The organism is Planotetraspora kaengkrachanensis (assembly GCF_016862895.1).
GTDB classification, from domain to species: domain Bacteria; phylum Actinomycetota; class Actinomycetes; order Streptosporangiales; family Streptosporangiaceae; genus Planotetraspora; species Planotetraspora kaengkrachanensis.
The window spans coordinates 115344-205276 of sequence record NZ_BONV01000024.1 but is presented as its reverse complement, the minus strand read 5'-3'; the positions used below and the strand labels follow the sequence as shown (position 1 = coordinate 205276).

Genomic DNA, 89933 nt, shown 5'->3' with positions numbered 1-89933 from the left:
GCGACACACACGTCGACGCGGGACCGTCCAGTGGGCCGTGCATCCGCAGACCGGACATAAGGCGCACGCGGAGCAGGCGTTCGCTTGTCCGTGCGGGGGCCCGGTTCGAGAACGGGGGTCCTGATCGAGCGTCACGAGCATGCAGCGTGACGGGGCCTCTCACGCAGGGTCAGGCGGGTCCATCTGCGCAAGCTTGGACGGGTCGACCACGGCCGTGATGGCGGTGATCCGGCCGTCGGTGACGGTGAACGCGAGGACCGAGAGCGGGGTACCGTCCTCGCGCCAGGAGACGACTCCGGGGAGGCCGCCCACCAGCGCTGCCCGGCCCAGGGTGGCCGCGCCGGCGGCCAGCTGCGCGCCGGCGGCGACCTTGGTGGCGCCGAGTGTGACGACCAGGCCGCCGGGGGTGTCGACGGTGAGTCTCACCTCGGGGTCGAGCACGCGCAGCAAACCTTCGAAGTCTCCACCGCGAGCCGCCGCCAGGAAGGCGGAGACCACCTCGCGCTGTTCCCGGTCTGCGCCGTTCGGCCGCTCGGTCGCCTGGACCTTCCTGCCGGCGCGGCGCGAGCACCGCGTCGTCGTCCGAGGCGGGAGTGTCGTCGAGCTGCACCCGAAGGTATGACGCCCCTCCGGCCGGCGGCGCATCTCGCCGCCCAGTGCCGACGACCGGAAAGGGACCTGCCAGAGCTCCGAGAGCTCCGGCAGGTGCCGTACCTCGATGGCTTCCAAGCCCGGCCGACACGCGCCCCAGACAAGCCGCTCAGTCGACCAGCCGGGGCACATCCGGGCACGAGACGGCCGCCAAAGGCCGCTTGGCGAGCACGTCACGGGCCTGCGTCCTGGCCAGGTTCCACCCGTTCCAGGCGTCCGGCTCGGACAGGTCGTTGGCGGACACCACGTCACGGAGGACGCAACTACGGACAGGCTCCGGCAGACGATCCAGAGTCGGTACGGCTTCCGCCCCCAGGTCGCCCAGATAGTCGTGGTCCAGCCGGTAGACGCCCCGGACGGTCAGCTGGGTCTCGGCGACCCGCACATCGGGGTTCCACACCGCGAAGGCGAGCAGGCTGATCCCGGTGACCATGACGAGGGTGCGGGGCAACCACCTCAATCCCCGGTTCAAGAGCCACACGGCCCCCGCGACCAGGACCAGGACGAACACCGCCGCGAGCCACCAGATCGTCGCCCCGACCGATGCGCGCAAGCGGGACCAGCCGTACGCGCCGGTGTACAGACCGAGGCGGTGCAGGGCGGAGGCGAGGATGATCAGCGTGAACGCGCACAGCAGGCCCAGCAGCACGGCAAGCAGCCGCTGGTCCTTGCGGGCCTTCGGCCCGAACAGGCCCACCGCGGCCACGACGATCCCGAGCACGAAGACGCTGACGGTCACGAGCTCGAAGAAGCCCGATCTGGCGTACTCGGCATAGGTCAGTCCCGCCGTGGACAACACTCTGCGGTTGCCACCGAACAGCACCGTGATCTGTACGGCCACAAAGGACGCGAACAGCACATTGAGGCCCACCAGCGGAATGACCCAGACCGCCCGGCTGACCGATATCCGCAGGTCGGGACCTTTGGACTCGGCGACCGGACGGAGAGCCACGAGCACGGCCGCCGCCGTGCCCACCGCGAACACGAAGAACAGGAAGATCCGCGCCGGCAGACCCGTCGCCCAGTCGGGAGCCTGGAGCACCTCGTTCGCGAACGCGGAGAAAACCGCGTCGGCGGAGATGAACAGCAGGCCGAAGACCAGGAGCAGCACGATCGTGATTCCGACGCTCACCAGGAGCGGAACCACTCTCCTGTGCTTGACCAGCCGCTTCATCGGCTTCTCAAGGAACCAGGGCAGCGGGAACACCGCGAGGACGACCGACAACCCTCCTCGCAACGCGCTGAGCCAGCCGGCCCCCGCACCCGATATGCCGAGTGCCGCGATGCAGAATGCCGCCGTCAACAACGGCCACACGAGCCAGTCCGCGTCACGGAACAGTGCGACCGACACCAACGCGTACGCCATGATCCCGAAAGCCACGGTCCACGGCGTGATGCGCTCGCGATTCTTGACGAGGAGCGCGGGGAACACGCCCGCTCCGAACGCGACCGCAGTGATCACCAGGCCCGACCCCGTCGCCGCGTACGGCAGGGCCAGTGCGGCGATGAGCCCGACGGCACCGGCTGCCAGCAGCAACCACCGCGGCGCGTCAGGCAACGCCGGCCGTGGAAACAGCGGTGGTGGCACGTAGTCGGGCGGAGCGTTACGGAAGCCAGGTGACGGCGGCCCGTAGCCGGGTGGCGGCGCGTTGCGGACACCACCCGGTGACGGCGGCCCGTCGCCAGGCCGCACGTCACGTACGCCGGCAGGCGGACCGTATCCAGGCGGCGGTGGCCCGTGGTGGACCCCCCCGTAATGGGGCGGCCCATAGTGAGGCGGCGGATAGGGCGCGCCCCCATATGGATGCGGCCCGTACGCGTTCGGCACCGGATGCGGACCCTGCGCCGCCGCGGCCAGATCGGCCGACCCGTCGCCCGCCGGAGCGGGTCCCCTCTCGCCGACTGGCGTGGGTTCTCTCCGCTCGAGGCCCTTCGCATCGGCATCCCCGTGCTCGCCATCTCGCGCAGTGGCATCTCGCGCAGTGGCAACTCCGCGCTTGCGGCCTCCTGCCTCGGTGTCACCACGATCGGCACCCGCCGCCTTGGGATCCGCCGACGCAACGCTGCGCTGTGCGGACGCCTGCTCGGTTCCTTCCGATCCGGCGTTCGTCGGCTCAGCACGGGTCGGCTCAGCACGGGTCGGCTCAGCACAGGTCGCAGCCACCCGCTCGGCGCCGTCCGGGCCGGCGTCCCTGGGCTCAGCGTCACCGGCTCGGCGCGTGGCGGCGGTCCCCGTTCCGTCCCCGGTGCCGCCGTCCGGCCCTGATAGACCCTCAGGCCCGGATCCGCGCTCCGACCCGGCTTCGCGCTCCGGCCCGGGTCCGCGCTCCGGTGCGGATCCGCCCGCGGCGCCGATCGAGGCCGCATCGGAGCCGGCCGCGTTCGTCCCCTGTTCCGGAGTGCTCTCCGCAGCCGACACCGCGCCCTTCTCTGCGTCCTGCTCTGTGTCCTTCTCTGCGTCCTTCACCCCGCTCGTCGATGCCCCCGGCGTCCCATCCCTCATGTCTCCCCTTGCCCTTCCCGCGCGCCCGGCGGTGCCGGCCGCGTCCCGTCCCGCCGTCCCCGTCACGGCGGCCGGCTGAAACTCCTCTGTGAGCGCCCGTACCGTCAGCCCCGTCTGCGCGGCGGCCGCGACCGTGCGGCCGCCGCCGCGTGCTTGTGCCGGCCCCACTGTCGGCGCAAGTGTCGGCGCGATTCCCTGACGAGGTCCCTGACCGGGTCCCGTCGATCCCTTCGCCCTGTCCACCGCGCCCGCCTCCGGCACGCCCGAGTGCACGATCGAGGGCACGCCGACGAACCTCCCGGGAAGCGCGACGACCATGCGGCAGCCGCGGCCTCCGCCCTGCGCCTCAGGAACCCGCTCCGCCGACGAAACACGCGCGGACTCCACGTCGGGCTCGGTGGCGCGGATCGAGCCCCCATGAAGCTCGACGATCTCCCTGGTTATCGCGAGGCCCAGGCCCGCGCCTCCCGCGTCCGCCGCACGCCCGGCGTCGAGCCGGGAGAACCGCTCGAAGATCCGCGTGCGCTCCGTGTCCGGGATGCCCGGTCCCTGATCGATGACGCTGATCTCCAGATCGGTCCCGGACGACCGCGCTTCGAGCCGTACCGTCTCGCCAGGAGGACTGTGCCGTACGGCGTTGTCGAGCAGGTTCGCCAGAACCTGGGCGAGCAGCGCGGGGTCGGCGAGGACGGCCGTCCCGTGCGGCACGTCGCTGTCGACCCTCACTCCCTCCCGCGCCAAGGCGGCCTCGTTCGCGGCCTGCCGGCAGAGCGACGCGAGGTCGAGCACCTCGGCCTCAATCGGACGGGCTCCGGAGTCGAGCCGGGACAGATCGAGCAACTGGGCGACCAGGCGCCCGAGACGCTGGGTCTGGGCGAGCGCCGTGCCGAGGGTGTCGATGTCGGGTTCTGACACGCCGTCGACGACGTTCTCCAGCACGGCCTGCAGTCCGGTGATCGGTGTCCGCAACTCGTGGCTGACGTTGGCCACCAGCTCGCGTCGCTGCCGGTCCACCTCGCCGAGGTCGGCGGCCATCGCGTTGAACGCCCTGGCGAGCTCACCCACCTCGTCCCTGGACGTCGCCGACACCCGCATGCCGTACCGGCCCTTGGCGACCGTCTGCGCGGCGGCGGCCATCTCGCGCAGGGGCTTGGTCATCCCCATCGCCAGCAGTTGCACCATGATCAGCGCGAGCACGGCGGCGATCGCGATGCGCACCTCGCGCGACAGCCCGGCGTTGATCCCGACCTCGTTGACCACGAAGGCCGTCACCACGGCGAGCACGATCACGATGCCGAGCTTCACCTTGATCCGGCCGAGGAAATCGAGTGGCCGCATGCCCCAACCTCCAGTTCAGCGGGCGATCACGGGCGCACGAGGGCGTAGCCCACGCCATGGACGGTACGGACGACGTCGGGGCCGAGCTTCCTGCGCAGCGCCCGGACGTGGCTGTCCACGGTCCGCGTCGCGGCCCCCTCGGCGAACCCCCAGATGTCGGACAGCAGGCGTTCCCGCTCGAAGACCTGTCCCGGACGCTCGGCGAGCCGCCTGAGCAGGTCGAACTCGGTCCTGGTCAGCTGCGCCTCCACGCCCCTGACGAAGACCCGCCGTTCGGCCGTGTCGATCTCCACCTCGCCCACCCGGATCACGGCGTCCTCATGGGCGAGCTGGCTGGCCCGCTCGACCCTGCGCAGCAGGGCGTCGATCCTGGCCACCAGTTCCCGCATGCTGAACGGCTTGGTCATGTAGTCGTCCGCGCCGACGCCCAGCCCGACGAGCACGTCGGTCTCCTCGCCGAGAGCGGTGAGCATGAGGACCGGCACCGGGCGCGCCGCCTGCATCCGGCGGCACACCTCCAGCCCGTTCAGACCGGGCAGCAGCCGGTCGAGGACGACGACGTCGGGCTCCGCCTGGGCGTAGGCCGCGAGCGCCTCCTCGCCGTCACCCGCGACGCGCACGTCGAAGCCCTCCGCGACCAGCCGGATCTGTACGGCTCTCGCGATCGTCTCGTCGTCCTCGACCACGAGGACGCGCCGCTGTTGGGGGGTGGCCATGGCGACAGCGTAGGCCGACGCTGTGCACGGACTCCCTAGTGAATTGTGAAGATCCTGTGCAATCACCCCCACCCACCCCCGACAAAACGGATGGTTTCAGGCGCTAGTTACGGGTAGTCCGAATATGACCTGAAGGGGGCAGGATGGACCGCCAGACCACACCTGAGCTGATGCACGAAAACGATGTCATCGACCTGCTGATCCACCAGCACGGGCTCATCAGGAATCTGTTCGACGAGGTCGCCAGGACCCAGGGGAAGGAACGCCAGGAGGCGTTCAGCCGTCTCGTCCGGCTGCTGGCCGTACACGAGACCGCGGAGGAGGAGATCGTTCATCCGTATGCGCGCCGGAAGCTGATCGGCGGAGACACGATCGTGGACAACCGCCTCCAGGAGGAGGAAGAGGCGAAGGAGATGCTCAGCCGCCTCGACGACATGGACGTGACGAAGCCGGAGTTCTCCCAGGAGCTGGAACGGCTTCGCGCCGCCGTCTTCGCACACGCCGCCGCCGAGGAACGCTACGAGTTCTCCGAGCTGAAGGCAGCGACCACGGAGGCCGAGCGCCGGGCGATGGCGGTGGGCGTCAAGGCGGCCGAGGCCGTCGCACCCACACACCCGCATCCCGGCACCGAGTCGGCGATGAAGAACCTGATGCTCGGCGGGCCTGTAGCGATCATGGATCGTGCGCGCGACGTGATCCGCAAGGCGATGGGAAAGCCCGAGTCCGGCCAGAGCTGACCAGTACGGCCGGAGAGCCGGCGGACCCCGCGGCCGTCCCGAGCGGAGGCGGCGGGAACCGGACGTCACGCCTGTGGAGGGGGCGGTCGCACACCGCGCAGGCGAGGACGGGTGTGAGCGCGGCGCCGCAGGGCCTGTGGGTGATCACGAGCCCGGAGCCCGGTGGCGCCGTGAACTCTTCCTGTGCCCAGTGGACCAGAACCGCGCAGACCTCGAAGAAGGCCAGTCCCTTCTCGGTGAGCCGGTAGTCACCGGCGGCCTGGCGCAGGACGCCCCGTTCCACGAAGCGGCGGAGCCGGTCGGTCAGCACCGACGGCGCCACCCCGAGTTCGGCCTGGAACGCCACGAAGCGCCGTGTGCCGAGGAGCGCCGCCGCAAGGACCATCGTGCTCCAGCGGTCGCCGAGGATCTCCATCGAGTCGGGGCGGTAGCCGAGCGCGTCGAGGTCGTCATCCGGACGTGCCGTCCTGCGTCGCCGGCGCGGCAGCCCGATGCCGGCGAAGGTCGCGTGCGGCCCGCGCACCGTCTCGGTGTCCCTGGCGCTCATCGGCGTGCCACACGTCCCGCACGCGAGGTACGGCCCGGCCTCCCCGCCGCACGACTCGTGGATCAGCGTGGGGCAGTCCCGCCCGGCCCATTCGCGTTCCCAGGAGTGGATCGCGACGATCAGCGGCCACACGCCCGACCCCCGAGCGGTGAGTCGGTACTCGTGCCGGGTTCTGCCGTCCCGGTGCGGGACCGGTGTCAGCATGCCCGCGCCGACCAGGTCCTTCAGCCGGGAGGCGAGGACCGATTCGGAGATCGGCAGCGTGTCGCGCCAGCCCGCGAAGGTCCTCACCTCGCGTACCAGGGCCCGCTGGAGAATCAGGAGCACCCACCGGTCGCCCAGGATCGCGAGAGCCTGCCCGATCGCGCTCAGCCGGCGATTCGGGTCCACTTCCATGATCCTGGATCCTCTTTCCAGCCGGCGGTTTCCGGCCGACTCCGCGTTCGTTCCCGTTCGTCCCCGCGTTCGTCTTCGCGTTCGTCTTCGCGTTCATCGGCCTTGAGCACAGCCTGCCCCAGAGCGGGCGTCGGCGCGCAGGACGGCCGCCGGACCACCAGGCCCTGACGAGGACGGGGCGGGGCCGGGGGCTGGAACTAGGACGCGATGCCGGACGTTCTTGTTGCGACGCATTCCGGCAGCGAGGCTGCTGGACGCTCCGACAATGAAAGGCCCACGATGTCGCCACTCGGCAAGTACTACGTTGGCGCGGCGATCGTGTCCGTGCTCGCCCTGTTTGTGCTTCCGCTGCCGTCGATCCTGGCCTGGCTGATCACGCTCGTCGCGCTGGGCGCGCCGGTCGCGGCCTACTTCATGCTCGACGAATCGCAGCGCGCCCGGCTGCGGAGGGCCCGCCGCCGCGGCATCGGCAGCTGACGGGACGAGTGACGGCGCTACACCGCCGTCACCCGGGCATCACAAAAACGCGCCCGCGGTCTTGCGACCGCGGGCGGACAGTCGTGCGTCAGGCAGTGGCCGCGATCGACCGGCGGACGCGCTCGGTGACGCTGCGCTCCAGGATGAACGACAGGAACGGGATCGTCCCCGCGAGCAGCACGAGCAGCAGGTAGCCGATGGGCCACCGGACCTTGAGCCCGAGGTTGAGTGCGCCCACCAGGTAGACCATGTACAGGAAGCCGTGGATCGGGCCGACCACGGCCACCATCGCGTCGTCGTCGAAGCCGTATTTGACGACCATGCCGACACAGAGCACGAGCAGCATCACGCCGACGACGTACGCCATGACGCGGTAGAACTTGAGCGCGGATTCCACGTCGATCATTACCTCTGCTGGGAAACGGTCCTCACACGATATCCGTGCCCCGGGCCGCTCCGTCCGGCGGCGTCACCCGGAGGGCGGCTACGAGCCTTCGGCGACCGGGGCGGCGGACCTCCGGCCCTCCGCCCGCCCATCTCGTACGGCGTCCCGTACGAAGTGGAACCACATGAAGACGGCGAACACCGCGAAGATCCACCACTGGGCCGCGTAGGCCAGGTTCCGCCACGAGAAGCCGATCCCCTCGGTCGGGGGCGGGACCGCCACCGCGCTGACGCCGGCGGGCGGTGCCGGGGCGGTCGCGACGACGAACCCGTCCCGGAGATGGGCGTCCGACCAGACGTTGACGAGTTCGGCGGTCGAGACCGTCGCCACCTGCCCGTCAGGGAGCGGACCGCCGCGCTCCACCGCGTCCGTCTGCTCGGAGGGACGCAGCCGGCCCGTCACCGTCACGGCGCCCGACGGCACCGCCGCCGCGGGATCGCCCGCCGACGGCACCCAGCCGCGGATGATCGGGATGGTGGTGCCGTCCGTCAGCCGCAGCGGGGTCAGCAGCCAGAATCCGGCGCCGCTCGCGGCCCGGCCGCCGACGGCGTCCACGTCGGGATGACGATCGGCGACGAGGAGCTGGCCGTTGGTGTCGAACGTCCCCGTGGCCGTCACCCGGCGGTTCGCGACCTCCCCGGTGACGTGCCTGCCCACGGAGGCGAGCTCCGCGACCGCCACCGGCGCGGGGTCGGGGGCGAGCTTGGGCTCGCCCGACGCCTCGAAGACCCCGAGTTGCCATCGCCCCAGCAGGGTGAAGGAGATCAGCACCCCGATCACCAGCAGGTGCAGGGCCACCAGCCGGGGGGCGAACAGGGTACGGAGCATGACTCACACGCTATCCGCCGACACGGCCGGCCTCGCACATGGAGGCCCTCCCGCTGCTGCGGGCCGGGCTCGCCGCCTGCCTGTTGAGGTCCTTTCGCGTCCCCCGCCGGGCTCGCCGCCTGCCTGTTGAGGTCCTTTCGCATCTCCCCCGGGCTCGTCGCACACGGGCATGAAGTTCCACTGGACTCGCCGACCATCCGCTTCGGCCGCATGCGACCGCAAATCCGACAATTCCGCACCCCGGGCGTCCCAAGTGTCGCTAGAGTTTCCGCCATGTCAGAACCTCAGATGGACCCGGCCGGGAACACGCAGGCTTTCCGGGCCTTCGCGAACAAGCAGGACTCCGAGGCAGTGCAGAACGAGCCCTCGCGCCTGCCGATGTGGATCGCCGTAGGCGTGGCGGTCGTCGTCGTACTCGCCGTGGTGATCTACTTCGTCAGCTGACATCCCCTTACTCGCCGCCGACGACCGCGCCCGTCGGCGGCTTGTTCACGTTTGGCCAGATCTGGACCCGCCGAGCCTCGGTGATTACCTTGGACGGTGAGTTCGATCAACTGGACTCGACCGCCGCCCGTCGCCGGGGAGAGACCACATGCCGAATCCGGCCATCACGATCATCGGCTCGGGATTCGCGGGCCTGTGCATGGCGATCAAACTCAAAGAGGCCGGCTGGCACGACTTCGTGATCCTGGAGAAGGCGGACGACCTCGGCGGGACCTGGCGCGAGAACACCTACCCAGGGTGCGCCTGCGACGTCCCCTCGCCGCTCTACTCCTTCTCCTTCGAGCTCAATCCCGGCTGGTCCCGGCTGTTCTCCCCTCGTGAGGAGATCTGGGACTACCTCAGGGCGTGCGTCGACAGGTACGGCCTGGCCCCCCACCTGCGTTTCGGCAAGGCCGTCAGCACGCTGGAGTTCGACGACGACCGGCGGACGTGGCGGGTTTCCACGGCCGACGGCGAGTCCTTCGAGACCAACGCCGTCGTGTCGGGCATCGGCGCCCTGCACATTCCGAAGCTCCCCGAGATCGCAGGCCGTGAGCGGTTCGCCGGTCCGGCCTTCCACTCGAGCGAATGGGACCACTCCGTCGATCTGACCGGCAAGCGGGTCGCGGTCATCGGCACGGGGGCCTCGGCGATCCAGTTCGTCCCGGTCGTCGCGGAGCAGGCCGCCCGCCTCCACGTGTTCCAGCGCACTCCCCCATGGGTCCAGCCCAAGCCCGACCTCGTCGTCTCCGACCGCATGCGGCGGGCGCTGCGCGTCCCGGGAGCGGCGAGAGCCGTACGGAACTCGATCTACTGGCTACTCGAGACCCGTGCCCTGGGGTTCACTGTCGATCCCGCGCTGATGAGGGTCCAGCAGCGGGTGGCCGAGCGGCATCTGGAGCGCCAGGTGGCCGATCCGGTGCTGCGCGCCAAGCTGACCCCCGACTACACGATCGGCTGCAAGCGCATCCTGCTGTCCAGTGACTACTATCCCGCCCTGACCAGGGATGACGTGGAGCTCGTCACGGACGGCATCAAGGAGATCAGGGAGCGGTCGATCGTCGACGCCGCGGGCGTCGAGCGCGAGGTGGACGTGATCGTCTACGGCACCGGGTTCAAGGTGGTGGACGCCCTCAACGACCAGCGGATCGTCGGCAGGAACGGCCTGAAGATCCAGGACGCCTGGCGGAACGGCGTGGAGGCCTACCTCGGCGTCAGCACGGCCGGCTTCCCCAACCTGTTCTTCCTCCTGGGGCCCAACACCGGGCTCGGCCACACGTCGGTCGTGTTCATGATCGAGGCGCAGGTCCGGTACGTCATGGACTGCCTGCGCCTGCTCTCCCGGACCGGGGCGCGGGCCCTGGACGTCCGGGAGGAGGCGCAGCGCGCCTACAACGAACGGCTCCAGCAGCGGCTCGACCGCCTCGTCTGGCACAAGGGCGGCTGCACGAGCTGGTACCTGGACGAGCACGGCAGGAACCGGGCGACCTGGCCGGGCTTCACCTTCGAGTACTGGGCGAGGACCAGGAAGGTGAAGCCCGAGGCCTACGAGCTCATCGCCCCTTCCCCGGCGAAGAGCTGACCACCAGCGCGCTGCCTCCGCCGCGCCTCGCCGGCTCGGCGACCGCCTGGATCTTGCCCCGGCCGAGGAACTCCAGTCCGGTCGCCGCACCGATCTCCCCCACCGGCGGACCGGGGACCAGGGAGAACGTGTGGCCGAGCGGCGTGAGCTGCGGGCCGTACCGGTCGATGAAGGCCTGCTCGGCCTGCGTGGTCGGCGTGTTGCGCTGGGAGGCCCTCGGCGCGGCGATCGCCTGCGGCAGGGTCATCCCGAAGTCGAATCGGTTGACGAGGATCTGCAGAACCGTCGTGATGATCGTCGCGCCGCCGGGTGAGCCGACGGCCAGCAGCGGCCTGCCGTCCTTCAGTACGATCGTGGGGGCCATCGACGAACGGGGCCGCTTGCCGGGCGCGGGGAGGTTCGGGTCACCGGGCGCGGGGCCGAAGGTGAAGTCGGTCATCTCGTTGTTCAGCAGGATGCCGCGGCCCGGCACCACGATCCCGGCGCCGCCGGTCTGCTCGATCGTGATGTTGTAGGCGGCCACGTTCCCCCAGCGGTCGGTCGTGACGAGGTGCGTCGTCTCCGGCCCCTCGGCCTTGTCCGGAGCGGCGGCCGGACCGGTGGGCGTCGAGCCGGAGCACCGGGAGTAGGAGCCGTCGGGCGAGCCGGGCAGGGCGGGGTTCGGCAGGGCCGTCGCGCCGATGAGGCACGCCCGCTCCTTGGCGAAGCCGTTGGACAGCAGGCCGTCGAGCGGCACGTCCACGTACGCCGGGTCGCCCACGTAGGCGTTGCGGTCGGCGAAGGACAGGCGGGAGGCCTCCAGGTACTCGTGCAGCCCCACGCGGTGCCCGATGCTCGGGACCGCCTCGAGGATGTTGAGCGCCTCCGCGACCGTCGAACCGCCGGAGGAGGGGGGCGCCATGCCGTACACGTCGAGACCCCGGTAGGAGATCTTCGTCGGCGGCCGTTCGAGCGCGCGGTACGCCTTGAGGTCGGACAGCTCCATCAGGCCCTGCCGGACGACGCGCGTCGAACCCGGAGTGACGGGCGGCTTCTTGACCGTCGCGACGATCTCCGCGCCGAGGTCCCCGCCGTACACCCAGGAGGGGCCGCGCGTGGCCAGCTCGGTGTAGGTCCTGGCGAGGTCGGGGTTGCGGAAGACGGACCCGACCGGCGGCGGCTGTCCACCGGGCAGGTAGAGGGCGGCCGTGGACGTGAAGTCGGCGAACCGCGCCGCGTTCTGCGCCGTCTGGTCGTAGAACGTCTGGTCCACGACGAAGCCGTTCTTGGCGGTGTCGATCGCCGGGCGCAGCGCCTCGCCGAGGGACAGCGTGCCGAACCGGCGCAGCGCGAGATCCCACTGCGCGACGCTTCCTGGCACGCCGACGGAAAGGCCGCTGGTCACGGCGTCGGCGAAGGGGATGCCTTCGAAGACCGTCGAGGTCATCGCCTTGGGCGCGGTCTCCCTGCCGTCGATGGTGGTGACGCGCCTGCTCCGCGCGTCGTAGTAGACGATGAAGCCGCCGCCCGCGAGCCCGGCCGAGTACGGCTCGGTCACTCCGAGCGTCGCGGCCCCCGCGACGGCCGCGTCCATGGCGTTGCCGCCCCGCCTGAGCACGCCGAGCGCCGCCTTGCTGGCGTCCAGGTCAACGGTCGACACGGCTCCGCCGTATCCCTCCGCGACCGGCTTCTTGACGTCCTGCCATGAGGTGGTCGTCTTCGGGGGACGGTGCCCCCCTTCGGCCTGGGCGGGCGGCGCCACCAGGCCGACCAGCACGGCCAGCCCCAGCGACGCGACGACTGCGCTCCTCATGTGCGACCTCCACGACGTGGGCGATCACTCCAGCATGACTGACGACGTCAGATACCGGAGGAAAATGTCCGCATCCGGACGTGGGCCCGTGACTACTCCTCCCGTCGTACGAGGGGGTGCCGCATCGGGAGGATGTGCTGGTCAACCGGATGGCCTAGCGTGCGTGATGTGCGTTCAGAGTCCCCGTGGCCCCGAAGGGCCGACCTCGTCCTGGCCGCCGTCGTCGGCGTGATCCAGGTCGCGGGGACGATGGGCGCCCAGCACTGGCAGGTCTCGATGACCGACCTGGGCCGCGTGCCGCTGGACTGGCGGGGATACCTGCTGCTGCTCGCCGGGCCCCTGGTGATCGCCGTCCGCCGCCGCGTCCCCGTCGCCGCCCTGGTGACCGCGCTCGCCGCGACCTGCGTCTACCTCCTTTTCGACTTCTCCTACGGTCCGGTCTTCCTCAGCCCGGTCATCGCCCTGTTCACCGCGGTGACGTCCGGCCGGCGGCGGGCCGCCTGGCTGGGGGCGGCCGCCTTCTTCCTCTTCATTGTGGTGTACGCCGGCTGGCTCATCCCGAACCCCCGCGGCTGGTTCCACAACACCGCCTTCGCCGCGTTCCTGCTGCTCACGATGACCAGCTCGGAGTTCGTCCGGATCCGGCGCGAGCGCCTCGCCGAGCGTGAACGCGTGGCGCGGGAGGAGTCGAGGCGCCAGGCCAGCGAGGAGCGGCTGACCATGGCCCAGGAGCTCCACGACGTGCTCGCGCACAACATCTCGCTGATCCACGTGCAGGCGGCGACCGCCCTGCACCTGCTCGACGACCATCCCGAGCAGGCCCGCACCGCGCTCACCACGATCAAGCAGGCGTCCAAGGACGTCCTCACCGAGATGCGGGGCGTGCTGAGCCTGCTACGGGAGGGTGCGCCCCGATCGCCCACCGCCGGGATGGACCGGGTGAACGAACTGGTGGAGCGCAGCGGCCTGCCGGTCGGCGTCGAGGTCACCGGGGCGGTCAGGCGGCTTCCCGCGGGAACGGACCGGGCCGGCTACCGGATCGTCCAGGAGTCGTTGACCAACGTCGCCCGCCACGCCCCCGGAGCCGGCGTGACCATCCGCCTGTCGTACGGCCCCCGCGCCTTCGGCATCGTCGTCGAGGACGACGGGGCTGGGGCCGCTCCGGCCATCTCCGGCCTCGGCAGCGGGAACGGCATTCCCGGCATGCGCGAACGGGCCGCGGCGCTCGGCGGATCGCTGACCGCAGGACCGCTGCCCGGAGCAGGTTTCCGTGTGGAGGCCGTTCTTCCCCTGCCCGACGACTCGCCCATGGAGTCCACGTGATCAAAGTGCTGCTGGCGGACGACCAGGCCCTCGTGCGGGCCGGCTTCCGTGCCCTGCTGAACGCGCAGGACGGCATGACCGTCGTCGGCGAGGCCCCCGACGGCGAGCAGGCCGTCCGGCTGGCCCGTGAGTTGCGGCCCGACGTCGTGCTGATGGACATCCGCATGCCGGGCATGGACGGCCTCGCCGCGACGCGCCACATCGGCGAGGACGCCGACCTCGACGGCACGAGGATCATCATGCTGACCACGTTCGAGCTGGACGAGTACGTCTTCGAAGCCCTTCGAGGAGGGGCGAGCGGATTCCTGGTCAAGGACACCGAGCCCGCCGAGTTGATCCAGGCCGTCCGGGTGGTGGCGTCGGGCGACGCGCTGCTGTCCCCGGGCGTCACCCGCAGGCTCATCGCGGAGTACGCCACCAGGGCGAAGGATCCCGGCGTCGGCGGCAACCTCGGCGTGCTCACGGACCGGGAGCGGGAGGTCCTGTCGCTGGTCGGCACCGGCATGACCAACGACGAGGTCGCCGCCGCGCTGTACATGTCCCCCGCCACGGCCAAGACCCACGTCTCCCGGGCGATGACGAAGCTCCACGCCAGGGACAGGGCCCAACTGGTCGTCATCGCCTACGAATCCGGCCTGGTCAAGCCCGGCTGGCTCTGACGCACGGGCCCCGGGTGAGCGAAGTGTTACTGGTCGCCCCCGGACCGCCACGTTACGTTGCGGAAAAAGCCCTGGTTCGAGGAGGACCGCGTGAAGTCCATCGCCCGATTCTGTGGCAACTGCAGTTGTGGCTGCCCTGAGCTTTTCGTAGATCTCTCGGCGCCGGCCGAGCGGCAGGTCGTGATCACCGACGACTTCGGGCAGCGGGTCGAGATGAGCCTCGACCAGTTCGGCTCGATCGTGGAGGCCGCGAAATCAGGGACTCTCGACGATCTGGCCCTCGTTCACTGAGCGACGTCCACGCCCCGCGCCTGCCGGAGACGCGTCCACCGGACGCGCGGGGCCGTTGACAAAGGACTTCGCAATTACGCTCCGTAGTTGCAACATCACGTGCCACCCTGACTCCCATGACATTACTGGGAGCCATGAAGGCGACGGTCCCGTGGCCTGACGTCCCGGTCCCGCGCAGCCCGGAGCCCGCGGATCCCTTCGAGGCGAAGCTGCTCTCGACCGCCCGAGCGGGTGACCCGGACGCGGCGCACCGCCTCGGCCGCCTGTACGCCGAGCGCGGCGACCGGTCCGCCGCCCGGTACTGGTGGGAGCGGTCCGCCCGGACGGGCAACGTCGACAGCACGTTCAACCTGGGCCTGTGGCACCAGCGGCACGGCACGACCGAGGAGGCTCTGGCCTGGTTCGAGCTGGCCGCGGCCACCGGTGACGCCGAGGCCGCGATCTACCTGGCCACCCTGCTCCTGGAGCGCCGCGGCGACGTCGCGGGCGCCCGGACCTGGTTCGAGCGGGCCGCGGCTGACGGCTCGTGTGTGGCGGCCCGCCGGCTGGCGCTGCTCTGCGAGGACATGGGAGACACCCTCGGCTCGCGCGACTGGCACCGCAGGGCGGCGATGGAGGGCGAGCTGGAGTCGGCCTACGACCTGGGCTTCCTCGGTTACTCGGGGGGCGACGAGGGCGAGGCGCGCCACTGGTGGGAGTACGCGGGACGGGCGGGTCACGCCGACGCGGCCTATCACCTCGGCCTGCTCCTCCACGCGGCGCGTGATCCCGAGGCCGCCGAGTCGCTCTATCGGCTCGCCGCCTGGCAGGACCACCCCCGGGCGGCCTTCGCCCTCGGCGGGCTCGCGCTGGCCAAGCACGATCTCCGTACGGCACGGGCCTGGTTCGAACGGGCGGCGCACGCCGGTCGCGTCGACGGCCAGCGCATGGCGGGGTTCGTGTGCGTCGAACTCGACGACCGTCCTGCCGCCGCTCACTGGTTCGCACAGGCCGCCGCCGCGGGCGACGCGGAGGCCGCTTACGACTACGCGCTCCTGCTCATCGCCGAGCACGACGACCTGGACGGCGGACGGCACTGGCTGGCGCAGGCCGCGGCGGCCGGCCATCACAGGGCCGCGGCGGAGCTGCGGACCCTTCAGGCCATGACCGGCGGGCCGGAACAGCCGGAGGACGTGCCGCACGACGCGCCTTCGTGCTGGGCCCACCCGACGGAGCCAGAACTGGCCGCGCGGGCCGAGCTCGCCGTGGCCGCCGGCCGCCGCAGGGGCGACGCGGTGGCCGACGCCGCGGATCTGGTCGAGATCCTCGGCACGTGGGATCTGATCACGCGCGGCCTGGGCGACGGGCACGATCCGGTCCGGTGGTTGACCGAGACGAGCGGCCTGCACGCCCCCGCCGTCGAGCATCTCTGCTCAGTGCGGGCGACCCTGCTGAATCCGGGCACGGCTCCGTGGCCGGCCCCGGCCGAGGTCGAGCACGTCCTGGTGACGGCGCGCGACCTGCGCAGGCGCCTCGGCCTGCACTAGGGCCTGCACTAGGCCTGCCTTACCCGGCCGTGTGGCCTGAGCGGCTCCGGCCGCTCAGGCCCTTCATCGCTAGGGCTCAGGCGGCGAGGACGTCGGCCACCGGAGTGAACGCGGCACCGTGCGCGACGGCCACCGGCTCGTTCGTGAGCACACCCGCGTGGGTGTTCAGCCCGAGCTGGAGTGAGACGTCGGCGCGCAGCGCCTCCCGCCAGCCCTTGTCCGCCAGCTTGACGGCGTAGGGCAGCGTCGCGTTGGTCAGCGCGAAGGTGGAGGTGTTGGCCACCGAGCCCGGCATGTTGGCCACGCAGTAGAAGATCGAGTTGTGCACCGTGAAGGTGGGCTCGGCGTGTGTGGTCGGCCGTGAGTCCTCGAAGCAGCCGCCCTGGTCGATCGCGATGTCGACGAGCACGGAACCCGGCTTCATGCGCGAGACCAGCTCGTTGGAGACCAGCGTCGGGGCCTTGGCGCCCGGGATGAGGACCGCGCCGATGACGAGGTCGGCCGCGAGCACGGCCTGCTCGAGGGCGTACGCGGTCGACACGAGCGTCTTCAGCCGGCCCTGGTAGATCGCGTCGATGAAGCGCAGCCGGTCGATGTTGACGTCGAGGATCGTCACGTCGGCGCCCATGCCGACGGCGATCTGCGCCGCGTTGAGCCCGGAGACGCCGCCGCCGATGACGACGACCTTGGCCGGGGAGACGCCGGGGACCCCGCCCGGCAGGACGCCGCGGCCGCCGTTGAAACGCATCAGGTTGTACGCGCCGACCTGGGGCGCCAACCGACCGGCGACCTCCGACATCGGGGCGAGGAGGGGCAGGGTGTTGCCCACCTGCACGGTCTCGTAGGCGATCGCGGTGGTCCCGGCCGACAGCAGCGCGTCGGTGCAGGGCCGCGAGGCGGCCAGGTGGAGGTAGGTGAACAGCACGAGGTCCGAACGGAGCCTGCCGTACTCCTCGGCGATGGGCTCCTTGACCTTGAGCACCATCTCGGACTCGCCCCAGACCGCGTCGGCCGTGTCGAGGATCTTGGCACCGACCGCGAGGTACTCCTCGTCCGTGATGTGCGATCCCAGACCCGCACCACGCTGGACGTGGACGTCGTGTCCGTGACGGACGAGTTCGTGCACGCCCGCCGGAGTGGCGGCGACGCGGTACTCGTGGTTCTTGACCTCGGCAGGAACGCCGATCTTCATGGGATGAATCCTTTCAGGCGTACTCGGTACGGCCAGGCGGCGCCGGGCCGTACCGAGTTTTTCGGTCAGATACGGGCCCAGGCCTCGGTGAGGACGGACCGGAGGATCGACTCGATCTCGTCGAACTCCTTGGGGCCGCAGATGAGCGGCGGAGCGAGCTGCACCACGGGGTCGCCGCGGTCGTCGGCCCGGCAGTACAGGCCCGCCTCGAACAGGGCCTTGGACAGGAATCCGCGCAGCAGCCGCTCGCACTCCTCGTCGTCGAAGGTCTGCTTGGTCGACTTGTCCTTGACGAGCTCGATTCCGTAGAAGTAGCCCGAGCCCCGGACGTCGCCGACGATCGGCAGGTCGAGGAGCTTCTCGAGGGTGGCGCGGAAGACCGGCTCGTTGGTCGTGACGTGGCCGAGCAGGTCCTCACGCTCGAAGATGTCGAGGTTGGCGAGTGCCACGGCCGCGGACACCGGGTGGCCGCCGAACGTGTAGCCGTGGGCGAACATCTCGTCGCCGTGCTTGAACGGCTCGAACAGCCGCTCGGAGGCGATCATGGCGCCGATGGGGGCGTATCCGCTGGTCAGGCCCTTGGCGCAGGTGATGATGTCGGGCACGTAGTCGAACTTCTGGCCGCCGAACATCGTGCCGAGGCGGCCGAAGGCGCAGATGACCTCGTCCGAGACGAGCAGCACGTCGTTCTCGTCGCAGATCTCGCGCAGCCGCTGGAAGTATCCGGGGGGCGGGGGGAAACAGCCGCCGGCGTTCTGCACCGGCTCGACGAAGACGGCGGCGACGGTGTCCGCGCCCTCCATCTCGATGGCCTTGCCGACCTGGTCGGCGGCCCAGCGGCCGAACGCCTCGGGGTCCTTGTCGAAGCCGGGGAAGCCGGAGATCTCGTCGGCTCGGTAGAGGTTGGTGTTGGGGACCTTCAGGGCGCCGGGGACCAGCGGTTCGAAGACCTGCTTGAGGCTGGGGATGCCGGTGAGGGAGAGAGCGCCGTGGGGGGTTCCGTGGTAGGCGATCGAACGGCTGATCACCTTGGTCTTGAGGGGCTTGCCCTGGGTCTTGAAGTACTGCTTGGCGAGCTTCCAGGCCGACTCGACGGCCTCGCCTCCGCCGGTCGTGAAGAAGACCCGGTTCAGGTCGCCTGGGGTGAGCTCCGCGATTCTGGCCGCCAACTCGGCGGCCTTGGGATGGACGTACGACCAGAGTGGGAAGAAGGCCAGCTCCTTCGCCTGTTTGGCGGCCGCCTCCGCGATCTCGTCGCGGCCGTGGCCGACCTGGACGACGAACAGGCCGGCGAGCCCGTCCAGGTAGCGCTTGCCGTGGATGTCGTAGACGTAGGCGCCCTCGCCCTTCACGATCATCGGCGGTTCCGCGCCGTCATGCCGGGTGAAATGCATCCACAGGTTGTCTTGTGCGGCTTTGAGAACGTCCGGGCGCGTCATCGCAACCTTCCCTCAGGCGATAGGTGCTGTGCACAGTGTGCATGTCGTAATCCGATTTTGCCAAGTGATTACGTGGTTGCAGTATCCAAGAAGTTCGGAATCCGCGATATCGACATGTAACCACAACGAAATCCGTGAGCCTTGATTCTCCGATCCAGCCGCCTGCGCGGCGGCCCCCGACCTGCGGATGTGGTGCAATGGGCAGACCCAACGGCCCAGCAGGCCCTAAATCACTACATTCTGGAGAAATCGCCGTGACACCTGCGGAGATCGAAGGAGCCGTCGAGGCGGGAATGCCGCAGGCGATCGAGGACCTCACGAAGCTCGTGTCGATCCCGTCCGTCGCGTTCCCCGGTCATCCGGAGGCGCCGGTCCACGAGGCCGCGGCGGCCGTCGCGGACCTGCTGCGTTCGGTGGGCCTCCCGCACGTCGAACTGATCCCCGTCGAGGGCAGCTTCCCCGCCGTCTACGCCACGGCCCCCGCACCGCCCGGCGCCCCGACCGTGCTGCTGTACGCCCACTACGACGTGCAGCCCTCCGGCGACGTCGCCCTGTGGCGTACCCCGCCGTTCGAGCCGACCGTGATCGGCGACGCGATGTACGGCAGGGGCGCCGCCGACGACAAGGGCGGCCTGATCGCCCACATCGCGGCGTTGCGCGTCTTCCAGGGCGACTTCCCCGTCGGCCTGAAGGTCATCGTCGAGGGTCAGGAGGAGTACGCCGGCGAACGACTCGAGTCGCTCGTGGAGGCCCGTCCAGAACTGGTGCACGCCGACGCCATGGTCATCGGCGATGTCGGCAACCCGAAGGTGGGCGACCCGGCGCTGACGACCATGCTGCGCGGCATGGCCGCGTTCACGGTCGAGGTGCGGTCACTCGGCGACGCCGTACACAGTGGGTCGTTCGGCGGCGCGGCCCCGGACGCCCTGTCCGCGCTGATGCGCATGCTGACCGCCATGCACGACGACAACGGCGACGTCCGGGTGCCCGGCCTGGAGCGGGGCGTCTTCCCCGGCGAGAGCTCCTCGGAGAAGGAGTTCCGGGCGACGGCGGGCGTTCTCGACGGCGTCTCGCTTGTCGGCTCCGGATCGATCGCCGACCGGGTCTGGGCGTCGTACGCCATCACTGTGACGGGGCTCGACGTGCCCAGCGTGTCCGGCGCGATCAACGCGGTCCAGGCTGTGGCGCGGGCCCGCGTCACGATCCGCATCCCTCCGTCGGGCGACGCCGCGACGGCGCTGAAGACCGTGTCCGCCTTCCTCGCGGAGAACGCGCCCTGGGGCGTCCAGGTGTCGTTCGACGACACGGTCACCGGCTCCGGCTTCCGCGCGTCCGAGGGCGGTCCGGCGCGGGCGGCGATCGAGAAGGCGATGGAGCACGCCTTCGGCCGCGCGCCGCGCGAGGTCGGCCAGGGCGGGTCGATCCCGCTGGTCGCGAAGCTGGCCACCCTGCACCCGCAGGCGGAGATCCTGCTCTACGGGGTCGAGGACGAGGACGCCTCCATCCACGCCCCGAACGAGCGAGTGATCCTCGGCGAACTCCGCCGCATCATCACCGCCGAAGCCCTCTTCCTGTCCACCTACACCCACCCCTGACCTCAACCTTTGGGGTGAACAGAACCCCAGGGCGAACAGAACCCCGGGGGTGAACAGAACCCCGGGGGTGAGCAGAACCTTGGGGTGAGCAGAACCTTGGGGTGATCATGCACCCCCTCGGCCGGAGGGCGTCCCACCTGCGACGCCCCCGGCCGTGATCATGCACAGGTACGGGAACAACGGCACCGCACCTGCGGCAACACCGCCCGTGATCATGCACGGATTCGAGAACCCATGCCCTCACCAGCGCGAACAACTTTCGTGATCATGCGCAGCTTCTCCGAGACTGGCCCCGACCAGGCGATTCGCTCTCCGCGATCATGCATCCTTCGCGCTTGCCACGCGATCGACTCGTGCATGATCACGATGGACGTACGGGCAGGTCAGGGGCTAACTCTCCGAGGTTGTGCATGATCACGGTTGGCGAAGCCGCAGCTCAATAGCCCCCGTACCGAATCCGTGCATGATCACGGCAAGGGTCGTTTGTGCGCTAGCTGGACGAGATGCTCGGAAACTAACGTGGGTCGCGATACGTCGTGATAAGTGCCTGCACTCCCGTCTCCCCATGGAGGACGCGTGTACCCCCCAGCACAGAAGCGCCGCCGCGGCCCCGCTTCCTTCATCATCGCGATCATCGTGGCCGGCGCTCTCATCGTCGGCCTGCGGGTCCTCTTCAGCGGCACGGACGCCGGAGGCTCGGCGAGTTCGGGAGGCTCATCGGGTTCGGAGGGCTCGAGCACCGGACGGACGGCCTGCGGCGGAGACGGCGTCACGCTGAACGTCGTGGCCTCGAGCGAGAAGGCGGCGGTCCTGAGCACGATCGCCGACGCGTACAACGCCCGCGAGGCCGGCGGGCGCTGCGCCGAGGTGGTCGTGACCTCCAAGGCGTCCGGCGACGCGATGCAGGCGCTCGCACGCGGCTGGGACACCCGCAGGGACGGCCTGAAGCCGGACGTGTGGACCCCCGCGAGCGCGGGCTGGGTCAGCCTGCTCCAGCAGCGGGTCGCGGGCACCGACCGCCCCAGCCCGGTACCGGCGGACAACCCCACCATCGCGACGTCGCCCCTGGTCATCGCCATGCCCGAGCCGATGGCCGACGCGCTGGGATGGCCGTCGAAGAAGATCGGCTGGACACAGATCCTCGATCTGGCCAACGACCCGAAGGGCTGGGCGAAGTACGGGCATCCGGAATGGGGTCCCTTCCGCCTCGGCAAGACGAACCCGAACTACTCGACGTCCGGGCTGAACGCCACGATCGGCGCCTACTTCGCCGCCACGGGGCTGTCGGGAGACCTGACGAAGCAGGATGTCGCGAACGCGAAGACACGGAAGTTCATCAGCGGCATGGAACGGTCGATCGTCCACTACGGCGACATCTCCCTCACCTTCCTGTCGAATCTTCAGCGCGCGGACGACTCCGGCACGGCGATGTCGTACATCTCGGCCGTGACCATCGAGGAGAAGTCGGTCTGGGACTACAACCAGGGCAACCCGTCGGGTGACCCGAAGACCCTGGGGCAGCACGCCAAGCCGAAGATCCCGCTCGTGGCCATCTATCCCTCCGAGGGCACGCTCTTGTCCGACCATCCGTACGCCGAACTGGCCGGGCTCGACCCGGCCAAAAAGGCGACGGCGGACGACTTCCTCACGTACCTGCGGTCCGAGGGCGGGCGTGAGTTCGCGAAATACGCCTTCCGGTCGTTCGACGGGAAGGCGGGCGACCTGATCACCGCGGAGAACGGGCTCGACCCCGCGCAGCCCGCCACCACGCTGAGCGTCCCGGCTCCCGCGGTGCTCGACGAGATCCTCAAGAGCTGGGGCGAACTGCGCAAGCCGGCCAACGTCCTGATGGTCGTCGACACGTCCGGCTCCATGGGCGCGGACGTCCCCGACACCGGTAAGAGCAAGCTCGACCTGGCCAAGCAGGCCGCGATCAACGCGCTTTCGCAGTTCGGGCCCAACGACAAGGTCGGCCTGTGGACGTTCTCCCTCAACCAGGACGGCGCCAAGGACTACCGCGAACTGGTCCCGTTGAAGAAGATCGCCGAAAACGAGCTGACGGACCGCATCGGCGACCTGATCCCCAACGGCGGCACGGGCCTGCACGACACCGCCCTTGCGTCCTACCAGAACGTGATGAGCCGGCGGAGCGACGACACGATCAACGCGGTCGTCCTGCTCACCGACGGCAAGAACGAGGACAACAACTCGATCTCCCTCGACGACCTCCTCCCCGACCTGGACACGGAGGCAGGACAGGACACCGTCCGCCTGTTCACGATCGCGTACGGCGCGGACGCCGACCTGGACGTCCTCAAGCGGATTTCGCAGACCACCGACGCCGCCGCCTACGACTCACGTGAACCGGGAAGCATCGATCGGGTGTTCACGGCCGTGATCTCCAACTTCTGAGCCCGGGAGCCCCCCTTGTCCCGCTTCAGCGAGGAACTGCGCGATCCCTGGGGACTGCTCCTGGGCGCCACCGCGGGCGGCGCGGCGTGGGCCGTCGACGTGCACCCGGCCGGGGCCGCCGTCGTGGGCGTCACCGTGTGGCTGGTCAAGTCGTTCGCGTCGGCCTGGCAGTCGACCGGGGGCGAGAGCCGTACCGGGCCGGAGGAGCCGCCGGTCGCGGCGGGCAGCCCGGAGGAGGCGTGGTTGCGCCGTGCGGAGCGTGCGGCGAGCGGCTTCGGCGACCTGGCGGCCTCGATGCGGGGCCGGATCCTGCTCGACCGGATCGCGTCCATGCGCCCTCAGGTGGACGACACGGTCGCGACGTTGCGGCGGCTGGCCGGGCAGGCGTCCGTCACCGGCGCGGCGCTCGGCCGCTTCGACCCCGCCTTCCTGCGGGAGGAGCTGGCACGGCTCGAGCGGGCCCGCGCGTCGGCACCGGCCGACATAGGGGACGACGTGGCGGGCGACATTGAGGGAGACATGGCGGGCGACGTAACGGGTGACCTGGACAGGTCGATCGCGTCGCTGAAGTCGCAACAACAGATCCACGACCGTTTGTCGGCGACCCGGGCACGGGTGTTGTCCAGGCTCGAGTCCGGCGCGATCGACCTCGAGGGGCTGGTCGCGCGGGCGGTCGAGGTGTCGGCGATGACCGCCGCCTCCTCGGCCGACGACGGGCGGCGCGACCTGGACGACCTCGTCTCCGAACTGGAGCTGACTCGGCAGAGCCTGCACGAGGTCGAGGAGGCCGCCCGCCGGGATCTCGGCCGGGCCTCCTGACCTCCCCCGCTCAGGCGGCGGCCAGCAGTCGCTCGAGTTCGGCCGGTCCTGCGTTCGCCCCCGTGCAGACCACGGCCACCTCCCGACCGGCGAACTCCTCACGTACGGCGAGCAGCCCGGCAAGCGCCGCGGCTCCGGCACCCTCGGCCAGCGTGTGCGCCTGCGTGAGGAGCATCCGCTGGGCCCGCCGGATGTCGTCGTCGCCGACCAGCAGGAAATCGGACAACCCGTCCCGCATGACCGCCTGGGGCGTCTCGAAGGCGGAACCGGTCGCCAGGCCGTCCACGACGGTCTCGCACGGGCGGGTGACGAGCTCCTTCGACGCCCAGGAGTCGTGCGCGGCCGGCGCGGAGGCCGACTGCACGGCGATCACCCGGCAGCGGGGTGCGAGCGCATCGGCGACGAGACACGCGGCGGCCGCGCCCGTGCCGCTGCCGACGGGGACGAAGACGGCGTCCAGACCGGGCCGCGCCGCCAGCATCTCGAGGTAGAGCGTGGCCACCCCGGCGATGATGTCCGGCTCGTCGGCCGGGCTGATCAGGCGTCTGCCCTGGTCGTCGGACATCGCCCGAGCGTGGTCGGCCGCCTCGACCATGGTCGCGCCCGCGACGGTCACCGTCGCCCCGAGCGCCTCGACGGCCGCGACCTTGGCCGGATTGGGGTTCTCCGGCATCACGATCGAGCAGGCGACGCCGTACAGCCGGGCGGCGTAGGCCACCGACTGCGCGTGGTTGCCCGTGGAGTACGCGACGACGCCCCGTCCCCGATCGGGCATCCGGGCCAGCAGGTTGATGCCGCCGCGTACCTTGAAGGCGCCCGTCGGCTGCACGTTTTCGTGTTTGACGTGGACGCGTGCCCCCACGATCGCGTCGAGAACCGGATAGGACCACATGGGCGTCTCGGGCAGGTGCCCGGCGATCAGCCGCCTGGCCTCGAGCACATCACGGATGTCTGTCACGGACTCCAGCGTGGCCCTCCTCCGTGGCATAGGTCCAACTGAAGTCTTCTCATCAACCGATAGAAGACGTTGATAAATTGCGCGCATGCTCGACGTCGTACGGCTGCGGGTGCTGCTCGCCATATCGAAAACCGGGTCGGTCACCGCGGCGGCAAGGGAGCTCAATTACACGCAGCCCTCGGTCAGCCACCACCTCTCCCGGCTGGAGGCGGAGACCGGCGCGAAGCTCGTCCAGCGGGCGGGCCGCGGCATCCGGCTCACCGAGGCGGGCCGGCTGCTGGCGGAACGGGCCGCCGAGATCCTCGGGCGGATCGAGTCCGCCTCGGCCGAGCTGGCGGCCCACGTCGGGCTGCGCGCAGGCCGGGTGCGGCTGGCCGCCTTCCCGTCCGCACTCGGGACCCTCGTCCCCGAGGCCGCGGTACGGCTCGCGCACGACCACCCGGGGCTGGACCTGCGCCTGGCCGAGGCCGAACCACCCGAGGCGCTGCGCATGTTGCGGGCCGGCGACGTGGACGTGGCGGTGGTCTTCCAGTACGGCCAGGCGGGCGTTCCTCACGGAGGTCCGGACGTCGACGGCCTTCGGATCACACCGCTTCTCGACGAACCGAGCCTCCTCGTCACACCCGGCGGATCGCCGTCCGGGTCGCTGCGGGATCACGCCGAGTCCCGCTGGATCGCGGGCTGCGACCGGTGCCGCGCCCATCTGCTCGACCTGTGCTCCGGCTCCGGGTTCGAGCCGCGCATCTCGTTCACCACGGACGACTACGTGGCGGTGCAGGCCATGGTGGCCGCGGGTCTGGGCGTGGCCGTCCTGCCGCGACTCGCGTTGTCGGCGCATCGGCATCCCGGCGTCCAGGTGAGCGAGATCCCCGCGTCGACGCGGCGGGTGTTCGCGGCGACGTACGGCGAACCGCCGGATCCGCCGGCGACGGCGGCGCTGCTCGCCGCCCTCGCGGACGGCTGAAGCGGAGCGCTCACCGGCGCGGGTTTCTGCGCGGCCGGGTGCCCGCGCGGCGGCTTGGCTGCACGTGGGCGGCCGGGACGGGGTGGCCGCGTGGGCGGCTTGGCTGCGTACGGCTTGGCTGCGGGAGCGGCTGGAAATAGGGATGCCCCGGCGGGGGGTCACTTCGTACCATCACGAACATGCCACCCATGACGACGCTCGCCCTGTTCGCAGCCGCGACCCTCGCCCTTCTCCTGGTGCCGGGTCCCGCGGTGGTCTACATCGTGACCCGCAGCGTCGCCCAAGGCCGCGCGGCGGGGCTGGTATCCGTGCTCGGAGTGCACGCCGGCTCGGTGGTGCACGTGACCGCGGCCGCCCTCGGGATCAGCGCCCTGCTCGCGGCGTCCGCGACGGCGTTCGCCATCGTGAAGTACCTGGGTGCGGCTTATCTGGTCTATCTCGGGGTCCGCAAACTGATCAAACGCTCCGTTGACGAGGATCCGTTCGAGATGCGACGGGCGTCCCGGTCGCGGCTGTTCGGTGAGGGGTTCGTCGTCAACGTGCTCAACCCGAAGACGGCGATCTTCTTCCTGGCCTTCCTGCCGCAGTTCGCCGACCCGTCGCGGGGACCCGTGGCGTCGCAGATCGTGGTGCTGGGGCTCATCTGGATCGTGCTCGGCATGGTCAGCGACGGCGGTTACGCCCTGCTGTCGTCGGCCCTGGCCGGGAGGCTGCGCCGGTCGGCCCGTGCCCGGCGGCGCCTGGACGTGGGCAGCGGCGTAGTCTACCTGGGCCTCGGCGCCGTGGCCGCCCTCACCTCCGAAGCCGCCTGATGGGCGTGATCGTGCGCACACCTTCGATGGGGGTGATCATGCACGGCCCCCAACCCCGCGTGATCATGCACAGGCTCGGGGAAAGCCCTCGCGACCTGCGCCACCCCCTGTGCGTGATCATGCACGGGTTCGGCCAGTGCAGCCATGACCTGCGCCGCCCCCGGGCGTGATCATGCACAGACTCGCCGATCGGCCGTACGACCTGGGTTTTTCCTTGTCGTGATCATGCGCGTCGACCACTGCATGATCACGAACGGCGAAACCCCAGGCCGGGCCACATATTCACGAAACCGCGCATGATCACGAAACGCGATTCCGCTGGTTAGTGACCATGTGACCGAACCCGTGCATGATCACGCCACGAGGTTTCACTGGTCAGTGACCATGCGGCCGAACCTGTGCATGATCACGCGCGGGGTTGGGGGCTGTGCGTGATCACACCCAGAGGGTGGGGCGTCACGTTGAGGCGGCTGATTGGGCCACCTGCTTGGCCCATCGGTAGTCGGCTTTACCCGCCGGCGACCGGAGCACCTCCTCCACGAACGCATAGGTACGCGGGACCTTGTACCCCGACAACAAACCGCGGCAGTGGGCGTCCAGCTCCTCCCACGTAGGAGCGGTCCCCTCGTACGGCTGGACCACGGCCGCCACCCGCGATCCCCAGCGGTCGTCCGGAATGCCGGTGACGACGGCGTCGAACACCGAAGGATGACCCTTCAGCACCGCCTCGACCTCCTCGGGGAAGACCTTCTCCCCGCCGGTGTTGATGCACTGCGAGCCCCGGCCGAAGATCTGGATCGTCCCGTCCTCCTCCACCATGGCCATGTCGCCCGACAGCAGCCATTTGACGCCGTCGCCGTCGGTCACGAAGGTGCGCGCGGTCTTGTCCGGGTCGTTGTAGTAGCCGAAGGCGATGCGCCCCGACCTCGCGACCATTCCCATGACTCCCGAGCCCGGGTCGACGGGCCTGAGCTTCTCGTCCAGTACGGCGATGCCCGCATCGGCCTTGGGCTGGTACTTCAGACCGGCCTCCGGAGACGAGCCGGCGACCCCGGACGCGGTGTAGCCGGACTCCGTCGAACCGAAACTGTCCATGATCATCGTGTTGGGAAGCAGTTCCTGGAGCCGCGCCCGGACCGTGCCGCTGAGGATCGCCCCGGTCGAGCTGACGACGGCGAGCGACGACAGGTCGTACGCCCCGGTGGCGATCTCCTCGGCCAGCGGTCGCGCCATCGCGTCGCCGGTGATGTTGATGCTCAGCACCTTCTCGCGTTCGATCGCCCGCAGCACCGCGACCGGATCGAACTTGCGGACGTAGACCATGGTCGAGCCCATGCACCAGCACAGGAACGTCCCCATCTGCGCCGCGCCGTGCATGAGCGGCGGCGCTGCCATCATGACGATCGGGCCGGCGTTGCGCGCCTGCTCGACGACCGCCTCCGGCGTCTCCAGCGGCGGGCCGTACGGGTTGCCGCCGCCGAACGCCATGAACAGGTCCTCGACCCGCCACATCACGCCCTTGGGCATGCCGGTGGTCCCGCCGGTGTAGATGATGTAGATGTCCTCGCCGGTCCGCGGTTCGAAGCCCCTCGTCGCCGGTTGCGCTTCCAGCGCCTCGCCGTACGGCACGGCGCCGGGGACGGCGGAGTCGCCGCCGACGGCGACGAGGTGGCGCAACGCCGGCGCCTCTTGTGCGGCGGCGGCGACCCGGCCGTCGAACTCGACGTCGAACAGCAGCGCCACGATGTCGGAGTCGCGGTAGAGGTAGACGAGTTCCGCCTCGACGTAGCGGTAGTTCACGTTGACGGGCACGGCCCGGATCTTCAGCGCGGCGAGCAGAGCGGTGATGTACTCCAGCCCGTTGTAGAGCTGGATCCCGACGTGCTGCCCGCTCCGTACGCCCTGGGCTGCCAGGTGGTGGGCGAGCCGGTTGGCCTGCGCGTCGAGTTCGGCATACGTCATACGGGCGTCGCCGCAGACGACGGCCACCCGGTCCCCGATCGTGTCCGCGAACCCTTCGAAAAGGTCGGCGTGGTTGAACTCCATACGAGTTGACCTCTCTCCCGGGGGTCTGACCGATCAGGGTTTGTGCGCTCCGACGATCCACATGGCGAAGAATTGCGCCCCTCCGCCGTAGGCGTGGCCGAGCGCCGTGCGGGCGCCGTCGACCTGATGTTCACCGGCCATGCCTCTCACCTGCTGCGCCGCCTCCGCGAACCGGATCAGGCCGGAGGCGCCGATGGGGTTGGAGGAGAGCACTCCGCCTGAGGCGTTCCACGGGATGTCGCCGTCGAGCGCCGTGCTGCCGGCCTCGGTGACCTTCCATCCCTCGCCCTCGGCGGCGAAGCCGAGGTTCTCCAGCCACATCGGCTCGTACCAGGAGAAGGGCACGTACACCTCAGCGACGTCGATCTCCCTGCGCGGATCGGTGATGCCGGCCTGGCGGTAGACGTCGGCCGCGCAGTCCTTGCCCGCCTGCGGGCTCACCGTGTCGCGATCGGCCCGCGCCATCGGCTCGGACCGCATGGCGGTGCCGTGCACCCAGGCGGGCGTCCCGGTCACCTTGTCCTCGGAGGCGAGCACCATCGCGCACGCGCCGTCCGACGACGGGCAGGTCTCCAGGTAACGGATCGGCTCCCACAACATCGGCGTCGACTCGACCATTTGCCGGTTGATGCCGGGGATCTTCAGGTGGGCGTAGGGGTTCTTCAGGGCGTTCTGCCGGTCCTTGACCGCGACCAGCGTGCCGATGTGGTCGGGCGCGCCCGACCTGCGCATGTACTCGCGGATGTGCGGCGCGAAGTATCCGCCCGCGCCGACGACGAGTGAGGCGCTGAACGGCAGGTGCGTGGACAGCGCCCAGGTGGCGTTCGACTCCGACTGCTTCTCGAAGGCGACCACCAGCACGCGGTCGTGCACGCCGCCCTGGATCAGCGACGCGCCGACCAGCGCCGTCGACCCGCCGACCGACCCAGCCGTGTGGACGCGCGTCATCGGTTTGCCCGCGGCGCCCAGCGCGTCCGCGAGGTACGCCTCGGGCATCATCACGCCCTCGAACAGGTCGGGGGCCTTGCCGATGACGACGGCGTCGATGTCCTTGAAGGTCAGCCCCGCGTCCTCGAGCGCGCGGAGGGCGGCCTCCCTGACCAGGCCGGCGATGGAGACGTCCCGCCGCTTGGTCTGATAGCGAGTCTGGCCGACGCCGATCACGGCACAACGGTTACCCACGACAGCACCTCGATTGCATGATCACGATCGACGACTTCCCAGCTCGGGGCGTGAATCCACGAACTTGTGCATGATCACGCCGGGGGTTTTCGCAGGTGGGCGGCCCTGATCACGAACCTGTGCATGATCACGGCAGGGGGTGGGGGGTGGCGGGGGCATGGGGGGCATGGGGGCTCACGCCTCCAGGACGGTGACGAGGTTGTGCTGGAGACAGGGCCCCGACGTGGCGTGGGCGACGGTGCGGCCCGCGCCGCCGTCGAGGATCCGCGACGCGGCCTCGCCGATGCGGATCAGCCCGGTCGCCATGACGGGGTTGGCCGCCAGCGCTCCGCCCGAGGGGTTGACCACCGTGCCCGCCGGCAACTCGAGCGCCTCGCGGAGGATGAGCTCCTCATGGCTGAACTGGGCGTGCAGCTCCGCGACGTCGACCGGGCCCTTGCCGACCCCCGCCGCCCGGCCGGCGGCCTCCGTGGACGGCGAGCGCCTGAGGTCGCGCATGCCGAGGTAGTGGGGCTCGATCCGGTGGGCGATGCCCATGATCCAGGCGGGACGTTCCGCCAGCTCCCTGGCGAGGTCGCCCGCGGCCAGCACGATCGCGGCGGCGCCGTCGGTGATCGGCGCCACGTCGTACGGCCTGAGCGGCGCTACCTCGAACTCATCCCCGGCGGGGTCGTCGAGGTCGAGGGCGTGGGGATTGCTCCGGCCGTCCGCGCGGCTGCGCCGTACGATCTCGTCGAGTTCGGCCCGGCCGGCGCCGTACGCGTTCGCCTGCAGGGCGGCGAAGGAGACCTGGTCGAGACCGAGCGGCGCCAGATAGTACGGGTCGAGCTGCAGGGTCATGATCTCCCTGAGGTCGCCCATGGACGTCTTGCCGAAGCCGTAGACCAGCGCCGAGTCCACGTCTCCGTGCTGGAGCCGCACCCACGCTTCGTACAGGGCCCACGCGGCGTCCATCTCGACGTGGCTCTCCGAGATCGGCGGCCAGGCTCCGAGGGAGTCCAGCGCGGAGACGAAGGAGAACGGCGCACCGGCCAGGTAGTCGCAGCTTCCCGAGCAGGTGAACCCGAACCTCGACAGGCCGGTCCGTTCCTTGACCTCCTGGATCACCGGATGGATCAGCTCGAAGTCGATCAGTCCCTCGTCGTGGTCGGTGTGCCGGGTCTGGGCGAACGCGATGACCGCCACCTCACGCATGCGGCTCCTCCCCTCACAGCTCGACGTCCGGCTCGCCCGTGGGGGCGAACCATCGGATGTTGGCCATCGACAGCGTGCGTTCCTCCGGCGGCGCCCAGACGGCCCTGACGCGCATGCCCTGCCGCACCTCGCGCACGGGCACGTCGCCCATCAGCGCGATCATCGGGACGTCCGCCCCGTCGAGCAGGATGTAGGCCGACACGAACGGCACCTCGGGTGCCCGCGGGTCGGGGAGGTTGTTGATCGCGAAGGTCGTCACCGTGCCGGTGTCGGGCAGCTCTACCTCTTCGGAGATCGTCGAGCCGCACTCGGGGCACGAGGTCCGGAAGGGCACGTAGACCTTGTCGCAGCGGGTGCAGCGACCGCCGAGGAAGACGCCGTCCCTGACGCCCTCGAGGAACCGGCCGAGCGACCGGCCCGGCCGTACGCGGTACTCGGTGCGGATGGGCGAGACGATCGCCGTGACTTCCGGAACGAAGCACGAAATATCGGTTATGTGGCCGATGCGGTCGGCCACCGGCTTCCACCGGGGACGGACGCGCAGTCCCGGGTGCATCGCCTTGGCCCCGTCGGCGCCGACCGCGTGGACGAGCGCCGTGTCGGCGCCGTCCAGCTTGATCAGCGCCCAGGCGAACGGCCGGTCCAGCGGATGGTCCTTCCTGGGCGCGTCGACCCAGGCCCAGCTCATCACGGTTCCGGCCGGGCCGACCTCGACGAACTCGCCGGTCACCGGCTCCCCCGTCTCCGGTTCGTACTCCAGCGGCGGCACGAGCACCCGGCCCTCGGTGGTGCGCACCCCGACGACGCGGCCGTCGCGGAGCTCCGTGAGGAAGCGCCCGATCACCGGCCCCGTCGTCCGCGTGTATCCACCGGGGAACTCGAGCGCGTGCTCGGCGACCAGCGGTTCAGATGGCACGGTCACGGCCCTCCCAGTACGGGTCACGGAGTTTGCGCTTGAGGAGCTTGCCGTTCGGTTCGCGCGGCATGTCCTCGATGAAGTCGACGGTCTTCGGCCACTTCATCCGCGACAGCCGGCCTTCGAGCGAGCCGAGGATCTCCGCTGCGAGCTCGGGTCCGGGGTCGTTGCCGGGCATGGGCTCGACGACCGCCTTGATCTGCTCGCCCCACTCGTCGTCGGGGATGCCGAAGACGGCGACGTCGGCGACCTTGGGATGGACCATCAGCTCGTTCTCGATCTCGGCCGGATAGATGTTGGTCCCACCCGAGATGATCATGTCGGCCTTGCGGTCGCACAGGAACAGGTAGCCCTCTTCGTTGAGATAACCGATGTCCCCGACGGTGAAGTAGTCCCTGAGCCTGTTCGCGGCGGTCTTCTCGGGATCGCCCTTGTACTCGAAGGCCATCCCCATCTTCATGTAGATCGTGCCGGGGGTCCCCACGGGAACGGGCTCGTGGTCGTCGTCCACGATGAGCAGTTCGCTGATCGGCCAGGCCGTGCCGACCGTGCCCGGGTGCTTCTTCCAGCCGTCCGGGGTCGCGAGGGTGCCGCCGCCCTCCGTGGCCGCGTAGTACTCGTATACGCAGTCGCCCCACCACTCGAACATCGCCCACTTGACCGGGACGGGACAGGGGGCGGCCGCGTGGATCATCCACCGCAGCGAGGACAGGTCGTACCGCGACTTCACCTCGTCGGGCAGCGCGAGCAGGCGCTTGAAGTGCGTCGGGACCATGTGCGAGTTGGTCACGCCGTACTTCTCGCACAGCCGCAGCGTCTCCTCGGCGTCCCACTTGTCCATGTAGACGAGCGTGTGGCCCATGTGCAGGGCCGTGCCGCCGAACTGCGTCACGGCGGTGTGGTAGTTCGGCGAGGTGACCAGGTGGGCGTTGGGACGGCCGGGTGTCACACCGAACAAGGTCAGCAGACCCGTCATGAGCTCCGCGGAGTCGTCAGGATCCAGCCCGGTCAGCCCCCGTCTGACGCCCTTGGGGCGGCCCGTCGTGCCCGACGTGTAGTGCATCGCCGCGCCGGCCGTACGGTCCTCGGGCATGGAGTCCGGCTGCCCCTCGGTCAGGTCCGCCACCGGCCGGAAGCCGTCGATCGTCCCGAACGAGAACCGGCGCCCGGGCTCGATCTCCTCGGCGGCCCTGACGGCCTCGGCGGCGTACCGCTCGTGGGCGAAGAACGCCTTGGCCTCACTGTCGGCCAGGATGTAGGCGATCTCGGGACCCGTCAGGTGCCAGTTGACCGGCGTGTAGTACCAGCCCGCCTGCAACGCCGCCAGGTACAGCGTGAGCCCGTCCACCCCGTTGGGCATGAGGCCGCAGACGCCGTCCCCGGCCTTCAGTCCGAGGGCGCGCAGTCCGTGAACCAGCCGGTTGGCCCGGGACAGCAACTCCCCGGCCGTGTACTCGGCGCCGTCGGGATCGATCGCGGCGATCCACCCCGGATCCGCCTGCGCAAGCCTCCAGAAACCCAGCGAGCCCATGGGAACTCCCTTGTCCGGTGCGTACTGACTTCCCCCGGATCGCCGCAGTGAAGCACGTTCTCGTTCTATCAACAAGCCCTGGCATTACTGGGGGGTTACGAACAAGAATCTGTTCTAGTTCGTAGACGCACACTAACCCGGCCAACCCTCGCCGAGCAATCGCTTGATCAATTTGGGAGAGTCTCCATGGAGCTCCTGTCAATCAGCACGCCGCACTGCCGCGTCGAGCGCGACGGCCACGTCGTCGTCGTCACGATGGACCGCCCCGAGGCCAGGAACGCCCTCTCCATGGACATGCTGGTCGGCCTCGCCGACGCGTGGGCCTACATCTCCGCCGAGCCGGAGGTGCGCGTGGGCATCCTGACGGGCGCGAACGGGACGTTCTGCGCGGGCGCCGACCTCAAGGCCATGGGCACACCCTCCGGCGACCCGCGCGTCCTCCAGCGCGCCCAGGAGATCCCCGACGTCCACTGGAAGGGCCTGCTGCGCGGCAGCGGGGCCCTGCCCACCAAGCCGATCATCTGCGCGGTGGAGGGGTACGCGGTGGCCGGCGGCACGGAGCTGCTCGTCGGCACCGACCTGCGGATCGTCGCCGAGTCGGCGACGCTCGGCCTGTTCGAGGCCCGGCGGGCGCTGTTCCCGATGGGCGGCAGCGCCGTACGGCTGCCGCGCCAGATCCCGTACGCGTTCGCGATGGACGTGCTGCTGACCGGGCGGGCGATCACCGCGCAGGAGGCGCTGTCGATGGGCCTGGTCAACCGGGTCGTGCCGGACGGCCAGGCACTCGCGGCCGCCCGTGAGACGGCCGAGCAGGTCGCGGCGTGCGGTCCGCTGGCCGTGCAGGCGATCCTGCGGACCTACCGCGAGACCCTCGGCATGGCGGAGGAGGAGGCCCTCAAGGTGTCGGACGCGATCGGGTGGCCGGTCATCGGATCGCAGGACGCCAAGGAGGGGTCGCTCGCGTTCCGTGAGAAGCGCCCGGCCGTCTACCGGGGCGAGTAGGCCGCAGTCAGGCCCGGCCCTGGATCAGCGCCCGGGTGCCCGTCGTGCGCCACCGCTCCCCCGTGGCGTCCAGCGCGTCGGTCACGTCCGGTGAGACGCCCACGAGGACGTCGGACTTGAGCGTGCGCAACGCGACCACGGGCCCGGGGAAGTACGCGGTGACCTCGGCGAACGGGATGTCCGTCGGCCACATCCTGTCGCCGACGAGCCTGCGGTAGTTGAGGTCGCCCTTGGTGATGGTCAGCGACGCGGAGGCGAAGTCGTCCCGCAGGCTGTCCGGCATGTCGCTGTAGGGCAGCGGCGCGCACGCGAACGGGTGGGTGCGCAACACGAGACGCCCCGACCTCAGGGCCTGCCGGAGACGCACCCCGACCTTGCCCGCCTCGCCCGGCGCTCCGGCCAGGCGCCGCAGCCCGGCGAGGACGTCCGCGGGCGTGGCGTCGGACACGAAGTAGGGCTGCGGCTTGACGTGCAGGACGACCTCGGCGGCCAGTCGCCGGGCGAGGAGATGGTCGATCAGGGCCAGGTCGGGCAGCAGTTCCCGGCCGGCGTTGTCGGCGACGAAGACGATCCTGCCGGGCGGTCCGTCGTGAACCAGCGACCACAGCAGCGCGCTGTCGTCGGCGACGAGGTCGGCCGACCGGTCGTCGCCGAGCTCTCCGGTGATCTGGAAGGTGAGGTCGGCGCGGTTCCCCCACAGGGAGGCGAGAAGCAGCGCCGTCTCCTTCTCCGCCTGGGGCGAAGAGGCGACGCCGTCGAGGCTCGCGAGTTCCTCGTCGACGACCGATCCCGCGAGCTCGGCCTGCTTGAACGGCTCGAACGGGTCGACGCCCCGCCACGGCCCGTCCGCGAAGTACCCCGTTGCCTCGAGCACCCTGCGGTAGAAGAAGCTCTCCGACCACAGGAACGGGGCGTCCGTCCACCGCCCGCGAAGGTAGGCGCGTCCCCAGGTCAGCCAGGTCGCGAAGTCGTGGGCCGAGGCTTCCAGAGGCTGCATCGTGTCGGCGATGGCCTCCTCGAGCAGCCGGTCGAGCGCCGCGAGCCGGTCGGGCGAGTACGGCAGGGCATCCCTGACCTGACGGATGAGGGCCGGATGCCGGTCACGGAAGACGCCCAGCGCGTAGGCGCCCGGCACGTTGCCGAGGATGGGCGGGGCGTTCACCGCCGCCCTCCGGTGTCCGCCCTCCGCGCCGCTCACGGCCGTCCCCCGCCGCCCGCTCTCCGCGTCGCCGGCCGCCGGCGTCCTGTCGCCCATCTCCCCAGCCCCCGTCCGCCGCCCGAATGGTCAGCTTGCATTCCATCATCACGGGCCTGGTGGACCCGGCACCGCCCTCACCCGCGCCGCGAGGCGCGGATCACGACGGCGACGGTGCGGGGTCGCCCACGGCGACGGCCTTCACGCAGATGCCCCCGTTCACGGAGAGCGGCAGGGAGCGGACGGCGGAGCGGACGGGGAAGTACACGACGCCGTCCCCTCTCTTCATCGGCAGCGTCAGCGGCCGCCCGTCCACCGTCGCGGTCGCCGCCGTGTCGCCCAGCGCGGCGTAGCCGATGCCCGCGACGGTCAGCGGCCCGCCGTCCGTGCTCAGCGGAAGATCGACCACGTCGCCGGTCGCCGGGAAGCACGGCAGGCCCGCGGGAGGTCCGAGCAGTCCGCCCTTGATCGTCATCTTGACCAGGTGGCCCTTGTCGTCGAAGACGCGGGGATCCATGGACGGCCGAGGGGCGCGCATGCTCTCTACGGCCCACACCGGGGCAACGGGCGCGAGCACGCGCGAGGTGAGATCGGTGAGGCCCGTCGCCGGGATCGGCATCTCCAGCGGCACGTCACTCGGGAAGATGACGGTGCCGGCGGGCGCGGCGGCGAGGGAGCGGGCCGCGTTGCCGATGTACGCCCGCTGCTCGGTGGTGTCGATCAGCCCGCCGAACGAGCTGGTCGACAGGAGCGACAGCGCGGCCATCACGCCCCCGAGCGCTCCGGCCGCCGCCTTGACGGCGGGCCCGGACGGCGGCCTGATCAGGTAGGTCCGATGGCCGTTCTCCGCCAGGTCGCGGACGGGGAGGAAGGCGAGGGCGAGACACACGGCCGCCACCGGAGCGGCATCCGCGACGTACCGCATCTCCCAGCCGGACCACGCGGTGGCGCGGCCCAGCCAGGTGAACAGCGTGTCGGCCACCAGCAGCCAGGTCAGCAGGACGAGCCAGGCCCGCCACGCGCCCCGGCGGAAGATCATGCTCGCCACGAAGGCGAACGCCCAGACGATTCCGGCGACGACCACGAGCGCGGCCGGTGGCGAGGCGTTGGCGAAGTGGCCCGCGCCCGGCTGCCAGGCGGCGGGGCCGCCGATCGCGCCGGTGAAGAACGTCGCGCCGATCAGCCGCCCGGCGTACGGCAGCAGCCCGATGCCGCGTTCGACGCCCACGGGCACGTACGAGCTGGCCGTGGCACCGGTGACGAGGTAGAGCGTGCCGTACCCGGCGAGCAGCAGGCCGTGCAGGACCAGGAGCACCCGCCGCCGCAGGAGCAGGCGGAGAGCGTCGCGGACGCCGCGAACCCCCGGGACGAGAATCGGGGCGGCGACCACCGTCACCACGACGAGCAGCAGCGGGATGACGGCCGCCTTGACGAAGAAGAGCAGCCCGAAGGCCGTCCAGGCCAGCGCGCACAGGCCCGGCCGGAGGGTCCCCTCGCGAAGCTGCCGGACATGGGCGTACAGCGCGCCCGCCACGGCGAGCTGGAGGGGGATGCTGAGCATGGCCGCCGAGTACCAGGCGGCAGAGGGCACCGTCAGCGGCGTGAACAGGTACAAGGCCAGCGGCGCCAGGATCGCCGGCCTGTCGCCGAACAGCAGCCGCAGCGTGCGCAGGACGAAGACGTACGCACCGACCTGCAGAAGAAGCATCACAGACCAGGTCAGCACCCAGTTGTATCCGGCGGCCCAGGTGAGGACCCAGGTCAGGAGCAGGCCTCCGGGCATGAGCTGGCCGTACACCGGCTGGGTCAGGTAGGACCAGCCGGGCGCGCCCTCGGTGGCGAGGGCCACGAAGCGGAAGTCGTCGACGCTGTACCAGGTGGCGCGCAGCGCGATCACCTGGCAGAGGACGGAAAGGGCGATCATCGCCCAGGCCACGGCGGCGATCCTGTTGCCGTGCCGCCACGTCGGCGGCGCGATCCTCGGTGACACTGGGGCCTCAGCCTTCCGTGGGCGGCACGGCGACGCCGACGACCCCGCCCGTGACGCAGAGGTCCTGCGCCGTGGTGACCTGCATCTCCGTGCCCTTCGCGCGCGTCATGAAATACATCACGTGATCGCCGGCGGGAAGCGTCACGTCGACCCTCGTGGACCCCATCAGCACGGTCGCCGGGCCGCCGGACGCGTGAAGGTAGGAGAACCCGGCGAGGGCGTAGTCGCCCTTGGTGGCGATCGGGATCGTCATGGTGCTGCCCATGCGCGGAAAGCATCCGCCTCCAGGCGCCCGCGCCTGGCCGCCGAAGGGCCGCATGGCCGCCAGGTTCCCGTCTTCGTCCAGAACCTTGGGATCGACCGACGGCTGCGGGTCGCGCATCATCGCCCGGACGTCGGGCGGCGCGAGCGGGCCGAGCACGTGCGAGCTGAGGTTGGCCTCCCCGAACCCGTAGAACACCACGTCGTCGGGGAGCGCGTGCGGATAGAGCTGGGTGCCCGGCGGAAGCGTCGCGAGAGTGCGCTGGGCGGTCGCCAGATAGTTCCGGTCACGGTCCGCCCTGGCCTCGAAGCCCGACGTGAAGCGCTCAACGGAGACGACCGACAGCAGCAGGCAGGCTCCCGCGAACACGCCTGCGGCGGCCGCCGCCCTGCCCGCGGGGAACACCCGCCTGTACGGCTCCCGCTCGTCCCGCACCGGGAGCGTGGCGAGCGCGAGGCACAGCGCGAGCGCGAGAGCGGTGTCGGCGAGGTAGCGCGGTTCGAGGGCCTGCGAGGAGTAGTGGCCGCGGCCGAGCACGACCGGCACGAAGTCGACGACGACCAGGTAGACGACCAGGCCCGCCCACGCCCAGCCGGCGGCTCTGCGGCAGCGCAGGGTCACCACGATGAGCACGGCGAAGACCAGCCACGACGACGTCAGCAGCAGGTCAGGCGGTACGGCCAGGCCGCCGTACCAGTCGATCGGACCGCCCAGGGCGAGTGCGGGGAACACCTTGCCGAGCAGGGTGCCGGCGAAGGCGGCCGTCTCAGAGAAGGAGGGGAACCCGACGGGCTGGTCCGACGTGTCGAGCCCGAGCGCGAAGAACACGGCGCAGGCGGCGAGCACCGCGGCGTAGACCAGCCACGCCCTCAGGTGGCGGACCAGCGTCGTTCGCACGCCGCCGAAGTATCCCGCCGTCACCACCAGGGCCAGGATGGGGAAGGCGCCGGCGGCCTTGAGGAAGAACGACCCCAGTGCCATGAGGAACCAGAAGGCCGCGGCCGCGACGTGGCGCATGCGCCCGCTGCGCAGGTAGAGGACGTGCGAGGTGAGGGCGAGCGCGAGCGTGAGCTGGAGGGGGACGGCCTCGAGCCCGGCCGCCCACCACAGCAGCGCGGGCACGGTGAGCGGCGTGAAGAGATACAGCCCGAAGGGGACCAGGATCGCGGGGCGCGGCCCGAACAGCACGCGGAGCAGCCGGTAGACCGCGAACGACGCGGCGACCTGCAGGACCAGCAGCACCGACGCGGCGAGGACCCAGTTGTACACGTCCGCGCGGGAGACGCCCCAGACGACGGCGAACCCGACGGGGAGCAGCTTCGGGCCGTACAACGACGTGAGGTAGTCCCAGTTGAAGGGGTGCTCCATGGCCCGGACGATGTAGGCGTAGTCGTCGCCCCAGAAGAAGCTCCGGCCGAGCAGCACGCCCTTCCACACCAGCTGGACCGCGACGAGCGCCGCCGCGACCAGGCTGAGCGCGTGACGCCGTAGGAGGCCCGCGCCCATCCAGGAGGGGAGCGCGAGCTCCACGACGACCTCTCCCCCACCCGCGGCCTGCTTCGAGGTCGCCACGTGACTCCCACCCGTCGCACCGAATAATCGTCCAAAGACGATTTAGTCGACTTCGGCGCTCATGGGCGAGCACACGGGGATAACGTTTGGCGCCGCACGCCGGGCCGGAGCGGGGACGGTCAGTCCGCCGTGATGCGGTCGAGGCGCTCCATCGCCTCGATGTACTCCTCGACCATCTCGAAGACGACCTGCCGGGCCGGCTTGACCTGGTTCATCGCGCCGATGATCTGCCCCGCGGGGAAGGTCGCGAGCTCCGCCGCGTCGGAGTTGCCGATCCGGCGCAGCGCGGGCGAGACCAGCATGTACTGCAGCGGCATCGGCAGCGTCCCCGGCGAGTCCGCGGACTCCCATGCGTCGGTCCACTCGTTCTTGAGCAGCCGGGCGGGCTTGCCGGTCCAGCTTCGCGACCGGACGGTGTCCCGCGAGGTGGCCTCCAGGATGCGCTTCCTGGCCATCTCCGGGGTGTCGGCCTCCTCCACGGTGAGCCAGATGGACCCGGTCCACACGCCGTCGGCTCCGAGCGCCATGCCGGCGGCCATCTGTCGGCCGCCGCCGATGCCGCCCGCGGCCAGGACGGGCACGTCGACCGCGTCGACGACCTGGGGGATCAGCACCATCGTGGAGATCTCGCCGGTGTGCCCGCCGGCCTCGGTGCCCTGCGCCACGATGACGTCGACGCCCACCTCGACCTGCTTGATCGCGTGACGCGGAGTGGAGGCGAGCGCGGCCACCTTGACGCCCTTCGCGTGGGCGAGCTCGACCACGTCGGCCGGCGGCGGGCCCAGGGCGTTGGCCAGCAGCGCGATGGGGTGTCGCAGCGCCACCTCGACCTGCGGCCGCGCGGTCGCGTCCGTCCAGCCGAGCAGCACCTTCCCGGGGTCGGCCCCGGTCAGCTCCGGCACGTTGTGCTTGGCGAGCAGGTCCTCGACGAAGGCCCGGTGCTCCGGCGTGATCATCCCCTGTAGCCGGGCGAGCAGGTCCGCCGGAGAGTCGAGGCCGAGGTCGGAGCCGGCGTAGGAGGCCGGCATGACCACGTCCACGCCGTACGGCCTGCCGCCGACGTGTTCGTCGATCCAGGCGAGCTCGACCTCGAGCTCTTCCGGCGTGTAGGCGAGGGCGCCAAGCACTCCCATGCCGCCGGCGCGGCTGACCGCGGCGACGACGTCCCGGCAGTGACTGAAAGCGAAGATCGGCAACTCGATGCCGAACATGTCGGTGACACGGGTCCGCATGCCTCGACTGTACGACCGGACGAAGCGAAACTGCAACGCGTTCTACCATGTCGATTTCCGCCGGTCCTACCACCCGGTAACCACAGCGGATCACCACGATGACCAGTCAACAGGAACACGTTTCAAACAATGGCTTCGGACCTGGGCTCGAATACACGGCCGACCAGCCGGTTCAACGGCTGAATACCCGACGAATTTGAGTCAGATTTCGTGACAAAACAGGATTGCGGGCATACCACTGCGGTCGTAGTTTCCCGGTATGGATCTGGAGCTCCGCCACCTCAAGATCGTGCGAGCGGTCGCCGAGTCCGGCAGCGTCACCAAGGCCGCCACCCGGCTCGGCCTGGCCCAGCCGTCCCTGACCGCACAGCTCAAACGGATCGAGCGCACACTCGGCGGTCCCCTCTTCGAGCGTGACCGCAACGGCGCACGTCCGACGCCGCTCGGCGAGATGGTGCTGTCGCGCGCGCGGGTGCTGCTGCCCGCCGTGCGCGAACTCCAGGAGGACGCGGTGCGGTTCGCCAACACGTCCGAGGACCTCCCCGGATATCGCATCGGAGCCACACACGGGCCGATTCTCGGAGGGCTCGTCGAACGGCTGACCTCCGCGTATCCCACGACCCCCGTGACCACGCGCACCTCGTGGTCGGCGGGGGAGCTGACCGGCCTCGTCACCTCGGGCAGGCTCGACTTCGCCCTGGTCGGGACTTGTGGCGACAGCCCGCCGCCGCAGGCCGAGGGGATGAGCTGGAGCACGGTCGCCGCCGACCCCGTCTTCGTCCTGCTGGCGGAGGACCATCCGCTCGCGGAAGAAGACGAACTGGAGTTGTCCCGGCTCGCCGGCGAGTGCTGGACGGCCGCGCCGGGCGACGGATGTTTCGCCGACTGCTTCGCCGCAGCCTGCGCGCGGGCGGGCTTCGTCCCCCTGTCCATCTACGAGACCGACGCCGCCACGTGCCTGCACCTCGTGGGCGTGGGGAAGACCGTCGCCCTCTGCCAGGCCACCTTCCAGCTGACGGCCGGTCTCGTGATGATGCCGCTGGTCGGCACGCCGCTGCGCTGGCGTCACCTGCTCGGCTGGCACGACGACTCCGTCGCCGCGCGGGTCTCGCCCTCGGTCGTCCACCACGCGCGGGCCGCGCACGCCGACACCGTGCGGCGGAGCCGTCGTTACGCGGACTGGCTCATCGCCCATCCCCGGTTCAGGGCCGTTCCATAATTCGGCGGTAGGGGTCATCTGATAGATCCACACGCGGCTACGGCTCGGTTACTTTGGCGGCACCCCCCAACCACCCGAGGAGAGCCAAATGCTCCGCAGACGCACGGTCACCGCCGCATGCGCTCTGGTCATCGGCGCCATCACCGCGATGGCCTCACCCGCGGCCGCCGCGCCCAACCCCGGCGCAGCTCCCGTGATCTCCGCCGTCAAACCTCCGCCCGCCATGCTCGAGGCCATGACCCGCGACCTCGACCTCAGCACCGACCAGGCCGAGGTCCGGCTGGTCAACGAAGCGCGCGCCGGCGCGACCGAGTCCAGGATCCGCGCGGACCTGAGCGACTCGTACGCCGGTTCGTGGGTCACGGGCGACACCGCGTCCACCCTCGTGGTCGCCACGACGGACGCCTCCAAGATCTCCTCCATCACCGCGTCGGGCGTTCAGGCGAAGAAGGTCGACCACAGCCTCACCACGCTGAACGCCGCCAAGGACGCGCTGGACCGCAGAGCCGCCGCCGCGCCCAGGACCGCGCCCGTCTGGTACGTCGACGTCCGCAGCAACCGCGTCGTCGTCCTGACCTCGCAGCCCGCCCAGGCCGAAACGTTCATCGCCGCCAGCGGCGTGAACAGGTCTCTCGTGAGCGTCCAGCTCTCCACCGAGCAGCCCCGCACGTACTACAACGTGCGCGGCGGCGACGCGTACTACATCAACGGGTCCTCGCGGTGCTCCGTCGGCTTCGCCATCACCCGCGGCACCACCAACGGCTTCGTGAGCGCAGGCCACTGCGGCCGGGCCGGCAACACGACGACCGGCTACAACCAGGTCTCCCAGGGCACCTTCCAGGGCTCGTCCTTCCCCGGGAACGACTACTCCTGGGTCGCCGTCAACAGCAACTGGACCCCCGTCCCCTACGTCAACAACGGCAGCGGCGGCAACGTCACCGTCAGCGGCTCCACCGTCGCCGTCGTCGGCGCCTCGATCTGCCGATCCGGCTCCACCACCGGCTGGCACTGCGGCACCGTCCAGCAGCTCAACACCAGCGTGACCTACTCCCAGGGCACCGTCTCCAGAGTGACCCGCACCAACGTCTGCGCGGAACCCGGCGACTCCGGCGGCTCCTTCATCTCCGGCAGCCAGGCCCAGGGCGTCACCTCCGGCGGCTCGGGCAACTGCACCTCCGGCGGCACGACCTACTTCCAGCCCGTCAACGAGATCCTGTCGACCTACGGCCTCACCCTCGTGACGTCCGGAGGCGGCGGCGGCACGTGCTCCGGCTACCAGTCCACCTACACCGGCAGCCTGAGCAGCGGCGCCAGCGCCTACCAGCCGAACGGCTCCTACTACACGACGACCGTCACCGGCGTGCACCGCGGCTGCCTCGACGGTCCCACCGGGGTCGACTTCGACCTCTACCTGCAGAAGTGGAACGGCTCCGCGTGGGTCAACGTCGCCCAGGGCACCTCGCCCGGCCCTGACGAGACCGTCACCTACACCGGCACCGCCGGCCAGTACCGCTACCGCGTCCACGCCTACAGCGGATCCGGCTCCTACTCCCTGGGCGTCACCAGGCCGTAGTTCGAACCCCGGCACCCGCAGCAGACGACAGGCGCCGCCGTACACGCGTACGGCGGCGCCTCCGTGTCTCGCAGATCATCCGCAGGTAGATTCGGCACCGCTCCCCCGGCCCGTGAACGGCGACGAGACGAGGAGAGACCATGCTCCGCATGCGTACGGCGACCGGGAGCTCAGCCCTGGTGATCGGCATCGTGGCCGTCAGCGCCCTGATCACCGCACCCGCCGTCGCGGACCCCACGCCAGAGACGACGGAGGCGCTCCCCTCGCAGGCGGTGCTCGACGCGATCCAGCACGACCTCGGCCTCACCGCCGACCAGGCCAAGACCCGGCTGCGCAACGAGACGCGCGCGAGCGCGTCCGAAGCGGTCCTGCGCGACAGGCTCGGCGACAACTACGGAGGCTCGTGGGTCACCGGGCCGGCGTCCGAGACGTTCGTCGTGGCGACGACGGACGCCTCCGAGAGCGCGGCCATCACCGAGTCGGGCGCGACGCCCCAGGTCGTCAGGCACAGCCTCGCGGAGTTGACCGCGAGCAAGGAGGCACTGGACCGGCACTCGTCCACCGCCCCCCTCGGCGTCCCCGTCTGGTACGTCGACGTCCGCGGCAACCGCGTCGTCGTCCTGACGTCGCAGCCCGCGGAGGCCGACACGTTCGTCTCCAGGAGCGGCGCCGACACCTCTCTCGTCCACGTGGAGAGGTCGGACGAACGGCCGCGGACCTACCTCGACCTGCGCGGCGGGGACGCGTACTACATCAACGGGTCCTCGCGGTGCTCCGTCGGCTTCTCCGTCACCCGCGGCACCACCAACGGCTTCGTGAGCGCGGGCCACTGCGCGGGCGCGGGCAACTCGACGACCGGCTACAACCGGGCCGCGCAGGGGACCTTCCAGGGCTCGTCCTTCCCGGGGAACGACTACTCCTGGGTCGCCGTCAACAGCAAGTGGACCCCCGTCCCCTACGTGGGCAGCGGCAGCGGCGGCAACGTCACCGTCAGCGGCTCCACCGTCGCCGTCGTCGGCGCCTCGATCTGCCGATCCGGCTCCACCACCGGCTGGCACTGCGGCACCGTCCAGCAGCTCAACACCAGCGTGACCTACTCCCAGGGCACCGTCTCCAGAGTGACCCGCACCAACGTCTGCGCGGAACCCGGCGACTCCGGCGGCTCCTTCATCTCCGGCAGCCAGGCCCAGGGCGTCACCTCCGGCGGCTCGGGCAACTGCACCTCCGGCGGCACGACCTACTTCCAGCCCGTCAACGAGATCCTGTCGACCTACGGCCTCACCCTCGTCACCGGCTGACCGTCCCGGGGAGACCGGGCACACAGGTCAGCGCGGCAGCCGCCGCCACACCCACTGGGGCAGCACGCGCATGACCGCGAACACCGGGCGCAACCTGCCCGGCACCCACACCGTGCGCCGCCCTGACCGCAGCCCGTCGACGACCGCGTCGGCCACCTCGTCCACCGTCACCGACATCGGAGCCGGGGTCATGCCCTCGGTCATGCGCCCGATGACGAAACCGGGCCGGACGACCACCACCCGGGCACCGCAGCCGTGGAGCGAGTCGGCGAGCCCCTGGGCGAAACCGTCCAGGCCCGCCTTGGCCGAGCCGTACACGAAGTTGGCCTTGCGGACGCGCACGCCGGCGACGGACGACAACACGACGAGCGTGCCGTGGCCCTGCTCCCGCAGTCGCCGCGCGGCGGCCAGTCCGATCGAGACGTGCCCGCCGAAGTTGACCGCGACGTCGCGCGCGGCGGCGATGGGATCGGCGTCGTAGACGGCCTGGCGGCCGAGCACCCCGAAGGCCGGGATCACGACGTCGAGATCTCCCAACTCGGCGACCGCGTGCTCGATCAGCGCCTCGTGCGTCTCCGGGCGGGCGGCGTCAAAGTCGGCCAGCCGCACCTGCGCGCCCAGCTTCTCCAGGTGCTCCACGGGTGCCGTCCCGCCGCGCGCGGCCAGCATCACGCGTCGCGCACCACCCCTGACCAGGCGATCGACGATCGCGAGACCGATCTCGCTACGGCCGCCGAGAAGCAGGACGGTGTCGACGGAACCCAGGGCGTTCTTCATGGCCTCCCCCTCATAGGCACAACCTTCTCGCGAGGTCGGAGCGGAACACGCCATCCGGGTCGGCGTGGTCACGGATCGCCCGCCACTCGTCCAGGCGGGGGTAGGTCCCGGCCATCATGGCGGCCGGCATCCGGGAGTCCTTGGCCAGGTACAGCCTGCCGCCCGCGGCGGCCACCCACTCGTCGAACAGGTTCAGCATCCCGGCCAGGCCGCGTTGTCCCACCGGGATGTCGAGCGCGAGCGTCCAGCCCGGCATGGGGAAGGACAACATCCCCGGCGTCCCCTGTCCGAACCTCTTGAGCACGGTGAGGAAGGACACCACGCCCTCGTTCGAGAGGCGCTCGACCACGCGGCGCAGCGTCCCCTCCGCTCCGAACGGCACGACGAACTGGTACTGCACGAATCCGCGGGAGCCGTACATGCGGTTCCAGTGGGCCACGCCGTCCAGCGGGTGGAAGAACGGCGCGATCCCCTGGACGAGCCCACGCCTGGCGGCCGGCGCCTTGCCGTACCAGGCGGCGTTGAACGCGCCGACCGTCGCCCGGTTGAGCAGGCCCGGCGGCGCCCACGGCGGCGCGGACAGGCGGGGCCGCGGCGCGAACGCGAGAGGGTCGCGCCGCATGCGCGCGGGAAGGTCGTCCCTGGCGGCGTGGTCGCCGCGCGTGAGCACGCTGCGGCCCATGCGACCGCCCCGGGCGAGCAGGTCGATCCAGGCGACCGTGTAGCGGTACCGGTCGTCGGTCGCGGTCATCACCTCGAGGGTCTCGTCGAGGTCGCGGGTGCGTTCGACGTCGACCCGCATGCGTGAGGTCTCCACCGGAATGCACGCGAACGTCGCCTCCACGACGACGCCGGTCAGTCCCATGCCGCCGACCGTGGCCCAGAACAGCTCGTCGGCGGGAGTGAGCACCCGCAACGATCCGTCCGCGGTGAGCAGGCTCAGCGACCGCACATGTGCGCCGAACGAGGAGTCGACGTGATGGTTCTTGCCGTGGACGTCCGCGGCGACGGCTCCGCCCACGGTGACGTGGCGCGTGCCCGGCGTCACCGGGACGAACCAGCCACGCGGCACGAGCTCGGTCATCAGGTCGTGCAGGCTCATCCCCGCCGACGCCGTCACCAGCCCGGTCGCGGGGTCGTGCGCCCACGACGGGGCGAGAGCGGTGCAGTCGAGCACCAGCCCGCCCGAGTTCTGGGCTGCGTCGCCGTACGAACGGCCGAGCCCGCGCGCGACGACCCCGCGCCGGGTCGCCGTACGCAGGAGTCCGGCGGCCTCCTCCGCCGATCGCGGGCGCGACAGCAGGGCGGGTGTGGGGGCCGTGCGTCCCCACCCCGTCAGGAGTGTCATGTCAGGAGAGTTCACCGCAGGATGGTCACCAGGTCGTCTGGAGCGCGGAAACCCCGTCTTTCAGGGCGAGGAGGACGCGACACGGTACCGCACACGTTTCGTCGGTGGTGCCCGCTAGGTTTCCGGTCATGGCCCGCTACCGTTTGCAGCCCACACCCGCCCAGGAGGCTGGGCTGTTGTTGCATTGCGGGCATGCCCGGTTCGTCTACAACCTGGCAGTCGAGCAGGGCCGCGATTGGCGGCCGGGCCGTAGGAGTGCCCCACGGTTCGTCGAACAGTGCCGCCAGCTCACCGAAGCGCGGGCCGAGTTCGCGTGGCTGCGGGCTGGAAGCATCATCGTTCAGCAGCAGGCACTGCGGGACTATGCCCAGGCGATGTCGAACTTCTTCAACTCGGGCAATCCGGCGAGCCGGCCGAGGTTTCGTCGTCGCGGTGTCGAAGAGGGCTTCCGTATCGTCGCGGTCACGCCTGAGGATGTGCGGCGCCTGTCGCGCAACGTGGGTGAGGTGCGTATCGCCAAAGTGAGCTGGGTGCGGTTCCGCTGGTCCCGCCGGGTGCCTGGCGGGGTGAAGTCGTTGCGGGTGAAGCGGGACCGATCCGGGCGTTGGCATGTCGCCTTCACCGCGATCCCGGAGCCGATCCCTGGACCCGGCAACGGCGAGGTCGTCGGTGTGGATCGTGGCGTGGCCGTGTCGGCCGCCCTGTCGACAGGCGAGTTGCTCACCGTGAAAAGTTCGACTCCGGGCGAATCGTAGCGGCTGGTGCGGCTGAAGCGCAAGCTGGCCCGCGCCAAGCTGGGCTCCAATCGCAGGGCGAAGCTGAAGCTGGCAATCGCGCGCCTTCAGGCCCGCCACACGGACCGACGTAAGGACTGGGTGGAGAAGATCTCGACGGATCTTGCCCGCAGGTTCGACGTGATCGGCGTAGAGGATCTGAAGATCGGGGGCATGGTCAGGTCCGCCAAGGGCACCATCGACCAACCCGGCAAGAACGTCCGACAAAAAGCCGGGCTGAACCGGGGCATCTTGGCCAGCGGATGGGGCGCCCTGGTGGAACGGCTGGATCACAAGGCACCGGGGCGCGTCGTGCGCGTTCCTGCGGCGGGCACATCGCAAACCTGCAACGCCTGCAAGTACCGCGCCTCTGAGAACCGCGAGAGCCAAGCGGTCTTTTCGTGTACGGCTTGCGGGCACCAGGCCAACGCCGATGTGAACGCCGCACGCAACATCGCAGGCACCGCCGCAGGGCATGCGGTGGCAGCGCGTGGAGACTTCGGGGCTGCCCGGTCTGTGAAGCGCGAACCCCAACTCTTCTCCTCCTAGCGCAAGAACGGGTTGGAATCCTCCGGCCTTAGGCGGAGGAGGATGTCAAGTCAGATAGACGCCCACGGCCAGAGGCAGCAGCAACAGCCCGATGAAGACCTGCAGCGGGCGGTCCCGCAGGGCGAGTTCCTCCGGTTCCTCACCCACGCCCCGATCCACGAGCAGGGCGTGCCGCAGCACGACGAGGACGAACGGGACGATGCTCACGGCGTACGGCGCGCGGGCGAGGCCCTCGTGCTCCTGCAGCGCCCACAGGCAGTAGGTGACGATCATCGCGCCCGACGCCATGACCCGGACGTGCCCGAGATAGGCGACCGTGTACGTCACCAACGTGGCCCGGGTGCCGTTCCCGCCCTGGGCGCGCAGCTCCGCCTCCCTCTTGCCCGCCACGAGCAGGAGCGAGCCGAGCGAGATGACGACGAGGAACCAGCTCGTCACGGGCACGGCCACCGCGACCGCGCCCGCGTAGGCCCGGATCACGTGGCAGCCTGCGACGGCGACCAGGTCCACCACCGGCTGCCGCTTGAGCCAGAACGTGTAGGAGGACGTCAGCGCGACGTAGGCGGCCACGACCGCGGCGAGCTCCCAGCCGCCGGCCCAGGCGACGAGCAGACCGGCGGGGATCAGGACTCCGCCGGTGACACGCGCGAGCCGTACGGACACCACGCCGGAGGCGATCGGCCGCGAACGCTTGCGCGGGTGCCTCCGATCGGCGTCCACGTCGGCGGAGTCATTGAAGAGGTACGTTCCGCTCGCCGTCAGGCAGAACGCCGCGAACGCGACGAGCGAGCCGCGCATTCCCGCGCCCGTCGTGAGCACGCCCGCGGCCGCCGGGGCGGCGAAGACGAGGGCGTTCTTGAGCCACTGGCGGGGACGGCAGGCACGGAACAACCCCGCCGCCACCGCACGCGCGGAGCTCGCGCTCGCCGGTGGATCGTCCACCGGCGAGCGGAGAGCCGTGCCTTCTGAGCTCATCGCCGCCGTCCCGCTCGCGTCACGACCGGGGTCGGTCCGCGCGTCCGTGTCTTACTCCGCGTCGGCCGCGGACGCCGTCGCCGGCTCGTCCTTGGACGCCGCGGAGGAGGGGGCGCGCAGGAGCACGACTCCCGAGATGGCGAGGATGAGCCCGATGACGAGAGACAGCAGCGGAAGGATCGTCTTGATGAGCGAGATCTGGTCCATGCTTTCCCTGGCGGTCTTGACCAGTTCGGCGGTGGTCTGCGGGGTGAACGACGCCGTGGCGATCAGCGCGGGCATCCGCTCGACGCCGTCGGCGGTCTTGAGCACCTCGTGACGCTGCTGCTCCTGCTTGACCGGCGCGCCCGTCGTGGGCTCCACCCAGTAGGTGACGACGCCGTCGTAGACGCGGTCGACCTGGACGTCGCCCGGGTCGGTCATGCCCAGCACCGACGCGGGCGCGGTGAGCGTCTGGACGACGGTGGGCTCGATCTTCATCTGGAACTTGTAGACCTTGAGCCCGTCGACGGTGTCCTCGCCGACGAAACCCGCGTCCCAGGCCTTGCGTGTGGAGGTGTCGAAGACCTTGTACGTCTTCTTCTCCACGCCGAAGGGGAACAGGAAGATCTGGCCCTGCAACTGGACCGGCTGCTTGTCCACGCTCACGCCGCAGCAGTTGACCCCGGTGCCGTTGTACGCGTTGAACGCGCTGCGGAACTCCGACAGCGAGATCGACTGACGGCCGTTGGTCACGTCGTTGACGGCGGTGAACTGGTCCCACACGACGCGGTCGTCCTTGGACTCCGCCACGTCGCCCCGAGTCGTGACGGTGATGTCGAGGGTGCCGGTGAGGACCTTCAGGTCCTGCTGGCTGAAGTACTGCGCGTTGTCCGCGGAGAGCTTCGAGATGGAGTACTGGTCGGACGGGGCCTTGATGACCTTGCCCGCCACCTGGAATCTCAACAGCGGAGCCAGTACGACAAGGAACGCCCCGACGGCTAGCAGAACAACTCCGGTGGCGCGGCGCATTCGCTCCTCCTGGGGCATCCCGCAATGGGGGGTGGGGGGATTTGAAATTGTGGCGTTATGTACTGAAACAGGTTTCTATTCCGCGTTATGTTAGTCGCGCACGTGACCCACGTCACCAGGGATGCTGAAAAGTGACCGAAACAGGTTCTAGCGAGATACCGGCGGGCTCCCCGCGAACGGAGAACCCCCGTCCCGTCTCCCCCCGCCTGGCGGCCACCGGCGGGCGGCAGGCGTCCCTGGACGGACTGCGCGCCGTCGCCGCGTTCGGCGTCCTCCTCTTCCACGTGTCGATCGAGACCGGCACCGCGCTGCGGGAGGGATTCATCGGCGGCATCCTCGCGCGTGGCGAGGTGGGGGTGCCGATCTTCTTCACGCTCTCCGGCCTGCTGCTGTACCGGCCGTGGGCGCGGTCGGTGCTGGAGGGCTCCCCCGATCCCGACACCAGGACCTACCTGTGGAAGCGCCTGCTCCGGATCATGCCGGCGTACTGGCTGGTCGTCGTCGTGGCCCTGCTGCTGTGGGCGGACGGCCACCGCAGCGACCTGTGGACGTGGACCGAGATGCTGCTCCTGCTCCACAACTACGACATCGACCACTGGTGGTACGGCCTGGGGCCGCAGGGCCTCGGTCAGATGTGGAGCCTCTCGGTCGAGGTCGCGTTCTACCTCACGCTCCCCATCATGGCCGCCGCACTGCGCGCCTTCGCGACCCGAGGCGGCGCGCCGGTGGACGTCCGGGCGAAGCGGCTGCTCATCGGTCTCGCCGCCTTCGGCGCCCTGTCCTACGTGTACACGGTCTTCGAGTTCCACCCCGACTACCGGCCTTGGATGAACATCTGGCTGCCGCGATCGTGGACGTTCTTCGTCCCCGGCATGATGCTCGCCGTCGTCGCCGCGTGGGCGAGGACCGGAGCCGAGGGGCCGCAGCGCTTCAGCCGCGCCGTCCACTCGTCCACGGGTTCGTTGTGGCTGGTCGCGGGCTTGGCGTACGTGATCGCGGCCACCCCGGTGACCGGCGCCCGGTTCGTCGGCATCGACGGGATGTGGGCAGGCCTGGTGGAGCAGGCCCTCTACACGACGGTGGCGTTCTGCCTCGTGGCCCCCGCGGCCCTCCAGCCGGATCGTGGCGGCCTCGCCGGATCCGTGCTGGGCGGCCGCGTCATGAGCTATCTGGGCCGGGTGTCCTACAGCGTCTTCCTGTGGCAGTTCGTCGTGCTCTACCTGTGGCGGGACTTCACCGGTCAGAAGACGTGGACGGGCGACCTGGTCCTCAACTTCGTCCCCGTGGCCGGGCTCACCCTCCTGCTGGCGCACCTGACCTACCGGTACGTCGAGGAGCCCGCCCGCCGGCTGATCCACTACGTGACTCCCCGGCCGGATCCCGCGACGGAGGCCGCCCTCCAGCCCGCCCCCTAAAAGATCTCCGCTCCGTAGGTCCCCTCCAGCGGGCCCGACAGCGAGGCCCGGACCGAGCGGCTCACCTCGTCGGCCAGCACCTCCTGACTCCCCTCGAGCAGGGCCTGCATGGTCTGCTCCGCGACGTCCTCCGGCGCGATCTTCGGGGCCGTCGTCCACGCGCTGAGATCAGTGTCGACGTAGCCGGAATGCACCCCGACCACCAGCGTCCCCTGCTCCGCCAGCCCGACGCGCAGTGCGTTGGTCAGCGACCACTGGGCCGACTTGGCCGCCGCGTATCCGGGCGCCAGAGGCATCGCGCGCCACGAGACCAGAGAGAGCATGTTCACCAGGGCCCCGCCCCCGTTGCGGGCGAGCACCGGCGCGAACGCCCGGGAGACCGCCCAGGTGCCGAGGTAGTTGACCTCCATCTCGTGCCGCGCGCCGTCGAACGATCCGTCGAGCAGTCCCGTGCCGCCGGTGACGCCCGCATTGTTGATCACAATCGTGACGTCACCGGCGAGTTCCGCCGCGGCCGCGACCTGGTCCTGGTCGGTGACGTCGAGCCGCACCGGGATCAGGCCGGCGTCCTTCACGGCCTCCGGGTCCCGCGATCCGGCGTATACCTTCGCCGCGCCGTGCTCGAGCAGGGCCAGCGCGAAGGCCCGCCCGATTCCGCGGTTGGCACCGGTGACCAGAGCCGCCGCTCCCTTGATCTGCATTGTCCGTTCCCCTCGTTCACAAAGTAGACCGATCGGTCGATTCACTATAGATAGACCGAGTGGTCTATAGTCAAGTCGTGGACACGACGAAGACCCAGAAGGCCGCCCGGGGCGAGGGCCCGCGCGAGCGTCTGCTGCGCGCCGCCGGCACGCTTACCTACCGCGAAGGCGCGCACGTCGGGATCGACGCCATCCTCACCTCGGCCGACGTCGCCAGGCGATCGCTCTACCAGCACTTCGGCGGTAAGGACGGCCTCGTCGCCGAGGTGCTCAGGGAGGCCTCCGAGCGCACCGAGCAGGGATACTCCGATGCCCTGGCCTCCGGTGGAGACGATCCGCGCACTCGGCTGCGGGCACTGTTCGCCCACCTCGAGACGGTGCCGGACGCGCCCGGATACCGGGGCTGCCCCTTCGTCAACGCCGACCTTTCGCTCGCCGATCCGGCGCATCCGGCGCATGACGTGATCCGCGCCCACAAGCGGCGCCTGCGCGCGCTGCTGGAGGCCGAGCTGCGCGCCGCCGGGCACCCCGACCCGGTCACGGCGGGCGTCCAGCTGATGCTGCTGATAGACGGCGCCGCCGTCACCGCGGCCTCCCGGCCCGACGAACAGCCGGCCGCCGCCGCCCGCGCGCTGGTCGAACTCGTGATCTCCCAGACGGCCCCGGCTAGCTAGGGGCAGGGACGACCGCGCCGAACGCCACGGCCCTCAAGCAGAGGCCGTCGGGCACGGTGACGCGCAGGCCCTGCCCCACACCGGGATGGGGGAAGTACATCTCCCGCTCCTGCGGGCTCGCCGGCAGGTCCAGGCGGATGGAGACCGAGCCGAGCGACACGTCGACCGTGACGGGTAGCTCACTGGTGTACTTCAGCCACCCGACCGCCTCCGGGCCGCCCAGCGACTCGACGGGGAACGATATGGTGCCCTCCCTCGGCCGGTAGCACCCACCGCCCTCGGGGCCGTCGAGATAGCCGTAGATCCCCTGCACAGGCACGAGCCTGCCCGTGTCGTCGATGACGTACGGCGTGCCCGTCGGCTCGGGGTCGCGCATCCTCTGGCGCAGTCCCTCGCCGGCGAGCGGGGTGAGGACGCGCGAGGTCAGCCGCCGCTCTCCGTTCCACGGCAGCACCACGTAGTCCGGCACCGGCCGGGGGTAGATCTGCGCTCCGGCGGGGGCCGCGGCGAGCGAGGCCCGCGCGGTGTCCAGGTAGGCGTGGATCCTGTCGCCCGTCACGAGCGTCCTGCCGTACGACGTGATGGACGCGATCGACATGCCGACCACGACGAACGTCGCGAGCGCCGCCGCCAGCGGCATGACGTCGGGGTACGGCCGGCGCGACGCGCGTTCCTCGCCCCGGACCGGCAGGAAGGCCAGCGCGAGGCAGATCGCCACGATGAGGGCCGCGTCGGCCACATAGCGGGTCTCTGTGCCCACGAGCGCGGTGTACCGCCCGCGCGCGAGCACGGTCGGCAGGGCGTCGGCGACGACGACGAAGGCCGCCGCGATCAGCCAGGCCCGCCAGGCGTGCCTGCGGTGAACGCAGGTGAGCGCGACCACGACGGCGATCGTGAGCCAGGACGCGACCACGAGGGGGACCGAAGGATCGGCGAGCCCCCCGGTCCCGGCCAGACCTCCCCAGTTGAGCGGGCCCCCGATGACTCCGGTGGGGAACGTCTTGCCCAGCATCCATCCGAGCAGCCCGGCCGTGACGTCCGCCTTGGGCGCCCCCGCCCCCTCGTCGCCGGCCGTCCCCTGCTGTGCGAGGTACAGCACGGCGTAGGCCGCGAGGACCCCCGCGTAGGTCAGCCAGATCCGGGTGTGCGTCCGCACCTCCCGCATCATCGACCGCACCCAGCCGCCGTCCGCGCCGAGATATGCCGTGACGACGGCGAACGTCACGAACGGCAGGAAGACGCCCTTGGTGGAGAACGCCATGCCGAACACGGCCCAGTACAGCCCCCGCCAGGCGTGGCGGGTCTCCCCTGTCTGCGCGAACCGAACATGGGCGGCCAGCGAGAAGACGATCGCCACCTGCAGCGGCACGGCGTTCAGCGCCGCCGACCACCAGCTCAGCGCCGGCACGGTGAGCGGCGCGAAGACGTAGACGGCCAGCGGGATCAGGATCGCCGTCCGCCCGCCGAAGAGGCGGCGCAGCAGCACCAGCATCCCCGCCGACGCCGCGGCCTGCAGGGCGAGCATCACAGAGGAGACCAGGAACCAGTTATAGGCGGCCGCCCGCGACACCACCCAGACCAGCAGGAGGGCGCCCGGCATGAGATGCCCCTTGTGCACCCGCATGAGGTAGTCCCACGTGAGGCCGTGCTCGTGGGCGTCTCCGACGAACAGGAAGTCGTCCTCGATGAAGTAGGACCGGGAAAGCACGTGGGCCTTGAAGACCAGCGACACGGCGATCAGTGCGAGGGCCGCCAGCGTCAGCCGGTCGGGCCGCGGGGCGGCGAGGCGGATCCGGATCGTTCCCGGCCGGCGCACGTCCTCGATCTCGGTCTCCGTCACGGTCGTCCCTCCACCGCATCGCGCATGCAACGTGTTCTATATACCGTGTTAGGCTCCGCCGGATGGAGACCCCCGAGGCGTTCCGCGCGGACCTCGCGCGGTCGGTCCGCCTGCTCGGCGCCTTCCGCCTGGAGCAGAGCGATCCGAGCTTCTTCTACGGCATGCTGGCCAGGGACACCGTGGCCCAGCTGTCCGCCTACGCCGATCTGGACGGCGCCCTGGTGGCCGACATCGGCGGCGGGCCCGGCTACTTCGCCGAGGCGCTGCGCGCCGCCGGCGCCCGCACCGTCTGCGTGGACTGCGACGCCGGCGAGATGCGCGCGCGTGACGGCGTCATGCCGGAAGGCGCCCTCCTGGGCAGCGCGCTGGAGATCCCGCTGCGGACCGGCTCCGTCGACGTGTGCTTCTCCTCCAACGTGCTCGAGCACGTGCCCGACCCCCTGACCATGGCCGACGAGCTCGTCAGGGTGACCCGGCCGGGCGGGCTCGTCTACCTGTCGTACACGGCGTGGCTGTCGCCCTGGGGCGGCCACGAGACCTCGCCCTGGCACTACCTCGGCGGCCACCGTGCGGCCCGGCGTTACGAACGCCGGTACGGCAGGCCGCCCAAGAACGTCTACGGCGAGAGCATGTACGCCGTGTCGGTGGCTCGGATGCTGAAATGGGCGCGACGCCAGACGAGTGCCGAGGTGCTCGACGCGATCCCTCGCTACCACCCTCGCTGGGCGCGGCATGTCACGCTCCTACCGGGGATTCGCGAGGTCGCCACGTGGAACCTGCTGCTCGTCCTGCGCAGGCGCTGAGCGGGGCCGCGGCCGCCGGCGAGACGCCCAGAGCCCCGCGCCGATGAGCAGCACCCCGGAGCCCGCCGCGCCGATCGGCAGGATCGTGCGCAGCCATCTGCTCCACGTTGCGTACGCCTGCGCCTCGGCCTCGTTGAGGGCGATCTCGTTCGCCGGTGTCCGTAGGTCGGCCGACAGCACGGTCAGCCGTTCCACCCCGTCGGCCGTGCGGAAGGTCTCCCGCCGCCTCTCCTCGGACTTGACGGGCACGCCGCTCACGGGCTCCACCCAGACCGTACGCTCCGTCTGGGCCCACCTGGTCACGGTGAAGGTCCGGTTCCCCGCCAGGCCCAGCGTCTTCCCCGGGATGCGGATCGCGACGTCCTCGACCTTCGTCGCCGGCACGTGCTGCCTGTACCGGTAGGTCGTGACCCCGTCCACGGACTCCTCCCCGTCGTACGCCATCGGCAGCGTCCGCTTCACCTGGGTGTCGAAGTACGCGTAGTCCTGCTTCCGCGCTCCGAACGGCCAGCGGAACGCCAGGCCGGACTGGCGTGCCGTGGGATCGTCGTCGACGTACTCGCCGCAGCAGTTCACGATCGCACCGGTGCGCCGGTCGAAGGCGACCTTGCGCTCGTGGTAGTCGATGCGGTCGCCGTCCTCGGTGTCGAGTGAGCTCGACTCGAGCCAGACGGCGTGCTCGTCGTCGCCCGCCCCGGCGTCCCCGTTCAGCGCGCGGGTGAGCACGACAGGTCCGGTTCGGGTCCGCATCGCGGCGGTGTCGAAGTAGGTGGCCGAGGCGGCGGACAGGCGGCTGGTCGACGAGTGATCGAGCGGCACCCGGATGACCCTGTCGTGCACGAAGCCGCGCAGCAGCGGGACGAGGGTGAGCAGGAACGCGCCCGCCCCGGCCAGGGCGAGAGCGGCCGCGCGGCGCAGGGAAGCACGATCGGAAACGGAGGCCCGGCGGCCGGGGGCGGCGGTCACGACGCCGGCACCGCGTCGCCGACGGCGACGTCCCCGAAGCAGATCTGCGCGCCCATGGGCAGGCCGGACACGAGGACCTTCTGCAGGTTCGCCGGGGCCACGAAGAGGATCCGGCCCAGCCCCTGCCCGATCGTCACGTCGTGTCTCCTGTCGCCGAGGTAGAGGACGGCCCGGGCACTCGCGGCCGAGGAGTAGCCGATCCGGACCACGGCCCCCGCCTGCGGCACCTGCGGCAGCGGGATCTCCACCCCGGCCCCGGCCACGGGATAACAGCCGCCGGGCGCGGCGGTCCGCTCCCCCGACCCGTCGGCCGCACGCAGACGCCCCTGGTCGTCGACGACCATGGCGTTGGTCGACGGCGCCGGGTCGCGCATCCGCTCGCGTTGCGCGGGCGTCGCCAGCGGGGCGAGCACGCGGGAGGTCATGGCGTACTCGCCGTACGCCGCGGAGATCACGTCCCCGGGGGCCCGGCGGTCCAGAATGACGGCGTCCGGCGGGGCCGAGCGCAGCGAGGCGGCGGCGGTCGTGAGATAGGCGTGCGCCCTGTCGTTGCCGAGATACCCGGACAGGACGCTGACCGACGCGAGCGAGCCCACGAGGAAGCCGCCGAGCAGAAGCCCGCCGGCACCGGTCACCAGGTCTCTGGGCGGCCGCGCGCGATAGGGGCGGTCCTCGCCGGCGAGCGGCAGGATGGCCGCTCCCACGACGAGCGCCAGCACAGGGGCCGCGTCGACGATGTACCGCGTCTCCATGCCGTGGAAGGCCCCGAGAATGTGGACGCGCCCGTAGTACGTCGGCACGATGTCGGCCACCACCAGGTAGCCGAGCAGCAGGCCCCAGGCCCGCAGGGCGCGCCGGCGGTAGCGGGCGGTGACCACCAGCAGGGCGAGGGCCACGACCGCCGCGAGGCCGACGAGCAGGGCGGGCGGGCTGGCGACGGCCCGGTCGGGCCCGGAGAACCACTTCCACGGACCGCCGAGCGTCGTGCCGAGGAAGGTGTCGAGGAGCAGCTTCTTGATGAAGCCGAGCCCTTCGGCCGGTGTCGGCCATCCGCTCATGTCGGCGGTGTCCCTGCCGGCCACCAGGTAGCCGACCACGTATGCCACGACGACGGCCGCGTACGTGGCCCACAGTCCCGCGTGCCTGCGCAGCACGCCCCGCACGCCGCCGCCGTCCGAGAAGTACGCGAGCGTCAGCGCGAACAACAGCAGCGGCAGCGCCGCCGCCTTCAGGAAGGAGCACAGGGCGACGACGAGCCACGCCGTCGCCGCCACCGCGTGAAGGAGACGGCCGTCACGCAGATGGAGCACATGACTGATGATCGCCATGGGGATCGCGATCAGCAGCGGCACGAGGTTGAGCGCCGCCGACCACCAGGTGAGAGCGGGCACGGTGAACGGCGCGAACAGGTAGACGGCGAGCGGGACCAAAATCGCCCGTCTGCGCCCGAACAACACGAGCAACATCCGGAACACGGCGAGGCCGGAGACCGTGAACAGGATCAGCGTGCTGCCCGCCGCCAACCCCCAGCTGTACGGCGCGAGCCGCGTGACGAACCAGGCCAGGGCGAATCCGACCGGCATGAACTGCCCATAGTGGACGCGGGTCAGGTAGTCCCACGAGAGTGGGCTCTCGACCGCCCGCGCGGCGAACTCGAAGTCGTCCTCCTTGAAGTACGCCAGGCTCACGACCTCGGCCCGCCACCACAGCTGGAGGACGAGCAGGAGGAGCGCGGCCAGCGTGACGCCGTTGCGCCGGACGAACGCGCCCCAGGCCGACAACAGTGCCACCGTCTCCGCGGGGAGCGTGATGCGGATCCGCGGCGGCTCGGGCCGCGGCGGGACGTCCGAGATCACCTTGGTCACGGCACTCCAGAAAGGTGGGTGTCCCTGCCGGCCGCCGACGCCGCCTGCGGCACCTGCCCGTCCGGCTCGGGGACCCGCGGCGCCCGCACTCCGGCGGGGTCGTCGGGCACGTTGGCCAGCAGGCGGGCGAGGAGCGGAAGGCAGAGCAACTGCGGCACGAGGTCGCTCAGCGGCTCCCCCCATGCCGTGCTCTCCGCGCGCAGCAGCGCCGTGCCCACCGCCAGGCTCAGCCCGGCCAAGGCGAGCGAGGCCAGCGCGGCGGGGGCGGATGAGATCGCGCGTGAAACGGCCACGACGACGGTCCCCCGCCGGGCGTGCTCACCCGCGGAGACCCGACGGAACAACACTGTCCCCGCGAACAGGGCGCTCAGCACCGCGAGCCCCGTGAGGCCGCCGATCCAGAACCCGTAGAGCGGCACGAACGGCCACAGCCACTTGACCCGCATCCCCCTGGGGCCGGCCGGCGGATGCGCGGCGCGGCGCCGGACGGGAACCGCGGCGGCGGCCACGACGAGCAGGACCAGCGCCGCACCTGCCGCCAGGCCCGCGCGGTAGACGCCGTCCGGCCGGTAGCTCATGGTCACGGTCCCGGTCGTGCCCGCGGGCACGATCCACGCCTGCCGCCACCCGTCGAGCCGCGCCGGAGCGAGTTCGCGCCCGGCCACGGAGGCGTGCCATCCGTCGTTGAAGTTCTCGTTGACGACCAGGTAACTGGCCGCCGTCGCGTCGACCTCGACCCGGCGCTCCCAGCCCGTCCACTCCTTGACGTCCACCGGCTGGATCACCGTCGGCTGCGGCGCCACCGCGCCCGGCCGGCGGATGACGGCCGTCCGGATCCGGTACGGGTCCTGCGGCGACGCGGACAGACGGGTCTGCCCCGGCAGCACGTTGAAGTTCTCGCAGGCCTCATAACTGAGCGGCCTTCCGGCGAGGACGTCGGCGAGCGTCCCGTCGACGATCCTCGTGTGCACCGGAGCGCCGTCGACCGACAACGTGGGACCGTAGCCGCAGGGCAGCCGCAACGGGTAGCCGCTGAGCGCCCCAAGGGGTTGCACGCCGGGGATCGTGACGTCGTTCACCTCGATCGGCCGCGAACTGGACGCGGTGAACACGATCGAGAGCTTGCCCGTCTTCATCGGGGGGAACTCGATCCAGCCGTCACGGCCGACCCAGCCCTCACGCGTGCCGCCGTCGCCCCGCAGGGTCAGCCGCACCGGAGGGGGCCCGATGGAGGAGTCGGGGAACACGACCTTGATCCGGGAGAGGGTGACCGGGCGGGCAAGCGTGACGTCGAGCGTGGGCGCGCGGTCGAGCGGGTCGGCGTACCAGACCGTCGCGGGATCGCCGTCGAAGGCGGACCTCGCGATGGTCGCCGGGTCGTCGGTGTACGTCGAGGACGAGGTGACGGCGAGCGGCTCGCCGGGCAGCGAGGTGACCCGCTCGACCTCGGAACGGGAGGTGAGCACGGCCTGACCGCTGAGGGTCCGCTCTCCCGAGCCCTGGGAGTCGTAGGCCCGGTTGAAGCCGTAGGCGTCCTCGCCCTGGATCTCGAGCCCGGCCGAGCAGGCCCAGACGTACGACCCGCGCATGCAGGCGGGCACGTCCCCGTTCCTGCTGAAGGAGACGACCGCCTCGCCGCGGGAGTCGCCGGGCGCCTGCGGGACGACGATGGTCCGGCCGGGACTCACCCCGGGGATCGTGAGTTCGGTGATCCCGACCCGGCTGCCCAGCTTCGTCTTGGGCTCGTAGGCGAGCTTCGTGATCCGGATGCGCACCCGCGTGGTCGGCCCCGGCGGCGCGGCGAGGCGTTGCGGCTCCGCGGTCGCCGTGACGGACTGGAGCAGGGTTCCCGTGTCGGTCTCGACCGCGACCTGCGAGGGCGGCGGCCCGATGTACGCCTGGTCCAGCGCGAGCGTCACCGAGGGGACGTCAGTGGGCTTGGTGAGCGTCACCTCGAGCCATTCGCCCACGGGACCCTTCCACCCGGCGGACCGCCAGCCGGTCCGCCTGTCTCCGTCGACGGCCGCGAAGGGCTGGCGCCCGGGATCGCGGGAGTTCGGCATCGCGGTGGCGTCCGCCTCCGACGACGACGCGCGCACACCGGCGATCTCCAGCAACTGGGCCGTCGACTGGAAACGCTCCCAGGCGGGATCGGTGAGGTCGGGGCCCGACGCGGTCTCGCCGGGGGTGAGGGTGGCGCCCGCGACCTGCCTCAGGTCGCTCAGCTCGACGTCGGTCTTCCTCAGCGTGTCGGTGACGACGGTGTCGTACGCCGGGATCGCCGAGGCGCCGGGATCGTCGCCGAGGATGACGGGCCGGTCGTCGGACAGCAGGCCCTGCTCCGCCAGGTCGAGAAGGGCCTCGGGGGCTCCTCCCACCCGCAGGGCGCCCGCCACCGGCACCGTGCCGACCTGTGGAGCGGCCTTCTCCACCCGGTAGATCTCCAGGGCGGTGTACGGCTGGTCGAGCCAGCCTGACGCGATGGTGCTCCGTCTGTCCCCGACGCCCGGGCCGAACTGCTTGACCAGCGTGATTCCTGGCGAGTCCTCGATGGCCTGATGGACGCGCGCCGGCCAGGCCGTGCCGATGGTGCGGCGGTCGAGGTCGTTGCGCACGACCAGGTAGCCGACCCCGATCCGGCGGAGCGTCTCGGTGAGCCCCGCCGAGCCCTGTCCCGACGCGAAGCGGTCGTCGATGGCCGCCATCAGCCTGCTGGATCCCGCCGACCCCCAGGGGACGATGGTGTGCGTCGCCCAGCGCGCCGTGAGCAGCGGCTGCATGGGCTCGTCCAGTGGACGCCCCCACTGGTACTCGCCGCGCTTGGAGCCGGGAACGGCCAGGACCATCTGGTCGCCGGCGTTCTCGTCCAGCCACGTGGTCGCCTGCTTCCAGTAGCCGGGGATCTCCGTGAACGACCCGGAGGGCGCGAGCCCCTCCGCGACGATCGGCACGCAGGTCGCGGCGACCATGGCGGCGCCCGCGGCCGTCAGCGGCAGCCGGGCGCGGGGCTTGACCAGGCAGAGCAGTCCGGCCAGCCCGAGAACGACGGGCAGCCGGATCAGCGCGTCGAACTTGTGGAGGTTGCGGAACGCCGCGAGCGGCCCGTCGAGCGCATGCACGACGGCGTCGTTCAGGGGGTTCGCGATGGCGCTCGCGTGGCCGGCCGCCACGATCGCCACGCCCACGAGCAGCGTGATGAGCAGGAAGGAGCGTTCCGGCAGGCTCCGCAGGGCGAGCCCCGCCAGCCCGAACCCCGCGAGCAGGACGGTGACCACGATCAGCCACGGGCTGAAGGCCTGCTGGTAGGCCCCCGCCATCCACGGCCGGCCGTCCACCGACAGGAACGCCAGCCAGCTGGAGGTGCCGCGCAGCACGTTGGTCAGCGACGTCACTCCGGTCGTCGCGGTGGCGTTCTCGATGAAGGGGAGGAATGAGAAGACGTAGCGGCCCATGACGAGCAGCGGGACCGCCCACCAGAACGACACCGCCGCGATCAGGACGCACCACCACGCCATCAGCCGGCGGCGCAGCGGTCCCCGAGCCCGGGTCAGCAGATAGACGGCGGGCGCGACGAGGACGGCGAGTTCCGCCGTGGCGTTGACTCCGCCGCAGAGCAGGAACGCGATCGCGGACAGCGCGGCCGCCCGGCGTGGTCCCGTCGTGCCCTCCGCGCCCCGGACCAGTGGAAGCAGGATCCACGGCATCATGGCGCTGGGCAGGAACTCGGAGGAGTTGATTCCGATCAGCGCCTGGGCGTGCGGCGCCAGCGCGTACGCGAGACCGGCGAGGATGCGCGTGTTGGGCGTGCCGATCCGCAGTGCCCGGGCGAGTTGCACCACTCCGAGGAAGGCGGCGCAGAGCACGAACGACATCCACAGGCGCTGGACGTTCCACGCGGGCATGTCGAGCTTGAGCCACAGCGCGTAGAAGGGCCCCATCGGGAACAGGTAGCCGTAGGCCTGGTTCTGCAGGTGGCCGAAGTAGTCGTCGTCCCACAGGTGGAGCGCGCGGCCGAGGAAGCGCAGCGGGTCGACCGCCATGTCGAGCTTGGTCTCGGCGATGAGCTTCTCGGTCGCCGTGTTGAACGCGATCGCGCCGAGGAGCAGGCATCCGGCGAGCAGCCGCAGCCGGTGCCGGAACCGCTCGGCGTACGAATCCGCCTCCTCGGGCGCCAGCTGGCCGATCCAGTTGGCAACCGTCACTGAGCCGCTCCGCGGGAGGGGGGAACAGAGCCGCATATATCCAGCTCTGTGGCAATTAGTTCAGTCATGCTAGCGCCGGTCTTCCCCCACGTGAACTCACGCGCCCACATCCGGCATGCCGCTCCCATCCGCGCCCGCCTGCGGGGGTCTTCGAGCTCCTTCAGCGCGAGCCTGACGACGTCCGCGAGGGTCTCTCCTTCGCGTACCAGCCAGCCGGTGACGCCGTGCCGCACCGAGTCGCGCAGACCGGCCACGTCGTAGGCCACCGTGGGCACTCCCAGCGCCGCGGCCTCGATGACGGTCAGCCCCCAGCCCTCGAACTCGGACGCGGTGACGTTGAGGCGCGCGCCGCTGAGCACGGCGTTCTTGTCGGCTTCGGAGAGGAAGCCGCGCAGGTGCACCCGCCCTGCCACGTCCGGCTCGTTCGCGCGCGCCGCGAGCGGGCCGGACTCGGGACCGCGCCCGACGACGTGGACGTGCAGGCCCGGCCAGTCGCCCGCCAGGTCGGCCGCCAGCGTGACCACCCGTTCCACGCGCTTGTGGCCGACCAACCGGCCGAGGTAGACGATGACCGGGTCGCCGGCGACCCCCTCGCGGACGGCGATGGGCCGCGCCACCGGGCTGCCGTTCGGGACGATCTCGATCGGCGCCAGCCAGCGCAGCCGTTCGCGCAACTCGGCCGCCGAAGACTCCGACACGGTGACGGTGCGGCAGCGGCGGTAGACCAGCCGGGCGACCGGCCCCTCGATGAAGCATCCGATGCGCGCGATGCGGCGGGAGAAGAACGCGTAGAACTGGCGGTCGTGCACGTGGTGGATGAGCGAGATCACCCGAGTCCGGCGCGACACCACGACGGGGGCGAAGAACGGGATGCCGTTCATGCAGTCGATGACCAGGTCGAAGCGCCTGCGCCTGGTCAGCAGCCACAGCGGGACGAGCAGGTAGACGAGGTACCGGTTGCCCATCCTCCGCACCTCGACGCCGTCCCTGCGCTCAGAGCGCGGCTGCCCGGGCTCCCTGCTCGTCGCGAAGTGCACCTGCGCGCCCTGGCCGACGAGATGGGTGGAGACCTGCCAGGCGTACTCCTCCGCGCCGCCGGCGACGGACTGGCACGGCTCGCGGAAGTTCAGCAGGGCGACGCGCACGCCGCGGAGTGAGGGCGCGGACGCGGACGGGCCCTCGGTCAGGTGAGGCCGGTCCGATTGCGGCGGAGACGAGGCGCGCCCCCCGGGCTTCGCGTTCGCCTCCTGTGCGACCACTACCACTCCTTCGGGTGACACCTCGCGTGGCGATCCCGACGCGGTCGCGGGTCGCAGGGACGCTGGAAAGGACACTGGAAAGGACGGGGAACGGGACGGCGAGCGGCGACGGAGACCCGGATCCGGGCATGGCGGAATGAGGACCCGGCACGACCGGGTCCGTCCGCCGGTGACTCATCGGCTGTCCGCGCCGTCACCGCCGCCGGAGCGGCGGCACGGCCCGTCAGGCAGGCCGCTCCTCAGTAGGACGGCCACCGGGGAAGGAGAGCCCGCCGGCTCACCTGCCGCCGTAGTTGTAAAGAGGCTTGTTCGGCGGGGCCGGGGCGGGCGAAGCCACGTTGACCACCGCCACCGAGGCGAGGCCGGCGAGTACGGCCCCGATCACCAAAGCGGCCAGCACTTTCAACACGAATGCTTCTCCCTCCACGTGCGGAATCCGCAGTGGGCCGAGACTAGAACGTGATCCAGGTCATAATCCATAGCATTCGTCAAACCGTGATGAAAAACGTTACTCACGGGTATTGCACACAAAAATGGTGGGAACCGGCTCACAACCGCATCAAGAGCAGTTCGCCGTCCCGCCAGACGGGAATCGCTCCAGGTAGGCGAGATAGGAACGCGTTCTGGTTTTGTCCTTCCACCAGGACATAACGCACCCCTTCGGCGGCGAACGCCGTGGTCAACGGACCTCCGCCGGCGACCACGGCCCCGATTCTGCGGTTCAGCGGATCCTCCGAGGCCACCCGGATACGCCCGCCGCCGGGAAGACCCACCACCAGCGCGTCGTCCCACACGACCCGTCGCGCGAACGCCTTGGTCGCCGGGTCGAGCACCACCCGGCCGCCGTTCCAGCCGAACGCCCGGTAGGCCCCCCAGGGCAGCGTCACCAGCGCGCCGGGCGCCGGATCCCGGTTGACGATCGCCTGTACGGCCCGCCACCCGTCCGGATACTCGGCCGAACCGAGCCTCCCGAAGGCCCCCAGGGCGAAGGTCGGCAGGACGAGCACGGGCACGGCGACCGCCGCGACGGCGAACCGGCCGAGCACGGCCCGGTCCAGCCAGGCCACCGCCGCGGCGAACCCGACGGCCAGCACCAGGGCGAACGGGGCGATGTACAGCTGGCCGTCACGGAAGGGCCCGAAACCCGGCCACACCCCCATCAGCCACTGGAGGACCCCCGGGGCGAACGCCCCCGTGCACGCGACGACCAGCCCGGCAGCCGCGCCGACCGCGAGACCGCGGGCGTACGGCTCGCGCTCCTCCAACCGGCTTCGAGCCTGCCGTACGAACGTGACGAGGGCGACGGCGGTCAGTGCGAGGCGGACGGTGGCCGTCCCCCAGGAGCCCTGCCCAGGGACCCCGGCCTCGGCGTTCCAGATGCCGCCCAGCGAGAGCAGGCTGCCCAGCGTCCCGAACGGCCCGTCGGCTCTGGGCGCGAACGCCGCGACCCCGGCCGGATCGGCGACCGCGTCCGAGCGCAGGGCGGGCACCAGCCACGGCAGGCCGAGCACCGCCATCGTGGCCACGCTCTCTGCGAGCGCTCGGGCCCGGGCCCGCCATCCGTCCGCGGTGCGCCACACCGCCACCGGCAGCACGGCCACGGCGGTCACGAGCATCGCCTGGAAGCCCCCGACGGCGGCCGGGAGCAGTGCGGCGGCCAGGCGGAGCACTCCGCCCCGGGCCGCCGCCCGCACGGCCCACGGAAGGCCCGCGAAGCCGAGGAGCAGCGCCCACTGCCCCAGCAACAATCGTTGGGCCAGATAGGCGTTCCAGGCGTAGAACGCGGCGGCCGCGAGGCGGGCGGCCGTCCTGCCCGCCGTGTCCGCCGTCCCGTCCGCCGTCCTGTCCGCCGTCCTGTCCGCGGGGACGAGCGCCGCCGCCCCCGCGGCGGCCAGCACGAAGATCCCCACCAGGAGGACCTTCTGCACGATCTGCCCGGGAAGGATCGCCGACAAGAGCGCGACCACCTGGTCGCTCGGCACCGCCCTGGGAAATCCGCCGCCGTGCGACCCCCACACCGGGCCGGGCACGAACACCATGTCGTAGCGCAGCGTGAAGCCCGGCCCGAGCGCCGGCCCCAGGGCGAGCAGGCCGAGGACGAGCCCCAGTGCGGCCGGTGCGATGCGCACGAAACTGGAGGACGGCCGCATGCCGTACAGGCTAGGGCTCATCCCTTCAGAACAGGCCATGACGGACTTATCACGGCGGTCACGCGGCCGGAAGAGGGAAGCCCGGCCGCGTGGCCGCCGAGACTATTTGCCGGGCTCGGGGTCGCGCGGCAGGCCCAGCATGCGCTCGCCGATGATGTTGAGCTGCACCTCGGTCGTCCCGCCGTAGATCGTCATCGCACGGGTGGCCAGTACGGCCCGGTTCCAGTAGCCGGCGTCGCCGAGCTTCCAGTCGGCCGCGATGACCGCTCCGGCCCCGAGCAGGTCGACGGCCGTCTCCGACACGTGCTGCGCGTGCGAGGTGGACAGCAGCTTGCGCACCGAGGCGTCGGCGCCGGGCTCCGCGCCCGCGAGCTGCTTGAGCGTCACGCGCAGGGACAGCGCGTTGATCGAGTGTCCCTCGCACACCACGGTGGCCAGTCGGCCCCTCTCCACCTGCGTCAGTTCCCGGCCGAGCCTGCCCACCAGCCCGACCAGGTCGGGCACCGAGGCGCCGGTGCCGCCGGAACCTGCCGACAGCGACACGCGCTCGTTGGAGAGCGTGTTGCGCGCCACCTTCCAGCCTTCGTCGACGTTGCCGACCACGAGGTCGTCCGGCACGAAGACGTCGTCGAGGAAGACCTCGTTGAACAGGTTCTCCCCCGTCATCTCGGTCAGCGGCCGGACGGTGACCCCCGGCCCCTTCATGTCGACGAGGAAGTAGGTGATGCCGTCGTGCTTGGGCTTGGAGCCGTCCGACCGGGCGATGCAGATGCCCCATTCGGCGACGTGGGCGACCGACGTCCAGATCTTCTGGCCGTTGAGCTTCCAGCCGCCCTCGACCTTCTCGGCCTTCATCTGCAGTGAGGCGAGGTCGGAGCCCGCGCCGGGCTCAGAGAACAACTGGCACCAGATCGTCTCGCCGCTCAGCGTCTTGGGCAGGAACCGCTCCTGCTGCTCCGGCGTGCCGTAGGACACGATGGAGGGGACCACCCACGCACCGATGATCATCTGTGGCAGCTTGATCTTGGCTGCTCGGATCTCCTGGTGGATGAGCACCTGCTCCAGCGGCGTGGCGTTGCGGCCCCACGGCTTCGGCAGGTGCGGCATGACGAAACCGGCGGCTGCCAGCGCCCGCTTCTGCTCGACGCCCTCGAGCGCCGCGATCTCCGCCAGTTCGGCGCGGATGTCGGCCCGCAGCGCCTCGGCCTCCTCGGGGAGGTCGATCTCCATCTCGCGCGTCACACCGTCCAGCGCGAGCGAGGCGACGGTCTCGGCCCAGTCCGCCGACGACCCGAGCAGCGCCCGGACCGTGAGCGCCCGCCGGTAGTAGAGGTGCGCCTCGTGCTCGAAGGTGTAGCCGATGCCGCCGAAGATCTGGATGGCGTCCCTGGCGCACTGGACCGCCGCGTCGGGAGCCGTCACCCCGGCGATCGCCGCGGCGTAGGCGAGTTCGTCCCCGGTCGCCCTCGTGGCGTCCCAGACGGTCGCCCTGGCCTGCTCAAGCGCGACGAGCATCCGGGAGAGCTTGTGCTTGACGCCCTGGAACTGCCCGATCGGCCGGCCGAACTGGACCCGCACCTTCGCGTAGTCGGCCGCGGCCGCCACGCACCACGCCGCGACGCCGATCGCGTCGGCGCCGAGGACGACCGCCGCGAGGTTCAGCACGTCGGGGCCTTCGAGCCCGTCGAGGATCCGCTCCTCCGGTACGGCCAGCGCCTCGACCGCGACCTTCGCGACACCGCGCGTGAGGTCGAGCGGCTTTACCGGGGTGATCGTCGCCTGCGCGGCGTCGATCGCCACCCATTCCTCACCGAGGTCCGTCGAGACCGGCAGGACGAGCACGTCGGCGAGAGCGGCCCCGAGGACGGGCTCGGCGGCGCCGCTGATCGTCAGCGTGCCCCCCTCGCGCACCCCCGTCAAGGCACCTCCCAGCGCGACCGCGCCGGTCAGCGAGCCGTCCGCGAGGCCGGGAAGCAGTTCGGCGTGCGCCTTGCCGCTGGACGCGAGGATCGCCGCGCTCGCCAGGATGGTCGGCACCAGTGGCCCGGGCGCCACCCGCTCGGACAGCGTCTCGATCACGACGCCGGCCTCGAGCAGGCCGTAGCCGGAACCTCCGTGCTCCTCGGGGATGTGCAGTCCGAGCAGGCCCTGGTCGGCGAGACCCGACCAGAAGGCCGGCCGCTCCTCGGCGCCCGAGCCGTTCAGTTCGCCGACGGCGCCGCGGACCACCTCGACGGGAATGTTCCGCTCGGCCCATCCCGCCACCGACTCGCGGAGCGCCTCGTGCTCCTCGCTCAGCCCGATCGCCATGTGATTCCTCCACCACTAGACCCTTATAGAACCATATTCTAGAACTAGGTTCGCGGGCTAGGCCGGTCCTTTCATCACGCTTCAGCCGCCTTCCGGCGATCTTCGCCGAATGCCCTCTCAATGGAACGGGCCTGGTCACCGCCGCATCCGCCGCTGGCGCGTTGCGTGGATCCCCGTCCCCTGCACGGATAGACAGGGACCATGGATTTCTCACGGGGGGCCGCCCGCGTCGTGGCGGCGCTGGCCATGATCGCGATCTCCTCCTGCGGGGGCGTCACGGACAACCTGGGAACCGCTCCCGCCGCACGGTCGACCGCCACGTCCGTACCTCCGACGGGCGCTCCCGAGGCGGTCGCGCTCGAGAGCGCCCTCGAGCAGGTCATCAAGAAGGTCCTCCCGTCCATCGTCCAGATCACCACGGATCAGGGGCTCGGCTCCGGGATCGTGTACGACACGATGGGCCACATCGTGACGAACGCCCATGTCGTGGGCACGGCCCGGGAGTTCCAGGTCACGCTCGCGAGCGGCGGGCAGCCGAGGAAGGCCACCCTCGTCAACACATTCCGCGCCGGCGACCTGGCGATGATCAGAGTCGAGGACGCCCGTGGGCTCACCCCGGCGTCCTTCGGCCGCTCGGCGCAGCTTCAGGTCGGCCAGATCGTGCTCGCCATGGGCAACCCCCTGGGCTTCTCCGGCAGCGTGACCCAGGGCATCGTGTCCGCCCTCGGGCGTACGGTGTCCGGCCGGGGACCGCAAGGCACCCCGGGAGCCACGATCACCAACGCCATCCAGACGTCGGCACCCATCAACCCGGGCAACAGCGGAGGGGCGCTCGTCGACCTGTCCGGGCAGGTGATCGGCATCCCGACGTTGTCGGCGGTCGACCCCGAACAGGGGGCGGCGCCCGGCATCGGTTTCGCCATCCCGAGCGACACCGCCACCGACGTCGCGGGGCAGATCATCAAGTACGGCCGGGTCATAAACAGCCGCCGCGCCGCCCTGGGCGTCCGCGTGGGCACGGCCGTCGACACCGCCGGGAACCCGATCGGGGCGGTGGTGGGCGCGGTGACGCCGGGCAGCGGGGCGACGAAGGCCGGAATCAAGCCGGGCGACGTGATCGTCAGCATCAACGGCATTCCCACGCCGACCTCGAACGCCCTGTCCCAGGTGCTCGCCACGCAGAAGCCGGGCAACCGGGTCAAGGTCCAGCTCCTCCACCCCACCGGCCGGACCACCACCGTCACGGTCGAGCTCAGCGAGCTGCCGGCCAGCGGCTAGCTTGACCGGACAATCCTGACAAAATAGTGCGAGAAACGCCGATTTCGCTTGGTGATGGGCCCGACGCCCTTGTTACGGTCGTGCCGTGCTCACCCCTGAAATCACCGAGTTCATCGCCGGGCTGCCCAAGGTCGAACTGCACGTCCACCACGTCGGCGCCGCCTCCCCGAGGATCGTCGCCGAGCTGGCCGCGCGCCACGAGGGGTCGACGCCCGTTCCCGCCGACCCCGCCCTGCTGGAGTCGTTCTTCGACTTCCGCGACTTCGCCCACTTCATCGAGATCTATCTGGCCGTCGTGGACCTCATCCGGGAGCCGGACGACCTCTGGGCCCTGATCCACGGGGTCGGCCGCGACCTGTCCGAGCAGCGGGTGCGTTACGCCGAGCTCACCGTCACCCCGTACACGCATCTGCTGCGCGGCTTCGCGGACGCCGAGTTCTGCGAGGTCATCGAGGACGCGCGCAAGAGGGTGGAGGCCGACTTCGGCACGGTGCTGCGCTGGTGCTTCGACGTTCCCGGGGAGTCGGGCGTCGCCGGCGCCGACCGCACGTTGTCCGTCGCCCTCGACCAGCGGCCCGACGGGCTGATCTCCTTCGGCCTCGGCGGCCCGGAGATCGGCGTGCCCCGCGGCCAGTTCGTCCCGCACTTCTCCGCCGCCAGGGCCGCCGGCCTGCACTCCGTGCCGCACGCGGGCGAGAGCACCGGCGCACAGACGGTCTGGGACTCCATCCGCGACCTTGGCGCCGAGCGGATCGGCCACGGTGTGCACAGCGTGGAGGACCCCGCCCTGCTGGAGCACCTGGTGACCCACGGCATCACCCTCGAGGTCTGCCCGACCTCCAACATCCGCACCCGCGTCGTGCCCACCATGGCCGAGCACCCCCTGCCGGAGCTGGTCAAGGCGGGAGTCCCCATCACGATCAACTCCGACGACCCGCCGATGTTCGGCACGACCCTCAACCAGGAGTACGCGGTCGCCGCCGAACTGCTCGGCCTCGACCGGAACGGGATCGCCGACCTGGCGCGGTCCGCCGTCCGGGCCTCCTTCCTCGGAGCCGAGGGCAAGTCCGCCCTGCTCGCCGAGATCGACGCGTACGTCGGCTGAGGAGACCCGACCGGAGAGGTCAGAACTCGTCGGCGCCTGCCACCTGGACGATCGGGAAGACGTGGCGGGACGCGGCGCAGACGGTCTCCAGCACGTGGATGGGCACGTCCTCGGCCGAATACCCCGCTCGCACGATCTGCACGACCCATTCACCCGGGTCGAGCTCCAGGACGGCGGCCTCGGCCTCCGTGGGCGGGCGGGCCGTCAGCTGCTCCTCGGCCCGGCCGAACCGGTGCCCGAGCGCCTCGATCCCCGCCTGCAGGCTCGGCCGTACGAACCCGGGGTCGCAGAGCGGGGTGCCGCCGAAGAGGTCCAGCCGGAAGTAACTCGTCGCGACACGGACGGGCACGTCGTCGGCCAGCATCATCTTGCGCCGGGCCAGGACCTCGGCTCCGGGCTCGACGCGCAGGGCGAGGGCGACGTGCTCGGAGGCGGGCTCAGGTCCCACGTACACCATGCGCCGGTCGGCCCGGATGCCCTGCCGCCCGGCCTCGGTCATGAACAGGGACGCCGAGCCCCGCACCGCGGGCTCTGTGGGAAGCGCGCGTCGCACGAGGACCCGCGGCCGGCCTCCCGCCCTGTCGCCGGGAACCGTCCCGCCTCGCACCCGTTCGTCCACAGCCGCCCGGTCTCCTTCCGTCCGCGGACCACCACAGCGACTCTAGCCAGGGACCGGAACCTCACCGCGCACGAGGGGACGGGATCCCAGAAACAATCAAGGGCGGCCGATCCGGCGGTAAATCGCCGAAACCGACCGCCCTTACGGCGATCCACGCGTCTCACGGACGCGCACGTGGAGGTGGCGGGAATCGAACCCGCGTCCTTCAACACCAAGACGAGGCTTCTCCGGGCGCAGCCTGTTTACGCTTTTCTCAGCCCCGGTGATCTCACAGGCGAGTCGCCGACGGGCTCAGTCACTGTTTGGTTTCCCGCTCGACCCCGTGACCGGGTCGGTCGGTTGAGCCTCCTAGCGATGTCAGATCCGGGCCGGAGGCGCTCCCGGGCTGACAGAGGTCACTCGCTGCTTAGGCGGCGAGAGCCAGGGAGTCCTGGCCGACCTCAGTGCGCATGTTATTGGCACTTATTGGTTTGCGGTCACAGTGTTAACGAGGTTATGTCCGCAGTCCTCGGCCCGCTTCCCTTGCCTTGCAATGCCGAAGTCGAAACCGGTCACCCCCTGTTGAGTTGTCAATCCCCCGGCTCCAGGAGCCGAGAAAATGAACCCTACATTCTCAACACTCGCGGCGCGAACCAGATTCCTGCCGGGACGGCGAAGCCCCCGGGACGCGGCATAGCACGCGCCCCGGGGGCCGACCGGCAGGGTCGAGCCGGTCCGGACGGAAGGGCTCCCCCCGAGATGGAGCCCTGATCTCATCACGGTGACCGGGACCGCAACCCCCCAAGCGGTGCCCAGTCACTGAGAAAGACGCCACAGACGGGCTCGATGGTTGCCTCTGGGGCGGAAGTTTTTCAGGTCTGCGGCTGCAGGTATTTGAAGAAGTTCCCCGCGATGCCGGCCGACGTCGTCGCGTCGGCGCTGTGGGACAGCACGGCGACGGCCACGTCGCCCTGCCAGCCGACGAACCACGACAGGTTGGTGCGCTTCTTCTTCACGACCTGGGTCACCTCAGAGGCCACGCCGTGCACGGCGCCCCCTCTGGCCGCGGCGGCCGAGGCGGTACCGCGCGTGACGCCGAGCCGCATCAGAGTGCGCAACGACTCGACTCTGGCGGGGTCGAGCGCCTTCGGCGGCGTCGGGGCCGCGGGAGGCGCCTCGGCCGAGGCGTCCGGCGTGGAGGGCGAGGTGACGAGCACGGGGGGCCGCCAGGTGCCGGAGTCGACCGCCGCGGCGACCAGCGCCATCGACAGAGGACTCACGCGAACGCTCGTGCCGGCGATCAGCTTGGCCACGGCCGCGTCGGTCGTCGCCTCGGGAACCGAACCGGTGAACGTCTTGAGCGGCAGGCCCCAGTCTCCCCCGATGCCGAACTGGGTGGCGCTGTCGGCGAGGGCGCTCCCGTCGACCCGCCGGGCCAGGGAGGCCAGCGCCGTGACGCACCCCTGCGCGAAGTCCCCGGAGAACGTGGGGGTGGCGGGCGACAGCAGTCCTGGCTGGACGAAGCGCGTGCCGCCGACCGTCCGGTCGGCGCTGCAGGGAACCCGCTGCTTGGGGGACAGACCCTTCTCGAGGAGCGCGTCGGAGGCGATGATCGAGAACGTCGTGCCGGGCGGGTACTTGCCGGCGAGGGCGTCCTTCTCCTGGTTGAGCTGGTTCGTCGAGACCGCGAGGATCTCGCCCGAGGTCGCGTTCACGGCGACCAACGCTGCCGGCCGGGAACCGGCCACGGCGCCGTCACCGGCCTGCTGGACGCGGCTGTCGATCGTCGTCCTGACGGAGTCGTTCTTCCGCCCGGGCCAGGCCTTGAGCTCCTTGACCTGCTGTGACGTCTTGGTGTCCAGGATGATGACGCGGGTCTCCGTCGAGCCGGTCAGCTGGTCCTGGTAGGCCTTCTGGAGGCCGTCCCTGCCCACGGTGTCGCCCGCCCGCTGCGGCCCGCCGAGCTGCTGCTCGGCCTCCGGCGTGATCGCGGCGACCCGGCCCACGATCTGGACGGGCGACTTCGGGGCGACCGGCGGGGTGTCCGGCTGGATGACGAGGTCCTTGATCGCCGCCAGCTTGGCCTGGATGCTGGCGTACTTGGTGCCGCCGAAGGTCGCGAGCGGGACGAAGTCCTGCGGCGGTGAGGACAGGATCCGGCTGAGCAGCCGGTCCTGGGCGAAGCCGGTGATCTTCGAGAGCTGGTCGCACAGCCGGCCCGGGTCCTTGACCTTCGCGGGGTAGACCCCGGCCACGTAGAGCTTCGTCTCCTCCTGCAGCGGGTTGCCCTGGTTGTCGAGGACGGGCTTGCGGCCCTCGGGCACGGTCGCGACGGCGAGGCGCTGCCCCGCGTGCAGATCGGGGTGGATGACGCTCGGCGACCAGCGGACCTTCCACACGCCGTCCACCAGATGCAGCGGCAGGGCGCCGTCGTACTCCCACAGGGGGTTGTTCTCCCCCAGGTCGACCTGGGCGTGGAACTCGGCCTTGGCCTCGTCGCCGGTGCGCTGGATGCCCTTCATCGAGAACCGGATCGAGGCGGCGTCGAGCTGCACCTCGAAGTTCTGCAGGGCGCCGCGCACGGTCGCCGGATCACCGTCGACCCGCTTGGCGGCGTCGGCGTAGTCGCCGGTCTGCCACCCGACCAGGAAGTCCCGGACGGCCTCGTGCGGTGACGGCTCCTCGAAGCAGCCGGTGAGCATCGGTGTCACCAGGCCGATCGCCAGCGCGGCGCGCAGGACTCTCGCGTGCACGGACACGGCCTAGCGGCCCCCCCTGCGGCGGACCGCGTTGGACATGGCGCGCGCCATGTCCCGGTTCGCCTGCTTCTCCATCAGGGTCTGCCGCTTGTCGTAGTCCTTCTTACCCCGGGCGACGCCGATTTCGATCTTGGCCTTCCCGTCCTTGAAGTACATGGAGAGCGGGATCAGTGTCAGGCCCCGCTCCTTGAGCGTGGCGCTGATCTTGCTGATCTCCTTGCCGTGCAGCAGCAGCTTGCGGGTGCGCCGTGAGGCGTGGTTGGTCCACGTGCCCTGGCTGTATTCCGGGATGTACACGTTGATCAGCCACGCCTCGCCGTTCTCCACCGAGGCGTAACCGTCGGTGAGGTTGGCCTTGCCCGCGCGGAGCGACTTCACCTCGGTGCCGGTCAGCACGAGCCCGGCCTCATAGGTGTCCTCGATGAAGTACTCGTGCCGGGCACGCTTGTTCTGGGCGATCAGTTTTCGCCCGATCTCACGTGGCATACAGGGAGCCTACCGTTGACGCGGGGGGCGGAAACGACGTGCGCGCACGCTCGGGAGACCGCCCACCGGTCACACGCGCAGGTAGCGACGGAGCGTGATGAACGAGGCGAGCACACAGATCACCACGCCGACGGCCATGGTGAAGGTGATCACACCCGCGACCGTGTTCCATCCGAGCGGGATGGCCATGTAGGTCTGGATGCCCTCGAACAACAAGATCTTGGTGACGATCAGCAGGACCGCGGCGAAAACGCCGCCGATGAGGCCCGCGATCACACCCTCCATCACGAACGGCAACTGGATGTAGATGTTCGAGGCGCCGACCAGCCGCATGATGCCGGTCTCCCGTCGCCGGTTGTAGGCCGACAGGCGGACCGTGTTGCCGATCAGCAGCGTCGCCGCGAACACCATCAAAATGGCCACACCCAGGGCCATGTTCCTCAGCTTGCCCAGGAATCCGAAGTAGGTGTCGAGGATCTGGCGCTGGTTGACGATGTTGGAGACGCCCGCCTGGCCCGTGATGCTCTCCGTCACGGCGGTGGCGTTGTTGGGGTCCTTGAGCTTGACCCGGAAGGACTCCGGCAGGTCGTCGGGCTGCACGACCGACAGCAGCAGGCTGTTGCCCTGCTGCTCCTGGAAGTTCTTGTACGCCTGGGCCTGGTCCTCGAAGTCGACCCGCTCGACCTCGGGCATGCCCGCGATCGTCTGCTTCAGCGCCGCCTTCTGCTCGTCGTTCAGCGGGGGCTTGCTCTTGCACGACGGGAAGACGTCGTCCTTCTTGCACAGGAAGACCGACAGCTCGACCTTGTCGGTCCAGTAGCTGGTCATGGACGAGACCTGAGAGTTGATCATCAGCCCGATGCCGAGCAGTGCCATGCCGACCGCGACGGTCACGATGACGGCGATGGTCATCGTGAGGTTACGGCGAAGGCCGATCCAGACCTCGGAGAAGATGAAGTTGGCCCGCATGCTCCCAGTAGCTCCTAATACGCCTGACCGTAGACGCCGCGCGACTGGTCGCGGACGATCTTTCCGTCCTCCAGCTCCACCACGCGCTTGCGCATGGAGTCGACGATGGCGGCATCGTGAGTGGCCATGAGGACGGTGGTGCCGGTCCTGTTGATGCGGTCGAGCACCTTCATGATGCCGATGCTCGTCGCGGGGTCGATGTTTCCAGTGGGCTCGTCGGCCAGCAGGATCATGGGTCGGTTGACGAAGGCCCGAGCCATCGCGACGCGCTGCTGCTCGCCGCCGGAGAGCTCGTCGGGCATGCGATGCGCCTTGCCCTCCAGGCCGACCAGTTCGATGACCTCAGGCACGACCTTGCGGATGAACCGCCGCGGCTTGCCGATGACCTCGAGCGCGAACGCCACGTTCTCGTAGACGTTCTTGTTGGGCAGCAGCCGGAAGTCCTGGAAGACGCATCCGATCCGGCGCCGCAGGTGGGGAACCTTGAAGTTGGACAGCCGGGAGAGATCCTTGCCGGCGACATGGATCGCACCGGAGTTGGGCCGCTCCTCTTTGAGGACCAGGCGAAGGAAGGTGGACTTCCCTGATCCGGAGGGACCGACGAGGAACACGAACTCGCCCTTGTCGACGTCCACGCTCACGTGGTCGAGGGCAGGCCGGTTTTGGTTCGCGTAGACCTTGCTGACATTATCGAAATGGATCACGGGCGCATCACGGCAAGCCAGTCTAGGGGGCGGGACATCCAACACGGAGGGCGACCGTAAGTTTCGATCGACGTTCCGGTTGGCCGTACCTCAGTGTAGGGGTAACACTGGCATGGAACGTCCATAACGGAAACAAAACGATTAGGCCTTGGATCATGGGATGGTAATGGTGCTATGAGCTGCGAACATCTGATCTGCGCGGCCTGCGCGGGCCCTGTGGTGGAGGGCCGGTGCCCCGTCTGCCGCGAAGGACGCGCCAAGCTTCACCACCACGGGTTCATGGGCCTTTCGCCCGTGCTCATCGCACTGGCCATAGTGCTCGCCGTCGCGCTGCTGGCCCTGTCCCACCTCAGCGGGTACTAGACCCGCCGACCCACGCCGGCGGGTGCTTCAGGACCCCCGATCAGTGCGCCTCCTGGCGGCGCATCCACCGGATCTCGCCCTCGATGAACTCGTCGAGGTCGCCGTCCAGGACGGCGGTCGGGTTACCCGCCTCGACCCCGGAGCGCAGATCCTTGACGATCTGGTACGGGTGCAGCACGTAGTTGCGGATCTGCGTGCCCCAGGAGGTGGTGCTCTCGCCGCGCAACTCGTTCATCGCGGCCGCCTCCTCCTGGCGCTTGCGCTCCAGCAGCTTCGCGGACAGGACGGCCATCGCGGAGGCCCTGTTCTGCAACTGGGACCGCTCGTTCTGGCAGGACACCACGATGCCGGTCGGCAGGTGGGTGATCCGGACGGCCGAGTCGGTCGTGTTCACTCCCTGACCGCCGGGACCCGACGACCGGTAGACGTCGACGCGGAGGTCGTCCTCGTTGATGTCGATGTGGTCGGTCTGCTCCACGACCGGGACCACGTCCACTCCGGCGAAGGAGGTCTGGCGGCGGCCCTGGTTGTCGAACGGGCTGATCCGCACGAGGCGGTGGGTCCCGTGCTCCCCCCGGAGCGTGCCGTACGCGTAGGGGGTCTTGACCACGAAGGTGGCCGACTTGATGCCGGCCTCTTCAGCGTAGGAGGTGTCGTAGACCTCGGTTCCGTACCCGTGACGCTCGGCCCACCGCAGGTACATGCGCATCAGCATCTGCGCCCAGTCGGCCGCGTCGACGCCGCCGGCCTGGGAGTTGATCGTGACGAGCGCCTCCCGCGAGTCGTACTCGCCCGCCAGGAGGGTCCGGACCTCGAGCGCGCCGATGTCGGACTTGAGCGAGGCCAGTTCCTTCTCGGCCTCGGCCAGCGCGTCCTCGTCGCCCTCCTCGGCCGCCAGTTCGAACAGGACCGGCAGGTCGTCCAGGCGGCGGCTCAGGCTCTCGACGCGGTTGATCTCACTCTGCAGGTGGGACAGCTTGCTGGTGACCTTCTGCGCCTGCTCGGGGTCGTTCCACAGATCGGGCGCGGCGGCCTGGGCCTCCAGATCGACGACCTGCTTGCGCAGGGCGTCGACGTCGAGCACGTCCTGGATGCCCCTGAGGGTGCCGGTAAGCTCGCCGATCTCTTCGGCCGGATCGATGACTGCCACGTCTGTAAAGGGTACGCGAACGGAGGACGTCGTCGGGTCTCGCACCTCGGCTAGCATGTGGATCCTTGTCCTAGGAGGCTGCGTGAACGGGGTCGTCCGGAGTGCGCTCGCCCTGGCGCTGCTCGCCGGCACGGCTGCCGCCTGCACGCGCTCGGCGCCGCCGGCGCCGCCGGCGAGCCCCGCCGCGGCCACGTCGAGCGCCCCCGCGCCCAGCCCGAGCCCCGAGCCGCAGGCCGTGACGATCCCCGACGCCGAGAAGGCGTTCGACGGGTTCCTCGCCACCGACGAGGTCCTCAGGGTGGCGGGCGCGGACAGGTGGACGCTCTCACTCGCCCGTGACGCCCAGCGTCCGATCACGGCGGCGCAGATCCACTCCTCCGGCGCCGAACCGCCGCGCTACACGTGGTCACGGCCCAAGGTCTTCGTGCCCCGCCAGACCGCGAGATCAGGCACCCAGTGGTTCGCCGCGACGGCCCAGCGCCGCACCTCGAAGGGCGACGTCCGCACGGCCGTGTTCGCCTTCACGCGGCCGAACGCGGCCTCCCGGTGGCAGAACAGCTTCGAGTCCCTGATCTACCCGGGCGACGAGCCCCCGGCGATCGCCACGGACGCCGAGGGCTATGCGACGGCGCTCGACTCCCGGGACGGGAGCATCGCGGTCAGCCCCAACCTGATGGGCCCCCTGCACGCCACGGTCGCCGAGGAGGGACAGGAGGGCTACGCCTCAGGGCTGATCGCTCCAGGCCCGCAGACGACCGGCTTCGCGGCGGCGATCACGGCCGACCGGGACAGGGCCAGGGACAAGGACTGCATGGACTACCAGTCCATCTTCGCCATCGCCGCGAACTATCCGATCTTCGCCCTGCGCACCGCCGGCGGGGGCGGCCTCGTCTTCTACACGCTGTCGCGCACCTCGACGTGGACGCCCGAGATCAAGTGCAGCGAGGGCCGCCCGGTGCTGATCCCCCCGGCGGCCCGCTGGACTTTGAAGAACCCGTTCATCAGGAAAGAGCGCAGGATCGAGGAGACCCAGCAGTACGTGAGCGCGGTGCCGCCCAAGACGTCCACCGCGCCCGCTCATGTCATCGCCTACGACAGCGTCGTCACCAGGGCAACCGCCACCTGATCACCCGCCTCACGGCTCGGCGTGCGGCAGGTTGCTCGTCGCGACCAGGGTCCGTACGGCCCGCAGCGCCACCGAGAGCGTCGCGAGGTCGAAGGTGTCGCTCTCCCAGATCTCCGACAACGTCTGCCTGGCCCGGTCGACGGCGGCGTTGTTCGCCTCCGACCAGCTGGCCAGCCGCTCCTCGGGCGACAGGCCGGGCTTGCTGTGGATCAGCACGTCGCGGGTGAGCGTGGCGTGGGCCGCGTACAGGTCGTCCCGCAGCGCGGACCTGGCCATCGAGTTCCACCTGCTGTCCCGGGGCAGGTGGATGACCCGCTCCCTGAGCCGCGCGAGCTGGAGCCTGTCGGCCAGGTCGAAGTAGACCTCGGCCGCCTCGTTCACCGGTCTCCCCGTGAACGAGGCGATCTCCACCAGGTCGAACGTGGAGTACGCGGGCACCATCGCGGCCACCCGCTCGGCCAGGTCGTCCGGCACGCCGCGGGCCACGAAGGAGTCCCTCCGCTCCTCGAACGCCACCAGGTCGGGGCCGGTCAGGAGCTTCGGAAGGTGCGGAACCAGGCCGTTGGAGCCCTCGATGAGCGACTTGGCGGTCGACGCGAGGTCGAGCGGAGGCCGCCGGTTGCCGAGCAGCCAGCGGGTGCCGCGCTCGGACAGCTTCCTGGCCTCGAAGAGCATCGCGAGCTGCGTCGCGGTCTCGACCTTGTTGTCCAGCGACTCCACCTGGCGGCGGAAGGCGGCCAGGTCGAACACCTCACGGGTCACCAGGTACGCCCGGACGACGTCGGCCGTCGAGGCGCCGGTCTCCTCCCCGAAGCGGAACACGAAGCTGGTGCCGCCCGCGTTGACCACGTCGTTCACGACGCGCGTGGTGATGATCTCCCGGCGCAGCGGGTGGGAGTCCATGTACGGGCGCAGACGCTGCCGCAGGGCCGAGGGGAAGTAGGACACGAGCCACGACGCCAGGTACGGGTCGTCGGGGATGTCCGAGGCGAGCAGCTCGGCGTCCACCGCGTGCTTGGTGTAGGCGAGCAGAACCGCGAACTCCGGCGCGGTGAGCCCCAGGCCCGCCTGCCGGCGCTCGGCCAGCATCTTGTCCGACGGCAGGAACTCCAGCTGCCGGTCGACCACGCCCGCCCGCTCCAGGCGCCGCAGGTAGCGGGCGTGGATGTGCAACATCGAGGACGCCTGAGCCCGCGAGGCGGCCAGCACCACGTTCTGGGCGTAGTTGTCGTCGAGCACCAGCTCGCCCACCTCGTCGGTCATCTCGAGGAAGAGCTGGTTACGCTGCTTGTCGGTCATCTCGCCGTCGCGGACGACCTGGTTCAGCAGGATCTTGATGTTGACCTCGTGGTCGGAGGTGTCCACCCCGGCCGAGTTGTCGATGAAGTCGGTGTTGACCAGCCCGCCGCCCAGCGCGAACTCGATCCGCGCCAGCTGGGTGAGGCCGAGGTTCCCGCCCTCTCCCACGACCTTGCAGCGCAGGTCGGCGCCGTTGACCCGCAGGGCGTCGTTGGCCTTGTCCCCCACGTCGGAGTGGCTCTCAGACGTGGCCTTCACGTAGGTGCCGATGCCGCCGTTCCAGAGCAGGTCCACCGGGGCCTTGAGGATGGCGCTGATCAGCTCGTTGGGTGCGAGCGCGGTGACGCCGGCGGGAATGCCGAGCGCCGCCCGCATCTGCGGGGACACGGGAACGGACTTGGCGGTCCGCGGCCACACGCCGCCACCTGCCGAGATGAGCGCCCGGTCGTAGTCGGCCCAGGAGCTGCGCGGCAACGCGAAGAGCCTGCTCCGCTCGGCGAACCCGCGGGCGGCGTCGGGCGTGGGGTCGACGAACACGTGCCGGTGGTCGAACGCGGCGACCAGCCGGATGTGCTCCGACAACAACATGCCGTTGCCGAACACGTCGCCCGACATGTCGCCGATGCCGACGACGGTGAAGTCGGTCGTCTGGACGTCGACGCCCGTCGTGCGGAAGTGGTAGCGCACAGACTCCCAGGCGCCCTTGGCGGTGATGCCCATGGCCTTGTGGTCGTAGCCGACCGAACCGCCGGAGGCGAACGCGTCCCCGAGCCAGAAGGCGTACTCCTTGGACACCTCGTTGGCGATGTCGGAGAACGTCGCGGTGCCCTTGTCCGCGGCCACCACCAGGTAGGTGTCGTCGCCGTCGTGCCGTACGACGTCGGGCGGGGGGACGACCTCGCCGGCGACGAGGTTGTCCGTCAGGTCGAGCAGGCCGGAGATGAACTGGCGGTAGCACGCGATGCCCTCGGCCAGCTGCTCGTCGCGGCCGCCCGCCGGCGGGCGCTTCACGACGAACCCGCCCTTGGAGCCCGTGGGCACGATGACGGTGTTCTTCACGGTCTGGGCCTTGACGAGGCCGAGGACCTCCGTGCGGAAATCCTCCATCCGGTCGGACCAGCGCAGGCCGCCGCGGGCGACCTTGCCGAACCGCAGGTGCACGCCCTCGACCCTCGGCGAGTAGACGAAGATCTCGTACTTCGGCCGCGGCAGCGGCAGCACGCTGATCGCCTGCGGGTCGAACTTCAGCGCGATGTACGGCTTGCGCCTGCCGGAGACGAGCCGGCTGCCGCCCGCTCCGGCGTCCCTGCCCTCGCCGCCGGCGGTCTGGAAGGCGTTGGTGCGCAAGGTGGCGTTGATCATTTCCAGGTAGGCCCGGAGGATGCGGTCCTCGTCGAGTGAGACCACCTCGTCGAGCGAGGCGAGGATCTCCTCCGTGAGCGCCTCGCACATCTCGGTCCTGCCGTCCTCGGGCCGCCTGGGGTCGAGACGCGCCTCGAAGAGCCTGACCAGCAGCCGCGCCAGCCGGACGTTGCCGAGCAGCACGCGTTCGATGTAGCTCTGGCTGAACGTGGTGCCCGCCTGGCGCAGGTACTTGGCGTACGCGCGCAGGATCTCGGCCTGTTCCCAGGTCAGGCCGCCGGCCAGCACGAGCGCGTTGAAGCCGTCGTTCTCCACGTCGCCGCGCCACAACGCGCCGAACGCGTTCTGGAACAGCTGCTTGAACTCGTCGCGGTCCACGTCGTCCGCCGGTGTGTACCGCAGGCCGAAGTCGTAGATCCAGGCGTCCTGGGTGTCCGGGTCGTGGTCCCTGTCCACCTCGTACGGGCGTTCGTCGACCACCTCGACGCCCATCCGCTGGAGCAGCGGCAGCACGTGGGACAGCGAGATGGGTGCGCCCATCCGGTACAGCTTGAAGCGCCGCTCGCCCTCCGCCGCGCCGTACGGCTCGTAGAGGTTCATGCCGATCTCGGACGGGTCCCCGGCGAGCTGTTCCAGCCTCTTGAGGTCGGCCACGGCCGTACGCGGCGGGAAGTCGGCCTTGTACCCCTCCGGGAAGGCCGTGCTGTACCGGCGGACCAGCGCGGGCGCCTCCTCCTCCATGCACAGCTCGTTGATGGCGACGGCCAGGTCGTCCTCCCAGGAGCGGGTGACGGCCGCGAGACGCGACTCCAGCTCTTCGAGGTCGTTGGGGAGATCGCCGAGCGGTTTGCCGCGCTCGCCGCGGATGACCACGTGCAGCCGGGCCAGCGCCGACTCGCCGATCATCGCGCTGTAGTCGAGCGTCGTGCCGCCGAGCGCCTTGAGCAGGAGCTGCTGCATGGCCAGGCGGACCTTGGTCGTGTAGCGGTCGCGCGGCAGGAAGATCAGGCAGGAGATGTACCGGCCGTAGTCGTCGCGGCGCAGGAAGAGCCTGACCTGCTTGCGCTCGCGCAGCCTGAGGACGCCGAGCGCGATGCGCAGCAACTCGTCGACGGAGGTCTGGAAGAGCTCGGCGCGGGGGTAGGTCTCGAGGATCTCGATGAGGTCCTTGCCGTCGTGGCTGTCCGGGGGAAGCCCCGCCCGGTCGAGCACCTCGCCGAGCTTGCGCCGCAGCACGGGGACCCTGGAGATCGACTCGCTGTACGCCATGTGGGTGAACAGGCCGAGGAACCGGCGCTCACCGATCACCTCGCCGTCCGGGGAGAAGAACTTGACGCCGATGTAGTCGAGGTACTGCGGGCGGTAGACCGTCGCGCGGCTGTTGGCCTTCGTGACGATCAGGACCTGCTTCTCCCTCGCCTTCGCCCGCATCGCGGGCGGCATGGCGGCGAAGCTGTCCGATCCGGCCTTGTCGGCCCGCAGGATGCCGAGCCCGGTGCCGGGGACGGCCCGCAGACTCTCTCCCCCCTCGGTCTCCAGCAGGCGGTACTCCCGGGTGCCGAGGAAGGTGAAGTGCCCGTCGGCCAGCCATCGGAGCAGCTCCTGGCTGTCTTCGACCCCGGCGGGGTCGAGCGGAGGCGGCGCGGCCGCCAACTCGTCCGCCGTATGCACGGCCAGCGCCCGCATCTTGGCGAAGTCCTCGACGGCGCTGCGGACGTCGAGCAGGATCCGCTGCAGATCGCCTTCCAGCTGCTTGAGCACGGCGGGGTCCGACTGGCGGTCGATCTCGATGTGCATCCACGACTCGCGGAGCGGCTGGCCGGTGACCTCCGCCCGGCCGGCGACGTCCTCCTGGCCGGCTCCGGCCGCCAGCGCGCCGGTCACGTCGCGGCGCACCTGCATCTGCGGGTGGACGATCAGGTGCGTGCCCAGCTCGTGCCTGTCGATCTCGCTCGTCACCGAGTCGAGGAGGAAGGGCATGTCGTCGGTGACGATCTGGACCACGGAGCGGCCGGGATCCCAGCCGTTCTCCTCCAGCGTCGGCGTGTAGACCCGGACCACCGCCCGGCCCTGTGGCCGGTGCTCGGCCAGGTGCCGGTGGGAGACCGCCGGTCCGAACACGTCCACGGGATCGCGGTCGGCCAGGTCCTCGACGGGGACATGGAGGTAGTACCGCCGGAGGAAGGCGAGCACCTCCTCCACGTCGCCCGGCGCACCGGGTGCGTGGGCGCACCTCTGGGCTGCGGTACGGAGAAGCTCGTCCAGCGCTTCCTGCGAATTTTGCGCCATATCGAGCGGCATGTCGCTACTCACCCCTTTGTGAGTTTTCGAGGTTTACAGCCAGGCCCTTAATTCCCACAGGAGGGGAAAGAACTGCATTCGTGTGCGCCCGCGGAGGTACGGCGCTCCGGACGAGCCGCCCGTACCCGACTTGGTGCCGATCTGGCGCTCGACCATCTGAACGTGACGCATCCGCCAATGGGCGGCGGTCTCGTCGTGCGTCAGCAGATCTTCGGCCAGCTCCCACAGATCGTCGTACGATCCGCGGTCCCTGGCCACGGCCAGCAGGGAGTCCATGATCTCCTCGTCGGAGACGGCCAGGCCACGCTGGGAGAGTGCGGTGAGGTAAGCATCCCATAGCGTGGGTTCGGCCAGCCGTCGCCTGAGCCTGGCGAGTTCCGCGTCGTCGGCGTCCCGGAGCCGGGAGAGGTACGCCTCGTCCTTCGCCCCGGAGAGGAACTCGAGCTCACGGAACTGGACCGACTGGAATCCGCTGGCCGGCGCGAGCACCGAGCGGAACTCCAGGAAGTCCTGCGGGGTCATGGTCTCCAGCACCTGGACCTGCTCGACGAGGACCCGCTCGACAGCGTGAACCCGGCGGAACAGATGCCTGGCGTGCCAGAGCTCGCCGCCCGCCATCGCGTCCCTGATGCGCTCCAGCTCGTGCAGGAGCAACTTGAACCACAGTTCGTAGACCTGGTGGATGGTGATGAAGAGCAATTCGTCGCTGGCGCCCGACTGGGGCGCCTGCTGGGCGAGGAGATCCTTCAAGCGGAGATAGTCGCCATAGGAAAGGCGAGCGCCTTCCTCGCCGAAACTACGCGGAGGAGGCGACGCGTCCGCGGTCCGGGCTCGTTGATCCGGCGTCGCAGCCATGCACCACTCCTTTGGTGGCGCACCGTCTTCCGGTCCCCATTGACAGGAAGAGTGGCCCCACCGCACCCGATATCACCCGAAAATGCCCCATACGTCAACTTAACGTACAGGCGACTCAGGGGCGGGTCCGTTCGGGGGATACGGAGTCAGCCTTGATCGCGTCGAGCATACCGGGAACGTCCTGGCTCTCCAGCAATTCCGACCGGCACTGCGCACAGTCGTCGAGATGGCGCTCGAACGCCTCGACGTCGTCGTCATCGAGCACTCCAAGGGCGTAGGCGGCCACATCGAAGTGTTCCGACGACGCGGACATCAGCTGGCCACCCCCCTTTCCTTCAGTGCCGAGCGCAGAGCGCGCAGGGCATAGAAGAGCCTTGATTTCACCGTACCCGGCGGAATGCCCAGAATCTCGGCCGCTTCGCTTACCGTACGGTCCCGTAAGTATGTCTCTTCGATAACTTCCCTGTGCTGAGCGGACAGTCCGCGTAATGCGTCGGCGACCACGATCGCCGCCAGCGTGCGGTCGGAGCCGTCCGGCACGGCGATGGTGTCCTCTTCGGGGGCCTCCACCTCTCTGGGGCGAACGCCCCGCCGCCGGCGCCCGTCGATCACGATGCGGCGGGCCACGGTCAAGAGCCAGGCCCACAGGAGGCCGGGTTCCCAGGTCAGCTTCGCGGAATTACGCCAGGCGCGAACAAGCGTCTCCTGGACCACGTCCTCGGCCCATTGCAGGTCGTTGCCGGTCGTCTTCCGCACCTGACGCAGTAGCGGACCGCCGAACTCCTGATACAGCTCCCTGATCAGATGATCGTCCCGATCAGGTTCGTCGTAGGAGTCCTGACGCACGAACCGGCTGTCGAGTTGTCGACGCACGGGCACATGTTTGCATCAGTTTTCCTCGCCTGTACTGGACTCTGCCAACTCCAGTCATTTCTGACTATTTCCTGAACCGCCAGCCACACCTCCGCGTACCTCCGACCGAAGGTCACGAAAGGAGGCACGATGCGGTTCCGGTTTGGGGAACTCCTGGTGTTCGGCGTCTTCCTCTTCGCCGCGGCCATAGCCGTGGTCGTGGTCGTCCCTCGAGGTGAGGCGGCCCAGGCGGGATGGACCCAGACGCAGTGGGGCCCCCTCAGCCCGGCCGACCGCGACCTGCTCGTGCGGGTCCGGTGGGCAGGACTCTGGGAGATCCCCGCCGGCCGATGGGCCCAGGATCGCTCGAACAACGACAAGGTCAAGGACGTCGGCATGCACCTGGTGACCGACCACACCAAGCTCGACGCCGAGACGCGCGCCCTGGCCGACAAGCTCGGCGTCCTGCTGCCCGACGAGCCCAACCCCGATCAGAAGGGATGGCTCGACGAGATGTCGGGAGCCAGGGGACCCCAGTTCGACCAGATCTTCGTCGACAGGCTGAGAAACGCCCACGGCAAAGTCTTCGCGGTCGTCGCCGCCGTACGCGCGGGCACCCGCAACGACCTGATCCGCGAGTTCGCCACGACGGCGAACACCGTCGTCATGAAGCACATGTCCCTACTTGAAGGCACAGGCCTCGTGGATTACTCCACGATCCCCGCTCCTACGGTCTAGTCAGGTTCAGGAGTTATCAAAGATGCGAAAACGGCTGATGCTTGCCGGCGCCGCCCTCCTGCTGAGCAGCACGCTCGTGGGACTCGACGTGCCCGCCGCCTCCGCCCACTGCGACCCAACCGCGCAGGGACACGAGTGCGAGGACGTCGGCCCCTTCCTGGAGGACTTCGTCGACATCCGGAAGGTCCCCCGCGGGAACACCGGCGTCGTCGCCGGCCGCGGGTCGTTCGTCTCCCGCTGCGGCCGCAACGAGAACGCCCACCACAACTCGGACAACCACATCGTCGCGCCCGGCGTGTCGAACGGCGCGCACCACATCCACGACTACGTCGGCAACCTGACCACCAACGGGTTCTCCACGGACGAGAGCCTCGCCGCGGGAGGCACCACCTGCCGCCTGGGCGACAAGTCCACCTACTTCTGGCCGGTGCTGAGGAGCAGGACCGGGGAGACGGCCATCAAGAGCCGCGCGGAGGCCGAAGCCGCAGAGGCCGCAGAGGCCGCAGAGGCCGCTGAAGCCAGCGCCGACGCGCCTCCCGCCACCGAGACTCCGGCGGACCCCGCGGCCACCGCGGACACCGGGGCTTCGGCCGACCCCGCGGCGACCGAGGCTCCCTCCGGCGCCCCGGATGACGCGGCGACGCCTCCCGGCGCCGAGGCGGATCCCGCCGCCCCCGCTTCTGGGGACGCTGCCCCCGCTCCCGGGGACGCCGCCCCCGCACCCACCGCATCGGCGCCGGCTCCCGCCACGGCGAACCCGGGGCCCGGCGCGGAGGGCAACATCGGGACGATCCTGCTGCCGAGGGCCGTGACGCTGCAGTTCCGCGGGAACCGGTTCAGCCGGGTCGTGGCCATGCCGCGGTTCCTCCGGTTGATCACCGGTGACGCCAAGTCGGCCACCAACGGGCCCGCGAACGCCCGCGCCCAGTGGACCTGCTCGGGATTCACCAACCGCACCACCACCAAGTACCCCCTCTGCCCCAGAGGCAGCATGGTGATGCGGATCCTGGACTTCCCGAGCTGCTGGGACGGCGCGAACATCGACAGCGCCAACCACCGGACGCACGTCGTCTTCCCCGCCGCGAACGGCCGGTGTCCCTCAGGCACCAGGGCGATTCCGCAGTTGCGCATGACACTCGGCTACTCGGTGCCGCGCGGCGCGTCGTTCGCCGTCGACGCCTTCCCCGAGCAACTGCACAACCCGATCACCGACCACGCCGACTTCGAGAACGTGATGCCGACGCGCCTGATGAACACGGTCGTCAACTGCATCAACCGCGGGCGCCGCTGCTGATCGCGCCGCCCCGGGAACCTCAGGACGTGCCGTTCCCCGTCCGATCCCTCGCGGTCCACCCCGCGTGAGGACGGGGAGCGGCACCCTTCCGCGTCCTGAGCCCCGCACCCCCCGCGGCGATCTCGTCGCCCACGCCGAGATCGCCGGAACACCGATCACAGTTCATCCGACGGAGGACTCCTTGCCCCACCGACGGGCTCCACGGCACACCCGGCCAGACGAGGGTCTGGATCTCAACAACCCGGGCGTGCGCATCGGCCTGGGCGCCGCGGTCACCGTGGTCATGACCGGTGCGCTCTTCGCCGCCTACAACGGGATCGGCACGCCGCTGCTGGACGCGGCCCAGGCCTTCCTCACCTATTACGCGGGCGTCATCTCCCTGGTCGCCCTCACCACGACCGTCGCCCTCGGGCTCGCCGCCAGCGACCGCGTGGTGCTGCCGATCCCCCACCGCGTCCGCGCCCAGCTCGTGCACCGGGCCGCCGCCCTGATCGGCGTCGGCTTCCTGGTCACCCACATCGGCATGAAGATCGCCGCCGGGCTCGTCCCCGCGTACGGCTCGGTCCTGCCGAGCACCTCGCTGTACGTCGGGATGGGCGCCCTGGCGTCCGACCTCATGATCGTCATCGTGGCGACGGGCGTGATGCGCGGCCGCTTCGCCCAGGCCGAACGGCCCTGGACATGGCGGGTCCTGCACGACCTCGCCTACCTGGCGTGGCCGCTGTCCATCCTCCACGGCCTCATGGCCGGCCGGAGCCCGGCCGCATGGGTGAGCTGGAGCTACGTGATCTGTCTCGTGGCCGTCGGCTCGGCCCTGCTGATCCGGGTCATGGCCTCCTTCCGGCCCGCCCTCGAGACGGCCATGGCCGACGCCGTCGACATGACGCAGACACAGCCGATGCCGCGTGCCGTACCCGAGTCGAAGCCGGAGAGCACTCCCCGGACGATGCCGGAGCCGGTCCCCCTGCTCGGCCGCACCGGCACGGACGCGACGCCGATCGGACGGGCGGCGCGCAGGTCGCAGGACACCAAACTCCGGAGGATCGTGTGATTCCCTATCGCGTGTCCCAGATCAGACGACTCGGCCCGGCACGGCTCACGGCCGGGCTCGACCAGCACCGCAGGCTCGATCTCGACACCCATCGCTCCATCCACGGCGAACTCGGCACCGAGTCCGTCGACACGCTCATCTCGATGGCGGAAGACGTCGACCTGCGGGGACGGGGCGGCGCGGCCTTCCCGTTCGCGCGCAAGCTGCGCGCGGTCGCCGCCCGCGCCCGCGCCTCCGAGACGGTCGTGCTGGTCAACGGCGCCGAGGGCGAGCCCGCCAGTGTGAAGGACAAGATGTTGCTCACCCGGGCTCCCCACCTCGTCCTGGAGGGCGCCCTGCTGGCGGCACGCGCGCTGAACTCCCGGCAGGTCGTGGTCGCGGTGGCCGCGGGTGAAATGGCGGAGGCGTCCATGACGGCCGCCGTCGCCGAGCGGGGCGCGCAGGACGCCGTCCGCGTCGCCCCCATACCGGAGCGGTTCATCTCGGGCGAGGGCGGCGCCCTCGTCAAGGCCGTGAACGGCCAGGCGGGCATTCCGCCCGGGCGCAAGGCCCGCTCCTCCGACAGCGGCGTGGACGGCCTGCCCACGCTGCTGTCCAACACCGAGACCTTCGCCCAGCTCGCCATCCTCGGGGAGCTGGGCCCGGAGGTGTACGGCTCGGTGGGGACCGTGCAGGAGCCGGGTACCACCCTCCTGACCGTCGGCGGTTCCGCCGTCTTCCCGGCCGTCGTCGAGGTCACGCCGGGGGTGCCGCTGCCCTCCGTGCTCGACCTCTGCGAGGCGGCCGTCGGCGACGGCGTGCTGATCGGCGGGTACCACGGGGCCTGGCTGTCGGCGGCCCAGGCGTACGGGGCGGTCGTGTCCCGCCGCGGCATCTCGCAGGCCGGCGGGTCCCTGGGCGCGGGCATCGTGGTGCCGCTCGGCGGCGAGACCTGCCCCCTCGGGGAGACCCTGCGCGTCGCGAACTACCTGGCCGCGCAGTCGTCGGGACAGTGCGGGCCCTGCCGGCTCGGGCTGCCCGACCTCGCCCGCGCCGTCGCCGAGGTGTCGGGGGGCTCGACGCACGGCATCGAGCTCGTACGGCGGGCGGCGTCGGCCGTACGAGGGCGTGGGGCGTGTTCCCACCCCGACGGGTCGGCCAGGTTCGTCCTGTCCGCGCTCGAGGCGTTCGCCGACGACGTGGAGGAGCATCGCGTCCACGGGACCTGCGGACGGCCGGTGCTCGAGATGTTGCCCCTCCCGGCCGCCGAGACGCGCGAGGCCCGGTTGATGGTCGACTGGTCCCGCTGCCAGGCCCACGGGCTCTGTGCTCACGTCGCGCCCGGGCTG

General features: G+C 70.4%; 72 protein-coding genes and 1 other RNA gene (1 of these 73 only partly in view). 30 read left to right on the top strand and 43 right to left on the bottom strand.

Annotated elements, in window-relative coordinates; translation table 11 throughout:
• Window positions 1-159: 159 nt before the first annotated feature.
• The 3 genes from Pka01_RS24165 to Pka01_RS24155 are packed head-to-tail and all read right to left on the bottom strand — an operon-like array spanning window position 160 to window position 5208.
• On the bottom strand, window positions 160-729 hold the full coding sequence (locus tag Pka01_RS24165; RefSeq protein WP_203885128.1) for a sigma-70 family RNA polymerase sigma factor family protein: 570 nt from the start codon (window positions 727-729) through the stop codon (window positions 160-162).
• Between the two features lie 31 nt (window positions 730-760).
• The gene (locus tag Pka01_RS24160) at window positions 761-4492 is read right to left on the bottom strand and encodes a DUF4153 domain-containing protein (protein WP_203885127.1); all 3732 of its coding nucleotides are present in this window, start codon (window positions 4490-4492) and stop codon (window positions 761-763) included.
• Between the two features lie 26 nt (window positions 4493-4518).
• Window positions 4519-5208 (bottom strand): response regulator transcription factor, encoded by a 690-nt coding sequence (locus Pka01_RS24155; protein ID WP_203885126.1) that lies wholly within the window; start codon window positions 5206-5208, stop codon window positions 4519-4521.
• 143 nt (window positions 5209-5351) lie between these two features.
• Here Pka01_RS24155 and Pka01_RS24150 point away from each other — a divergent pair, with 143 nt between their 5' ends.
• Window positions 5352-5945: a hemerythrin domain-containing protein gene (locus Pka01_RS24150; protein ID WP_239115254.1), complete on the top strand. Its 594-nt coding sequence runs from the start codon at window positions 5352-5354 to the stop codon at window positions 5943-5945.
• Here the strand turns inward: Pka01_RS24150 and Pka01_RS24145 are convergent.
• Window positions 5881-6888 carry a winged helix-turn-helix transcriptional regulator gene (locus tag Pka01_RS24145; protein WP_203885125.1) on the bottom strand — a complete coding sequence of 336 codons (1008 nt, stop codon included), beginning with the start codon at window positions 6886-6888 and terminating at the stop codon, window positions 5881-5883. The genes Pka01_RS24150 and Pka01_RS24145 overlap by 65 nt on opposite strands.
• A gap of 207 nt (window positions 6889-7095) precedes the next feature.
• On the opposite strand from Pka01_RS24145, the gene Pka01_RS24140 reads away from it, so the two are divergent.
• Entirely contained in the window at window positions 7096-7365 is a 270-nt protein-coding gene (locus Pka01_RS24140; protein WP_239115253.1) for a tail-anchor membrane protein, read from the top strand.
• An 88-nt stretch (window positions 7366-7453) separates the two neighbouring features.
• Here Pka01_RS24140 and Pka01_RS24135 read toward each other — a convergent pair whose 3' ends face one another.
• Both Pka01_RS24135 and Pka01_RS24130 read right to left on the bottom strand, forming a co-directional pair.
• A complete protein-coding gene (locus tag Pka01_RS24135; protein WP_239115252.1) occupies window positions 7454-7771 on the bottom strand; it encodes a DUF3817 domain-containing protein in 318 nt (105 codons plus the stop codon).
• Window positions 7772-7849: 78 nt separating this feature from the next.
• Complete coding sequence (locus Pka01_RS24130; RefSeq protein ID WP_203885124.1) at window positions 7850-8638, bottom strand: SURF1 family protein; 789 nt, start codon at window positions 8636-8638, stop codon at window positions 7850-7852.
• Between the two features lie 273 nt (window positions 8639-8911).
• Here Pka01_RS24130 and Pka01_RS24125 point away from each other — a divergent pair, with 273 nt between their 5' ends.
• Both Pka01_RS24125 and Pka01_RS24120 read left to right on the top strand, forming a co-directional pair.
• The gene (locus Pka01_RS24125; protein ID WP_203885123.1) at window positions 8912-9082 is read left to right on the top strand and encodes a hypothetical protein; all 171 of its coding nucleotides are present in this window, start codon (window positions 8912-8914) and stop codon (window positions 9080-9082) included.
• A 148-nt stretch (window positions 9083-9230) separates the two neighbouring features.
• A complete protein-coding gene (locus Pka01_RS24120; RefSeq protein WP_203885122.1) occupies window positions 9231-10703 on the top strand; it encodes a flavin-containing monooxygenase in 1473 nt (490 codons plus the stop codon).
• Here the strand turns inward: Pka01_RS24120 and ggt are convergent.
• Entirely contained in the window at window positions 10675-12495 is a 1821-nt protein-coding gene (gene ggt / locus Pka01_RS24115) for a gamma-glutamyltransferase (protein ID WP_203885121.1), read from the bottom strand. The genes Pka01_RS24120 and ggt overlap by 29 nt on opposite strands.
• A gap of 168 nt (window positions 12496-12663) precedes the next feature.
• Between ggt and Pka01_RS24110 the strand changes: the two genes are divergently transcribed.
• The 4 genes from Pka01_RS24110 to Pka01_RS24095 all read left to right on the top strand — a co-directional run bounded on the left by Pka01_RS24110 (window position 12664) and on the right by Pka01_RS24095 (window position 16294).
• Complete coding sequence (locus tag Pka01_RS24110; protein ID WP_203885120.1) at window positions 12664-13818, top strand: histidine kinase; 1155 nt, start codon at window positions 12664-12666, stop codon at window positions 13816-13818.
• Window positions 13815-14477, top strand: coding sequence for a response regulator transcription factor (locus Pka01_RS24105; protein ID WP_203885119.1), 663 nt, complete (start codon window positions 13815-13817; stop codon window positions 14475-14477). Before Pka01_RS24110 ends, Pka01_RS24105 begins: the two co-directional genes overlap by 4 nt.
• A 90-nt stretch (window positions 14478-14567) precedes the next feature.
• Window positions 14568-14768, top strand: coding sequence for a hypothetical protein (locus tag Pka01_RS24100; protein ID WP_203885118.1), 201 nt, complete (start codon window positions 14568-14570; stop codon window positions 14766-14768).
• A 116-nt stretch (window positions 14769-14884) separates the two neighbouring features.
• The gene (locus tag Pka01_RS24095) at window positions 14885-16294 is read left to right on the top strand and encodes a tetratricopeptide repeat protein (protein ID WP_203885117.1); all 1410 of its coding nucleotides are present in this window, start codon (window positions 14885-14887) and stop codon (window positions 16292-16294) included.
• Window positions 16295-16370: 76 nt separating this feature from the next.
• Here the strand turns inward: Pka01_RS24095 and ald are convergent, their stop codons facing one another.
• Both ald and Pka01_RS24085 read right to left on the bottom strand, forming a co-directional pair.
• Complete coding sequence (gene ald / locus Pka01_RS24090; RefSeq protein ID WP_203885116.1) at window positions 16371-17486, bottom strand: alanine dehydrogenase; 1116 nt, start codon at window positions 17484-17486, stop codon at window positions 16371-16373.
• A 65-nt stretch (window positions 17487-17551) separates the two neighbouring features.
• The gene (locus Pka01_RS24085; RefSeq protein WP_203885115.1) at window positions 17552-18925 is read right to left on the bottom strand and encodes an aspartate aminotransferase family protein; all 1374 of its coding nucleotides are present in this window, start codon (window positions 18923-18925) and stop codon (window positions 17552-17554) included.
• Window positions 18926-19179: 254 nt separating this feature from the next.
• Between Pka01_RS24085 and Pka01_RS24080 the strand changes: the two genes are divergently transcribed.
• The 3 genes from Pka01_RS24080 (at window position 19180) to Pka01_RS24070 (ending at window position 23751) form a co-directional block, all read left to right on the top strand.
• Window positions 19180-20520, top strand: a complete 1341-nt coding sequence (locus Pka01_RS24080) for a M20/M25/M40 family metallo-hydrolase (RefSeq protein ID WP_203885114.1) — start codon at window positions 19180-19182, stop codon at window positions 20518-20520.
• Between the two features lie 576 nt (window positions 20521-21096).
• Window positions 21097-22932, top strand: a complete 1836-nt coding sequence (locus Pka01_RS24075; RefSeq protein ID WP_203885113.1) for a substrate-binding and VWA domain-containing protein — start codon at window positions 21097-21099, stop codon at window positions 22930-22932.
• A 15-nt stretch (window positions 22933-22947) separates the two neighbouring features.
• Window positions 22948-23751: a hypothetical protein gene (locus tag Pka01_RS24070; RefSeq protein ID WP_203885112.1), complete on the top strand. Its 804-nt coding sequence runs from the start codon at window positions 22948-22950 to the stop codon at window positions 23749-23751.
• Window positions 23752-23761: 10 nt separating this feature from the next.
• On the opposite strand, the gene Pka01_RS24065 is transcribed toward Pka01_RS24070, so the two are convergent.
• On the bottom strand, window positions 23762-24709 hold the full coding sequence (locus Pka01_RS24065) for a threonine ammonia-lyase (RefSeq protein ID WP_239115251.1): 948 nt from the start codon (window positions 24707-24709) through the stop codon (window positions 23762-23764).
• Window positions 24710-24794: 85 nt separating this feature from the next.
• Here Pka01_RS24065 and Pka01_RS24060 point away from each other — a divergent pair, with 85 nt between their 5' ends.
• Complete coding sequence (locus Pka01_RS24060; RefSeq protein WP_203885110.1) at window positions 24795-25673, top strand: LysR family transcriptional regulator; 879 nt, start codon at window positions 24795-24797, stop codon at window positions 25671-25673.
• A gap of 179 nt (window positions 25674-25852) precedes the next feature.
• On the top strand, window positions 25853-26485 hold the full coding sequence (locus tag Pka01_RS24055) for a LysE family translocator (protein WP_203885109.1): 633 nt from the start codon (window positions 25853-25855) through the stop codon (window positions 26483-26485).
• Between the two features lie 456 nt (window positions 26486-26941).
• Here the strand turns inward: Pka01_RS24055 and Pka01_RS24050 are convergent, their stop codons facing one another.
• The 5 genes from Pka01_RS24050 to Pka01_RS24030 all read right to left on the bottom strand — a co-directional run bounded on the left by Pka01_RS24050 (window position 26942) and on the right by Pka01_RS24030 (window position 33354).
• On the bottom strand, window positions 26942-28531 hold the full coding sequence (locus Pka01_RS24050; protein WP_203885108.1) for an acyl-CoA synthetase: 1590 nt from the start codon (window positions 28529-28531) through the stop codon (window positions 26942-26944).
• A 33-nt stretch (window positions 28532-28564) separates the two neighbouring features.
• The gene (locus tag Pka01_RS24045) at window positions 28565-29713 is read right to left on the bottom strand and encodes a thiolase family protein (protein ID WP_203885107.1); all 1149 of its coding nucleotides are present in this window, start codon (window positions 29711-29713) and stop codon (window positions 28565-28567) included.
• Between the two features lie 174 nt (window positions 29714-29887).
• Window positions 29888-30907, bottom strand: coding sequence for a thiolase family protein (locus tag Pka01_RS24040; protein WP_203885106.1), 1020 nt, complete (start codon window positions 30905-30907; stop codon window positions 29888-29890).
• A 13-nt stretch (window positions 30908-30920) separates the two neighbouring features.
• Window positions 30921-31823 (bottom strand): Zn-ribbon domain-containing OB-fold protein, encoded by a 903-nt coding sequence (locus Pka01_RS24035; protein WP_373318183.1) that lies wholly within the window; start codon window positions 31821-31823, stop codon window positions 30921-30923.
• Window positions 31813-33354: an acyl-CoA synthetase gene (locus tag Pka01_RS24030; protein WP_203885105.1), complete on the bottom strand. Its 1542-nt coding sequence runs from the start codon at window positions 33352-33354 to the stop codon at window positions 31813-31815. The genes Pka01_RS24035 and Pka01_RS24030 overlap by 11 nt, the downstream gene beginning before the upstream one ends.
• Before the next feature lie 186 nt (window positions 33355-33540).
• Here Pka01_RS24030 and Pka01_RS24025 point away from each other — a divergent pair, with 186 nt between their 5' ends.
• Entirely contained in the window at window positions 33541-34356 is an 816-nt protein-coding gene (locus Pka01_RS24025) for a crotonase/enoyl-CoA hydratase family protein (RefSeq protein WP_203885104.1), read from the top strand.
• Between the two features lie 7 nt (window positions 34357-34363).
• On the opposite strand, the gene Pka01_RS24020 is transcribed toward Pka01_RS24025, so the two are convergent.
• The 4 genes from Pka01_RS24020 to Pka01_RS24005 form a co-directional block, all read right to left on the bottom strand.
• The gene (locus tag Pka01_RS24020; protein ID WP_203885103.1) at window positions 34364-35611 is read right to left on the bottom strand and encodes a damage-control phosphatase ARMT1 family protein; all 1248 of its coding nucleotides are present in this window, start codon (window positions 35609-35611) and stop codon (window positions 34364-34366) included.
• Between the two features lie 100 nt (window positions 35612-35711).
• Window positions 35712-37541, bottom strand: coding sequence for a glycosyltransferase family protein (locus Pka01_RS24015; protein ID WP_203885102.1), 1830 nt, complete (start codon window positions 37539-37541; stop codon window positions 35712-35714).
• Window positions 37542-37548: 7 nt separating this feature from the next.
• Window positions 37549-39375, bottom strand: a complete 1827-nt coding sequence (locus Pka01_RS24010) for a hypothetical protein (protein WP_203885101.1) — start codon at window positions 39373-39375, stop codon at window positions 37549-37551.
• A 119-nt stretch (window positions 39376-39494) separates the two neighbouring features.
• Complete coding sequence (locus Pka01_RS24005) at window positions 39495-40607, bottom strand: NAD(P)H-dependent flavin oxidoreductase (RefSeq protein WP_203885100.1); 1113 nt, start codon at window positions 40605-40607, stop codon at window positions 39495-39497.
• A gap of 259 nt (window positions 40608-40866) precedes the next feature.
• On the opposite strand from Pka01_RS24005, the gene Pka01_RS24000 reads away from it, so the two are divergent.
• The 3 genes from Pka01_RS24000 to Pka01_RS23990 all read left to right on the top strand — a co-directional run bounded on the left by Pka01_RS24000 (window position 40867) and on the right by Pka01_RS23990 (window position 44697).
• A complete protein-coding gene (locus Pka01_RS24000; protein WP_203885099.1) occupies window positions 40867-41826 on the top strand; it encodes a LysR family transcriptional regulator in 960 nt (319 codons plus the stop codon).
• A gap of 88 nt (window positions 41827-41914) precedes the next feature.
• Complete coding sequence (locus Pka01_RS23995) at window positions 41915-43399, top strand: S1 family peptidase (protein WP_203885098.1); 1485 nt, start codon at window positions 41915-41917, stop codon at window positions 43397-43399.
• Window positions 43400-43539: 140 nt separating this feature from the next.
• On the top strand, window positions 43540-44697 hold the full coding sequence (locus Pka01_RS23990) for a S1 family peptidase (protein WP_203885097.1): 1158 nt from the start codon (window positions 43540-43542) through the stop codon (window positions 44695-44697).
• Between the two features lie 27 nt (window positions 44698-44724).
• Here the strand turns inward: Pka01_RS23990 and dprE2 are convergent, their stop codons facing one another.
• Complete coding sequence (gene dprE2, locus Pka01_RS23985) at window positions 44725-45474, bottom strand: decaprenylphospho-beta-D-erythro-pentofuranosid-2-ulose 2-reductase (RefSeq protein WP_203885096.1); 750 nt, start codon at window positions 45472-45474, stop codon at window positions 44725-44727.
• Window positions 45475-45484: 10 nt separating this feature from the next.
• Window positions 45485-46822 (bottom strand): decaprenylphosphoryl-beta-D-ribose oxidase, encoded by a 1338-nt coding sequence (dprE1, locus tag Pka01_RS23980; RefSeq protein WP_203885095.1) that lies wholly within the window; start codon window positions 46820-46822, stop codon window positions 45485-45487.
• A gap of 128 nt (window positions 46823-46950) precedes the next feature.
• Here dprE1 and Pka01_RS23975 point away from each other — a divergent pair, with 128 nt between their 5' ends.
• Both Pka01_RS23975 and Pka01_RS23970 read left to right on the top strand, forming a co-directional pair.
• A complete protein-coding gene (locus tag Pka01_RS23975; RefSeq protein ID WP_203885094.1) occupies window positions 46951-47577 on the top strand; it encodes an RNA-guided endonuclease InsQ/TnpB family protein in 627 nt (208 codons plus the stop codon).
• Between the two features lie 6 nt (window positions 47578-47583).
• Complete coding sequence (locus tag Pka01_RS23970) at window positions 47584-48144, top strand: RNA-guided endonuclease InsQ/TnpB family protein (protein ID WP_203885093.1); 561 nt, start codon at window positions 47584-47586, stop codon at window positions 48142-48144.
• Between the two features lie 45 nt (window positions 48145-48189).
• Here the strand turns inward: Pka01_RS23970 and Pka01_RS23965 are convergent, their stop codons facing one another.
• Window positions 48190-49119 carry a decaprenyl-phosphate phosphoribosyltransferase gene (locus Pka01_RS23965; protein ID WP_203885092.1) on the bottom strand — a complete coding sequence of 310 codons (930 nt, stop codon included), beginning with the start codon at window positions 49117-49119 and terminating at the stop codon, window positions 48190-48192.
• Between the two features lie 51 nt (window positions 49120-49170).
• Window positions 49171-50130, bottom strand: coding sequence for a cell envelope lipid trafficking protein PgfA (gene pgfA, locus Pka01_RS23960; RefSeq protein WP_203885091.1), 960 nt, complete (start codon window positions 50128-50130; stop codon window positions 49171-49173).
• A gap of 131 nt (window positions 50131-50261) precedes the next feature.
• Here pgfA (Pka01_RS23960) and Pka01_RS23955 point away from each other — a divergent pair, with 131 nt between their 5' ends.
• The gene (locus Pka01_RS23955; RefSeq protein WP_239115249.1) at window positions 50262-51545 is read left to right on the top strand and encodes an acyltransferase family protein; all 1284 of its coding nucleotides are present in this window, start codon (window positions 50262-50264) and stop codon (window positions 51543-51545) included.
• Here Pka01_RS23955 and Pka01_RS23950 read toward each other — a convergent pair.
• A complete protein-coding gene (locus Pka01_RS23950) occupies window positions 51542-52246 on the bottom strand; it encodes an SDR family oxidoreductase (protein ID WP_203885090.1) in 705 nt (234 codons plus the stop codon). The genes Pka01_RS23955 and Pka01_RS23950 overlap by 4 nt on opposite strands.
• A 77-nt stretch (window positions 52247-52323) precedes the next feature.
• Between Pka01_RS23950 and Pka01_RS23945 the strand changes: the two genes are divergently transcribed.
• A complete protein-coding gene (locus Pka01_RS23945; RefSeq protein ID WP_203885089.1) occupies window positions 52324-52920 on the top strand; it encodes a TetR/AcrR family transcriptional regulator in 597 nt (198 codons plus the stop codon).
• Here the strand turns inward: Pka01_RS23945 and Pka01_RS23940 are convergent.
• Window positions 52913-54760 carry a hypothetical protein gene (locus tag Pka01_RS23940; protein WP_203885088.1) on the bottom strand — a complete coding sequence of 616 codons (1848 nt, stop codon included), beginning with the start codon at window positions 54758-54760 and terminating at the stop codon, window positions 52913-52915. The two genes, Pka01_RS23945 and Pka01_RS23940, sit on opposite strands and share 8 nt — an antisense overlap.
• A gap of 62 nt (window positions 54761-54822) precedes the next feature.
• On the opposite strand from Pka01_RS23940, the gene Pka01_RS23935 reads away from it, so the two are divergent.
• Window positions 54823-55563, top strand: a complete 741-nt coding sequence (locus tag Pka01_RS23935; RefSeq protein WP_203885087.1) for a class I SAM-dependent methyltransferase — start codon at window positions 54823-54825, stop codon at window positions 55561-55563.
• Here Pka01_RS23935 and pgfA (Pka01_RS23930) read toward each other — a convergent pair.
• The 7 genes from pgfA (Pka01_RS23930) to Pka01_RS23905 all read right to left on the bottom strand — a co-directional run bounded on the left by pgfA (Pka01_RS23930) (window position 55504) and on the right by Pka01_RS23905 (window position 68315).
• On the bottom strand, window positions 55504-56529 hold the full coding sequence (gene pgfA / locus Pka01_RS23930) for a cell envelope lipid trafficking protein PgfA (RefSeq protein ID WP_203885086.1): 1026 nt from the start codon (window positions 56527-56529) through the stop codon (window positions 55504-55506). The genes Pka01_RS23935 and pgfA (Pka01_RS23930) overlap by 60 nt on opposite strands.
• Window positions 56526-58394 carry a hypothetical protein gene (locus Pka01_RS23925; protein WP_203885085.1) on the bottom strand — a complete coding sequence of 623 codons (1869 nt, stop codon included), beginning with the start codon at window positions 58392-58394 and terminating at the stop codon, window positions 56526-56528. Before Pka01_RS23925 ends, pgfA (Pka01_RS23930) begins: the two co-directional genes overlap by 4 nt.
• Window positions 58391-62596, bottom strand: a complete 4206-nt coding sequence (locus Pka01_RS23920; RefSeq protein ID WP_203885084.1) for an alpha-(1->3)-arabinofuranosyltransferase — start codon at window positions 62594-62596, stop codon at window positions 58391-58393. The genes Pka01_RS23925 and Pka01_RS23920 overlap by 4 nt, the downstream gene beginning before the upstream one ends.
• Window positions 62593-63855, bottom strand: coding sequence for a glycosyltransferase family 4 protein (locus tag Pka01_RS23915; RefSeq protein WP_239115248.1), 1263 nt, complete (start codon window positions 63853-63855; stop codon window positions 62593-62595). The genes Pka01_RS23920 and Pka01_RS23915 overlap by 4 nt, the downstream gene beginning before the upstream one ends.
• A gap of 277 nt (window positions 63856-64132) precedes the next feature.
• Entirely contained in the window at window positions 64133-64264 is a 132-nt protein-coding gene (locus Pka01_RS41335) for a hypothetical protein (RefSeq protein ID WP_275414503.1), read from the bottom strand.
• A gap of 139 nt (window positions 64265-64403) precedes the next feature.
• Window positions 64404-66026, bottom strand: a complete 1623-nt coding sequence (locus tag Pka01_RS23910; RefSeq protein ID WP_203885083.1) for an MmpA family trehalose lipid delivery protein — start codon at window positions 66024-66026, stop codon at window positions 64404-64406.
• Between the two features lie 81 nt (window positions 66027-66107).
• A complete protein-coding gene (locus Pka01_RS23905) occupies window positions 66108-68315 on the bottom strand; it encodes an acyl-CoA dehydrogenase family protein (RefSeq protein WP_203885082.1) in 2208 nt (735 codons plus the stop codon).
• Between the two features lie 201 nt (window positions 68316-68516).
• On the opposite strand from Pka01_RS23905, the gene Pka01_RS23900 reads away from it, so the two are divergent.
• A complete protein-coding gene (locus tag Pka01_RS23900; RefSeq protein ID WP_203885081.1) occupies window positions 68517-69593 on the top strand; it encodes a S1C family serine protease in 1077 nt (358 codons plus the stop codon).
• 85 nt (window positions 69594-69678) lie between these two features.
• On the top strand, window positions 69679-70698 hold the full coding sequence (locus Pka01_RS23895) for an adenosine deaminase (RefSeq protein ID WP_239115247.1): 1020 nt from the start codon (window positions 69679-69681) through the stop codon (window positions 70696-70698).
• A 19-nt stretch (window positions 70699-70717) separates the two neighbouring features.
• On the opposite strand, the gene Pka01_RS23890 is transcribed toward Pka01_RS23895, so the two are convergent.
• The 6 genes from Pka01_RS23890 to ftsE all read right to left on the bottom strand — a co-directional run bounded on the left by Pka01_RS23890 (window position 70718) and on the right by ftsE (window position 76214).
• Entirely contained in the window at window positions 70718-71317 is a 600-nt protein-coding gene (locus Pka01_RS23890; protein ID WP_239115246.1) for a GntR family transcriptional regulator, read from the bottom strand.
• A gap of 172 nt (window positions 71318-71489) precedes the next feature.
• Window positions 71490-71876, bottom strand: a transfer-messenger RNA (tmRNA) gene (gene ssrA, locus Pka01_RS23885).
• Window positions 71877-72168: 292 nt separating this feature from the next.
• Complete coding sequence (locus tag Pka01_RS23880) at window positions 72169-74049, bottom strand: penicillin-binding transpeptidase domain-containing protein (RefSeq protein ID WP_239115245.1); 1881 nt, start codon at window positions 74047-74049, stop codon at window positions 72169-72171.
• 9 nt (window positions 74050-74058) lie between these two features.
• Window positions 74059-74541: an SsrA-binding protein SmpB gene (gene smpB, locus Pka01_RS23875; protein ID WP_203885080.1), complete on the bottom strand. Its 483-nt coding sequence runs from the start codon at window positions 74539-74541 to the stop codon at window positions 74059-74061.
• 69 nt (window positions 74542-74610) lie between these two features.
• Window positions 74611-75510: a permease-like cell division protein FtsX gene (ftsX, locus tag Pka01_RS23870; protein WP_203885079.1), complete on the bottom strand. Its 900-nt coding sequence runs from the start codon at window positions 75508-75510 to the stop codon at window positions 74611-74613.
• A 14-nt stretch (window positions 75511-75524) separates the two neighbouring features.
• Complete coding sequence (ftsE, locus tag Pka01_RS23865) at window positions 75525-76214, bottom strand: cell division ATP-binding protein FtsE (RefSeq protein ID WP_203885078.1); 690 nt, start codon at window positions 76212-76214, stop codon at window positions 75525-75527.
• A 174-nt stretch (window positions 76215-76388) separates the two neighbouring features.
• Here ftsE and Pka01_RS23860 point away from each other — a divergent pair, with 174 nt between their 5' ends.
• Window positions 76389-76577, top strand: a complete 189-nt coding sequence (locus tag Pka01_RS23860) for an RING finger protein (RefSeq protein WP_203885077.1) — start codon at window positions 76389-76391, stop codon at window positions 76575-76577.
• A gap of 40 nt (window positions 76578-76617) precedes the next feature.
• Here Pka01_RS23860 and prfB read toward each other — a convergent pair whose 3' ends face one another.
• The gene (gene prfB, locus Pka01_RS23855; RefSeq protein WP_203885076.1) at window positions 76618-77727 is read right to left on the bottom strand and encodes a peptide chain release factor 2; all 1110 of its coding nucleotides are present in this window, start codon (window positions 77725-77727) and stop codon (window positions 76618-76620) included.
• Between the two features lie 82 nt (window positions 77728-77809).
• Here prfB and Pka01_RS23850 point away from each other — a divergent pair, with 82 nt between their 5' ends.
• Window positions 77810-78853, top strand: a complete 1044-nt coding sequence (locus Pka01_RS23850; protein ID WP_203885075.1) for a DUF8094 domain-containing protein — start codon at window positions 77810-77812, stop codon at window positions 78851-78853.
• 9 nt (window positions 78854-78862) lie between these two features.
• On the opposite strand, the gene Pka01_RS23845 is transcribed toward Pka01_RS23850, so the two are convergent.
• The 4 genes from Pka01_RS23845 to Pka01_RS23830 all read right to left on the bottom strand — a co-directional run bounded on the left by Pka01_RS23845 (window position 78863) and on the right by Pka01_RS23830 (window position 85543).
• Window positions 78863-83815: an NAD-glutamate dehydrogenase gene (locus tag Pka01_RS23845; RefSeq protein ID WP_203885074.1), complete on the bottom strand. Its 4953-nt coding sequence runs from the start codon at window positions 83813-83815 to the stop codon at window positions 78863-78865.
• A 33-nt stretch (window positions 83816-83848) separates the two neighbouring features.
• Entirely contained in the window at window positions 83849-84670 is an 822-nt protein-coding gene (locus Pka01_RS23840) for a tryptophan 2,3-dioxygenase (protein ID WP_275414502.1), read from the bottom strand.
• 115 nt (window positions 84671-84785) lie between these two features.
• A complete protein-coding gene (locus Pka01_RS23835; RefSeq protein WP_203885072.1) occupies window positions 84786-84983 on the bottom strand; it encodes a zf-HC2 domain-containing protein in 198 nt (65 codons plus the stop codon).
• The gene (locus Pka01_RS23830) at window positions 84983-85543 is read right to left on the bottom strand and encodes a sigma-70 family RNA polymerase sigma factor (RefSeq protein WP_275414501.1); all 561 of its coding nucleotides are present in this window, start codon (window positions 85541-85543) and stop codon (window positions 84983-84985) included. The genes Pka01_RS23835 and Pka01_RS23830 overlap by 1 nt, the downstream gene beginning before the upstream one ends.
• Window positions 85544-85672: 129 nt before the next feature.
• Between Pka01_RS23830 and Pka01_RS23825 the strand changes: the two genes are divergently transcribed.
• From Pka01_RS23825 to Pka01_RS23815, 4 genes are all read left to right on the top strand, one after another.
• Complete coding sequence (locus Pka01_RS23825) at window positions 85673-86260, top strand: DUF4142 domain-containing protein (RefSeq protein ID WP_203885071.1); 588 nt, start codon at window positions 85673-85675, stop codon at window positions 86258-86260.
• A gap of 22 nt (window positions 86261-86282) precedes the next feature.
• Window positions 86283-87554 carry a DUF1996 domain-containing protein gene (locus Pka01_RS23820; RefSeq protein ID WP_203885070.1) on the top strand — a complete coding sequence of 424 codons (1272 nt, stop codon included), beginning with the start codon at window positions 86283-86285 and terminating at the stop codon, window positions 87552-87554.
• Between the two features lie 181 nt (window positions 87555-87735).
• The gene (locus tag Pka01_RS40880; protein WP_239115244.1) at window positions 87736-88605 is read left to right on the top strand and encodes a hypothetical protein; all 870 of its coding nucleotides are present in this window, start codon (window positions 87736-87738) and stop codon (window positions 88603-88605) included.
• Window positions 88602-89933: the 5' portion of an NADH-quinone oxidoreductase subunit NuoF family protein gene (locus tag Pka01_RS23815; RefSeq protein WP_239115243.1), read on the top strand. Its footprint extends 132 nt past the window's final position; 1332 of the gene's 1464 nt are visible here — the first part of the coding sequence; it begins with the start codon at window positions 88602-88604; its stop codon lies beyond the right edge, outside the window. The genes Pka01_RS40880 and Pka01_RS23815 overlap by 4 nt, the downstream gene beginning before the upstream one ends.

Excerpts from the sequence above, each read along its gene's own strand:
- Pka01_RS23975 (WP_203885094.1), top strand. The coding sequence starts at position 46,951 with ATGGCCCGCTACCGTTTGCAGCCCACACCCGCCCAGGAGGCTGGGCTG.
- Pka01_RS24055 (WP_203885109.1), top strand. The coding sequence starts at position 25,853 with ATGCCACCCATGACGACGCTCGCCCTGTTCGCAGCCGCGACCCTCGCC.
- Pka01_RS23845 (WP_203885074.1), bottom strand. The coding sequence starts at position 83,815 with ATGCCGCTCGATATGGCGCAAAATTCGCAGGAAGCGCTGGACGAGCTT.
- Pka01_RS23820 (WP_203885070.1), top strand. The coding sequence starts at position 86,283 with ATGCGAAAACGGCTGATGCTTGCCGGCGCCGCCCTCCTGCTGAGCAGC.
- ald (WP_203885116.1), bottom strand. The coding sequence starts at position 17,486 with ATGAAGATCGGCGTTCCTGCCGAGGTCAAGAACCACGAGTACCGCGTC.
- Pka01_RS23905 (WP_203885082.1), bottom strand. The coding sequence starts at position 68,315 with ATGGCGATCGGGCTGAGCGAGGAGCACGAGGCGCTCCGCGAGTCGGTG.
- ftsX (WP_203885079.1), bottom strand. The coding sequence starts at position 75,510 with ATGCGGGCCAACTTCATCTTCTCCGAGGTCTGGATCGGCCTTCGCCGT.
- Pka01_RS24120 (WP_203885122.1), top strand. The coding sequence starts at position 9,231 with ATGCCGAATCCGGCCATCACGATCATCGGCTCGGGATTCGCGGGCCTG.
- Pka01_RS24020 (WP_203885103.1), bottom strand. The coding sequence starts at position 35,611 with ATGGGCGACAGGACGCCGGCGGCCGGCGACGCGGAGAGCGGGCGGCGG.
- Pka01_RS23990 (WP_203885097.1), top strand. The coding sequence starts at position 43,540 with ATGCTCCGCATGCGTACGGCGACCGGGAGCTCAGCCCTGGTGATCGGC.
- Pka01_RS23835 (WP_203885072.1), bottom strand. The coding sequence starts at position 84,983 with ATGTCCGCGTCGTCGGAACACTTCGATGTGGCCGCCTACGCCCTTGGA.
- Pka01_RS24050 (WP_203885108.1), bottom strand. The coding sequence starts at position 28,531 with ATGGAGTTCAACCACGCCGACCTTTTCGAAGGGTTCGCGGACACGATC.
- ggt (WP_203885121.1), bottom strand. The coding sequence starts at position 12,495 with ATGAGGAGCGCAGTCGTCGCGTCGCTGGGGCTGGCCGTGCTGGTCGGC.
- Pka01_RS24040 (WP_203885106.1), bottom strand. The coding sequence starts at position 30,907 with ATGCGTGAGGTGGCGGTCATCGCGTTCGCCCAGACCCGGCACACCGAC.
- Pka01_RS23840 (WP_275414502.1), bottom strand. The coding sequence starts at position 84,670 with ATGGCTGCGACGCCGGATCAACGAGCCCGGACCGCGGACGCGTCGCCT.
- Pka01_RS24095 (WP_203885117.1), top strand. The coding sequence starts at position 14,885 with ATGACATTACTGGGAGCCATGAAGGCGACGGTCCCGTGGCCTGACGTC.
- Pka01_RS23965 (WP_203885092.1), bottom strand. The coding sequence starts at position 49,119 with ATGAGCTCAGAAGGCACGGCTCTCCGCTCGCCGGTGGACGATCCACCG.
- Pka01_RS24085 (WP_203885115.1), bottom strand. The coding sequence starts at position 18,925 with ATGACGCGCCCGGACGTTCTCAAAGCCGCACAAGACAACCTGTGGATG.
- Pka01_RS24025 (WP_203885104.1), top strand. The coding sequence starts at position 33,541 with ATGGAGCTCCTGTCAATCAGCACGCCGCACTGCCGCGTCGAGCGCGAC.
- Pka01_RS24155 (WP_203885126.1), bottom strand. The coding sequence starts at position 5,208 with ATGGCCACCCCCCAACAGCGGCGCGTCCTCGTGGTCGAGGACGACGAG.
- dprE2 (WP_203885096.1), bottom strand. The coding sequence starts at position 45,474 with ATGAAGAACGCCCTGGGTTCCGTCGACACCGTCCTGCTTCTCGGCGGC.
- pgfA (WP_203885091.1), bottom strand. The coding sequence starts at position 50,130 with ATGCGCCGCGCCACCGGAGTTGTTCTGCTAGCCGTCGGGGCGTTCCTT.
- dprE1 (WP_203885095.1), bottom strand. The coding sequence starts at position 46,822 with ATGACACTCCTGACGGGGTGGGGACGCACGGCCCCCACACCCGCCCTG.
- Pka01_RS24140 (WP_239115253.1), top strand. The coding sequence starts at position 7,096 with ATGCCGGACGTTCTTGTTGCGACGCATTCCGGCAGCGAGGCTGCTGGA.
- Pka01_RS24130 (WP_203885124.1), bottom strand. The coding sequence starts at position 8,638 with ATGCTCCGTACCCTGTTCGCCCCCCGGCTGGTGGCCCTGCACCTGCTG.
- Pka01_RS23825 (WP_203885071.1), top strand. The coding sequence starts at position 85,673 with ATGCGGTTCCGGTTTGGGGAACTCCTGGTGTTCGGCGTCTTCCTCTTC.
- Pka01_RS24000 (WP_203885099.1), top strand. The coding sequence starts at position 40,867 with ATGGATCTGGAGCTCCGCCACCTCAAGATCGTGCGAGCGGTCGCCGAG.
- Pka01_RS23860 (WP_203885077.1), top strand. The coding sequence starts at position 76,389 with ATGAGCTGCGAACATCTGATCTGCGCGGCCTGCGCGGGCCCTGTGGTG.
- Pka01_RS23910 (WP_203885083.1), bottom strand. The coding sequence starts at position 66,026 with ATGAGCCCTAGCCTGTACGGCATGCGGCCGTCCTCCAGTTTCGTGCGC.
- smpB (WP_203885080.1), bottom strand. The coding sequence starts at position 74,541 with ATGCCACGTGAGATCGGGCGAAAACTGATCGCCCAGAACAAGCGTGCC.
- Pka01_RS24145 (WP_203885125.1), bottom strand. The coding sequence starts at position 6,888 with ATGGAAGTGGACCCGAATCGCCGGCTGAGCGCGATCGGGCAGGCTCTC.
- Pka01_RS24135 (WP_239115252.1), bottom strand. The coding sequence starts at position 7,771 with ATGATCGACGTGGAATCCGCGCTCAAGTTCTACCGCGTCATGGCGTAC.
- Pka01_RS24150 (WP_239115254.1), top strand. The coding sequence starts at position 5,352 with ATGGACCGCCAGACCACACCTGAGCTGATGCACGAAAACGATGTCATC.
- Pka01_RS24005 (WP_203885100.1), bottom strand. The coding sequence starts at position 40,607 with ATGCGGACCCGTGTCACCGACATGTTCGGCATCGAGTTGCCGATCTTC.
- Pka01_RS24125 (WP_203885123.1), top strand. The coding sequence starts at position 8,912 with ATGTCAGAACCTCAGATGGACCCGGCCGGGAACACGCAGGCTTTCCGG.
- Pka01_RS24160 (WP_203885127.1), bottom strand. The coding sequence starts at position 4,492 with ATGCGGCCACTCGATTTCCTCGGCCGGATCAAGGTGAAGCTCGGCATC.
- Pka01_RS23900 (WP_203885081.1), top strand. The coding sequence starts at position 68,517 with ATGGATTTCTCACGGGGGGCCGCCCGCGTCGTGGCGGCGCTGGCCATG.
- Pka01_RS23950 (WP_203885090.1), bottom strand. The coding sequence starts at position 52,246 with ATGCAGATCAAGGGAGCGGCGGCTCTGGTCACCGGTGCCAACCGCGGA.
- Pka01_RS24060 (WP_203885110.1), top strand. The coding sequence starts at position 24,795 with ATGCTCGACGTCGTACGGCTGCGGGTGCTGCTCGCCATATCGAAAACC.
- Pka01_RS23995 (WP_203885098.1), top strand. The coding sequence starts at position 41,915 with ATGCTCCGCAGACGCACGGTCACCGCCGCATGCGCTCTGGTCATCGGC.
- Pka01_RS23935 (WP_203885087.1), top strand. The coding sequence starts at position 54,823 with ATGGAGACCCCCGAGGCGTTCCGCGCGGACCTCGCGCGGTCGGTCCGC.
- Pka01_RS24030 (WP_203885105.1), bottom strand. The coding sequence starts at position 33,354 with ATGGGCTCGCTGGGTTTCTGGAGGCTTGCGCAGGCGGATCCGGGGTGG.